Here is an 86,001-nt window from a genome sequence, read left to right as displayed (position 1 = left end):
GGGCCCATCACCTTCACCCACGGCCTCAGACGCTTCAACGCCATCCTAGACGGCTTCCTTCTGGCATCGCAAAATCAACCCGAAGCAAATGTGTGCGCACGCTAGCCCCGCCGGGGAGAGGTCAGCCGAGCGAAGCGGAGGCTGGGCGAGGGGCAGTACATTCGGCGGGTTTCCTCTGCCCCGACAGGCTGATAGGCTGGCCAATCCGGGAGGAGACGGCGATGGCGATCAAACTCGACGAGCTCATGAACGCCACCAATCTGCGCAAGACTCGCAACAGCTTCGTTGCTCCGCTGGGCGGCAAGGCGCATGTGTCGGGCGACCGCTCGGTGCCGCTGCTCGACAAGACCATTCCGGAATTGTTTTCCGATACGGTGAGCAGATACGCCACGCTCGACGCCGCCGTCTTCGTCGGCCAGGACAAGCGTTTCACCTGGAGCGAGCTGTCGGACGCGGTCGACGCTTTGGCCGCCGGTTTCCTGGCGCTCGGCCTCGAAAAAGGCGACCGCGTCGGCATCTGGTCGCCGAACCGCTGGGAATGGCTGGTGACGCAGTTCGCCACCGCGCGCATCGGCCTGATCCTAGTCAACATCAACCCGGCCTACCGGCTGACCGAGCTGGAATACGCGCTGAACAAAGTGGGCTGCAAGGCATTGGTCACCGCCGCGCAGTTCAAGACCTCCGACTATCTCGGCATGATCGAGACATTGGCGCCGGAGATCGCCAAGGCGGAGCCCGGCAAGCTCAAGGCCAAGAAACTGCCGGCGCTGGAAATAGTCATCCGGATGGGCGACGACAACTCGCCCGGCATGTTCAATTTCGGCGACGTGCTCGCGATGGCCGGTCGCGACGAGCATGACAGCCTCGACCGCATCTCCGAAGGACTGAAGCCCGGCGAGGCCATCAACATCCAGTTCACCTCAGGCACGACCGGCGCGCCAAAAGGCGCGACGCTGACGCATTCCAACATCGTCAACAACGGCAATTTCGTCACCTCGGCCATAAAACTCACCGCCGAAGACCGGCTCTGTATTCCGGTGCCGCTCTATCACTGCTTCGGCATGTCGATGGGCACGATGGGCTGCGTGTCGAAAGGCGCGACAATGGTCTTCCCAGGCGAAGGCTTCGATGCCGGCGCGACGCTGAAAGCGGTGGCGCAGGAGCGCTGCACGGGACTCTACGGCGTGCCGACCATGTTCGTCGCCATGCTCGACCATGCGGATTTTTCGAGCTTCGACCTCTCCAGCCTGCGCACCGGCATCATGGCCGGCTCGCCATGCCCGATCGAGGTGATGAAGAAGGTGGTGTCGCTGATGCATATGAACCAGGTGACCATCGCCTACGGCATGACGGAGACCAGTCCCGTCTCGTTCCAGAGCAGCGTCGACGATCCGCTGGAAAAGCGCGTCTCAACCGTCGGCCGCATCCACCCGCATGTCGAGGTCAAGGCGATCGGCGCCGACGGCGGCACCGTCGCGGTCGGCGAGCCCGGCGAACTCTGCACGCGCGGCTATTCGGTGATGAAGGGCTATTGGGACGACGCCGAAAAGACCCGCGAGGCGATCGACGTCGACGGCTGGATGCACACCGGCGACCTCGCCACGATCGACGCCGAAGGCTATTGCAACATCGTCGGCCGGGTGAAGGACATGGTCATCCGCGGCGGCGAGAACGTCTATCCGCGCGAGGTCGAGGAATTCCTTTATCGCCATCCCAAGATCAAGGAAGTGCAGGTCTTCGGCATCCCGGACGACAAATATGGCGAGGAGCTCTGCGCCTGGATCGTGCTGAAGCCCGACCAGATCGCCACCGCCGAGGAGATCAAGGCCTTCTGCGCCGGCCAGATCGCGCATTACAAGGTGCCGCGCTACATCCGCTTCCGCACCGAACTGCCGATGACGGTGACCGGCAAGCCGCAGAAGTTCCTGATGCGCGAGGCGATGGTGGAGGAACTCGGGCTGGTGGCGCAGAAGACGGCGTGAAACGGCATCTATGGACAACGAGTTTCCAAATTTCGCGGCGCTGAGAGCCGCCAAAATTGAAAACGTGGATTATCGCATCGTCGTCCGACGGGGCGCGCGAACCGGAAGTGCCATCGTCGTGGCCCCGCATGGCGGCAAAATCGAGCCTCGCACCTCCCTGATCGCCGAGACGATAGCAGGGGGCGATCTCGATATGTATTGCTTTGAAGGGCTCATGCCGGAAAGCAACCGGGAACTGCACATAACGTCCAGGAACTTTGATGAGGAGTCCGCGCTCGAACTGTTGCGGACGAAGTCTACCGTCGTCGCCGTCCACGGTCGTCAGGATCGGGACGATCCCTCGACAGTCTACCTGGGCGGCAAGGACGCCGCTCTGGTTTCAGAGATAGCCGGGCGTCTGCAGGAGGCCGGTTTCCAGACAAAAAGAGACAACCATCCCTTTCCCGGTATCCAGGATTCCAACATCGTCAACCGCGGGCTGACGGGGAAGGGAGCGCAGCTGGAAGTGCCCTTCTCGCTGCGCCGCCGACTGGGAACCGAGCCGGAGCTTCTGGAAAAATTCTGCACGGCGGTTCGCAACGCCATCGAGACATTCGACGCCAGAAATGGTGCTCAGCCCCCAATCTTGTTTTGACTGACTGACTTGGCGGGCAAGGATGCCCGTGACAGGTGCTCCCCACGCGCTTTTCCGCTAAGTTCGTGTAAACGCCTGGCGTTCGGGGGCTTCGATGACTGGTTACGCGCGATCGATGACGTCCTACGCGATGCCGTTGGCCGCGCTGGCAATGGCTGTCGCGGTCAGGGCCAGCGGCCTTTCGGTCGACGAAGGGTCGCTGAATACCAGGATCCTCGTCGGAGCGCTGTCGAGCGCCATCATGTTCACCACCATTTTCGTCGTGCTCGACCACGCCGAGGCAGTCGCCTTGCGCGTCGGCGAGCCTTACGGAACATTGGTGCTGACTTTCGCGGTGACGGCAATCGAAGTGTCGATCATCGTCTCCATGATGCTGCATGGAGAAAACAATCCGACGCTGGCGCGCGAGTCCGTTTTCTCGACGGTGATGATCACCTCCACCGGCGTCGTCGGCATCTGTCTTACGCTTGGCGGCTGGCGCTACCGCAAGCAGGCGATCCTCAGGCAAGGCACCAGCGCATACCTGTCGGTTCTGATCGCGCTGACCGTGATGACGCTTATTCTTCCGACCTACACCCAAACCACGGATCCCGGCACGTTTTCGGCGGCTCAGCTTGGTTTTGTCAGCGTCCTTTCGGTGCTGCTTTATGCGAGCTTCGTGTTCGCCCAGACCGTCCGGCACCGGGAGGACTTCGTCCAGGGACAGGCACACGACGCTCCGACGCGAACTGCCTCCCACGGAAGCATCTCCGTCAGCGCGCTCCTGCTGCTGAGCGGGCTCATCGGAATTGTCCTGCTCGCCGAGCAGGTCGCCGCGAGCGTGGAGGATGCGCTCGCCGCCTATCAGGTGACCCGGGCCGACAGCATCGTAGGGGCAATGATCGCCGCACTGGTTTTGATGCCGGAGGCCATCTCGGCGATCCGCGCCTCCTTCAGAAATGAGCTGCAGCGCAGCCTGAACGTCGCGATGGGCTCGGCCTGCGCCACGATCGGCTTGACGATACCGGCTGTCGCGGCGGCCAGCCTGCTGACGGGCAGGGGGCTGACCTTGGGGCTCCCGGCGTCCGATGCCGTGCTTCTGGTGCTGGCGCTTTTCATTTGCAGCGTCAGCTTCAGCACCGAAAGAACGACGTTCCTGACCGGCATGGTGCACGTCGTGGTGTTCTTCACCTATGTGTTTCTGATCTTCGTGCCGTGAAGTGCCGACCAGCGGGCGCAGGGATGGAGAGCATCGAAGCGCGCCTCACACCCCCAGCACCGCCCGGTCCAGCCCGCGTATGATCCGCGCCAGCTCCACGCATTCGTCCTGGCGCACCTTGTTCTTCCGCCAGGCCATGCAGATCATGCGCTGCGGCATCGGCTCCTGGAACGGCACGATCCTTAGATCCGGCATGACGCCGGCAGCACTTGCTGCCATTTCCGGCACCAGCGTGACGCCCAGCCCATGCGCCACCATCTGCAAGAGCGTCGTCAGGCTGGTCGCGCCGTAGCTTGCCATCGCCACCGGTCGCACATTGCCGCAGACGGCCAGCGCCTGCTCGCGCAGGCAGTGGCCTTCCTCCAGAAGCATCAGCCGCTCCAGCGCCGGGCTCTCGGGCGGCACCGGCGGCGAGAAGGCCGGATCGCCGGCGGGAACGGCGAGGAAGAAGCGGTCGGGGAAAAGCCCTTCGGTGACGATCGCCGGCTGATCGAGCGGCAAGGCCGCGATGAAGGCGTCCAGCCGGCCGGTGGCCGCGTCCTCGACCAGCGACGCGGTCACCGCCTCGCGCAGTTCGAGCTGCAGGGCAGGATAGTGCTTTTTCAGCTCCGGCAGCACGTGCGGCAGGAGATAGGGCGCGACCGTCGGGATGATGCCCAGCCGGAAGCGTCCTTCCATGGCCGGGCGGCCGCGCCGGGCAGTCGTCTCGACGTCACGTATGTCGGCCAGAATGCGCTCGATACGCGGCTGCAGGGCAAGCGCCTCGTCGGTCATGCGCACCGTCTTGCCGCCGCGCTCGAACAACAGGCAGTTCAGTCGCTCTTCCATCTCTGCGATCTGCGCGGAAAGGGCTGGCTGGCTAACGCCGACGAGTTTCGCGGCGCGGCCGAAATGCAGCGTCTGCGCCAGCGCGTCGAAATACTGCATTTGCCGGACAGTGAGGCCAATCATAAGAAAATCCTATCAAACGAAACAGGAAAGGCAATTTGTCTTTATCGGCAGGCCGGCCTAGTCTGGAATCATTCCAGGTTGGCGCGGCCAGTGGCTGCCCCCGAAAATTTCGGGAAAAATCAACCTCGGCAAAATTCAACCACGGCAAAACCTCGGCAGAATCGGGAGACTAAGATGGACGCGAAAACCGACGACAACAGCGCTGGCAAATGCCCGGTGGCACATGGATCCGCACGGACCAACCGCGACTGGTGGCCGAACCAGCTCGACCTTGCCGTTCTCCACCAGCAGTCGAACCTCTCGGACCCGATGGACGAAGATTTCGACTACGCCAAGGAGTTCGCGAGCCTCGACCTCGATGCGGTGATCGCAGACCTGCACAAGGTCATGACGGATTCGCAGGACTGGTGGCCGGCCGACTTCGGCCATTACGGGCCGCTCTTCATCCGCATGGCCTGGCACAGCGCCGGCACCTATCGCATCGGCGACGGCCGCGGCGGCGCGGGCGCGGGTCAGCAGCGTTTCGCGCCGCTGAACAGCTGGCCGGACAACGCCAATCTCGACAAGGCGCGCCGGCTGCTGTGGCCGGTCAAGCAGAAATACGGCCGCAAGATCTCCTGGGCCGACCTTCTGATCCTCACCGGCAACGTCGCGCTGGAATCGATGGGCTTCAAGACCTTCGGCTTCGCCGGCGGCCGCGCCGACGTGTGGGAGCCGGAGCAGGACGTTGACTGGGGCTCCGAAACCAAGTGGCTCGGCGACGAGCGCTATTCGGGCGACCGTGAGCTTCGCGGCCATCTCGGCGCCGTGCAGATGGGCCTCATCTACGTCAACCCGGAAGGCCCGAACGGCAAGCCGGATCCGGTCGCGGCCGCGCGCGACATCCGCGAGACCTTCGGCCGCATGGCGATGAACGACGAGGAAACCGTGGCGCTGATCGCCGGCGGCCACAGCTTCGGCAAGACGCATGGCGCCGGCGACGCCTCGCTGGTGGGCGCCGAGCCGGAAGGCGCCGGCATCGAGGCGCAGGGCCTCGGCTGGTCGAGCAAATACGCCTCCGGCATTGCCGGCGACGCCATCACCTCGGGCCTCGAGGTCACCTGGACGACGACGCCGACCAAATGGAGCAACAACTTCTTCGACAACCTCTTCAACTATGAATGGGAGCTGACGAAGAGCCCGGCCGGCGCGCATCAGTGGACGCCGAAAGGCGGCGCCGGCGCCGGCACCGTCCCGGACGCGCACAACGCTTCGAAGCGTCACGCGCCGGCCATGCTCACCACCGACCTCGCGCTGCGTTTCGATCCGGCCTATGAGAAGATCTCGCGCCGCTTCCACCAGCATCCGGACCAGTTTGCCGACGCCTTCGCCCGCGCCTGGTTCAAGCTTACCCACCGCGACATGGGCCCGGTGGTGCGCTATCTCGGCCCGCTCGTGCCGAAGGAAGAGCTGATCTGGCAGGATCCGATCCCGGCCATCGACCACGAGCTGGTGAGCGAGGTCGACATCGCTGCGCTCAAGGCCAAGATCCTGGCGTCCGGCGTGTCGGTGTCCGAGCTGGTCTCGACTGCCTGGGCTTCGGCCTCGACCTTCCGCGGCTCGGACAAGCGCGGCGGCGCCAATGGCGGCCGCATCCGGCTGGCGCCGCAGAAGGACTGGGAGGTCAACCAGCCGGCTCAGCTCGCCAAGGTGCTGGCCAAGCTGGAATCCATCCAGAAGGAATTCAACGCAGACCAGACCGGCGGCAAGAAGGTCTCGCTCGCCGACCTCATCGTGCTTGGCGGCGTCGCCGCGGTCGAGAAGGCGGCGAAGGAAGGCGGCACCGAGGTGAAAGTACCCTTCACGCCGGGCCGCATGGACGCTTCGCAGGAGCAGACGGACGTCGCCTCCTTCGCCGCGCTGGAGCCGAAGGTTGACGGCTTCCGCAACTATGCCCGCGGCAGGTTGCCGATGGCGGTCGAAGCGATGCTGGTCGACCGCGCCCAGTTGCTGACGCTGACCGCGCCGGAAATGACGGTGCTGGTCGGCGGCCTGCGCGTGCTCGGCGCCAATACCGGCGGTTCCAAGCATGGCGTCTTCACCGACAGGCCTGGCCAGCTCACCAACGACTTCTTCGTCAACCTGCTCTCGATGGCGACTGTCTGGGATCCGGCCGCCGGCTCCGAGCCCGGTTCGGACGAGGTCTACGAAGCGCGCGACCGCAAGACCGGAGAGGTCAAGTGGACCGGCACCCGCGCCGACCTGATCTTCGGCTCGCACGCGCAGCTGCGTGCACTCTCCGAAGTCTACGCCTCGGCCGACGCCAGGGCCAAGTTCGTCAAGGATTTCGTCAACGCATGGACGAAGGTGATGAACGCCGACCGCTTCGACATCGCGAGATAAGGTCGTACCTCCCAAGCAAAAAGGCGCGGGTCATGCCCGCGCCTTTTACTTTATCGAACTGTGGTCAGTCTTTTTCGAAGATGCCGGCCTTGGCGACGACACCGGCAATCGCTCCGCCGATCAGCGGCGCGACGATGAACAGCCAGAGCTGGCCGAGCGCGGCACCCCCCGAAAACAGCGCCGGGCCGATCGAGCGCGCCGGATTGACCGAGGTGCCGGTCACCGGGATCATGGCGAAGTGGATCCCCGCCAGCGTCAGGCCGATGACCAGGCCGGCAAAGGCGGTGGTGTGCTTGGCATTGGTGACGCCGAGGATCACCGTGACGAAGGTGAAGGTGCCGATCAGCTCCCACAGGAAGGCCGAGCTCATGCCCCATTTCGCTTCGTCCCAGCCATTGGCGCCGAAGCCGCCGGTGTGGCCGCCGACCTGGCCGGAAACGATGATCCACAGCGCCAGCGAGGCGATGATGGCGCCAATGATTTGCGCGATCCAGTAGGGGACGACATCCTTGGCCGGCATCCGCCCTGCCAGGAACACGCCGAGCGTCACCGCCGGATTGAGATGCGCGCCCGAGATCGGGCCGATCGCATAGGCCGCGGCGATCAGGCCGATGCCGAACGCCAGGCCGATGCCTTCCTGTCCGAGCGGCAGCGCGCCGCCGAAGCCGCCCGTAACCACGGAGGCGGTGCCGATGAACACCAACAAAAACGTGCCGAGAACTTCTGCCAGATAAGTCTTCATTGCCCTCTCCTCATAGGACCCGCCAAACCGCATTTCCCGCGTCGCGAATCACCGCCGGAAGAGTATTCCTGCGGACAACACTTGCAAAGCTGGGAGGTTAAGCCGGCGCGCTTTCTTGCAGGCGTCAATCAAAACATTAGAAGTCTTTCATATTCTGATCGATTGTTCTTGTCTGCCGGCCGCGCTGCTCAACATGGAAAAACCGCGCGGCTAAATCGCCGGTCTTGAAACGCCATTTCATCGGCAAGCCGAAATGGAACTGTTTCAATCCTGGCCTGAAAGGCTTTAAGAGCGGGCTGGAACCGAATTGTAACAGCTACGGAAAACAGGATGCGACTGGGCGGAAGGCTGGCGGCGGCCATAGAGGTTCTTGAAGACATCGGCCGGCGCCACCGGCCGGTGGCCGACGCGCTGCGCGACTGGGGCCTGTCGCATCGCTTCGCCGGCGGCGGCGACCGCGCGGCGATCGGCAACATCGTTTATGATGCGCTGCGCCGCAGACGCTCAGCCGGTTGGCTGTTCGGCGAGGACACGCCGCGCGCCATCGGCTTCGGCGCGCTTCTGCTGGAATGGGGCCAAACGGCGCAGTCGCTCAACGACGCGCTCGACGGCGACAAATTCGCGCCGCCGCTGCTCAGCGCGTCCGAGTTGAAAGCGGCTGCCGAGCGCAGGCTTGGCGAGGCCCCCGATGCTGTGCGGGCCGATGTCCCGGACTGGTGCGCGCCGTTGCTCGAGCAGGCCTATGGCGACGCCTGGGTCCAGGAAGGCGCCGCCCTGGCGCAGCGCCCGCCGCTGGATCTCAGGGTCAACACGCTCCAGGCCGATCGCGCCAAGGTGCTGGCCGAGCTCCACGGCACCGGTGCCGCGCCGGCGGCGATCGCGCCGCATGGCATCCGCATCCCGCCGATCGACGGCGACGGCCGGCATCCGAACGTGCAGGCCGAGCCTGCCTTCCAAAAAGGCTGGTTCGAGGTGCAGGACGAGGGCTCGCAGCTTGCCGCCGCGCTTGCCGGCGCCGCGCCCGGTATGCAGGTGCTCGATTATTGCGCCGGCGCCGGCGGCAAGACGCTGGCGCTGTCGGCCGACATGGACAATCGCGGCCAGCTCTTTGCCCATGACGCGGAGAAGGTGCGGCTGGCGCCGATCTTCGAGCGCATCCGCCGCTCGCACAACCGCAACGTCCAGGTCGTCAGCAAGCCCGCGGAGCTTGCGCCGCTCGCCAACCATATGGACATCGTGCTGATCGACGCGCCCTGCACCGGCAGCGGCACCTGGCGGCGGCGGCCCGACGCCAAATGGCGATTGACGGAAAGGCAGCTCGATGCCCGCAAGGCAGAGCAGCAGGCGATCCTCGACACCGCGCAAGCCTTCGTCAAGCCGGGCGGCCTGCTGGTCTACATCACCTGTTCGGTGTTCGATGCCGAGAACGGCGAGCAGGTCGCGGCATTCCGCGAGCGCCATGTCGGCTTCGCGCCGGTCGATCACCGCCAACTGTGGGACAGCCGCTTCCCGGGCCATGAAGGGGCCGCGCGTATTGCCGATGCCGGCGGTATCTCGCTGTCGCCGGCGCTCAGCGGCACCGACGGGTTCTATTTCCACGCCTTGCGTCGGACTGCCTCTTGAAGACAGCCCGGCTTTTGCTGCGCTGCAGCATAAAAGATTGCCTGTCTTGCCTGGCTCTGCAATAAACTTCGCCAGCAATGTGAGGCAAAGCGCCATGGCGGCAGCCAAGATCGTACCCGCTCCGGATTTCGAGGAACGCGTCAGGGCGTCCTTTGCCCGCCAGGAGGCGATGGCGACAATCGGCGCCGAGCTGACGCTGGTGACGCCTGGCATCATCGAGATCGAGATGCCGTATTCCGCCTCGCTGACGCAGCAGCACGGTTTCCTGCATGCCGGCGTCATCTCCACCGCGTTGGACTCCGCCTGCGGTTACGCGGCCTTTTCGCTGATGCCGGAGAATTCCGGCGTACTGACCATCGAGTTCAAGGTGAACCTGCTCGCGCCGGGCAGGGGCGAGCGGTTCCTGTTCCGCGGCTCCGTGACCAAACCCGGCCGCACCATCATCGTCGCCGACGGCCAGGCCTACGCCTTCGCCACCGACGGCGAGGCCAAGCTGATCGCCACCATGACCGGCACGATGATGACGGTGGTCGGCCGCGACGGGATAGAGGGGTGAGGAGCGGTCCGCGCAGCGGACGAAAAGCCCCCAAATGGGCTTTTCGAGCGACGAACGCCCGGAGCCATAGCGAAGGCCGGCAGGCGGCGAGGGCACGTTGTCCCTTTCTCGTCGTCGTAGCAAATAGGGGTAAAGCTTCATGACTGTCGAAGTGTCACGCCTGTCGCAAAAATCCGTTCTCTTCGTCATGGCGGCTGAGGCCGAATACGGTCCGCACCTGAAAAACCTGTTCACGCCGCTGATGACCGGGGTCGGTCCGGTCGAGGCCGGGGTCAGGCTGGGCGCCGAGCTCGCGGCGTTGAAGGCTGAAGGAGCGCTTCCGGACCTGGTTGTCTCGCTGGGCTCGGCCGGCAGCCGCAAGCTGGAACAGACCGAGATCTACCAGGCCGTGTCGGTGAGCTATCGCGACATGGATGCCTCTCCGCTTGGCTTCGAGAAGGGCGCGACGCCTTTCCTCGAATTGCCGGTGTCGGTGCCGCTGCCCTTCGTCATTCCGGGCATCAAGACCGCCACGCTCTCGACCGGCGGCGCGATTGTCTCCGGCGTTGCCTATGACGCCATCGATGCCGACATGGTCGACATGGAGACCTTTGCCTGCCTGCGTGCCTGCCAGCTGTTCGGTTTGCCGCTGATTGGGCTCCGCGGCATTTCGGACGGCGCGGCCGATCTCAGGCACGTCAACGACTGGACGGAATATCTGCACGTCATCGACGAGAAGCTCGCCGCCGCCGTCGCCTTGCTGGAACAGGCGATCGGCGGCGGCCTGCTTGGTGGCTGACTGCCGATTGGATCAGGTCACAAGGCGTTGCGGATCACCGAAATCGATGCGTGAAATGCGTCCACGAGAGGCGCCTGTCGCATCGATATAGTCGATTGCCCCCGGTGTATGATCGAGTTTCCACGCGCCGGCGGGGCCGTTTTTCCATTCGACCTTGTAGCCGTCGTCAAGCAGCGTCCAGGTCCCGTGAAAGCGAGTGCCATCCGGCAGGAGCATGTGCGCCCGATCGTCGGTTTCATAGTGGATGAAGGCATTCTTGCCGCCCATGTCGATGACATGCGTGGTTCCGACCATGATAATGGCCAGCGTGTCCCTGTTCAGTATCGTCATTGTTCCTGTCCCCGGGTTTGCGTTTCTCGAATGGCCTCGACGCCAAGAATATCGTCAAGTATCTTGACCCTACGGAGTTCGGATTAAATGGTCAAGGAACTTGACGAAAAAACCGACGGGCTGCCCGATCACGTCGGTTGGCGGCTGTGGCAGGCGAGCCGTGCCTGGCAGGCGGAATTTGCCGCTGCCATGCGAGCCGCCGGCCACGCCTGGTTCAGCGAAGCGCGCGCAGGGCTGCTTGGACACATCCCCCGCAACGGCACGCGCCAGTCGGCATTGATCGAGCGCGCGGCGACCTCCAAGCAAGCGGTTCAGCAATTGCTCGACGGGCTGGAGGCGGAAGGCGTGCTGGAGCGATTGCCCGATCCGCGGGACGGGCGCGGCAAGCTCGTGCGCTATACGCGCAAAGGCCTGGATGCCTTGCGCGACGGCGATCGCATCAAGCTTCAGATCGAACGCGGCTATATCGATCGCCTCGGCGAACAGCGGTTCGCGGCGCTGATGGACGCCTTGCGCTCACTTGACGCCGAGCAGGGAGAAGCACCAGGGTCGAAGTGAACGGTGCGACCGCGCGCAACCCATTGCGCCGACTCGTTTCTTTCTCTAAAGGCTCGCCATGACGACAGCCAATCATCCCGACACCGTTCTGATTGTCGATTTCGGCAGCCAGTTCACGCAGCTCATCGCCCGCCGCATCCGCGAGGCCGGCGTCTTTTCCGAGATCGTGCCGTTCCAGTCGGCCGAAGCGGCCTTCAAGCGCATCAAGCCCAAAGCGGTGATCCTGTCCGGAGGCCCGGCCTCGACAACCGACATCGGCAGCCCGCGCGCGCCGCAGGTCGTCTTCGACGCCGGCGTGCCGGTGCTCGGCATCTGCTACGGCCAGATGGCGCTCTGCGTGCAGATGGGCGGCGTCGCCGAAAGCTCCAATCATCGCGAGTTCGGCCGCGCCTTCGTCGAGATCGAGAAGGAGAGCCCGCTGTTCGAAGGCCTGTGGGCCCCCGGCCAGCGCCACCAGGTGTGGATGAGCCATGGCGACCGCGTCATCGAGTTGCCACCGGGCTTCAAGGTGCTCGGCAAGTCGGAAAGCTCGCCCTTCGCCATTTTCGGCGATATCGAGCGCAAGATGTACGGTATCATGTTCCACCCCGAAGTGGTGCACACGCCGGACGGCGCAAGACTACTCAGGAACTTCGTCCACAACATCGCCGGCATCGAGGGCGACTGGACGATGCGCGCCTATCGCGAGCACGCTGTGGAATTGATCCGCAAGCAGGTCGGCAAGGGCAAGGTCATCTGCGCGCTCTCGGGCGGCGTCGACTCCTCGGTCGCCGCGCTTTTGATCCACGAAGCGATCGGCGACCAGTTGACCTGCATCCTCGTCGACCACGGTCTGATGCGCAAGCACGAGGCCAAGGGCGTGGTGGAGATGTTCCGCCAGCACTACAACCTGCCGCTGATCCTGGTCGACGCCTCCGACCGCTTCATCTCGGCGCTGGAAGGCGAGGCCGATCCTGAAAAGAAGCGCAAGACCATCGGCCGGCTGTTCATCGAGGTGTTCGAGGAAGAGGCGAAGAAGCTCGGCGGCGCCGATTTCCTGGCCCAGGGCACGCTTTATCCCGACGTCATCGAAAGCGTCTCCTTCTCCGGCGGTCCGTCGGTGACGATCAAGTCGCACCACAATGTCGGCGGCCTGCCCGAGCGCATGAACATGAAGCTGGTCGAGCCGCTGCGCGAACTCTTCAAGGACGAGGTGAGGGCGCTCGGCAAGGAGCTCGGCCTCCCCGAAAGCTTCATCGGCCGCCATCCTTTCCCCGGCCCCGGCCTTGCCATCCGTTGCCCGGGCGGCATCACGCGCGAAAAACTGGAGATCCTGCGCGAGGCCGACGCCATCTATCTCGACGAGATCCGCAAAGCCGGCCTCTACGACGCCATCTGGCAGGCCTTCGCCGTGCTGCTGCCGGTGCAGACGGTGGGCGTCATGGGCGACGGCCGGACCTATGAATTCGTCTGCGCGCTGCGCGCCGTGACCTCCGTCGACGGCATGACGGCCGATTTCTACCACTACGACATGAACTTCCTCGCCGCCGCCGCCACCCGCATCATCAACGAGGTCAAGGGCATCAATCGGGTGGTGTATGACGTAACGTCAAAGCCGCCCGGGACGATCGAGTGGGAATGACCCGGCGTCCTTCGCGGTGTTTCGCGGTCTATCGAAAAGACGTCCTATCTCGTTGAAAATGAAATAAAAAATCTCTGCTATCTATCGCTCCCCATCGCCCCAAAGCGCGACCATTTGACGGTACGGCTGACGGTATTTGGATTTTTGTCAACGAGTCGCTTTTCAAATATCGTCAGCACCACAAGGCCAAGCAGTGCAACGATTCGATGCGTAAAATACTGATATAAAAGGAATACAGGAAAAGATTGACGGTATTTCGCGTGACGGTAAAAATAGGGCCTTGACGAGGTGATTGGACGTCGAAAAGGCCTTTCCGATGCTGACCGATCTTGCGCTTAAGAGGCTGAAACCAAAAGAGAAATTGTACAAGCTGTCGGATCGTGACGGTATGTACGTCGTCGTTGCGCCCTCGGGGCTGATTACCTTCGGCTACGACTACCGTCTCAACGATCGCCGCGAGACGCTGACCATCGGGCGCTACGGTCCGGACGGCATCGGTCTGTCCGAAGCCAGAGACCGATGTACGGCCGCAAGGAAACGTTCGGTCTATGTCGTATCGAGCCGTGATCGTCCCCGACAATTCCGCGATCTGCGCGCGCAGGAAATATTCGGTTCCGAAAATTCCCTTTCGGCCAAAAGCGGCGCAGGTCTTGCAGCCGCCCCTTCAAGCCGAAGTCGGTCACGCGCCACGCTGGAAAGCGAATCGAGCATGCCGACGGTGATCCTCTGATTGCCGGTGCGATCAAGCGTCGCCTGCATCCGTTCGGCATCGGTCTTCGCCTGATGGTGAATCGCCTTTAGGCCCGCCATACGCTCCTTCGTCACCGAATCGCCCTTGTCGACCATGCCGGATGGCGTCAAACATGCTCCTCTGCTCAGGTTTCGATCAACCTCAACGTGATAGCGCCTCCACACGATCGAGGGCGGTGCTGAAGCCTTGCAGCGAGATCGAGAACGGCGCCGCCGCGCCGCCATCAGCCGTCGCCTTGACCTTAAGTGCCGTGCCGGCGCGCAGCCCCACCAGCGTCGGCGCATCGAAGGTGACGGGGACGAGGCACCCGGCGGGCACGCAGGTATGGAAGCGCAGCGGCGGCATCGCCGGTTTGTCGTCGACCTGGAAGGTGACGCCGGAATCGAGCGCGAGCCCGAACGGCAGGATCAGCGTGCCAGAGACGGTGTTGCCGGTTGGCGCTGCCAATTCGATAGCAAGGACACGCTGGCCGTTCTGCTGCTTCTGCTGCTGTGACATGACGCAACGCTTGGCGCTGTTTGCGACCTGACAGGCCACGACCCAGTCCTTGTAGGTCTCGTTCAGCAACGACGCCCCGCCTGGAAGGCCTGATGCGGCAGCGCCGCCGGTCGACTGGCCGCCGGTCTGCGCCTGTGCGATCTGAAAGCGTTGTGGCGCGGGATCGTCGTGACTATCGGCGATCGCTGCGGCATGGCTCGGTGTCGAGATGGCGACCCCGGGCGCCATGTAGACTGCCAGGCTAGCGGCAACTGCCAGAACTGTGCCTGCGGAAATGCCGTAAACGCGAATCTTCCTGCTCATCATGCGAGCGCCTTTCGTTCGTTTGCGCGCTGCGCGTTGAGGTCGAAAAGTCCCTTGAAGCTCTGAAGCGAGGCGAGGTGCAGGGTCACGAGATCGAGCCAGCCCCTCGCATTCCAGTCCGTGACGGTCTCGGCCGGCAGCGCGCGAAACGCCTTCTCGTCCACGGCTAGGAACCCGTTCACCTGATGCCGCGAGCCGTCGGGCAGCCGGAAGTCCACATGGTATGGCGTCAGTGCCTTCGCGGCGACGAGCGCCTGCCCGAAGGCGACAGTGTTCGTGGAATCGTCATAGTATGCCTGGCAGAATGTCATCGCCGATTGCGCGGTCGCGGTCGGTCCACCCGCCTCGTCAAACAGCCGCTCGGCGTCGTGCTGGTCCGCGCTCGACCCGACGAAACGACCCGATGCGCGATCAATGCTGAGCAGTTGCCCCGCCTTGTCCGGCGTCTCGGTCCCGATGAAGGGATAGCGGCGGACATAAGCCGGAATGTAGCTGCCCGCGCGCCATGAGCCGTCGCGCTCGATGAACAGATTATGATCTCGCTTGATAGCGACGAGCGCGATTGGCGAGGCATTGTCGTCGATGGCGAAGACGATCGGATAGTGCCGCAACGCGATGGCGAATTCGCCGACGCAGAGCGGAATGGCCACGGCCTCACGCGCGAACCCGAAGCCCGCCAGTGGCGCCAGCCCGGCATCGCGATGGTCCTTGAAACGAAGAAGCACGGGGTTCTTGTAGAAAAGCGGGAGGTGCGGTGTTACCGCATTTGCTTGTGTGTTTTCGGTCATGGTCAACTCAGGTTCCAGACTGGCGCAATGCGCCGTGAGTGCTCAGCCCGTGGGATGAGGAAAGGCTTTAATCGTTCACACCGCTTCCCCTCAGAACCTGACGTTGAAGTTTGCGCGGGCCGATTGGTCAGACATTCGCGAACCGAACTGGCCGCCATAGGAGATGCCGAACGTGGCGTTCGGGGTGATGGCGTAGGAGATGCCGGCCTCGATCACGGCGGCATCTCGCGTGATCGGAATCCCGCCGATGCTGAACGCATCGCCGCCGCTGGCGAAGCGCATGGTGGAGAGCGGTGTCACGTCACCGAATGCATGACGCCAGCCGAGCATTCCGTTCGCTGTCAGCGTGGTTCCCCCGAGATCGAACGTGGTCGAGGCGCGCAGGCCGAGCGTCGTGAAGGTCGCGTCGGTGTTGGCTACCGCGCTGGTCAGTGCCGCCGCGCCGCCCCGCTCGGTGAAGCCATCCGTGTGCAGGTTCATATAGGCGAGATTGGCGAAAGGTTCGAACCGGGCGCCGCCCGCGTTGAAGCCATAGGCGAGTTCGCCGAAGACCTGCGCCGTGGCAGCATTGTACTTGCCCTTCAGGCTGTCTCCAAACCCAGGGAAGATGACGCTGCGATTGGTCGAGATGTCATGCCAAGTGTAAGCAGCGCCGGTGCGGAAGGCGAGGTCGCCCCAGGCCGTGCCGCCATAGAGGCCGAGATGGTAGTTGTCGCTCGTGCCCGAGGAATGACCATCCTTCACGTTGAAATCGGTGCGGCTGTAACCGGCGACCGCGCCGAAGCGCCAGGTGTCGAACACCGGCGCATCGGCGCCTACGAAGAAGCCGCCGGTCTTGCGGTTGAGCGTCGCGGCGTTGCCGTCGCCGTTGGTATGGCCCCAGGAGCCAAAACCCTGGTCCCAGACCGCCAAACGATCGGTGTTGGCCTTCACCGTCACCGGTTTGCCGTCGACATAGGTCGTGACAGTGCCCGAGGCACCGACTGCGTCGAAGGCGGCGCGGATGCGGTCGTTGACGGCGTTGCGGACGAAGCGGCTGTCCTCGATCAGCGCGGTCTTGGCCGACGCGTGGATCTCGCCCGAGAGCTGGTCGAAGGCATATTGCGCCTGCGGAGCCGAGAGGTTCAACACCGCATTGTAGAGCGGATTGCCGAAGCCGAGGCTTTCGATGCCGCCGCCGGTGGCGATCTGGTCCACCGTGATGCCGATGGCGGCGAAGTCGACATTGTTGCGGGTCATCGTCAGAGTGACGTCGCTGGCGCCGTAGCCGAGCGTCGACGTGAGGAAGGCCAGATTGGAGCTGACGCTGTCGAACGTCCCCGTCCTGCCGCCATTGGTCGTCGTGCTGAGGATGATGTAGGTGGTGCTGGGCGCGTAATTGCCCGAGCCCGCCAGCACATTAACCGAGCCGCCATTGATCGCGATCGATCCCGTGGCGTTGATGTGACTAGCCTGACCGGCGGTGTTGACGGTGACCTGATAGATCGAGCCTGCATCGAAGGTGACGTTGCCGGCCACGCTCATCGTGCCGATGCCGCCTGCCACGCCCGGGGCGACGGTCGCGCCGCTGGTGATCGTCAGGCCGCCAACCGAACCACTACCCGTGAACAGGCCGCCCGAGACCGCGACGGCGCCGGTGATGGTGCCGTTGTTGGCCGTGGTTCCCGCGGTCTGAGTCAGGCTGCCGTTGATCGTCCCGTCATTGTTGACGACGCCCGCCGTGTTGAAGTTCCCGTTCCATATTCCGCCGGCCGTATTGCTGATCGTGCCGGTATTGGAAGCGACATTGGCGTTGTAGATGCCGTTATTGGTGACGAGCCCGGTATTGTCGAGAGCGTCCGCCACGGTGCCGTTGTTCGTGATAACGCCGCCGGCCTTGTTGAGGATGCCGGCGGGCGCCGTCAGCGAGCCGCCGGCGGCGATCGTGACGCCGCCGCTGTTGGTCAGCAGCCCCGCCAGCGTGTAGTCGCCGGTTGCAGCCACCGCGAGGGTCGCGCCGTTGGCATTGGAGAACGTTCTGTCGCCGGTCAGCGTGCCGCCGATAGTGAAGATGCCGCCGGCGTTGTTGGCGATCGCTCCATTGAGCGCGCCGCCATTGGCGTTCACCGTGCCGGAGTTGATCACGCCATTCGAGACATGGCCCGCCGTCTGGGTGAAGGTCGCGCCGGCATTGTTGGTCACGCCGCCCGTTACCGTGCCGGCGTTCCGGAACGTGGCGTTGTTGGTGACGTCCGAGGTGATGCCGCCGGCCGCCGTGATCGCCAGCGTGCCGCCATTGATCGTCGTCGAGCCGGTATAGGCGTTCAGTGCCGAGAGCGTCAGCGTGCCGTCGCCGTTCTTGGTCAGGCTCGTGCCGTCCCAGCCGCTGGCGAAGGGACCGGCTTGGTTCGTCAGCGCCATATCGACATTGAAGGCGTCCGTCCCGTTCGCCAGCGTGAACGCGCCGTTGCCCCGCGCCGCGCCGGCGGTCCAGGTCAGGCCGAGGCCCACATTGTAGGCGAGATTGTCGGCGCTCTTGCGGCCCATCGCCGTCAGATAATCGACCGGGTTCGACGCGCCGCCGATGATGACGTTTGCGAAGTCGCCGGAAATGCCGTTCGTCGTCGCGATGACCGTGAACTGCGTGCCTGCCAGTGCGCTGGCCGTCGATGTGCTCGCCGCGAGGCCGGCGATGTTCAGGGTTCCGCCCAGCGACGCGGAGTCCGCCGTGATGATCGGCTGGTTCGCGCCAAGGGTGACGTTCAGGGTCGAGCCGGCATCCTGCGTGAAGGCTCCGGTCACGGCGAGTTGCGCGGCTCCGCCGATGGCGGTGACCGCGCCGCCCTGCGTCGTGTAGGTCGTGGCGCTGAACGTGCCGGTCTGACTGAGCGCCAGCGTGCCATTGCTGACCGTGACCGCGCCCACCGAGTTGTTCGCGCCGGAGAGGGTCAGCGTGCCCGTGCCGATCTTGACCAGCGCGCCGCCGGCGCCCGCGATGACGCCGCTCACCTCGGTCGAAAGCCCGTTCGAGCCGACCGTCAGCTCATTGCTGCCGAGAATATAGTCACCGGCCCCCGCGATCGACCCCGCGCTCAGCTTGTAGTCGCCGTTCGGGCCGGTGGTGCCTGAGAAATCGACCGTGCCGCCCGGATCGTTGGTGATGGCGGCGTTGCCCGCCGTGCCGCTGTCGTTGAAAGCCAGGTAGCCATTGTTGGTGATGACGGCGTTGCCCGCCGTGCTGGCGTCCCGGAAATACAGAGCGCTGTTGTTGGTGATGGTGGCGCTGCCCGCCGTGCTGGTGCCGTAGAAATACAGGCCGCCGTTGTTGGTGATCGCGGCACTGCCCGCCGTGCTGCTGCCGTTGAAAGCCAGAGATCCATTACTGGTGTTGGTGATGGCGGCGCTGCCTGCCGTGCTGGTGCCGTAGAAATACAGCCCGCCGTTGTTGGTGATGGCGGCGCTGCCCGCCGTGCCGGTGTCGTAGAATGCCAGGTAGCCATTGCTGGCGTTGGTGATGCCTGCATTGCCCGCCGTGCTGGTGTCGTAGAAAGTCAGGTAGCCGTAGTTGGTGATGTCGGCGCTGCCCGCTGTGCTGCTGTCATAGAGAGCCATGGCGCCGTTGTTGGTGATGGCGGCGCTGCCAGCCGTGCTGTTGCCCTGGAAATACAGAGCGCCGCTGTTGGCGATGGTGGCGTTGCCCGCCGTGCTGGTGTCGAAGAATGCCAGGTGGCCATTGCTGGCATTGGTGATGCCGGTATTGCCTCCCGTGCTGGTGTTGTAAAAATACAGGCTGCCGTAGTTGGTGACGGTGGCATTGCCCGCCGTGCTGTCGTCGTTGAAAGTCAGGAGGCCGCTGTTGACGATGGCGGTGCTGCCGGCGCTGGTGCCGTTGCGGAAATTCGTCGTGCCGGCATTCGTGATGCCGGTGATGCCGCCGGTGTCGGCGTTGACCACATCGAACGTGCCGCTTGAGCCCACGGTGACGGCGCCCAGAATTGAGCCGGCTGTGGTCGAATCGCCGAGTTGCAGCGTGCCGTCCGCGATCGTGGTGCCGCCGGTGTAGGTGTTGGCCGCGGTCAGGACCAGCGTGCCGAGACCGGCCTTGGTCAGCGCGGCGCCGTTCCAGCCGGTGGCGGGGTTGGCGGTCTGGTCGGCGAGCACCGCCCCGACCGTGAAGCTGTCGGACGGGTTGGTCAGCGTGAACGTGCCGTGAGCCAGATTGTTGTTCGCCGTCCAGCTCAGGCCGTAGCTGGCGAGATATTGCAGATTGTTGGCCGACTTGCGGGTGGAGACCGTGAGATAATCCACCGTGCCGCTGAAGCCGCCGACGGTGACGGTACCGAAGTCGCCGCTGATGCCGGACGTCGTGTCGATCAGCACCCTGTCGAGCTGGCTCGCGTCGTCGATGCCGCTGATGTTCAACGCGACGTCGTTGCCGATCGTGACACTGTTTGCCGACAGCGCCGGGCTGTTGGCGCCGGCAGTGATCGACAGCGCGGTGTTGTCGCCGAAGATCACAGCCTGCGCGACGCTTACGGTCGCCGGCGTCTGGATCGCCAGCGTGCCGCCGGCCACGATGAGGTTGCCGCCGAGCGTGTTGCCGCTGCCGCCGAACTGCAACCGGCCATCGGTGACCAGGGTGTCGCCGGAATAGCTGTTGGTGCCCGTCAGGACCGTGGTGCCCAAGCCGATCTGCCGCACCGCGCCGCTGCCCGAGATGTCGCCGGCAAGCGTCAGCGTCCCGGTACGGTTGAAGGTGAGCACGCCGTCGTTGACGACGTTGCCGAGGATCGAGCCGGTGCCGCCGCCGTTGCCGATCTGGAGCGTGCCGCCCGCGATCGTGGTCCCGCCGGTGTAGGTGTTGTCGCCGGTGAGGATCGTCGTGCCCCCACCGATCTGCCGGACAGCGCCACTGCCCGAGATGACGCCGGAGAAGATTGCCACATCGGAGCGGTTGAAGGCGAGCACGCCGTTGTTGACGACATCGCCGAGGATCGAGCCAGTGCCGCCGCCATTGCCGAGTTGCAGGATGCCGCCGTTGATCGTGGTGCCGCCATTATAGGTGTTGGCTCCCGACAGGGTCAGCGTGCCCGTTCCGGTCTTGACCAGCGAACCGCCGGTGCCCGAAATGACGCCGTTTACCTCGGTCGAGCGATCGTTCGAGCCGACCGTCAGCTCGTTGGCGCCGAGGATATAGCTGCCGGGCCCCGCGATCGACCCCGCGCTCAGCTTGCCGTCGCCGTTCGGGCCGGTGCTGGTCGAGAAATCGACCTCGCCGCTCGAATTGCCGTTGGTGATGGCGGCGTTTCCCGCCGTGCTGGCGTCCAAGAAATACAGGCCGTAGTTGTTGGCGATGGTGGCATTGCCGGCCGTGCTGCTGTTGTAGAAATACACGCCGGCGTTGTTGGTGATGGCGGCGTCGCCCGCCGTGCCGTTGTCGAAGAAAGACAGGACGGCGTTGGTGGTAATGACGGCGCCGCCCGCCGTGCTGCTGCCGCCGAAAGACAGGCCGTCGTTGTTGATGATGGTGGCGTTGCCGGCTGTGCTGCTGTCGACAAAAATCATGGAGCTGCTGTTGGTGATGGTCGCATTGCCCGCCGTGCTGCTTCCGTGGAAAGACAGGTTGCCGTTGTTGGTGATGGCGGCGCTGCCGGCCGTGCTGGTGTCCCAGAAATACAGGTCGTAGTCGTTGATGATGGTGGCGCTGCCCGCGCTGGTGCCGCCCCGAAAATTCGTCGTGCCGCTGTTGGTGATGCTGGTAATGCCGCTGGTGTCGGCGTTGACGACATCGAACGTGCCGCTGTAGCCCGCCACGTTCACGGCGCCCAGGATCGCGCCAGCCGCGTTCGAATCGCCGAGTTGCAACGTGCCGGCGTTGACCGTGGTGCCGCCGGTGTAGCTGTGTGCGCCCGTGAGAACCGTCGTGCCGGGACCGCCCTTGGCCAAGGACGCCGTGCCGGCCAGCGTCGTGCCGATCGTGCCGGGGCCCCAGAGATAGATGCCGCTCGAGGACTTGATCGTGCCCGCACCGGTGGCGGTGCCGCCATAGAAGTCGAAATACTGCACATCGAGCGTGCGGCCCGCGCCGACGGTCAGTGTCGCCCCGGCGGAATTGGTGAAATCGTTCACCCACGACATGTCACCGCCGATGAGCGAGACGCTGCCGCCGCTCTGATTGTTGAAATAGCTCAACCCCAGCCGGACGTCGCCGCCGATGACATTGATCTGGCCGCTGTTGTAGACGCTGCCTGCGGGCGACAGTTGCGCCGTGCCGCCGGGGCCGTTGAAGTTGATGACGCCGCCGGCGTTGTTGTTGATGTCGCCATTGCTCATGACGATGCCGTCGGTGCCGACATTGATGGTGGCGTCGTTGTTCAGCACACTGCCAGTGTCGTAGAGGGTGGCGCGCGCGCCCAGATTGATTTGGCCCGCGCCGGTGTTGGAAATCGACCCGGCGAGCATGTTGTCATCGCCGATATTGACGATGCCGCCCGCGTTGGTCAGGCTGGCGATGCCGCTGGTGTCGGCGTTGACGACATCGAACCTGCCGCCGGATCCCAGCGTGACTGCGCCGATGATCGCGCCGGTCGCGCCGCCGTTGCCGAGTTGCAGAATGCCGCCGGAAATCGTGGTGCCGCCGCTATAGCTGTTGGTTCCCGACAGGGTCAGCGTGCCCGTGCCGATCTTGACCAGCGATCCACCCGCGCCTGAAATGACGCCGCTCACCTCGGTCGAGAGCCCGTTCGAACCGACCGTCAGTTGGTTGGCGCCGAGGACATAGCTGCCGGGCCCCGCGATCGACCCCGCGCTTAGCTTGTGGTCGCCGTTCGGGCCGGTGCTGTACGAAAAATCGACCGTGCCGCCCGAATTGTTGGTGACGGCGGCGTTGCCCGCCGTACTGGTGTTGTAGAAATACAGATAGCCATTGCTGGCGTTGGTGATGGCGGCGTTGCCCGCCGTGCTGGCGTCCCAGAAAGTCAGGTCGTAGTTGTTGATGATGGCGGCATTGCCGGCCGTGCTGGTGTCGTAGAAATACAGACGGCTATAGCTGGCGTTGGTGATGGCGGCGTTGCCCGCCGTACTGGTGCCGTAGAAGAACAGGTTGCCGTTGTTGGCGATGGCGGCGCTGCCCGCCGCGCTGTTGTCGTAGAAATACAGGTTGCTGTTGTTGGTGATAACGGCGTTGCCCGCCGTGCTGGCGTTGTTGAAATCCAGAATGGAGGTGTTGGTGATGGTGGCGCCGCCGGCCGTGCTGTTGTCGTAGAAAGCTAGGTAGCCGCTGTTAGTGATGGCGGCGCTGCCGGCGCTGCTGTTGCCGTAGAAATACAGGCTGCCGTTGTTGGTGATGGCGACGCGGCCACCGTTGGCAACGATGCCGGCGCCGTCGAAGGCGAGGGCGCTGCCGTTGCTGAAATCATAATCCGGGCCGCCCGCATTGAACGTCCAGCCGCCCATGGTGGTATTTGCGGAAAACGACAGGCTGGTGACGGACGAAGCGCCGAACGTGGCCGTGCCGTCCGGCGCGGTGCCGGAACTCCAGTTGGCGTCGTTATTGTAATTGCCGTCGGCCGGGCTGGCGAGCCAGGTCGCGTCCTGCGCCTGCGCCGGAGCCAAATAGGCGGCGACCGTCAGCGCCGTCGAAGCCAGCAATGCGGCGCGTAACAGGTCGCGTAATAACGCTGTGCGGTGCCAAGTGACGTTGCGCGATGAAGCAACGGCGCGCGCGGAAGTCGAAACTGTTCTTGAATCCATGGTTCCCCGGCCCAGAAAGAGACGCGCGGCCGCCGGATTTCGATTCATCCCCGCCTACGTCATTCCCGTCCCTTTCTGGCACCGCACGTCGGAAACGTCCTGAATCGACCGCTGCTAGGTTCTGAATCTTTCCGTTATTTTCTGAATATGGCGCCTTCCGCCGCGCTTTATAGTACCTAGACATAGTTTTGCGGCGGTTTGCCGTTTCGGAGGGGGTAAAGTGCCGCGTGTTGCGATTTTTAGATTTTGAACTGGACCGGCAACTGGCCGAACTGCGAGCGCCAGACGGCGACGTCATCAAAATTCGGCCGAGAAGCCTCGAAATGTTGACGTTTTTCGCCTCCAATGCGGGGAGGGTCCTCAGCAAGCGGGAGTTGATGGAGGCGGTCTGGCCAGGCGTCCATATCGGCGAGGACAGCCTATTCCAGTCAATCCGCGAGATTCGCACCGCGCTGGGCGACGATCAGCGACAGAGGATCAAGCTGATATCCGGCCGCGGCTACCTGTTCGCTGCCGAGGTGACGGACACGACGGATACGGACGCGCCGGAACAAGCCAGCCCGGCGATCGAGCCCGAAATACAAAGCGAGCCGAGCCCGAATCGGCACGGTTTCAGCATGCGGCGCCGCGCCGCCCTTGTGGCTATGGCGGGGCTCGGCGCGTCGGCTCTGGCGGCAGCGACATGGCTCCCCCGATTCCTCGCGGGCTCGCCCGTGACCGTCGCCGTGATGCCTATGGCGGCGGGCGATGATCCACAGGCCGCCCGGATGGCGGCAGACGTCACCCGCGATCTGACCGACGGACTCGCGAAAATCGACGCGATCCGCGTGGTGGTTCCTTCCGACGCCGCGAAGGGCGTCGATTACGTCGTCAGCAGCGAGCTGGAGAAGGCAGCAACCGCGTGGAATTTGCGCGCGCGCATGACCGAACCGGCAACCGGCGCGGTCAAATGGACTACATCGCTCTCCGTTGATCTGGCCGACGCCGATGCGCAACGTCAGCAGACCCGCCTGACCGCCGGCATGGGCCACGCGCTGGCGGGACGCATCAATGCGCTTCAGAATACCGATGAACGCCGGACCGAAGGCGTGCCGTCCGGCGCCGCCAAGGTCGCCATCGAGCAGGCGACGGCCTCGATCAACCAGACGACGCCGGAACGCTTTCGAGCCGCGCAGGCCATGCTGGAAAAAGCCCTTGCCGACGACGCCGACAATATCGACTTGCAGGTCGCGCTGGCGGCGTTTCAGCTCCGTGGCATTCAGATGGCCTGGTTTCCCGCCGACTAGCGAGAGACGGTCGAGACCAGCATCGGGGCGATCATGGCGCGCGCGTTGCGCGCGCAGCCCGACTACATTCCGGTGCTGGAAGCGCATTGCCGGTATCTGTCGACGACAAACCGATTCGTCGAAAGTCTGGTGGCATGCGGCAAGGTGCTCGCGCGCGATCCATGGGATGGGATCGCGCTGTACCTCATCGGGCTGTCCCAGGTTTTCCTCGGCCGCTTCGACGACGCGCTCGCCACGTTCAAGCAGGCGGACAGCTTCGATACGCCCCCGGTCGCGCGCTGGACCTGGGCGATCGGGGCAGGTTTCACCTATCTGCTCATGGGTCGCGCCGAAGACGCCTTGCCCTGGCTGCAACGGTCGATCGCGATCACGTCGGCCAGCGGGCGCACGCATCTGCTGTTGGCCGCCGCCTATCAGCAATTGGGCCGCGTCGCCGAAGCCCGGGCGACGATGACCAAGGCCCTTGAGTTGAGGCCCGGCTCGACCGCGCTCAATGTGCCGGCGCCGACCAAAAACACCAGCCCGGTGTATCTCAAGGCTTCCGAACGGATCATGAGCCTGATGGTGGCGGCCGGGTTGCCGGAGAAATAGCGCTACGCAGAAGTCGTAAGGACAACAAGTGTGGGCGAGCTGAAGTCGTCGGACATCTCCTAGACTAGCGTTGTCGGCCCTCGCACCTCAAACTACGCAGCCTTCGTCACCTGGATAGTATGAAGCATCTCCGGCTTTAGATGCGTGTATCGTCGTAGCATTTTCCAATCTTTGTGGCCTGTGACCAGCGAGACCTGTTGAATTGTGAACCCAGCTTCAAACAGGCGGATCGTTCCTTCATGCCGCAAGTCATGAAAATGAAGGTCCTGGATGCCAAGGTCAGCGCATCCTCGGCGAAAGGCGGTGCCGACTGACCGATGATTGAACGGGAAAATTCGATCATCGTCATTTGGGTTCTTCGCGCAGCCAAAACGCTGTTTGTGTAGCACGAAGATTACTTTTCTCTGGCATAGGACCCTTCCTTTGCCGCTCCACTTATCACCCAATGCCTGCAAATCATGACCGGGCTCCGATGACACAAGTCCTCGAGTTCTCCGGCGCACAATCTAAGGAGTCAGTCCCAGCGTAGTTGATCCAGAACAGTCGCTGCTCAGCGACTGAGATCCAGTTCCGTTCCGGTTCGCAGACATTCCATATAGGCTCGATATGCGAAGCTGCGGTCGCGCTTCTTCCCTGTCGTTTCCACGAGGATATCAATCCCGGCTAGCACTTCGATTGCGCGGGTCGCGGTCGGTTTGCTTGTCTCGAGGAGTTTCATCGCCGATGCGACGGTCACGATCGGATGACGCGGAAGTCGCTCGAATAATCGGAGAGCGGAAACGGATGCTGATTCCACACCGAGCAGCCGCGTGCGATCCGTACTGACGAGGTTGAACAATTCGCGGGCCGAGACGACGGCTTCATCGGCGATCGTTGCCACGCCATCGAGAAAGAAGTCGATCCAGCCCTCCCAGTCGCCTTCCAGCCGCACGACATTGAGGCGCCGGTAGTACTCTTCGCGGTGACGCTTGAAGAAGAGGCTGATATAGAGGAGCGGCGCCTTCAATAATCCCCAGTGCTCCAGAAGGAGGGCGATCATCAGCCGTCCGATTCGTCCATTGCCATCGAGATAGGGGTGAATGGTTTCGAACTGCGCATGCAGGAGGCCCGCGCGCACGAGTTTTGGCAGCCGGTCGTCGGCATGGATGTACTTCTCGAAGGAACTGAGAAGTTGCGAGAGTTTCTCGGAGGGCGGGGGAATATAGACCGCGTTCCCGGGCCGGCTTCCGCCAATCCAGTTCTGGCTGCGGCGTATTTCTCCAGGTTGCTTGCTACCGCCGCGCACGCCACGCATCAATCGCTTATGGGCTTCATTCAAAAGCCGTAGCGAGAGCGGCTGACCACGTTTCGACGCGAGCTGACCACGCGCGTAGGCAAGCGCATCGAGGTAGTTTGTAACCTCCTCGACATCGGCGTTGGGTTGGGGCTGATCCTCGGCTTCAAAGGCGAGAAGGTCGACGAGCGATGCTTGCGTGCCCTCGATCTGCGACGAGATCACCGCCTCCTTGCGTACGAAGGCGTATATGAACCAGTCGAGCGAAGGCACCATCTCGCCCGCCAGATCGAGCCGGGCAAGCGCCTGCTCGGCCTGCCCAAGGCGATGTTCAAGCTTTGCGTCGATGGCGAGCGCCGGCCGCGCAGGCGGCAGATCGAAGGGAACGAAGGCATCGATCTTTTCGCCGCCTGCGGTCACGTTTGCGTATCGGCCTGTTGTGCGCTTCGGCACGTCTTGGGAGCTCGCCCCAGGGATGACGTCGTTTCAACGTCCGCATGCAAGGAACGCTCACGTTCCCTACCAGCCCACTAAGAACTCACTCTTTACTAGCGGAAGCCGTTAGTCAAGAGATCGTTCTTAGAGTTTGCGTGGACAGCACGAAATAGAGATTGGGCGATCCCAGAGGCCACTCGATAGAGTTCCATCGCTGCGCTCGGTCGCTCTCCAGCAACGGGAACTGGTGAATCCTAGCGACCGGCCCATTCCCGCCCGCACTCAGAATCGGAAGTCGCAGTCGAGGAACATTCTTCTTCCCGCGCTATTCGGGAGAAGTTTCCCGGGACAACGACATGTCGATACTGGGCTGGATTCTCGGCCGCCGCCTGGCAAATCAGGAACAGTCGCAACGCAAGATCGGCGTGTTCGAGGGCGTGCCGGCAATGGGCCTCGATGGGCTGGGTTCGTCGGCCTATGGGCCGGAAGCGGCGCTCACGATCCTGATCCCACTCGGCGCGGCGGGTCTCGGCCATATCGGTCCGATCATGGGCGCCATAGTCGGTTTGCTCGCGGTCCTTTATCTTTCCTACCGCCAGACCATCGCCGCTTACCCCAGCAATGGGGGCGCTTATATCGTCTCGCGCGAAAATCTTGGCCGCAACGCCAGCCTGCTCGCCGCCGCCGCGCTGATGGTCGACTACGTGCTCAATGTCGCCGTAGGCATCTCTGCCGGCGTCGGCGCGCTGGTGTCGGCGCTGCCTTCGCTGCATGCCTACACGCTTTGGATCTGCCTCGGGATCCTGCTCTTGGTAACCGTCGTAAACCTGCGCGGCACGCTCGATGCCGGCCGGTTGTTTGCCTTGCCAACCTATCTGTTCGTTGCGAGCTTCCTGGCGATCCTGGCGATCGGCGTCTCGAAGACACTTGCCTCCAGCGGTCAGCCGGTGCCGGCAATTCCACCGCCGCCCCTGCAACAGCCATCCGAAACGGCAAGCCTGCTCCTCTTGATGCACGCCTTTGCCAGCGGCTGCACGGCGATGACCGGCGTAGAGGCGGTCAGCAACGGCATGACCGCATTCAAGGATCCGCCCGTCAGGCACGGCCGGCGCACGCTGGCGGCGATCTGTCTGATCCTTGGACTGCTGCTCGGCGGCATCGCCTTCCTGTCGGCACGCTACCGTATCGGTGCGATGGATCAGGAGAAGGACGGCTATCAGAGCGTGCTGTCGCAACTTGCGCATGCCGTGGTTGGCGACGGGGTTTTCTACTATGTCGCCATCGGTAGCCTGCTTTGCGTGCTGGCGCTTTCGGCCAATACAAGCTTCGTCGATTTCCCCCGCCTTTGCCGCATGGTGGCGGAAGACGGGTATCTTCCCAAGCCCTTCGCCATGGTTGGCCGCCGGCTCGTTTTCTCGATCGGCATCCTTTACCTCGCCTCGTCGGCGGGACTGCTGCTGGTCGTGTTCGGCGGCATCACCGACCATCTGATCCCGCTTTTCGCCATCGGCGCCTTTCTGACGTTCACGCTGTCGCAGACCGGGATGGTGATGCACTGGGTAAGGGCGCTTCGCACAACCAAGGACACGAACCGGACCGGCAACCGGATGCATCTGGCGATCAACGCGTTCGGCGGCATAGTCACCGCGCTGGCGCTCATCGTGATTGTCGTCGCCAAATTCAGGGAAGGCGCCTGGATCACGGTGATCGTCATCCCGGTTGTGATCCTCCTGCTGCGGTTGGTGAGGCGCTATTACGACCAGCTCGAGGCAAGTCTGCGCGAGCCCGGGAAAGTCGATTTGAGCAGCACCGAGCCCCCTGTCGTTCTTGTCGTGACCCAGCAATGGAACAGGATGGCGGACAAGGCGCTCAGCTTTGCTTTTCACCTGTCCGGAGATGTCATCGCCGTCCATGTGGCGCGGCTGTCGGGTGAAGAGAGCGACGAAGAGCGCGCAATTCGCGGGAGGTGGTCGCAGGATGTGGAAGCGCCGGCGAGGGCGGCTGGCCTGCGCCCGCCACGCCTGCTTCTCCTCAATGCCGACTACCGGCTGATGTACGAGCCGTTATTGAAGGAGATCAAGGCGCTGCGCGGCGAGTTCGATGGCCGCGCCATTGCAGTGCTGCTCCCAGAGGTCGTGCCGCCCAATTGGTGGCAATATATGCTGCATACGCAGCGCGCTCGCCGACTGCACGCCAAACTGCTCGAGTTCGGCGGATCGGACATCGTGATCATTTCCATGCCTTGGTATATCGAGGAACCGAAGATCGAGGCGGCCCGTTGAATGTTGCCGCTCCGTTCGATCACGCCACCTCGCCAAAAGTTTGGCCGAGCGATGGAAAACAGGAACGTTCCTATTTCTCAAACATTCTCCCTAGTCTGCACCGCGTAATTTCTACTTGCTGGGGCCGGAACATTGTCATCCAGAGAGCATAATTTGCCGAACCCCAGCGCCGAGGAGATCTCCATCGTCGATCTCATTCCTGCGTTGCGGGCTTTTGCGCGAACCTTCTGTCGCGTGCCTGACGATGCCGACGATCTTGTGCAGGAAACATTGTCCAAGGGGCTCGCCAACCTGGACAAATTCGAGCCCGGCACGCGCCTGAAGTCCTGGCTCTTCACCATCATGCGAAACACGCACTACACGCGTGTCAAGGCGGCGGCCAGGGAGGCGCCCGGACTGCTCGACTGCGCCTCCAGCCGGCCGATTTCGGAACCGTCCCAGGATTGGTCCGTGCAAAGCAGGGAAGTGCATCAAGCCATCCAGAAGCTGCCGTCCCATCAGCGTGAGGTTTTGATGCTGATCGGCGTACTGGGCGTAAGCTACGAAGAAACCGCGCAAATATGCGGTTGCGCTGTCGGCACCGTCAAAAGCCGCCTCAACCGCGCCCGTGCCGGCGTTCTGGAATTCCTCGGAGAAAGCTCGCCGCAAGCGCTGATCGAGCCACGCCGTCAACTTTCGGACAATCATTGGGATACAGAGGGCGCAAGGCGCTAGGCCCGGCCAAATTCCTACCGGCGCTGGGCTGCTGTCATGACTTTGGCCTCTCTCATCAACGAGGCCCAATTCAGGCCGAGCAGAGAAACAAGTTCGAGCGCTTGCGCTTCGGTGATGCCCGTCTGTGCGACCAGCCGCCGAATGAGTTCGTCCACTTCCGGAGTTCTGCCAGCCATCGGGATGATCCCCAATCGGCTACAACGATTAACTTATGTTAAGGTTCCACCGATCACGCGACAGCGGGCGATATCGATGACTTCCCGTCTCCAAGGAATGCCGCATCCTTGCTGGTGACATCTTCAGCCGCGCTCACCGGTCATGTCGCCTTTGCGCTTTTCGATCAAAGCGTTCTGCAGTTCGAGTGCAAGCCTTGTCAGCCGGTCAGGGACCTCCTCCCGCTCGATAGCGTTCAGCAGCGATGCGATCTCCTGGTCCAAGCTCTGGATAACCTGGGCGCAAAGGTCGCGCTGACTCCTGTGAGACATGGCATTCTCTTAACAAACAGAGGCCCCTTCAAATCTCACAGAGGCATAGCCGACCGGCCTATGCAAGGCGCTTGCCGCAGGCTGTAGGGTTTCCGGTCCGTTGTCCCCGGATTTTGCGGCAAGAGGTGATCTGGAAACATCAGCTCAATCCTTGGGAAGGCGGTTCGCAGCGTGATCCTGATACTGATCGGATTTGATCCGGTTGCCGTCCTGACCGCGTTGCTCGGTGTGCTGCTTCTTGTCCCGGTTGGACAGCACGTCGTTCTCGCCGACCACGTCCTTTGCAAGCGTCGTCTTGGCTCCGGTCCCGGAACCCTTGCCCTGGCTGCCGCGGCCCATCTGCTTCTTACCGCCGGATGCCATCTGCTTCTCCCTGTTCTGCTGGCGTGGAACTGTTCGGTGACCGAACTGCCGCCGGTGCGTTATGTTCCGCCGTCACGACGGACAAGGAAGGCCATGCCGTCCCAACTGCCGAACGGCATTTCGCCGTCGACCACGAGGTCCATGCCGCATGCTTGAGAAAGACGGCTGATGTCGCCGGAATCGATGCCCGGCGATGTCCGATAGGAATAGTTGAGGATCGCTGCCATTCCTCCCTGCCGCAGCACGCGCGCGATCTCGCTGAAATGCCGCTCGGCAACCCCAGCGAGCACCAGGTAAGGAAAACTGTCCAGGGCCAGCACGCCGTCAAAGCTTGCGTCGGCGAAATCGCCGAGATCAAGGCCCGAGGTCAGGCGAAATTCGACATTGGCAAGGCCGGCGCATCGCCAGCGCGCGATTTCGATCATCCGCGACGAGATATCGATGCCGATGACATCTCCTGCGTGGGTGCCGAGCGCATGTCCGAGACGCCCGATGCCGCAGCCGATGTCCAGTATGTGCTTATGGGCACCAAGGAAATCCTGCTGTTCCAGCCATGCGACAATCTCGGCGGTCGTGGTCGACAGCCTGTGCTCGTCGCCAAGCGAGGACAACTGCACGCTGGCCGCGGGAGATATGGCGGCCGCCCGATCGAAGCTGCCGGCCAGCCGTTTGACGGTCATGGCGGTCGGTTCGCTATCCGGCCGGTCATGCGACACGCAGGCAGCCGCTCTGCGGACCTTGTCGAAGGCGTCCGCCTTGCCACGAAGCATCGTGGCGACCTCCTCTAGCCAGCATCGCCGGGGAGCATGGCTTGGACGCATGTCCAGCGCGATATCCGCCAATTGCGCCGCGCTGGTCGTCTTGTCGGTATAAACGGCCAATCTGGCCAGCGCGTTGTCGACGGAAAGGCCGTCTGTCATGCAATCCTCGAGCAGGCGCCTGGCAATCGCGCCGGGTTGGCTCGCGACGTTCACGGCGACGCGCTCCTGGTCCACACCTTCTGCGCCGTCCAGCGGTCCTTCGCGCCCCAGCCATATTTGTAGCCTTCCCTGCCGCGCAGGAAATCGAACTCCAGCGCGCCCTCGCTGGCGGCTCCGGTGATGGCATGCCCGATCAGAATCGCGCCGGGGCTTTCGTCGGCATAGGCCGGATCGAAACCGCCAAGATAGGCATAGGCCCGGTCGCGGTGATGAAAACCGTAATAGGCGCCGACGACGGCACCGTCGATCTGGATCGTCAAGCATCGCGCCATGCCGTTATCGGCAAGCCGCGGCAGGGCCCGGCGATGAAATTCCACAACCGTGTCGGACAGCACGCCACCGCCATGGCCGGTCCAGCGCGCGCCATGCAGTCGGATGAGCGTGTCGAGAAATGTCTGCGAATCGGATTCGCCGCGGCTGACAATGACGGCGCCTCTTCGCCGGGCAGCTCTCTCGGCGCGACGCAACTGACGCCTTCGTCTCGCCGGAACCGAGCGGGCCAGAGTCCGATCTCCATCGAGCAACAGCACGGGACAGGCCGCGTGCGCCATCGATCGGCGCTCTTCGGCATTCGGCAGCTCAAGGCTCAGCGATATGGCATCGGCCGAGAGATCGGGCAGGATCCACTGCGACCATTCCAGCGACAGCGCCGCTTCGGCTATGGCGGCCTCAGTCTCCGCCTCCAGTTCCGGCGCGCACAAAATGTCGAGATAGTCGCTCAGCGAAATCCCGATGGGGAGCAGGCGCTGACCGCCATCATGCCTTTCGATATAGAGCGGCGCCAGTCCGGCGAGTTCGTCTCCGCTCCACACGGCAATTGCCGTGAGATCGCCCGGTGCGAATGTACGCCACCAGGGGATCAGCCAGGCAGGAGACTGGAACGGCGTGGCCGAGATGCTCCGCCCCCAGAGCTGCCACCAGTACGGCTCGAGGTCCTCGAACGTCCCGGGATCGCGAATGATCTCGGTGCGCAGACCGCCCATCAGGCGGTTCCCAGCAAGGCGCGGCGGGTGCCAAGCTTCGCCAGCGCTTCGTAAGCATCCATGTAGGATGTGACCATGCGCTCAAGCGAGAAGCGGCGGCGCGCCTCGGCCCGGCAGGTCTCATGGTCCAGCGCCCCAGAATGGACGATGGCGTTAGCCATCTCCTCGACGTCATTGACCAGAAATCCGGTTCTGCCATGCTGGACGACGTCGGGAAGGGCGCCATTCGGGAAAGCGACGACCGGCGTGCCGCAGGCAAGCGCCTCCATCGCGACAAGCGAGCTTGTTTCGGCGGCAAGGCTGGGGACGACCAGGCAGCGGGCGGCGTTGAGCAGCCGCCGTTTGGCGCGAAAGCCCAGCGGCCCGAGAAAACGCCGCTGCCGATCGAGACGAGGACGGACCTCGTCGGCGAAATAGCGCAAATGGGTCTCATAGGGATAGACCTGGCCGGCGATCGCCAGGGGAGTTCCGGCGCGCCTGGCTGCCTCGATTGCGAGATGGACGCCCTTTTCGGGACAGATGCGGCTGAGCACCAAAGCGAAATTGCGCCGCAACCGGGGCTCGTTCAGCGCATCGATATCGACGCCGTTTGGAATAGCCTTCGCAAGCCTCGACCCTACCGCCGCCGTCCTGTGCTGCGCCTCTGAGACCGCGTGCAGCCACAGGTCCTCGCGCGACGGCGCAAGCACTTCGGAGGGATACCAGCCCAGCGGCAGGTGCAACGTCACCAGGGTTGGGCCGTCGGTGGGCAGATAGGCGTCGAAGTCGATGCCGTGGAGGTGAACGACGTCGATAGGCCAGCGCGCCCGGGCGGCCACGATCGCGTCGCGATGCGCCTGCTGGGCCCGGTCCTTCGCCGCCTTGTCGAGCACGCCTGCTTCGGCCGGTGTTTCCACCAGGACGCCGGCCGTCTTTGACCCGTGGCAGGCGACGACAACCGACCGATGGCCCTTCTCAACCAGCGCCCGGTCCAGCGCCGACAGCACCTGCTCGGCGCCGCCGACCGCATCCGGCCCGACAGGCGCTAAGGGGTAGGCGACGTTGAGGACAGTCAGTGTCATCGCCGATCGAGCCGGAACTCACCATGCCGCCGACACGCGCCGCGTTCGTGTCATGTCGTCGCTGATCGCAGGAGCGTAGCGGCGGATCATCGCCGCGCAGAATTCGGCGAATTCCTCGGGCACCTGCGGCGGACTTGTGTGGTGGGGCTGGAGACCGCGATGCTCGGGCGTGAAGCAGAAGGTCACCGTGACGTTGAAGTCGGCGAGCGCTTCCATCTGGCGATCGAACCAGTCCAGCGCATTCGGCCGGAAGCTGTCCGCCCAGGACAGGCCAGTGCGCAGGTGCGTCACGCCCAGTCGGTGCATCCAGGCAACGGCATCATCCAGCCGATGGTCCTCGAAATGGAACCACTGTACCAGGCCCATTTGCGGGGTGTGGCGCACGAACTCCTCGAGTGCCGGCTTGGGCGTGCCGTCCTCGCGCAGCAGGCCCATGTAGAAGTGCCTGTAATAGGACGAGCCTTCCGCCTCGCGATGGCGCGTCGTCGCCTCCCATGAACGCGGCAGGTCATAGAGGCTGTACCACTGCACCCGCGGCGCGATCCCAAGCAGCAGCTCGGCCGTGCGGCGCAGGCCCCAGAGCTGGATCTCCTCGGCGCCGAAGGTCGACACGCCGACTTCGCTGACCCAGATCGGCAGATCGGTGATGGCGGCGATCTCGCCGAGCTTCTGCGGCCATTCGTTGATTTGCCAGAGGTTCCAGTCGAGCGGGAAGCCATGCACCGCGACGGCGTCGACATGGTCGAGCACGCCGAAATCCTTCATGCGCGTCATGAAGCCGGCATCGATCGGCGAAATACCGCCCAGCACCTTTGTGACGGCCGGGTTCTCCCGGTCGATCGCATCGGCCGCCAGGATTGCCATCGAGGCAAAACGGCTCCAGTCCGGATCGAGCTCGGGATCCCAATGCGATTTGTTGTTGGGCTCGTTCCAGATCATCGCGGCTTCAATCATCGGCCTCTCCTTTCACGGGATAGACGGCGGCGCCGTCGGCCGGATTGCCCGCCGCACGGCAGAAATAAACCTCGTCCTCAGGGTGCAGCACGATTTCGAAGCCGGCGCTGCGCAGCATCGCTTCGGTGCAGGCACGGTTTGGAATCCACCAGTTGGTCGGGTCGTCCGCATAGCGATGCTCGATGAAGTGCAGTTTGGGAAATTCAGGTTGATCGAAGAGGTCGCGTGTCCAGAAATGGTAGTTCTGTTCGAGCGGCAGGACTTCCCCGCTGCCCCTCTGCATCGACTGGAAGATCATCAGGTCGCCTGCGACATGCGCGCGGATCAGGTCGAGCGCCAGCAGCGGATGGCGCAGGTGGTAGAGCACACCCATGAACAGCACGATGTCGAAGCGCTCGCCAAGCGCCCCGACGTCGTAGACGGACATTTCCCGGAATTCGATATCGCAGTCGGCGATCTCGGCGGCGAAGCGCGCCTGGGCGAGGTAGGCCTGGTCGAAATCGATGCCGAGCACGCGATCGGCGCCACGCTTCTTCATCTCGATCGAATAGAAGCCGGCGTTGCAGCCGATGTCGAGCACGGACATGCCCGAAAGGTCGGTCGGAATGGCATCCGCGAATTTGCGCCATTTGATCAGCGGATAATTGCCGAGGAAATGATCCGGCGCGGTTTCCACGCCCGCAAGCTCCATATTGTGGAACCACGGTCCCAGTGCGTCGATGCGGCGGCGTATTTCCGTGCTGGAATGCAGCATGGCTAAGCTCCTTCGCCTGGAAGAGTTGGCACCGTTGAGAGATCTTGCGATGCGAACATCGGCGGGGTCTCCTCTTCAGCGACATCATTGCTTTCGAGCAGCCTGAGCGCCGTGCGATATCCATCGAAAGTGCCGACGTCGACATAGGCCGTTCCGGCCTTGACGCCGTAGGCCTCGCCTCCGGCTGCGAGATAGGCGTTGACCAGCGTGCCGAAATACTCGTCGAAGCCGTCGCGCTGGCGCCACAGTGCCGCGAGCTGGTGGAAGATACGGCCAGGCATCTTGAAGGCGCCCCAGACCCAGTTTGTTGCGGCATCAGCTTGCTTGACCTGGATTTGCTCGACACGTCCGCTCTGATCCAGGACGACGGCGTCGAAGAGTTCCGGGCGATCGACCGGAAACATCAGAAAGGACAGCCGGTCGTCGGCCAGGCGGCAGAAGCCGTCCTCGGGGAACCAGATCGTGTCCGGCAGGCCGATCAGGACCGTTTCTTCCGGCGTGACCAGCGGCTCGGCACGGAAGATCGCATCGCACAGTCCGATCGGGGAGGGCTGCGCGACGAAAATTGCTGCGGCGGTGTCATAGCCCGCGGCATAATATTCGAGAATGTCCGACTTGCCGGAACCGATAATGAAGCAGATGCGGTCGACGCCGTTGCGGACCATCCGCCGCACCAGATATTCGCTCACCGCGCAAGGGCGTTCGGTCTGCCCGTCCAGCCGGCTGCCGACCGGCAACAGCTCCTTGGAAAAACCCAACGGCTGAATGCGGCTGCCGCGGCCTGCGGCAGGCACGATCCCCAACATCAGACGGCTTCCTCCATTGCTCCACCTGCCATGGACGCGGCGGCGTTCAAGATGCGATCGAGTTCGGCGGCGCGGTGCGCGGACGTGTGCTCGTCGAGGACGCGTTCACGGGCGCGGCGGCCAAGCGCCTCGATTTCGTTGTCCGACAGGCCAAGCGCGGCGACGACGTCGCCGGTGGTGTGTGCCAACAGAATCTCGCTGCCGGGCGTGAAGAAGCTGTCGAGGCCGGCCCAATCGTCGGAGATGATCGCGGCGCCGCAGGCGGCTGCCTCGAACAGCCGGCCTGACGGGCACCAGCCCTTGCGCGCCATCGCCTCGCGGGTGACGTTCAGCGTCAGGCGCGAGGAGGAAAAGAAGGCGGGGTGATCCGCGGGCGGCAGGTGCCTGACGAAGAAGATATTGCCGCTCCATGGAAAGTCCGCTGGATATTGTGCGCCGCCGATGATGAAGCGGCGGTTCGGCAGTTGGGCCGCTGGAGCTACGAGCAGTCTTTCCACGGCCGCCTGCCGGTCCTCGGCATAGGTTCCGAGATAGGAGAGATCGCCGGCGAACTCGGACCGTGGCCGGGCCGGCTGGTGCCGGTTGGGGTCGACATGTCCGTATAGCGGCAGGACATGGCGCACGCCGAGAATACGCTTCAGCGCATCGATCGCCGGTCCTCCGGTATAGCTCAGGATCAGGTCGAAATCGCGCAGGCCATCCGGCTCGAAATAGGCCGGATAGTCACCTTGCTCGATTCTCGCCAGCGTTACCGGTGTATCGAGATCGTAGAACACCTTCAGCCCGCGGCAGCTCTCGTTGGCGAGCCGCGAGGCCCTTACGGCGTCCGGACAATAAGAGGTGACTATGACCACGTCGGCCTGCCGTATTGCGGCCTCGGCCTCATGGCGGATACTCTCCCAGTCCGGGTAGAGAATGATGTTGCAAGCATCGAGCCGGTCGAGGTCCCTGGCACCGGCGTAATAGGGCGTGTCGCGCTCGAAGAAGCTGATCGACCAGCCAAATGGGGCCAGAGCGCCTATCAGCCCACGCCAGAGCGTGGCATGGCCGTTGCCCCATGAAGACGTGACGGTGAGACCGAATATGACCATGCGCATAGCCAGCCGCTCCGTCAGGGGAGTTCGTTGAGGCGGATGAGCTTGGAACCCCAGTCGCCATGAACGACTGTGGTGACCGAGGCCGGCGCGATATCGAAGCGGAAGCAGTCGCCGAGCTGCAGGCCGAGAATCGCGCAGACGGCCGCCTTGATGACATCGGCATGGCTGACCAGGCCGATACATTGGCCCTGGCCGTTTTCGCGCAACGCATCCATCAGACCGACGATTCGGTGCTGCACATCCAGCATGGTCTCGCCGCTCGGCGTGCGGGCGCTCTGGCGCTGGTCATTCCAAAGGCGCCAGCTTGCGTCGCCGTTCAATTCCTCGAAGGTCTTGCCGGACCATTCGCCGAAGTCGATCTCGTCGAGTTCCTTGCAGATCGCGATCTTCTCGACCTCGCAGGCGATCGCAATCGGCTTTGCGGTCTCCAGCGCGCGCTCGCGCGGGCTGCTGAAAATTGCCGCGAGCGGCTCACGTGCCATGCGGCGCGCGAGCTGCAGCGCCTGGGCCTGGCCGGCTTCGTCGAGGCGAACGCCTTCGAGCCGCCCGGCCAAATAGCAGCCGACATGATCATGTGCCGCGTGGCGGATGAGAAAGAAAGTCGTGGTCATTCGGCGGCATCGAGCAACGGCTCGTCCCCGCCGGCGATAAAGGCCAATGTGCGCAGGCGCGCCTCGGCGTCGGTGAACTGCTGGGGCGGCGACTTCATGAAGTAGCTGCTGGGGCCTGTGAGCGCGCCGGCAATGCCACGGTCGAGGGCCAGCTTTGCGCAGCGGACGGCGTCTATGACCACGCCCGCGGAATTGGGCGAATCCCAGACCTCCAGCTTGAGCTCGGCATTGAGCGGCACGCCGCCGAAGGTGGTGCCTTCGACCCGTATATAGGCCCATTTGCGGTCAGTCAGCCACGGGACATGGTCACTGGGGCCGACATGGATGTTGCCGGCCTCGAGCGGGACGTCGATTTGGCTGGTGACGGATTGCGTCTTGGAAATTTTTTTCGATACCAACCGCTCGCGCTCAAGCATGTTGAGGAAGTCGGTGTTGCCGCCGAAGTTGAGCTGATAGGTGCGATCGATGCGCACGCCGCGCTCCCGGAAGAGATTGGCGAGCAGCCGGTGCACGATGGTTGCGCCGACCTGGCTCTTGATATCGTCGCCGACGAGGGGAAGACCGCGCTCCTCGAAGCGCTGGCGCCATTCCGGCCGCGAGGCGATGAAGACAGGGATGCAATTGACGAAGGCGCAGCCGGCCTCAAGCGCGCATTCGGCATAAAAGTGCGTCGCCTGTTCGGAGCCGACCGGAAGATAGGATATCAGCACCTCGACCCCGCTTCGCCGGAGCCGGGCGGTTACGTCTGCGACTGGTTCATCCGACTCTTCGATCTCGTCTCGCAGATATTTGCCGATGCCGTCGAGTGTTGGGCCGCGCTCCACACGAACGCCGGTCGGCGCGACATCAGCAAAACGGAAGGTGTTGTTGGGCGCGGTGTAGATCGCTTCCGCCACATCGCGCCCAACCTTGTTTTTCGCGACATCGAAGGCGCAGACGACCTCAATGTCGTCGACATGATAGCCGCCGAGGTCGGCATGCATCAGCCCGGGGATCGGCTCGTTGCCGTTGGCGTGGCGGTAGTAGGAGAGACCTTGCACAAGAGATGACGCGCAATTGCCCACGCCAACGATGCCGATACGAACTTTCTTCGATGTCACGAAACCGCTGCCTCTTTGCTGGAGGTAAGTTCCTCGCGCCGAACCGGGAGCGACCTCGAATGTTCCTTCGCGCCGCGAAAAATTGCTGAGCCGGATCTCGGATCAAAGAGGCGCCGCTTCGCGTTGGCGGCCAGACAGGGGGATAGGAGCCGCATGATCGTCTTCGGCGACCACAAGCGAACGCGCAGCGCACAACAGCTCAGGGAAGCTGCCTTGGTCGCAGCGGCAGCAATCGGCGATCTGCCCGCCGGTATCGAACGTCACGCCGCCGTGGTCGATCTTTTCGTCGGCGCCTCCGAACTTATGCAAGGCCTTGCCGATGCGGAATTCGAGACCAGGGGTGCCGATTGCAATTCGTCGACCCAGAAACTGGGGTCGGAAATTCTCGTCGAGTTGTCGGAGGAAGTGCTGCGATCCTGGCAACAGGGATTTGTCCGGAGCGGAGTGCTCGACCCGTTGCTGCTTGCGAAGCTTGCCACGATCGGCTGTAGCGGCGAAATAATCACCGGCCCGGCCGAAGGCTACGCGCTTTATGCGCTATATCCGGAAACCTATCTGCTTGCGGCGCTGCAGTCCGGCCTCGACGCAAACACCTGCGTCATCGGGATCCGCGGCATCGGTCTCGGCCTCGCGGCGATGGTCGCCGCCGCGCTGCATGCGCCGCCGCCTGTCAGTGTGAGGCCGATCGGGCACCCGTTTAGCCGCCACATATGCGCCGCGCCCGAACTCCTCGGCGGCTGGCGCGACAGACCTCATGCCAAATTTGCCATCGTTGATGAAGGTCCGGGCCTCTCCGGCAGTTCCTTTCATGCTGTCGTTGCCTGGCTGAGCCGGCAGGGCATCGACCAGGAGCGCATTCATCTGTTCCCGAGCCACCGCGGCGGGCCGGGCGTGCAAGCTTCGGCAGACATGCAGGCTATTTGGAGCCACTGCTCGCGCCATGTCGCGGATTTCGAAGCAGCCTTCGATGGATGCGTCGCGCCGAACCTTCGCCACTGGGTGGCGAACCTGCTCGGCAAGGCCGATGTAGAACTCAGCGAGATTTCCGGCGGCGAATGGCGCAAGCATATTTCCACGCCGCCGGAGCATTGGCCTCCGGTGTTTGCCGGCTTTGGGCGGCGAAAATTCATGGCACTGGCGGGCACGGAGCGTTGGTTGGTCAAGTTCGCCGGTCTCGGCGGGACCGGGCAGCACAAGCTGCACACGGCGAGGTCGGCGCACAGGGCCGGTTTTGGAACGCAGCCTGCCGGACTCTGCCACGGCTTCCTGATCGAGCGTTGGACAGAGGCGGACAGGCTGGATCGGACAGAGATGGCCAGGGACCTGCTGGTCGAATGGCTTGGACGCTATCTCGGCTGGCGCGCTGCCGAGTTGCCGACCGAAGAGGCCGGCGCGTCGCTGGATGGGCTTGCGGACATGGCCGTGCAAAACTGCAGGGAAGCCCTGGGGGAAGGGCCGGCCGAAACATTAAAGGGTTGGTTCGCCCGCCACTCTTCACACCCGTTCCTGCGGAGGATCGAGATCGACGGACGCCTGCACCCGTGGGAAGTTCTGGTTCAGCCGGACGGAACCCTGCTCAAGACGGACGCCGTCGACCATTGCCGCTCGCATGAGATTGTCGGCTGTCAGGACATAGCGTGGGACATTGCAGGCGCGACAGTGGAATATCGGCTTTCCGACGCCGAGCTTTCGCGGCTCATCCAAGGCATCGAGGCAGAAATGTCGCGTGCCGTCGATCATTCCTTGGTGGACTACATGGAGCCCTGCTATCTCGCCTTCCAGCTTGGGCTATGGACGATGGCCGGACAGTCAACACATGGCGATGAGCGGGTAAGGGCAACGCGCGCCGCCGACCGCTACGAAACCGGGCTTTCGCGTTTTATCGAGCGCGCGAGGACCTGATCAGTCCAGCCTGCGCAGCATGTCCGCTTCCTGCTCCAGAATTGTGGCCACTTCCTCGCGCTGCAGATGTGTCATCATGAGGCTGACGCAACATTCGAGATAGGTGATGGAGGCTCGCCGCAGGAACGCGGCGGTTTCGGCGGCCGCCATCTGGTCGATGTCCTTGATTGGTCGCTTCGGCTGCACAGTTCTTCTCCATGACGGTTGTCATGTCCAACCGCAATCCCGGTCGGTTGTTCCGCTACGGCGAAGGAAGCCACCGCCTCAGAGCTGAAGGTTCCGAACTTTTCCGGCCTCAGTCCTGTTGACCGGAGCGATCGGCTCCATCGTGAGGTCGTCGAGGCTGGAGAAAAAGGCGATGGTTTGCAGCAGGCCTTGCCTGAGAGGCACCTTGGGCGACCAGCCGAGAAGCGCCCTTGCGCGGCCTATGTCGGGCCGCCGGCGGCGCGGGTCGTCCTGCGGCAAGGGCAGGAATTTCACGGGCGATTTGGTGCCGGTCAGTTCCCGAACCAGCCTTGCCAGTTCGAGGATCGAAAACTCGCCGGGATTGCCCAGATTGACCGGCTGTCGCGGATTGGGATCCACATCCATAAGGCGCCGCAATCCTTCGATCATGTCGCTGACATAGCAGAATGACCGGGTTTGCCGGCCGTCGCCGAATATCGTCAGCGGCCGTTTCTCGATCGCTTGCATGACCAGGTTGGACACGATGCGGCCGTCGGCCGGGTCCATTCTGGGACCATAGGTGTTGAAGATGCGAGCGATGCGAATATCGGCCATCTCGGCCCGCAGATAATCGAAGCAGAGCGTCTCCGCGGTGCGCTTGCCCTCATCATAACAGGCGCGCGGTCCTGTGCAGTTGACATGGCCGACATAGTCCTCGCGCTGTGGGTGCTGTTCCGGATCGCCATAGACTTCGCTGGTCGACGCCTGCAGGAAGCGGGCGCCGTTGCTTGCGGCGAGCTCGAGCAGATTGAGCGTTCCGATCACACAGGTGCGCGTTGTGTGGACCGGATCGGCCTGGTAGCGGGGCGGCGATGCCGCGCAGGCCAGATTGAAAACGCGGTCGACAGTCTCGCCGAGTTCCAGCGGGACGCAAACGTCCTGCTCGATCAGCCGGAACCGGGCTTGGCCGATCAGCGTGCTGACATTCTCCATTCGGCCGGTAAGAAAGTTGTCGACGCATATGACGCGATACCCGTCATGAAGCAGGGCCTCGCACAAATGCGAACCGAGGAAACCGGCACCGCCGGCGACAAGCGCCGTCTGCGTCTGCTGAACCCTTCTTGATCGCCGCATCTGCAAAGTCTCCTGTCTGCTATTCATGCTGCACTTTCCACGTTCAGATCGATCGCCGCGCGGGCATGGACAGACTGGGTCAAAGCCAGAACGAATTCACGCGCCCGAGCGCCGCCGGTGTGGCTTGCAAGCACCGCCTCGCGTGCCGAACGGGCCATATCGAGTCTGGCCCGCTCCGATTTGGCTGTGAGGATTTCCTGCACGTCGGCGGCACTGGCCGCGGTCTCGATCGTCGATTCCGGGAAGAAGCCATCGAGACCGGGCCAGCGGTCGCTGATGATCGGTGTGCCGCAGGCAGCGGCCTCGAAGAGCCGCACGCTGGGCGACCATCCTGCCGCGATCATTGACGCGCGCGTGAGGTTCAGCGTGTAACGCTGGCGGCTGTAGAAGGCGGCATGTTCGGTGGGCGGCAGGTGCTCGATCCGCTCGACATTGTCCGGCCAGGCGATATCGGACGGATATTGCGAGCCGGCGACGACGAAGCGGCGCTCCGGCAGGCGCCGCGCCGGCTCCAGCAGCAGCGTTTCGAGGGCGAGCTGCCGGTCGGCGCTGTATGTTCCAAGATAGCCGAGATCCCATTCGATCGCGTCTCTGGTGCGATGGTGTCGCTTTGGATCGACCGAGCAGTAGAGCGGCTCTGTTCGGCGGGCGTCGAACTCCGATTTGAGGCGCTGCAACGTCGGCCCGCCGGTGAAGGAGAAGTAGACGTCGAAATAGGGTATCTGCCTGCGGGCAAGGTAATCGCAATCGTCCTGGGCAACCCGCGCCAGCGTCACTGGCGTGTCGATGTCGTAAAAGCAGAACTGTCCAGTGCACAGCGAAGCGAGGTCGTCGATGATGGCCCTGCCTTCCGGCACGAAGGAGCCTATCACCACCGCGTCGGCCCGCTGCAACTCCTGCCGGTGATTGCGGGGCAGCTCGGAGACTGTCTGGTAGTAGCGCAAGTCGCAAAAATCGGGGTCGCGCAGGTCCCGGTGATGCGCGTACCAGGGCACGTCGCGTTCGAGGAAGGTGACGCGATGGCCGAGCTCGTTGAGCGCGCGCAGCAGCCCCCGGAAAGTCGTCGCGTGGCCGTTGCCCCAGGATGAGGATAACGAAAGTCCGAGGAAAACGATGTCGAGCGGTTTCGTCATTCCGCGGCCTCCACTGCCCGGCGCTCGAAATGCGCCTTGAAGATGTCGTCCACCAGCCGGGCTCTCAGCGTGTAGGTATGCTCGGCCAGAACGCGCCGCAGCGCTGCGGCGCCGATCGCCTTCGCCCGTTTCGGGGTCAGCGTGCGCACGATCTCGGCGACGTCGGCACCGTCCCGCGCGACCAGGATCTCTTCGCCTGGGGTCAGGAACAACTCGACGCCGAGCCAGGCATCGGTGATCAGGCATGCGCCCGCGCCCGCCGCTTCGAAGACGCGTGTCGCGGGCGAGAACCCGTTGGCCGCCATGCTGTCGCGGCTGATGTTGAGCACCGCCTTCGGCGTCACGTTGAAGGCGTTGTGATCGCGCGTACCGACATGGCCGAGCCACGAAATGTTCGCCGGCAAGGGCTTGTCGCCCCAGCCGGATCCACCGAGCAGGAAGCGTTGGCTGCCAAGCACACGGGCCGGATCGAAGAAGAAGGCGTCGACGCGCGCCTCGCGGTCGGGCAGCCGATTGCCGAGGAAAGCTAGGTCGCAGGCAAAGCGCGGATTTGCGGCGACCGGATGATGTGTCTCAGGATCGAGCGCGTTGTAGATCGGCACGCATTCCGCGGCGCCGAGCGCGCGATAGTCCCAAACCACGGGATCGCCGCCGCCATAGGTCAGCACAAGGCCGATCCTCTTCAACGCCTCATGCAGCGGATGTTCGGCATGATTGCGCAGCTCGCTTAGGGTCGCCGGCGCGTCGACGTCCCAGAACACGGTCAGCGCATCTGGGCGAGCGTTGTCGAGAACCGCATGCAGCAGCGCCTCGTCCTCGAAACCGACGCCGCTTGCCTTGACCACGACGTCTGCCTGCGCGGCGCGCGAGGCGACCTGCATCAGCGCATGCGCTGTCGGCTCGTAGACGACGACGCTGCACCAGTCCGGCGCCTCGATATCGCGATGCTTCTGGCGATCGTACACGTCGGGCTCATAGAAGACGATGTCATAGCCGCGCTTCGACAACGCCTTGAGCAAGCCCCGATAATAGGTAGCCGCGCCGTTCCAGTAGGACGACAGAAGGCTCGATCCGTAAAAGGCGATCTTCATGCGACGGCCTCCCTTGCAGGTTTGATTTCAGCGACCTCGCGATTGCCGCATGCGGCGAGGATGTCGAACAACTCGTCGACGCGGTGCCGGCATGTGTGGCGCGCAAGGATGGTTTCCCGGCCGGACGCGGCCAGCGCCTCCGCACGCTGGCTGTCGTTCAGCACGTCGCGAAGGTGACCCCGCATCTCGGCGCCGTTCCGGGCGAACAGGAAATCCGTGCCGGCACGGAACAGTCCTTCGACATCCGACCATGGCGCCGAGACCAGCGGAATGCCGCAGGCCATCGCCTCGAACATGCGTATGGTCGGAATGCCGGGCAGGCTCTCCCGATAAGGCCTGCGGGGGATGTGCATGGTGACGCGATGCCGGGCGAAGCTCTTCGGCACGTCGGCATTGGCAATCCAGCCATCATAGCGCAGCCCTGCCTCGGCAAGCGCGGCTCGGGCATCGGTCGGATAGCGCACGCCGTGCACGGTTCCCGACAGCGCGAGAGCGCTCGCCGGCTCGATCAGGAACTCGGCGATCTCGGCGCTGCGTTCGTCGTCGCCCCAATTGCCGATCCAGACGAGGTCGGAGACGGGCTCGACATCCGGGCACGGCTTGAACAGCCGGTCGTCCGCCGCCTCATGCCAGGTGAAGACCCGTTTGCCCCAGCCGGCGCGAAGATAGCTCTCGCGCAGCACCTCGCCGAAGACCAGCACCCCGTCATAGTGCTCGAGCTGAAGTGCCGCTATCGCCTGCGTCGCCGATACGGCGCGATGATGGGTGTCATGGAACAGGAGCGTGAAATTGCCGTAGGCTCGGGCCTGTCCGATGCGCGCGACAAGATCCTTGTCCGTCCATTCGTGGACGATCACGACATCCGCGCCGGCGAGCCAGGCTTCGTGCGCGAAGCCGGGGCCATAGGTCAGCGCCATCAGCTCCGGGAAATCCTTGCGGAAGCGCTCGACAGCGAAAGGGCCTTGCTCGGCAAGCAGATTCGATCGGCTCCAGCCGTCGGCGGGTTCCAGCGCGACCGCCTCATGTCCGCGCGCGACGAGCTCGCGCATGATGCCGCGCTGGAAATGCGCGTTGCCGTGATTCCAGTCGGAAACGGCGGAGTGGGTGTAAAACAGGAAGCGCATGGTCAAAGCCCTGCCATGGCCGTCGCCGCCCGATCGTAGACCTCGCGCATCCGCGCCGCCTGGGCGCCGAGCGAGAATTTGCGCGCCCTTCGGGCGGCGCGCTGACCGAAATGGCGCCGCAAGCTTTCGTCACGCGAGAGCCTGGCGATGCAGCCGGCAAGCGCGTGGGGATCGCGCGCGTCGAAGAACGTCGCTGCGCCGTCCCAGATCTCGCGGTAGGTCGCGATATCCGCCAACACCAGGGGGGTGCCCGCAGAGGCTGCCTCCAGAGCGGCCAGCCCGAAAGGCTCGTAGATGGACGGCGAGACAAACATGCTGGCTCGCGCCATCAATTGCCGAACCTCGCAATGGCTGATCGAGCCGAGCGAGATGCAATTGTCGAAGAACAGGCGCTGTCCGTCCGGGCCTTCCGTTTCGCCTGCGGCGAAAACGGGAGGACCACACAAGGCAGCCGCGGCATCGAGCGCCAACCCGTTTTTACCCTCGTCCCACCAGCGGGCGGCAGCGAGAACGAAGGACTCACGGTGCGCGCCTGTCGGGCCGGGGAGCGCGCCATTGTGGACGACGCTCAAGCCCGCGATCGGGCCGTAGCAGGCTCCGAGCATGGCGGCATGGCTTCGGCTCGGCGCGACAATGGCTTCGGCGCGGTCGAATCCGGCCCGGTTGCGCTCTCGTTGCCAAGCCCAATCGCCCTCGGGCGCTTGCGCCCGCACTGCATGCAGCCATGTGACCACGCAGGAATGCGATACCGCGACGATTGGACAAGTCAGCTCGAGACCGGCTGCCTGCGCCGGCGCATTGAGGTGTATGAGATTGATTGCATAGTCCGACGCAAGCTCCTGCAATTCGCCGGGCAACCGGTCGAGATCTTTCGTGTCGCGCGTCATCCAGTCCGGCGGGCATCTCAGCCAAACCAGCGTGGCGAAGGACCGCGCCTCCCGGGCCTGTTCGGGGGAAGGTTCGGGTCCCAGCCCGGCAAGCACGATGCTGTCGCCGCTGGCCGCCAGCTCTCGCGCCAGATCGAGCGAATAGCGCCAGACTCCGCCGACGGCGTCGGTCGTCATCAGAATGCGCCGCGGACAATGGGTCAGTGATTGCAGCATGAGGACTCCAACTCAGCCAGCGCATGCGGACGCTGGTCCTGGATGTCGCTGAAGGATCGGAAGGAGGCGAGGTAGTGCTCATGCGCTCGCTCCCAGGCAGTATCGTCGGGTTCGCCCCAGAGTTCGCGATAGCTGGGCGAACTCGGGTAGGGATAGAGCGGCACGGGCTCGTTCGCCCAAACGCCGTGATCGATGAGGTGCTTGCGCCAATGGTCCACCAGCGCCGGGTCGTCCTCGACCACGCCGATCAGATTGGCCTGAACGAAAGGCACATGGCGACGGGCATCGACCAAAAGCGCAGCCAGGTCCTCCGTGCCGAGCCGGCAGCGCTTGGCGAGCATCGCACGGCCCTCGACGGTCAGGCTTTCAAGGCCGGCTTCGATCGAGACGCAGCCAGCCTCGCCGAGCAGCTTGAGCAGGTCCGGTTTCCACAGGTCGATGCGGGTCTGGACACCGAACTGGATATCGCGGTCGACCAGCGCTTCCAGCAACGCCTTTTGCGGCAGGAAGATTTCATCGATGAAATAGATGTAGCCGACCCCTTGAGCGATCAAACCGTCGATCTCGGCCATGACGGCATCGTGCTTTCTGCGCCGATAGGCATCGCGGAAATCGATCTTGGCGCAGAAGCTGCAATTATAGGGGCAGCCGCGCGACGCTTCCACCTCGGCGCCGGCGCCCTTCTGGTGGGCATCGAACCTGTGGTGGTGGTGGCCATGCGCGGCGATCCAGTCGGACGGCCAGGCGAGCGCAGGATGATCGACGAACGGGCTGGCATGCACCCCGCCATTGCACGCTGGAAAGTCGTCCTGGAGCCGGGCCGTATGCGCAATCTTGCTCCAGTCGCTCTGCCGTGCAAGCTCCGTCACGACCTCCTCGCATTCACCGCGCACGACGACATCGACGCCGAGCTTGCGCAGGGTCGGCGCCGGCGTCGCCGAGCCATGCGGTCCGACCGCCACCGTGCGTCCGCCGCGCCCGGCGAGATGATTGAGGAATTCCGCCGGCACGCGCAGCTCGGGCGGCGCGCAGCGCCAGAACAGATAGGTCGGCGCGGTTGTCACGACGGTCATGTCCGGTGCGAAAGCCGCAACGCTTTCCGCAAGGGCGGCGTTGTCCAGCCCTTGCAGCAAGCCGTCCAGCATCAGCACGTCGTGCCCTTCGGCTTCCAGCATCGCCTTCGAGTAGCCGAGCTCCAGCGGCAGATGCGGCTGGCGGCAGCCGAAATAGATGCTGTGCTCGTATGTCCAATGAGGATTGACCAGGGCTACCTTCATGCGACGTACCTCGTGGCTTCGGGGTGCGGTTGGAGCCGATGCCGCAGCAGCCAGCTGGCGAGATCGCAGACGCCTTCGCGCCATGGGACACGCGCCTGCCAGCCGATCGCTGCTTGCAGCTTGCGCGTGTCGGCGACGAAGAAGGGTTGGTCGCCAACGCGCTCGCGGTCGTGGCGAAGCGCGACGTCGCTGCCCGTCATGTCGGCGATCTCCGCCAGCAGCACGCGCAGGCTGACAGCATTGCTCGGGCCGCCGCCCAGGTTGAACGCCTGGCCCTTGAGGTCGTCAATCTTGGCCAACACGCCGCGATAGGCGGCTACGGCGTCGGACACATGCAGGATGTCGCGCACCTGCCTGCCGTCGCCGTAAATGGTAATCGGCCGGCCGGACAAGACGCTGAGAAGAAAATGCGCGACCCAGCCCTGGTCTTCGGTACCGAACTGGCGCGGCCCGTAGATGCAGCTCATGCGCAGCACCGCTGTCGGCAGTCCGTAGGATTTGGAGTAGTCGAGCACATACTGATCGGCCGCGCCCTTCGAGCAGCCATAGGGCGTGCAGAAATCAAGGCCTACCTTCTCATCGACCCCGCTCGCGCGCACCTTCTCGTCGAGCGGCTCGTAGCGATCGTCGACTTGCCGCACCGCGATCTGGGGCAGGCTGCCATAGACCTTGTTGGTGCTGGCGAAGACTACCGGGGCGCCGGTGCTGCGAGCGGTCTCCAGCACGTTGAACGTGCCTTTGAGGTTGATGTCGAAATCCTGCGCGGGATCGGTCAGGCTGGTCGTCACGGCGGTCTGGGCGGCGAGGTGAAAGATCGCCTTTGCCGGCGCCAGCGCCGCTGCCAGTGCGCAGGCATCGCGTATGTCGACGATTTTGGCGCTCAGCCGGTCGCCATGCTTTTGCGCCAGCCAGTCGAGATTCTGCTCGACGCCTGGGCGACCGAGATTGTCGACGACCAGCACGGCCTCGCCATCGGATAGCAGGCTGTCGGCCAGGTTGGAGCCGATGAAGCCGCTGCCGCCAATGACGGCTATCGGTGCCTTGCGCGAATGGCGGTGGCCCTGGGTCATGAGACCAATCCCCGCTCTTCCAGCTCGCGCCGCATGTCGGCGCCGCGGTCGATAACGACGCTGTTGCGAACCCATGCCGCGAATTCGCCGAGCGAATCTTCCAGTCGATGCTTCGGCTCAAAGCCGAGCAATTCGCGCGCCTTGGCAATGTCGGCGAAGCAGTTGCGTATATCGCCGGAGCGCGCCTTGCCGAGAATTTCGGCGGGGCGCTTCGGAACGCCCATGGCCTTGGCAAGCAGCCGGGCCACCTCGCTGATCGAATAGGCTCGGCCGCTGCCGATGTTGATGGCGTGGCCGGCTGCCTGGCGTTGCTCCAGCGCCAGGCGGAACGCGGTGGCGACATCGCGCACATGGACGAAATCGCGCTTCTGCTCGCCGTCCTCGAAGATCGTCGGCTGTTTGCCATTGGCGAGGCGCGAAGCGAAATTGGCGAGGACCCCGGTATAGGGATTGGAAAGCGCCTGTCCGACGCCGAACACGTTGAACAGGCGCAGTGCAACGGCATCGACGCCGTAGGCCTGGCCGAAGATCAGCACCGCGCGTTCCTGCGCGTATTTGGTCAGCGCGTAGATCGAGGCGAGATCGGGCCGCTTCTCTTCGTCCGTCGGAAGAGGCGACAGTGCTTGGCCGGTCGCCGATACCAAATCCCAGCGGCCCTCTCTTATATCGGCAGGCGTTCGGCGCGCATTGTCGATCCGCTCGCCGTCCGGAGTCTGATAGGGGCCTTCGCCATAGATGCTCATGGAGGACGCCACGACGATCCGCTCGACCGGACGCTTGATCAATGCCTCTAGCAGCACCGCGGTGCCGAGATCGTTCGCGCCGACATAGCGGGCGATCTCGTACATGGACTGGCCGACGCCAACCTCGGCCGCCAGATGGATGACGGCACTGACGTCGGAAACCGCCTCAGTGACAGTGTCGCGGTCGCGCACGTCGCCCTTGATCAGCTCGGCCCCCGCAGGGAGGTTGATGGCTTCGGCGCCGTGCACCTGATCGACAAGCGCATCGAGCAGGCGCACCTGATAACCATGGTCGGTGAGTTCCTGGGCGACGTGGCGGCCGATGAAGCCGCAACCTCCCGTAACCAATACACGTTTCACGATGACTCCCTTGCGGACTTGGCTTCGGCGCCCCGAACTGCGCGGCAAAAGGTTTGTTCCCTGCTTCAACAAAGTTCCCGTCGCAGGAGGTGCGGCAGCTTCGACAGGGAGCCGTTCCACCATCTGGAACATTGCCTGTTGGCTGCCGTTAGGACCGCTCATCGGTCCCCGCTGCAGAAAGGAAAGTCCATGTCCGAGGCCAAGACGACCACCAACCACGACGAAATCCGCAAGTGGGTAGAAGAACGGAATGGCCAGCCGGCTGTCGTTCGCACGAAAGGCAAGGGCGGCATTCTGCGCATCGATTTCGGCGAGCCCGAAGACACGCTCGAGCCGATCGGATGGGACGAATTCTTCCGCATCTTCGACGAGAACGATCTCGCCTTCCTGCATCAAGATGAAGCCGGCAGCGGTGGAACGAGCCGCTTCAACAAATTCGTCGAGCGCAGCCAGAAAGGTTGAGAGGCCGAAAACCTGGCGTCACGGCGCCGTGGTGGAGGCGGCCCTGCAAGGGCGCGCGGCAGAGGTCAGGCTGTAGCCATCCCCGGCGCAGGGTTTTCGCGAATGGCGTCGGCAGAGGGAACCGCGTAGGCGCTCCGGCTGTTGGATCAGCAAGGAGCAATGGCTATGGGACTCTTTTCCGACCTGAACAAGAAGCTGACCGAAAACCTGTACGCCCATGGCAGTTATCTGAGCGATCCGAGCGCCGACCTGCCGCGGCGGGTGGAGGAGACGGTCGACCTTCTGATGCCCTTCGTGCGGCCGGAGGCCCGCGAAACGGTGAAGCTGCAGATCCTCGGCATCATCCACGAGCATATCTATGACGAGGACTGACTGCGGCGACCGCTCGATCCGCCGGAGACGCTAGCCGAGGGATGCTTTCAGCCGTTATCCCGAACGCCGGGACCTGCCTTGCTTTTCGGCGTCGCGGAGCAGCCGCACGATGGCGTCCACCGGAGACGGGTCCGTGGTCGGCTGTGCTTTCCAGCGCCATAGATGACGAAACAAACTTCTCAAGCGCGGCATCGCAATTACCTCCTTGCGCTATCAAACCCGGGACGGGAAACGATGTTCCTTTCATACCTGGCGGAAGATCGCGGCGAGCAGAAACACAACCGCGGCCAGGACGACCAGCGCCACGATCACCAGCACCGGGCCGTTCCTGCGCGGCTGCAGGCCGGGCGCGTTCTCTGGCGGCCGCATCGCGTTGGCAAAGCTTGCCTGATTGGTGAAGCTCGGTTCGCGCGGCCCTGCCGGCTTGGCGGAAGTCGGGACATCGCCGGCCTCGGCATCCGTCTCCTGCGGCGCCGCCGCAGGGTCGAACCCAGGGGTCTTGTCCTGCGTCCTGCCGGCCTGGATTTCGCCGCGGGCTTCGGCGGGCGTGCGTTGGTTGGGTGACATTCGGCGCCTCCTTTGTTTCCAAACCTGCTTCCGGCCCCGCTGTTCCAACCGCACCATTAAGACGGATATCGATCGGGGCGCTGCCTTCGAGTTCATCGCGAGCATTGCGGGATGTCAGGCGCGGCTATCCAAGTCGATTGTTGAACACGGGCGGAACTTTCGGGAGCAGGGGAGCTTTGTATCCTCGATACCGGGACGAAGCTCGCGGGAGGGCTGGGCGGTTCGGGTTCGCGGCGGCGACGGCGATGTAATCTTGTCGGTCGCTTTCGATGAGGCAAGGCGGGAAAAGTCCGTCGCCGCATTGTGATGGAGGCAAGTCTGTGAAGGATCGGACGATAGAGACCTTTATGCCCCTGCACGCGATTGCCGTCGCACGACGCGATGGGCTGAGGCCGGAATTTCTTCGCCTGTTCGAGGCCCGCGCGGCCTTGTCAGACCTCGACGTGATCCAACTCAGCCGCGGCGAGGACGCAGGCTTGGACCAAGCCGGCCCGAATCCCATCGGCAGCCGCGCAGCCGTTTGCGGGCGAAATGTCGTGCGCTTCCCTGGCCGGCGGAGTACAACAAGCCGTTTGCCAGGAGGACGTAAGCGTGCCAGAGGAGATCGTCATGCAAGCGCCCCTGGCACTGATCATTGAAGACGAATATCTGATCGCTTGCGATGTGGCGGATGGCTTAAAAGCGCTCGGCTTCGAGGTGGCCTGCGTGGCCTCGGAACGGGCAGCCGCGACCTGGCTGGACAACAACCAGCCCGATCTGGCCATCATCGACATCCAATTGCTCGACGGCCAACGGGGGGCCGCCGCCGCTCGCCTCAAGGAGGCGGGTGTGCCTTTCGTCGTCCATTCGGGCTACGATCCGGCCTTCCAGTCGCCTGTCTTCCACGGCGCGCCTTTTCTGCCGAAGCCTGCGCCGATCCGGCATCTGGTCGAACTTGCGAGCCGGTTGGTAGGCGATCGCACCATCTCGTAGATGAGGCTTTCTCAGCCCGGCGCATCGCTCTTGCGGAACCGCGACACCGCTTCGATCAACAGGTTGTAATCGACCGGCTTCGACAGCTTGGGCTTGTCGCGAAACCGGTCGGGAAAGACGGTGACGCTGTCGTAGCCGGTGAGGAAAATGAAAGGGACACCGCCGAGCGTGAGATGCTCGGCCAGGGGAAAGCTTTGCTCGCCTCGAAGGTTCACATCCAGCACGGCTCCGTCCAGAGCAACGCCCTCGATTTGTGCAAGCGCCTGTCTGACCGTGGGTGCCGGGCCGATCACTGTGCATCCTGCTTGGGTCAACTGGTCGGTGAGGTCCTCCGCAAGCATAAATACGTCCTCGACCACAAGGACATTCAGGCCGGACAAGAGCATGTTGTGTCCACTCCTCATCGCTCAGCGGCAAATGTCAGCGACCTGTGCCTGACGCCAGCGGAATTTCTATGTCGCATTCAAGTCCGGAGCGTTCGAACCTCAGGTCGACCTTCCCTCCCAGCTCGTACTCCAAACTTTGCTGGATGAAGCTCGTTCCGAAATTCCGCCTTGGCGGTTCTTCGACCACAGGTCCGTCGATTTCCCTCCAGCGGATTGACAGATTGCCCGGTTTGTCGGTGTTCCAGGCTACTTCGACGCGACCGTCCTCTGTCGATAGGGCCCCGTATTTCGCGGCATTGCTGGCAAGCTCGAAGAACACCATGCCGAGTGTCGCGGCCGCGCTCGCGCCTAGCTGCAAAGGGCTTCCGAGGATGATGATATTCTGGCGCTCCTTGCTGCTGTAAGGCGACAGCACTGCCCGCAGCAACTGCTCGAGATCGGCATCTGTCCAGTTGTAGGAAGACAGCACGTCGTGCGTTCGACCCATTGCCTGCAGCCGCTGCTGGAAGGACGTGGAAAAATCGCTCATCGAACTGGATGTGCGAACCATGCGGGACGTCAGCGCGGTGACCGTGGCCAGGATATTCTTCACGCGGTGCTGCAATTCGTGCAGCAGCCTTTCCTGGCTGCGCTCGGCCTCCTTGTGGCTGGATATGTCGACCAGCGCCGCGATGGCGCCGCGGACCTTGCCCTTTTCGTCGAACAGCGGGTTGGCCGACATCATGACGTCGATAGCGGTACCGTCTTCATGCTGGATACTCGCTTCATAGCCGGGAATTGCCCTGCCGGTGCGCATTGTCTTGAGCAGTGGCTGGTCATCGGTGCCCACCTTGGTTCCATTGAGCGTCAGCGGCAGGATTGCGGGCACGGATATCGGCTTGGTGCCGGTAGCGGGCCGACCCAACAGCTCCGCTGCGCGCCGGTTGGCGCGGATTTCCACGCCGGCGCCATCCTCTGCGATGAAGATGCCGATCGGCACGAGGTCGAGCAGGGCTCCCAGGCTTTCGACGCGGTTGCGCAGGTCATGCGAGAGCGCGCCGATCCTTTTCTCGGCCTGCGTGATCTGGGTGACGTCGACGAAGGTGACGACGATGCCCGCTATGATATTGTCGACTGTCCGGTAGGGCAGCACCCTCATGATATAGCTCTGGCCGTTGTCCATGCCCTCGACCTGCCGCTCGATCGTGCCAAGCCTTTGCAGCACCTGTTCCATGTCGGCCTGCAAGCCGTCGGCCGTGAAGCGCGGACGGACATGCGCCAGCGGCCGTCCGACATCGCTTTCCACCAGCCGGAACAGGTCGCGCGCAGTCGGTGTGAAGTTCTTGATGCAGAGGTCGCGGTCGAGGAAAATGGTGGCGATCTGCGTGCTTTCGAGCAGGTTCGCCATGTCGTTGTTGGCGCGGGTGAGCTCGTCGACGCGCAGACTGAGCTCGGCATTGACGGTGTGCAACTCCTCGTTGATCGACTGGAGTTCCTCTTTCGAGGTTTCCAGTTCCTCGTTGGACGACTGCAGCTCCTCGTTGATCGAGGAAAGCTCCTCGTTCGAGGATTTCAGCTCTTCATTGGAGGATTCGAGCTCCTCCGTCGTAATCTGCAGGCGCTCCTTGGTTTCCCTCAGCTCCCTTTCGAGCTGACTGACATTGGCGCTTTCGACATCGTCGGTTGTGTGGACGGCCTCGTCCTCGGCTTCCGGCTTGATCCCGCCGACATCCCGGAAGACCAGCATAAAGAGCGGGTCGGAAGAACCATCGCCCGGCAGCGGCTGCACAGCCAGGCTGATCGTCTGACGCCCGCCATTGGTACCGATGCTGATCTTATTCTGGACCGCCACCTGTCCGGTGCTTACGGCCTTGTGGAGCGCGGCCCTCAGATCCATGCGCAACCCGCGACGCGCCATGGAAAAGACGTTGTGGGTGGGGGCGCCGGCAGCGAGCTCCAGATATTTTCCCGTGCCGCCTGAGCTGTGCATCATCTCGCCGGCGGCATTGACGATCACATAGGCCGGCGAATAGCGCTCGACGAGCAAACGCTCCGCGATTTCCTGCAGGGTTCCGGCCGTTGCCCGCCGGCGCGCACTTGGATCCGTCGATCTCGCCGCGGTAACGAGCGGGAATTCCGGCAACCGATGTGCGGTGGCCCCATTGCGCCTCTGGAAGATGCGGCTTGTCTTATCCACCGTCGAGAACAGCTGTGGATGGCGCGTGACGTTCTCCGAGGAACCGAGAAGGAGATAGCCGTTGTTGCGCAATGCGTAGTGAAAGATCGGGACGATCTTTTCCTGCAGTTCCGGGCCCATGTAGATCAAAAGGTTGCGGCAAGCGATCAGGTCGAGCTTCGAAAAGGGCGGATCGCGCAAGAGATTGTGCACCGAAAACAGGCAGATCTCCCGCAGGTCGGCGGAAATTCGGTACGTACCGTCCTCGCGCGAGAAGAACTCCTTCAGCCGCTTCGGCGTTATGTCCGGCGCGATCGTCGCCGAGTAGCGGCCGGCGCGCGCTACTTCCAGCGCGCGCTCGTCGATGTCGGTGGCGAAGATCTGTAAGTTGGGCGAGGCGGCGCCGCGCGGCGCGTTTTCTTTCAAGAGCATGGCGATCGAATAGGCCTCCTCGCCGGTGGCGCAGCCCGGCACCCATACCCTGATCGTCTCGCTGGGTTTGCGGTTCTCGAACAGCCGGGGAATGACCACACGCTCGAGAGCGTCGAAAGCCTGCGGGTCGCGGAAGAAGCTGGTGACGCCGATCAGCAGGTCCTGGAACAAAAGATCGACCTGCTGCGGGTCCTCGCGTAGTCGCTCGTAGAAGACGGTGGGATCGTCGATCTGCAGCACCAGCATGCGGCGCTGGATGCGCCGCAAAATGGTGTTGTCCTTATAGCCGCTGAAATCATGGCCTGTGCGCGAGCGAAGCAGGGCGGCGATGCGGGAAAGCTGTTCGGTCACTTCGCGCTTGCGCCGGTCCCGCTCGGTCTCGGTGCGGCTCGCGTGGGTGAAATAGCTGACCAGCTTGCCGGCCATCTCATCCGCGGGCAGCACCATGTCGACCAGGCCGCTCTGGACGGCGCTGCGCATCATGCCGTCATATTCGGCGCTCTCTTGCGCAAGCGTCAGTCCGCCGCGCTCCTTGATGGCCCTCAAGCCGACAGTGCCGTCGCTGCCGGTTCCGGAAAGAATGATCCCGGCGGCGTTCTCGGCCTGCTCCTGCGCAAGCGAGATGAAGAAATCGTCGATCGGCGCCCGTCTGTCGCGCGCGGCCGCGATTTTGACCAAGTGAAAGTGCCGCTTTTCAATCCTCACCGAAACACCTGGCGGGATCACATAGATGTTGTCGGGTTTGACCTCGACGCTCTCGGCGACTGTTTGCGTTTCGATCGCGGTTGAGCGCTGGATGATGCTGGCAAGCGCGCTTTCATGCTCGGCGTCGAGATGCTGGATGACGACATAGGCGAAGCCGCTGTCGGCGGGCACCTCGGGAAAAAAGCTCCGCAATGCCGCGATGCCACCCGCCGATGCGCCGATGCCGACAATGGGGAAGGACGCCGGCTGTTTTTCGTCGTCGCGCGAACTAACCCTTGCCTTGTGAGTACTTGCCTTCCGCGCTGACTTCGCCATTATCCCTTGCCTGAACCCGCCTGCTTTCGAGGATGCGTTCGATCACAGCGGCATCCGCCTCATATTCCTTCGCCCGCCTGCCCATTTCGGCGGCGAGTCCGGAGCGGAGCTTCACCCGCTCCCGCTCTGCCATCCGCTTGGCAAACGCTGCCCGCTGCTGATGCGAGCGAAGCAGGCTCCACAGGATCTCGTCGGCCTCCTGCGCCTGCACCTCCATCACCGCGTCGGCGGTGAAGGCATGCCCGGTATGGCACCGATAGCGCAGCATGTCACCGTCTTCGATCTCCCACAACGGCCCGTGACATTCCGGGCATGTAAACACCGACAATTCGCCAAGTCGATCCGCTTCCTGCATCGTCGAATGCTCCTGCGCGGCAATAGCCGCTTCCAATCTAACTGCCGGCGGGGGAGGAAAGGATTCTCCGGCCGGCTCGACCGCAAGTTTTGCCAGCAAAGGGCCGAGCTCGGCAGCGGGCAGGCAGTGGTCGACCTCGACATAGCGCAGCGCGCTTTCAATCATCGCCGGCACCAGCGCGTCCTTGGGGTGCTGGACGACTGCCAGCCCGCCGACGGACTTGACGGCCCTCAACCCGGCGGTGCCGTCGGAAAGCGCGCCCGACAGCAGAACCCCGATGACACTCGCGCCGTAGCTCAGCGCCGCCGAGCGGAACAAGGGGTCGATGGCCGGCCGGGCAAGATTCTCGCGCGGGCCGCGTCGCAGCATCATGTGATCATCGTGAAGGAGAAGATGGAAGCCGGGCGGCGCGACATAGATGCAGCCGGTCCTGAACTCTTCGCCGTTCGTTGCCGACTGCGTTTCGAGCGTGCCCGCGCGGTCCAGGATCTCCGGCAGGCAGCTGACCTGGCCGATATGCAACACGACGAAGATGGTCGCCGGCAGATCGGCCGGAAGGTTGGCGACGATCTGCTTCAACGGCTCGATTCCGCCGGCCGACGCGCCGATGACGATGATGTTATGGCGGTTGGATAGACCTTTGGAACGGGCCATTCCGCTACGAGCCTCCAAACTGGGCTGTAATGGGCTGTAAGAAGTGTTCCGTTGGGTGACGGCATCATCGCGGTTCAGCGACAGGTCAGATGTTTAACCCTGCAACCTGCACGAAGTTCCGTTTGCTGCCGGCCAGGCTCGTCGCGAAGGATGGCGGGAACATAGGGGATGACTGGCAGTTCGGGTTCGCTTCAGACGCCACGCCAGGCGTTTGTCGAAGATCGGTGGGCAACAGCTGATCGGTCTGCGCCTGTCCCTCGCAAGCGCGGGCTTCAGGCCCGGCAGGTCTGCCGCGCCGCTGTACAGATGTCGCCGCCAAAACCACAGGAGACAGCAATGAAGCATCAGACCTCATATGAACTTCAATCGGTGGCAGTCGTCGACCGGCTTGGATTGATCCCCCTTGCCACGAGAACGCAGCGGATCGAGCGGTGGGCGGAACTGCTGGACCGCAATCCGCTTCGGTGTCTCTCCGCGCTGACGGGCACTGAATATGTCGATCCCGAGGTTCGCGAACAGGTGCGGGCGGACGGATCGCCGCTCGCGGTTGCTTTCGATGATCCGTTGCTGCGCGCGGCCGGTTTGCAGTCCGACACCTACGGCGAGGCGAAGCGCTTTTTCGAATTGTCCGATTGGCAATTGCATGATGTCGTGTGCAGCTGCCATGCCGGCGCGACGATGCAGGCCAGCTGGGCTGCCGCGCGGGTCCGTCGGATCGTAAAAGGCAACCGGATCATTGCCTGGCTCAGAAGCCGCCTGACGCATTGAGAATGCTGGTCGCCAGGCGAGCGCAGGTCGCCGGCGGCTCGGCTGCCTGCGATCAGTGCAGCAGGCAAGCTCCGCGCAGCCGCGCTATCTTGCGCATGATGGCGTTCAGCCATTCGGCGATCGATGACCCCTCGGGCCTTTTGTCGATATCTTCAAGCGCCTGCTCCAAAGTGTGCTCGACAAGGCGGTCGGAAGCGCCGGCATCGTCCAGCAGCAGACGCGCGGTGAGCCGGAGCTTGGGGAGCAGCGCAACGACGTCCTCCACCGCGGGCGCCGGCTGCGCGACGGTCACTGGCTCCGCAAAGGGTTCCGGCGGGAACAGCGCATCGACCACGACCGCGCCGTTCGAGGACTTGCTCAGGCTGCTCGCGAAACGCAAACGCTCGGGGATGGCGATCTCGTCATAACCGCTGAAAAAGACGAAGGGCACGTTGCGCCGCATCAATTCGTCCGCGACCGGGAAGACGAGGCGGCCATGCAGGTTCACATCCAGAATCGCTGCGTCCGCCGCCTTTGCATGTCGCCCGGCCTGCTCCACTGTCGCCGCCGGCCCGAGGATGATAGCGCCCATCCCAGCGAAGAAGGTCGCCAGATCGCTGGCCAGCAGCCACTCGTCCTCCGCGATCAAGAGGTGAAGTCCCCTGAGGTTTCGCACACGAAGCTCCTTAATTCATATTCTGACGTTGGTGAGACCTCAGTCACGGGGCATGCCGCGTCGATACCGGCGCGTGTATTCATGAGGTCGCAGGGAAGCCAACTGGTAGAACGCGGCGACGGGTGAACCGTTCCGGCGGTTCGCTGCGCCGGATCCGACAGGTATGGAACCATTCCGCCGGCCGGCGGTTCGACACCAGCGGGAGTCGGCCGGGTACCACGACCCATGACGCCGCACGGCGAAGCTTCCAGGGAAGACAGTGAGCGCCAGAATGCCGACTGTGTCCGCGACCTTGCGGAAAGAACGAGAATTCCAAGCGGGTCGGCGCTGGCGCTGATCCTGAAATACGCCAACGAGCCGAGCGTGCTCGATCGCGAGGCTGCAAAGTTCAGGCGCGACGCGAACGGCGGCAGATAGGGAGTTGCGGCGTGCTGGCCGATCCCATGGTCCTCATCCTGATGTACTTCATCCTGCCGGTCTGGCTGGTTGCGGGCTTTGCCGACTGGCTCTGCCATCGCGCCACCCATATCGAATCGACGACCGGTGCGAAGGAATCGCTCATTCACTTGCTGATGTTCGCCGAGGTTGGAATCCCGCTGCTTGCGGCAATGTTCCTGGAGGTGAACGCCCTGGTCATCGCCGTGATGATCGTCACCTTCTTCGTTCACGAAGCGACGGCGATATGGGACGTGCGCTATGCGACCACGGCTCGCACGGTGAGCCCCGTCGAGCAGCACGTGCACAGCTTTCTGGAAATGATTCCGCTGATGGGGCTGGTCATCGTGGTGGCGCTGCATTGGGGCCAATTCCTGGCGCTGTTCGGCGCCGGAACGGAAAGGGCTCGCTTCGATTTGACCTGGAAAGAACAGCAACTGCCGGTGATATACATTGCCGCCGTGATGATCGTGATCGTGCTGTTCGAGCTGCTGCCCTATGTGGAGGAGTTCTTCAGAGGCCTGCGCGCCAACTCGGGCCGGCTGGTGCCTGACAAGGCGAGGCGGCATGAGCCTGGCAACACGGCGACGCGCTGAGGCTGGCTGTCCTCTCAGCCATTCTGATCGATAGCGTGCGGCGAGGGCTGCTGGGCGCCACCGCTCGGGCGCCGGCCGTTTTGGTCAGCCCAGACCCAAACGGCGACCAGGACGATCGCCAGAATGCCGAGCGCAATTAGGATACGACGCATCCGCGGGCCGACGTGCTTCAGCCGCCTGGCCTGTTGGCGGCGGGGTCAGAGCCGGCGCCAACCGCGGGATCGGGCGCCACCGGACCGCGCTCGACTTCCGAACCTTCCGACTCGATCTCCTGGACGGCTTGATCCCAGTGTTCCTGCTGACGGCCCTCCGGTCGGCCTTCACGCTCCCAGATCTCATGGGCGCGTTGCCTGATGCGTTCTTCCCTGTCCATGCCTGGCTCCTCTCGCACGGCTGAACTGCACTGTCTGCGCCTAATCGGATGCCTGGAGGTTTGTTCCACCGGAGTTGAAACGGACTGCCCGGCAGTTGGGAACGCCGCTCTCGCGCCGGTGTTATCTTTCATCCAACCGGAGACAGAGTCATGAAGAACAGCCAGAACCGTCGCGAGACCGGCGCCACGAAATATCCCGCCAATACCGATCCGGATCCGAGCGACGAATTTTCCCAGGACGCCGCCGGCAATGAAAGACCCCATGTCGATCCGGGCCTCAGCCGAAAGCAGGGCGAGGTCGAGGACAAGACCCGTCAATCTGAGGGCCGCAATCCGCCGCGACAGCCGACGCCAAGCACGGCGACGGAAAAGAGCTCAGGGGCCGGTCCCACTGTCGCAGAGCATTCCAAGGACGCCAAGGCGCCCAGGAGCGGCCGTCAGCCCGGCGCCTATGTAAAGGAATGAACGCGGGCCGTCCCATAGGCCAATTCCTCGTAACCTGGGTCCACGAAGATGTCGCGCGGAACCTCTGATATCGCCGCCAGGATTTTCCCGATCCCGGATGCCGCCGCCGAGATGAACATCGACCATCCGACGGCGCCACGGTTGGTTCCCTCGTCGGATCGGGCCGAGCCGGCGGCCACAAGGAACAAACCCGGTTGCACAGGGTTGGGCGGCCACTGCAATGTGCTGCTCTGAGGAGGATCTGTGGAAGAGCCTGTCTTCTGCGACACGCCGCTGCTGCGGGTCGCCTATGTGAGCGGCGGATCCGAGGACGGAGCGCCAGTGCTGCTCCTTCATGGTTGGCCCGACGATGCGACCACTTTTGCGGACGTGTCGCCACTTCTTCACGCCGCGGGCTTTCGCACCTTCGCGCCATGGCTGCGCGGGTTTGGAGGGACTGTGTTCCACTCCGCCGAAACGATGCGCTCCGGCGAGATCGCCGCCATGGCGCAGGACGCGCTCGACTTTGCCGATGCCATCGGCCTCGAACGGTTCGCGGTTGTTGGCCACGACTGGGGAGCACGGATCGCCTACCTGCTCGCCTCCGTCTTTCCGCAGAGAATAAGATGCTGCGCGGCGCTTTCGCTGGGATGGCAACCCGGCTCGCTTCCGACGCCGTCTTTGGAGCAGACGAGGGCCTTCTGGTACCAGTGGTTCATGGCGACCGAGCGCGGCGAGGAGTTCGTGCGACAGCATGGCCATTCCTTCGCGCGATTCCAGTGGGGCAGCTGGAGCCCGCCAGGCTGGTTTGACGACGCGCTGTTTGAACGTGTGGCGAGGTCCTTCAAAAATCCGGACTGGCCGGACGTGACGCTGCATTCCTATCGCGTGCGCTGGGGGGAGGCGGATCCCGATCCGCGCTACGCTGAACTCGCGCGCAAGCAGGTTGAGGCGCAGGTCATCTCGGTGCCGACACTGGTCCTTCATGGCGATGACGACCGCGTCGTTCTGCCGGGTTCGTCCGAAGGCAAGGAGGAGTATTTCTCGGCAAGCTACGAACGTGAGCTTCTGCCGGGCGTCGGCCACTTTCCGACCCGCGAGGCGCCTGAGCAGATCCGAGAGGCGCTGGAGAGCTTCCTGATAAGCTTCGGCAGGCAATAGGCTGCGCCGACTTCGATATTCGGGACAGCTGCGCCCGGGAGGAAGTGCGTCGATCCAGCAGACTGGCGGGACAGGAACCTTTTTCCCGTCAGTGGGTTAATGGGGCAGCCATTAACCCATGTTAGGGGAACGGCCGTGACACGCAAGGTTCGTCAAGTGCTCAGATCGGAGGAGGAACCCTCCAAGATCACGACGCCGGAGCGTGAGACGTGCGTCGCGTTGGAGGCGCTGAGATACGAGAATGCACCGTCTCGAATGTTGGCACTGGCGCGTAAGCTCGACGCCGCGATAGCGTTGCGGACGCGCAAAGCCCGCCCGAATTGATTGTCGACTGGGACGTTCCGATCGCGACCATGCGGAACAATCATGGCCGGCAGTTATTCGTCTCCAAACCTTCCATGAGGCGATCGGATGAAGGGCATAATTCAAAGCCTGATTGCCGAGTTCCTGCCGCGATGGTGGCGCCGAAAATCTCGCGTCCCGGCACCGAGGCAAGCGCCGGTTCGTGCGTTCTCGCGGGTAGAATCGGACAGTTCCCAAGGGACCGGAGCAGGGGAAGGATCGGACAAAGGTCCAAGATGGCCAAGCTAGGGCATGCCCGCTCCGCCGGCTGAAATCTCGTCCCGACTGCTCGTTCGGCAACATCATTTCGGCTAGGCGAGGACTGGTTTAGCTTGCGTCAGGCAGTTCAGCGCGCACTTTCATGGAAGCTGGCCGCAAGCTCCGGCCGTGGGCGAGAAGATTGCCGTCAAATTCTGAATGTTCACCCGACGCACTGGAACGTGAAACTTTCTCCGGAACATTTCTGCCGCCTGCCGGTTCGAAAGCCGATCGCCCTCCCTCTAGCGATCCAGGGTCCCATCAGGCCCATGGCCCGTTGCCGCATGCAGGCAGCGGGCCTTCTTCGTCTGGATTGCAATGTGGATCTTCGATTGCCGCGGGGCTCGCGAACCGGGTGCAAGGGGGAACAAGGGGGATATCTCCGGGTTCCTCTGAGATAGCGGGAACTGTCAACCAGGAGGCCGCAATGAGCGAGGCTATGACGACCTCAAATCACGAAGTGATCCGAGCTTGGATCGAGGCGCGCGAGGGCAGGCCTGCCGTCGTCGCCGGGCCGGGGAAGGGCGCGATCCTGCGGGTCGATTTCGGCGCAGGCGACGAAGATCTGAGGCCGATCGAATGGGAAGACTTCTTCAAAGTGCTGGACGACGACAATTTGGCGTTCGTCCACCAGGACATGACCGCGGAGGGTACCATCAGCCGCTTCAACAAATTCATCGCGCGTGAGTAGGTCTCCAGGAAAGAGCGGATATCGCGCTCGAACTGTCACTGAACCCCCGGCATCTTGCTGGCATCCTGTGGATTCTTCGTGATGCCGGCGGCCGGCGAGGTGTCCTGCGGCGCGTTGCCGCCCTGGTTTTGTTCGGGTGCCCGTTTGACGGGCGCTGCTTGCCAGCCTGTGCCGACATAGACGAAGGCCCAATAACAGAGCACCAGGACCACCGCAGCCAATATCAGTGGCAGAAGCACCCGTCTCATGTCGAACTCCTGGCTGGCTTTGCGTCTGTTGTGGCCGCCGACGGCGAGGTTAGGCCGTCCTTCGGCGCGCCGCTTCCCGCTCGACATCCTCAGCCGAATAACCGCCGGCAGCCGGATCGAAGGCTGCCCACCCGCCGGCTTCATATTCGCTGCGGCGGTCGGCGATGTTGACTGACGCGGAGCTGTGAAGGACTTCCCGGGCTTCCGAAGCGAGGTCGTCCTCGACGCGAGCCGTCACCAGCGTGCCGCCGCGGCGAACGCCTTCGGCATAGACATGCGCGTCTTCCTCCGGCACGCCGGCATCGGTCAGGCTGCCGATAATGCCGCCGGCCGCGCCGCCCACAATCGCTCCGGCGACGGCGCCCGCGGCTGTCGACGCCAGCCAGCCGGCCGCGACGACCGGGCCGACGCCCGGTATCGCCATGGCGCCCAGGCCTGTTGCCAAGCCTCCGGCGCCGCCCACGACCGCGCCGATACCGGCGCCGCTGGCGGCATCCTCGGCGGCCGGCGATTGCGTGTTTCGATACCAGCCGCGGGCATTGTTGGCCATGATGCTGATGTCGGATGACGGGACGCCGGTGGACTCCAGCTCGCCTACCGCGTCAGCGGCGGCGTCATAGTCGTCGAACAGCGCGGTGATCGTTTGCATGTCGGTTCTCCTGTCTATTGTTGGCCGGCGAAGACGTTGCCCTGATAGTCGAGTGCAACGGAGGTGCCCTTGCCGTCCTTCGTCGCCCGGCCACGCCAGATGCCCTGCTCGTCCTTGGCGAGCGCTGACACGTCCGCATAGCCGGCATCCTGGATGCGCTTCTTCGCCTGCGCTTCGGTGAAGCTGTTTGCGCCGGGAACCGGAGCGGGTGGTTTGGGTGTCGATGCCGATTTGACCGCCGGCATGCTCGCGCTGGCGCGGGCGATCTTTTCGATCATGTCCTGATGCATTTTCAGTGTCGGCAGGGTTTCCGCCGCGAAAGATTTGAGCGCGGGGTTGTCTCCGTCCTTGGCGTAGGCCTCGAACAGGCCGACTGCGTCCGCGTGTGCCTTGCGCTGCATCTCCACGTAAGGCTGATCCAGCGAGGCCGTCGTGCTCTGCAACCGTTCCAGATCGCTCTTATGCTGCGCATCGGATCGCGTCGGTACCTGCAATTTCTGCTCGGCGGCGATCTTCTGCAGTTTGGCGTTCGCCGCGCCGTGGTCGGTGATCATCCGCTTGGCGAAATCCTTGATCTGCTGATCCTTGGCATTGTCTTGCGCGATCTTGCTGGAATCCACTTCAAACATCCCGCCGATGGCAGCCTTGTCGACGAAGGTCTGCGCGTCGTCGGCCGCGAAGGCCGGAAGGGCAAGCATCAACGCGACGGCCGTCGATGGAACGAGCAACATACGCATGCTCATGGCTGAAGGCTCCTTGCTGTTTGATGGGACCGAACCGCTATTCCCGGCCTTTGTTCCGCGACAGACTGCGGCGTTTCAAAAGACCGAAATGGAACCCCGCCTGCTCCGGCCGGGCGAGTTTCTGATCAATCAACCATGGCGAAGCCCGGTCAGCAGGCAAGAGAGGAGCCGGTGAATTCGTCGATGAGGATCGGCCCTTTTTCACAACTGGGCCTTTGCTGCGAACCGGCCTTTGTCTCAGAGCTCTGCTCGCGGGTGGAACGAAAGTCGAATCCGTCTGGAAGAGGGCGGCAACAGCGTCGCCGATAGCCGTGGTCGTGCTACTGGCCGCCTATGGCGCCAAGCGGGATCGCAGCCGTGAAATTGAGCCCGCTCGGAGCGAGCCGCAAGTCCACTGTCGCTCCGAGCTCGTACGGCAAGGTGCCCTCCAGAACCTCCAAGCCGAAGCCGCGCCGCTCGACGGGTTTGAAATGGTGGGATCCGCTCTCCATCCATTTGAAATGGAGCAGGTCCTTTTCCAGCTGCCATTGGATGTCGATGCGGCCCGCGCGGCCAGACAGTGCTCCGTATTTCAGGGCGTTGGTCGCTAACTCGTGAATGGCCAGCCCCATTGTCTCGGCGGCCTTGGGCGCAAGCGTCAAGGGCGGACCTTCGATCGTCAGATTCTTGCCTTCCCGGCCGCCCGCAGCACGCAATTCTTCCGCCACGATCAATGCCAGACTGATACCGATCGACGGGCGGCGTGTGATGGCCGCCTGGACCCGGGCGAAGGCGTTGATGCGGCCTTCCAGATGGGCCGCGGCTTCGTCCAGGGATTCGCTCTTCTCCATCGTGCGCCGCACGATCGAGCGGATGACGGCCAGCGTGTTGCGCACGTGATGCTGCAATTCGGCGAAGCGGGCCTGCTGTTGCTCCTCGCATTCCTTCTGACGCGTGATGTCCTGACCGATGCCCCCGATCTGGGCGACCTTTCCCGCTTCATCGCGCATCGGAAAATCGGCGTTGCGCAGCCAGCGTATCTCATTGTCGGCCGGCCGGCATATCCGGTATTCGAAGGTGACGCTTTCGCCGTCGCGAATGCGCTCGATCTGGGCCAGCACATGCTCGCGGTCTTCAGGCAGGACAAGGGCGATCCAGCTGGCGAAGTTGTCGCCGGCCAGGGCCTTTTCACGGCTCGTGCCGTAAATGGCGTCGAAGGCCGGGGTCAGATATTCCCACTGTAGCGTCTCGGCGTTGCGGATCCAAAGCACGTCCGAGGCGGCCTCTCCGAAATCCTGCAGGTTCTCCTCCCTTGCGCGCAGCCCGGCTTCGGCACTCGCATGCTCGTGCAGGGCCGCCTTGACCTCGGCCAGGCTGCGTTCAAGCGGCTTTTTGGGCGGACCCTTTGACATCACTCTTCATTGGCATCGAGATGCCTGCCTTCACGATCGAGATGCAGATAATTGGGATTGAACAGCGCGACGTCCTGTAATGCCTGAAGATTGGGAATGGTCAGCGTCCTGTCCCTTAGCACGATGAGGTTCGAGGCGCGCAGCTCCTGCAGGGTGCGATTCACATGAACCGTCGACATGCCCAGCGTCTCGCCCAGTTCCGTCTGCGTCAATGGGAACTCGCAACTGCTATTGCTCGTGCAGCCGGCGGCCTCCAGCCGGATGAACAGCTCGCATAATAAATGCGCCATGCGCTCCAGTGCATCGCGCTGCCCGAGATTGACGGTCCACTCGCGCTGTATCGCCGCTGCGACGAGCGATTCCCACCACAGCGCCTGGGTGATGCGCGGATGCCCGATCATCATCTCGTCAAAAGCCGTGCGCGAAATTTCCGACACCACGACCGGCGTGATGGCGCCGATAGAGTGGTCCATTTCCTTCAGGACGAAGACATTCAGATCGCACAGGTCCCCAGGCAGGAAAAATGCGATGATCTGCCTGCGGCCGTCTTCGAGGGTCTTGTAGCGGCAGGCCCAGCCCTCGCTGATCAGATTGATGAATTCGGGCTTCTCGCCCTCGTGGATGATATCCTCGCGCGCGGCGAAACGCCGGACCCGTTGCGCCGCTATTCTGAGCAGCATGTCCTTGTCGGCGTGCGAGAGCCGCGTGAACTTCTCGAGCTTCCGGATCAGAGGCCGCCTCATCCTTGTCCTTCTTGTCCGTAATACACAGAACGACCGGGCAACGACCTTACCTATGTTAATGTCCATTTGCCGCGCACGACTGCGCGCAGGAAGCGCATATGGACGAGAAAGTCGCCGATGCTCGCGCACCGTCCTGGAGACGCGTATTTTTCCTGAGCAGGATATCACAGCCGCGATTTTCGCGCTCGGTTTCACGGCTATCGATCCCGTTGCGACCAGCCAAGAGGCTTGGAAGCGCCTGGTCAAGATCGCGTCGAGACGGCCGTGACCGATCTCGACCGGCCGGAGCCGCCGATTGATCATGCGTCGTGAGCCAAGCGCTGAGAAGCGGCTGCCGCGGGTGTCCGCCAACCGCTACGATGCAGCCGCGTCCCTCTCGTGTTGCCGAGATCGCGGGCTTGACAAGCCCACTGCAGACCGATCCGGCGCGCCACCCGCTGGACATGACGCGCCGGACTTGCGACCCTTGAGAGATCCTCGCCGGATTAAACTGTCATCAAGTCGAAGCTGACGGCGTGTCCGTGCTTGACGGCCGACCGCGCGATCATGTTGCTCAATTGAGGAGACTCTATCGAGCAATCCGGCATGACAGTCAGGATGGCCCGCGTGGCCGCGGCCACCGACACCGGCGAGCGGTGCGAGGAACGCGTTTCCATATAGTGCTCGATGAGTTCGTTCAGACGGACAGGATGATATTTGATCACGCTGCACCTCCCTAAGCCGCGCTTTATTTCTCTTGCAGCCAACGAATGCTCCCGGTCTCGCGGTCGCGCATTAACCCATGAGAGGGAGGTGGAAATTCTTTCAAGCTTCGGCGCTGCAACGACACGTCTGGAGCAGCCGGCATCTGAAGATGCGCCGCCATTGAGATTTCGGGCCGCGGACCCTTTCCGTTCCGAGATGCATCGGCCGCGAGATGTCGTCGCGGCGGTCGCTGGTGCGCAGGGGTGGATGCGAAAGGATCAAAAAAGCGGTCATTCAACTCGACTCCGGAGAATAACTGCCGCACCATTCGGTGGCAGACCGCCCGGCACCGGCAAGAGGCGCGTCGAGCAGCGCTATGGTGTGTCGAGGAGCCCTGGCCATGATAGAGAAATCTGAGCTCGGCGGCCGCACCGTCCTGATCGTGGAGGACGAGTATTATATCGCCATCGAGGTGGCGCGCGCGCTCAGCTGCGCCGGCGCCGAAGTCATCGGGCCTTGTCCATCCGATCGGGCTGCGCGGGCCGAACTCGAAGAGCGGCGCCCTCATGCGGTTCTGCTGGACATCAATCTTGGACCCGGGCCGTCATTCACCTTGGCCGACTCCCTCAAGGACATCGGTGTCCCGTTCGTTTTCATCACCGGCTACGACCAGGATGTGATTCCCGGCCGGTTCGACGACATCGAGCGGCTGCAGAAACCGGTGCAACTCAGGCAAGTCGTCGGAGCCATCTCCAAGGCGCTGGACGGACTCCAGCGGCAGTGACGAGGGCGAGGTCCTGCGAGGCCGCAAGCAAGTGGTCGAGGCGTTGGCGCTTCGGTTAATCACACTGGCTTTGCGCGCATTCCCTTCGCCGGCGGCTTCAGCCAAACGCATCCGCGCCAGGTCATTCCGGGCTAGAGCAATTCCAGGAAAAGTGTGAGCGGTTTTCCGTCTGGAATTGCGTCAAAACAAAGAGATAGAGCGGTTCGCCGTTTCCGTGAAACGGTGAAACGCTCTAGCGAGAACCGAGCGCCTTGGCTTCGCGCTCCAGCGTTGCGCGGTCATTGCCGTGTTTGCGAATAAGCTCCCGGGCTTCGGGCATCGTCAGCTGGAATTTCCGCGCGAAATACGCGACCTCATATTCTTCGTCGCCCGATACGCGGTCGCGGTCGCGGAAATCGCGCTTGTTCTTGTCGTCGACCATCACCGTTCCTCCTGGTGAAGAACAACGTCCGCCGGTAAACGTTCCGCCGGCCGCTGCACCGAACATGCGGCTCGGTGCGGTTCGGAAGTCCTCCGTCGCACCCGCCGGCGTACCGAGCGCCTGATCGAAGAAACGGGGTGGCCGTCGCGAGGGGCCGCCTTTTTGCCGGAACGATCCCGCTGGCAGCTGGATCAGATCGGGGCGGACAAAATCTCGGCTCGCCGATGGATGCCGGCCAGCACACGGGGGCGGCAGACCCGCTGGCATGCTGATCTCAGCTCTGGTCGCCAAGCAATATTCTGGCGTCCTCGGCAGCAGCGACGAAAGCCTGGCGTGCGACCCTTGGCGGCTCCTGATTGCGCAACACCGCAAGGCAGGCCTGGATCGCGCGGTGGCGTGTCCTCAAATCAGGCTTGGGCCAATCGTGCAAAAGCACATCAGCCGCGTCCAGCACCGACACAACGACGCGGTCGCGGTCGATGCGACCTGGCTGCACCACGACCGGTTTGCGAAAACGTTTGATGCGATAGCGCATGGCCGCTTTGCCGCTGAAACGGTGATCGGACACGGCATCATCCTTCAATCGGCGTTTGCGACAACAACCTATGTTAAGGCGGCGCGACCGATCGTGGCGCAAAGTGCGGCCGCCTTAGTTCCCTCACCGAGGCAGGCCCGGTCCGCGCTCCTGTGTCACCAACGAGGATAAGCAGACCGGGCTTTCAATTGCCTGCCGCAAAGTCTGCGGGTAAGGGCCTTCAGCGATCCCATCCTTCCTCGACAGCGCGCTTGTTCAATAGACATGGACGCGACCGCTGCGATTTCCGTCTAGTCGAGCATGGGCGCCGCCGTGAAGCGAGATCGGCTTAACTGTCGCCTCGCATGGACGGCCGGCGGAACCTTTGGCCGCCAACTCGGTTAGCCGGACGACCGACCGCCTCCAACCGGGAAGGAAAAGCCATGCTCGGTATCGATCTGTGGGCCTTCGTCGTGATCGGCGGGCCGATTATTCTCCTGCTCGTGCTCGTTTATGCTCTTTTGACTCGCCGGCACCGAGGACCGGCCGAACGCCGCGAGAGCGATCGTGCAACCGAGCGCCTGTACCGCAAGCAAGGGGACTGAGGTGAGGCTCACCCACAGTCGCCGGCAACGGAACCAGCCGGTCAGGTTGCTGTTTACATCCCGGATGAAGATTTGAGCTCGGAGCAACGGTCGATGGCCGATGACGAGTTGCCGGGCGTGCTGGCGACGCTGCCTGTGATCGACGCCAAGGCGGAGCCGACGCTGAAGAGCGCGGAGGCGGAAGCTTTCTATACGCACGCGATCCGCGAGCTCGCCGCCACCGACATTCCTTTTCTGGTTGCCGGGACCTATGCGGTGAGCGCCTATACCGGCGTCGTGCGCCAGACAAAGGACCTCGATATCTTCTGCAAGGCAGGCGATTGTCCGCGCATCCTCGCCCATTTCAAGGATATCGGCTACGCCGTCGTGATCGAGGACGATCGCTGGCTGGGGAAGGTCTTCGAAGGTCCGCATTTCTTCGACGTGATCTTTGCTTCCGCCAACGGCACCATGCAGGTCGAGGACCAGTGGCTGGAGCATGCCCGGCAGGTCGAGCTGCTGGGCAGCCGGGTCAGGATCATCGGACCTACGGAACTTATCTGGTCGAAATGCTTCATCCAGGACAGGGGACGGCACGACGGCGCCGATATCGCCCATACCATCCTCAAGGCACATGAGCAGATCGACTGGCAAAGGCTGCTGTCTTATCTCGACATCCACTGGGAGGTGCTGCTGATGCAGTTGCTGAATTTCCGCTGGATCTATCCCAGCGAACGCGACCGCATTCCCGACTGGTTGCTTGACGATCTGCTCGACCGGCTCGCCAGGCAGCGGCAATTGCCTTCACCGAGGATGAAGATCTGCCGCGGTCGACTGCTGTCGCAGGTCGACTACGAGATCGATGTCAAGGAATGGGGCTTTGCCGGTGTCGGCGGCGTTGGAGAATTTCACGATGGCTGAACAAAGCAGGGCAAGCGGCAAAACGAGCGGAAACGGCAAAGTCAAAGTCGCCGCGGTGGGCGATCTGCATGTGCAGGAAGATGCGCAGACCTCCCATCGCGACCTGTTCGGGGAGGTTTCGCGCGAAGCCGACATCCTGGTGCTTGCGGGGGACCTCACCAATCTCGGCAAGCCGAAGGAGGCCGAGCTTTTGGCGGAGGATCTCCGGGCCTGCTCGATTCCCGTGGTCGCGGTGCTCGGCAACCACGACTACGAATCCGGTTGCGCCGAGCAGATAGCGGCGACACTTCGCCAGGCCGGCGTTTACCTCCTCGACGGACAGGCGACGGAGCTGATGGAAGTCGGCTTTGTCGGCGTCAAAGGTTTTGTTGGTGGGTTCGGCTCGAGGATGCTCGGGTCCTTCGGTGAGCCGGCAATCAAGGCCATGGTGGCCGAGAGCGTCAGCGAGGCGATGCGGCTGGAAAACGCCATGCGGCAAGTCCGCGCCAAGCGGACGCTCGTGGTGCTTCACTACGCCCCGATCGCGGAAACGGTCGCTGGCGAGCCGCCCGAAATCTTCCCGTTCCTCGGCTCTTCCCGGCTGGCCGAAACGATCGACCGGTTCAAGGTGAGCGCCGTCGTGCATGGTCACGCGCATCGAGGCACCTTCGAAGGTCAAACTCCCGGCGGCGCGAAAGTCTACAATGTCGCCATGCACGTCGCGAAGCCGACGGGCCGGCCCTATGCGCTGCTCGAGATCTGAGCCGGCCAGGGGCATCCTTCTCGAGATCGATGAATTCATTGGCGCCGAATGCGAGCCCTTCTGAGTCCTCCTGAATGGGCGCCAGGTCAGCTATCGGAGGCCGCGCCCCGCAAGAAGGAACAACGGCAGCGACGCAAGCTGCGCGATCACGACGAAGGCTATAACCGCAGGCAGGGAGCGTTCGTATAGCAGACCAGCCGCGATGCTTCCAACGAGCCAGCCGACGCCATAGGCGGCGTAGAAGAGCCCAAACGCCAGACCGCGCCGCCCTTCCGGCAGGATTCCCGCGATGACTGCCTTCAGCAGGGTGTCCTGCGTTGCGTAGCCGACGCCCCACAACGGCATGGCAAGGACGATCGGCAGCAGGGTGTTCTGGAACGCCAAGGGTGCGAACAGCGCCGAGAGGACCACGCCCGCCAGAATCACCGGGAGGCCGATGCGGTCATAGAGCCTGCCCAGCACGAGGTTGGCGATCACGCCGCAGCCGGTCGAGAGCGCCAGCAGCACAGGTATCCATGGTCCTGCAACCAACTGCATCCGTGCCAGGTGGAAAGCGACGAGCTCGTAGCTCATCAGCCCTGCGGCGAAGACCGCGGCCGCAACCATATAGAGCCAATAGGGTGCGCCGAATCCCTTTGCCTCCGCTGTGGGCCGGTCCTCGAGGCGTGCGGGGACCGGAAAGCCGACGCGCGCGGCCACCAGGGCGGCGCCCGCAAGGATCGCCGAGACGAACAACCACGCGAAACCAGTCCGGTAGTCGCCACCCAGCAACAACACCAGTGCGATGATCAGCGGGCCGACCGTTGCGCCCGTCTCGTCGAGGGCAGTGTTCAGGCCGTAGGCCCAGCCGCGTCCCAGCTTGCCGGTGGTATAAGAGATCATCGCCTCCACGGTCGGCTTGCGGATAGCCCGTCCGATGCGTTCGGCGATGATCAGGACGCCCGCGATCTGCCAGCTGCCCGCCAGCGCCATGGCGGGGACGGCAAAGAGATTGATGGCGTAGCCCACGAAAGTCACCAACCAGTAGCGGCCGGTCCGATCGGCGACGTAGCCGGAGACCGAACGCAAGGCATAGCCGAGAAACTCGCCAGACCCGGCGATGATGCTGACAGCGGCCGCGCTGGCGCCCAACGCACCCAGGAACTGGCCGTTGATCGCGGCGCCTCCCTCATAGGTGACGTCACCAAACAGATTGACGACGCCCATCATGAGGACGAAGCGAAGTGCAGGCGAATCTGTGAAATCGGACGAGCGCTTCATCATGACCACCACGAGCGACCGAGCCAAAGGATGATGCGCGAGCGGGCCAGAAAACCTCCTAGTCTAAATGATTTCGCTCATTGGTGGTTCCAGGCTGCAACGCTCACCCGCATTCAACTGCGCAGGCTTGACCAACGAAAACGGCGCCTCCTTAGAACCCGCCGTCGGAACTGTATCGTCGTTATTTCATTGGGAGGCCCAGAGCGCCTGAGAAGACGTGGTTTTAGAAGCTGGAAAGGATTTGCATCAGATGTCCGCCGTCAAGTCTAAATCCCGTCTTCGAGGATTCAGCGCGCTGGCGCGGAAGGAGCGCGCGCAACGACATGAAAGCTGTAGCTGTTGATCGATTTGGTCCGCCGTCAGCTCTGACGCTGCAGCGGCTTTCGGTGCCGAAGCCCGTCCGCATGATCAGGCAACGAAGCGGACTACGCCGCCGTCGACGCGCAGAGCCGCGCCGGTCGTCGCGGAAGCCTGCTCCGAGCAAGCGTAGACGATCATGTTGGCCACCTCATCGGTGGTCGCAAAACGCTGAATGAGGGTGGTCGGGCGCATCGCCTTCAGGAAGCCTTGCTCGGCTTCCTCCTGCGTGATCCCGTTCGCCTCCGCCTGCTTTGCCATGAAGTCACCCAGGATCTCAGACCGAGTAGGGCCCGGCAGGACGGCATTGACGGTGACGCCTGTGCCCGCGGCTGCCTCGGCAAGCCCGCGCGAGACCGCGAGTTGCGCGGTCTTTGTCATGCCGTAGTCGAGCATCTCTTTCGGGATATTGACCGCGGACTCGCTGCTGACGAACACGACCCGGCCCCAGCCCTTTTTCACCATGCGAGGCAGGTAGTGGCGCGTCATGCGCACGCCGCTCATGACATTCAGCTGGAACAGGCCAAGCCAGTCCTCGTCGGGGATATTCGCAATGTCCTCGATGCCGTTGTAGTCCCGGATATATGCCGTACCCACGTTGTTCACGAGGATATCGGCGTCCGGCACCTGCGTGATGAAAGTCTCGACACCTTCGACGGTGGCCAAGTCTGCTGCAACGCCAGTGATATTGCTCCCAGGAATGGTCTGCCGAATTTGTTGCACCGCCTCGTCGACCCGGGCATTCCCACGGCCGCTGATAACGACTGACGCCCCTGTACGGGCTAAACCTTCCGCAGTGGCACGGCCGATGCCCGCCGTTGACCCGGTGACAATCGCCTTCTTACCTTTGAGGTCTATATTCATTTCAACTGTCTCCAATCTTGGCCGGCGCGGCCTTTACCCGCTCAATGTGCTGAGGCGCTGGGCAGCCCAAGTCCAAGGACCCGCAGGTTAACCTGCCTTGACTTCTACTTTCGCCTCCGCCGCGCCGGCGAGGCGTTCGATCCATTCCTGGTGATAGCGATAGAGCCCACCGGGACGCTTGCGCCCGAGTTCGTCGAGGAACCACGAGCCCTGTTGCGTTTCCTCGGTCAGCACGTGGCAGCCATCATCTGTGGGAGTGATGACCCAGCCATGGTACGCGCTCGAGCCGGTGTCGTCACCATCGACAGTCGTCGCCCACGCAAGTCGGCGGAAGGGCTCGCACTCCGTAACAACCAGGCTCATCGGGAATCCGACGGTCACTCGGCTGTATTTGGTCCCGCGCGCCAATTGCCTTTCGCCGCCCAGGATTTTGACCTGGTCTTCAGCAGGAAAGTAGCTCGACCAGTTCTCAGCATCGACCAGCAGCTTCCATACCACTTCTGGGGGTGCTTTCACGTCGATGTCGTTGAGCGCATAGATCGCCGACGTTTTGGGGTCGTACTTCTCGGGCCAAATCACACGGTCGTACACCGACTACTGCTCCTTCTTGAACAGATCCTGGAAGATGAGCCGGCCCCAGATGCGGCCGCGTGCGTGCACCAGCGCGCCGCCCTCGTTGAGCTTTCCCAGCTTGACGGGTGCGAACCCGAGCTGTTTGGCCAAGGCCGCCACGGGAGCGGTCGCGTCCTCGTCGTCGCTCGACAGGAAGACCACCCGGTGGCCGCCCTCGACGACCGGATCGGCAGCCAGGGTGGCTGCAATGAGGTGATTGAAGCCTTTCACGAACTTGGCGCCGGTGAACGACTTCGCAACGAAGGCGGAGGACGGGAGGCCGTCCAGCTCTTCGGGTTCAGGAAACGCGTTCATCGCGTCGATGACCGTCTTGCCGTTCCAGCTCGGCAGGGCTTTCGCAACCTCGCGATGCTCCCCGAAAGGGACCGCCAAGATGATTGTGTCCGCCTCGAGTGTTTCCCGCAGCGACTTGGCGACCACCGTGGGTCCAATCGCTCGAGCCTGCGGCGCCAATGCCTCGGGGGGCCGGCGGCTCGCGACGGCCACGTCGATGTTCTTGCGGGCGAAGGCGCGGGCGAGGGCCTGGCCGATCTTGCCGAAGCCGATAATTGCGTAGCTCATTATATTCTCCTTTGCTTCTTTCGTTGCGGTCAGAGCTTGTAGCCGCCGCTTGCCTCAATCGTCTGGCCGGTCACCCAGTGGCCTTCATCGGAAGCCAAGAACGCCACGATGGCGGCGATTTCCGATGGCTCGCCAAAGCGTCCCAGCGCGATCTGTGCCTCGACCGCCTTTACGAGTTCGGAATTCTCTCGGAAGGCGGCGTTCGCGTCGGTTCGCGTGTAGCCCGGCGCTACGGCGTTCGCGGTAATTCCGCGTGGCCCCAGCTCTGACGCGAGTGCTTGGGTAAGATTGTTGATGGCCGCTTTGGCCATCGAGTAAATGGGCGCGGCTGTCACGGGCTTCGTCGCGGCAGCGGAAGAGATGTTGATGATGCGCGCGCCATCGGCGAGACGACCCATGGCGGCCTGAACGATGAAGAAGGGCGCGCGGGCATAGACGGCGATCAGGGTGTCCCAACTGTCCGGCGTCGCGTCTTTGAAGCCAATCCAGCCGATATTGCCAGCGTTGTTGACCAGAATATCGAGGGCTTTGCTTCCCTTCCGCTTGGTGAACTCGGCGTCGAGTTTCTCGAACAAGGTCGGGACGGTCGCCGGGTCAACGAGGTCCGCGTGGATTGCGAACGCAGTACCTCCAGCTTTCTCGATGGCCGCGACCGCCTCGTCTGCACCAGATTTGCTGGCGTTGTAGGTCAGCGCGACCGTCGCACCATCTCTTGCAAGACGTTCGGCGATAGCGCGGCCAATGCCCCGCGATGCCCCGGTAACGAGAGCAGTTTTGCCTTTAAGTGCTTGTTCCATTTTATTTTCTTCCGTGGGTGGGCGAATAATGGGATCAGTGGAGCGAGCGGCCGGACGAGGCGGGTCAGAGTTGCGCCAGACCGCCGTCGACGGCGACCTCGCTGGCGGTCATGAAGCTGCTGTCCGACGACGCGAGAAAGGCAGCCACCGCCCCAATTTCCGCCGGATCGGCCATGCGCTGGAGCGGAGTCATCGCGCCGTAGGCCTTCTGGCCTTCCTCGCCTAGCGCCTCCTTCGCGAGTTCGGTCGCAGTCGCCCCGGGCGACAACACATTTACGCGGATGCCTGTGCCCTTCAGGTCCTCCGCCCAGGTCCGCGCGAGGTTGCGCACGGCCGCCTTGCTCGCGCTGTAGGCAGTGAATCCCGGGGCGCCCGTGGTGCCGGCGCTCGATCCGGTCAGGATGATCGAGCCGCCCTGGCCCATCAGCGGCAGCGCCTTCTGAACCGTGAAGATCGTACCCTTCACATTGGTGTCGAAGGTTTCGTCGATATGCTCGGCGGTGATCTTGCCGAGCGGAAGCGGGCCGCCGGCCCCGGCATTGGCGAAGACGATGTCGAGGGTTCCGCGCTCGGTCTTCACTGACGCGTAGAGGCGGTCGAGATCGGCTGGATCGGAGACCGAGCCCTTCACTGCGCGGGCATTGGGCCCGAGATCAGCTACAGCGGCGTCGAGCGCTTCCTGCCGGCGGCCAAAGATGAAGACGAAGGCGCCCTCCTCGATGAAGCGCTTTGCCGCGGCGCGGCCAATGCCGGTGGCGCCGCCGGTGATGACGGCGGTCTTTCCATTCAGTCTGTTCATGTCATGCATCCTTCGTTTCGCCGTCTCGTGTCCTTGGCTGTACGGGGGAAGTCCCGCGAGAGCTTTGAGATGGGTTCGCCGAAGTCGGGCGGTGAGTGCGCAATCGCGCACATCGGTGGTGCGAAAACGATCCAGTCAGATGATCGAACGCCGCGACGACCGCGCGAACCACGGCTGAGCGTGTTAGAACGGGCTTTGCAAACCGCACTCCGCGGCAGGAATGCACCATGATCGACTGGGATGACGTCCGCTACTTTCTTGCCGCCGCGCGCGGAGGCTCCGTGCGGGCTGCCGCTGAGCGCCTCGGTGTGAACCACTCGACCGTGCTGCGACGCATCGCCCAGCTAGAGGAGCGCCTCGGGGTGCACATGTTCGAAAAGCTGCCTTCGGGCTACCGCCTGACGGCTGCGGGCGAGGAGGTCCTCGAGTTCGCGGACCAGATGGAAGCGTCGTCGCACCTGCTGGAGACGCGCATCCTTGGGCGCGACCAGAGCGTGCGCGGGCTTCTGCGGGTGACGCTGGCGCCGCCCCTCGCGATACACCTGCTCATGCCGGACTTCGCCGATTTCGCGCGTCTGCATCCGGACATCGAGATGGACATCTTGTCATCCGGCGAGCTGGCAAATCTGACCAACCGGGAGGCCGACGTCGCGATCCGCGTTGTCTACGACCGCAAAACCCTGCCGCTCAATCTTCACGGCCTGAAGGGGCCGGAGGTGTTCGGCGGCGTCTACATGTCTCGCGATCGACTGGCCGCGTGGCGTGCGGGCGCGCCTGATCCCATCCGGTGGATCGTCATAAGCATTCATGGAATTCCGGATTGGGCGAGCGACGGCGAGGTTCGCACCACCGGGGTTCCATTCAGGACCACGGACGGCGAGGCGCAGATCGTTGCCGTACGGCAAGGGCTCGGGATGACCACGCTGCCGTGCTTCGTCGGCGATGCCGACCCTCTACTGGTGAGGGTGCCGGGAACCGACCTGCACATGTACGGGACGCTCTGGCTTCTCACGCAGGGAGAGTCCCGCAAGACGAAGCGCGTGCGGCTCTTCACCGAGTTTATATCCCGCAGGCTTGCCGCGCACGCGTCGCTTCTCGCGGGGCTGTCCATATCGCGCGACTGACGCGCGGCAGGTCGCCGGGGACGCTTGCGCATCTGACGGTTCGGGCGACGGGAGGCTTCAAGGCGGAGAACTTTTTGAGCGGCTACCGCCTCTTACGGTTTGACGCTTTTGTCGCCATAGCCGCCCCATGCAGCCGGCGCGCTTGCGGCCTGCGACGCTTGAGCGGGATTGAGCGCAGCATTCCACTTCGCGGCGATGAAGCGTCGGCCGGTTACGTTATTCGAGTCATCCGACGCCAGCCACACAACGGGCGCCGCCATAATTTCGGGCTGAAGTAGGGCCTTTGGGTCCGCAACACCTGCCGCCATTCTCGTTGCAACTGCGCCGCCGGGCGAAAGTACGTTGGCCGTGACGCCCGTCGACTGAAGCGACGTTGCGAGAGCCGCGATGAAGGCTTCTCCAGCCGCCTTGGTCATTCCATATGCGACATGACCCGGTTCGAGCATGGTATCGAGGCTGGTGGAGATGAAGATGATCCGACCCCATCTGCGCGCGACCATGTCGGGGGTGACCAGCCGGATCAAATTGATCGAGGCAAGCGTGTTGATCTCGAACAACTGCCGGAACTGATCCAGTGTGACGTCAAGAGGCCGTTGTACCGGCGGGTTTGGGACGCCCGCATTGCTGACAAGGACATCGATGCGCCCGAATGCGCGCATGGCGGCATCGACCAGGTCAGCCAGCTCTTGTTCATTGCCGAGATCGGCAGTCTTCACGGCAGCGCGCTCGCCCGCTCCGCTGGCGCGTCGTGTCTCGTCGAGCGACTCGATGTCTGTCGACGTCAAAAATACGCGATGGCCTGCGCCTAGCAGAGCCATCGTCATGGCGCGCCCAAGGCCGCGTCCTGCACCAGTCACGATCGCTACGCGCTCGCTCATAATTCATGCACCTAATTCATGCGTCGGGTCATGGATTAAGAACGCCTCATCCAACCGAGGGTTTCCGCGGCTCTGTCGCGCCTGGGACTCGCGCTCGTAATCGTGCGGGCGCCCGTGTTGACGAAGTCGGGGTGGACTATTTTAAGCTTCCTCTCGGACCGGAAACCCCGATGCCATGTTCTCGGCATGGAAGGCCGGCGCGCCGAGAGCACAGCAGGGGCAGATCGTTGGAATGGGATGACCTGAAATTCGTGCTGGCTGTTGCCCGCGGCGGCTCGCTCTCAGCCGCGGCACGGCAATTGAAGACGACACAGCCGACCGTCGGGCGGCGCATCGCCTCGTTTCAGAAACGGATCGGGGCGAGACTGTTTCGCCGGGACGGCGGGTCGCTCGTCCTGACCGAGGCCGGATTGTCCATCCTCGAGCGGCTGGAGCGGGTCGAGACGGAGGCGCTGGCGATCGAGCGAACGGTGGCCGGCCGTGACGCAGGTCTGCAAGGTGTCGTTCGCGTGACCGCCGCCGAATGGTTCTGTGCGCGCGTCCTCGCGGCAGCGGCGGCGGAAGTATCAAGCCAACATCCGGCCATCACGCTCGAGCTGATCGGCGAGCCGCGCCAGGCGAACCTCGCCCGTCGCGAGGCCGACATTGCTTTCCGGCTGGTCGAATTCGAGCAGCAGGATGTCGTGCGACGAAAGCTCGGCCGTGTCGCCTTCGGACTGTACGCCGCGCCCGCCTATCTCGAAGGCCGCGGTGTTCCTGACCCGAGGGATGGCTTCGCAGGGCATTCGGTCATCGCGATGCGGACCGAGATGGGGTGGGTGGCGGACCTGGCCTGGCTCGGCGAGACGGCCCACGCGGCCGATATCGTGCTGCGCACGGACAGCCGAGAGGTGCAGGCCCAAGCGGCCGCGGCCGGCGCAGGACTTGCTTGCCTGCCGCGCCTGGTCGGTGACGAGACCGTCGGCCTCGAACGGGTCCATTTGCCGGTCCCGCGCCGGCACGTCTGGATGGGAAGCCACGGCGATGCGCGTCACAGTCCGCGTGTGCAGGCCGTATCGACGATACTCGCCGCCGAGGTGCGCAAGCGGGCGCGGGATCTCGATCCCGCAGACCTGCCAAACGCAAACGCATGAGCTTCATGCGCGGATCGCCAATTCTCTTTGGCAACTCAATGCGCTTGTCTCGTCCTCATCCGCACCGTCCAACCCCAGGGAGCTGCCCATGATGATCGACTGGACCACCTACCACAGGGAACTGCTTGCCCGCATCGGCGAGCTCGGCAGGCTCAGCCCCGATACGCTGAAGGGCTATAAGACGCTCAGCGCCGCCGGCGAGGCGACGCACAGGCTCTCGCCGAAGATCAGGGAACTGATTGCGCTCGCGGTCGCGGTCACCGCGCGCTGCGATGGCTGCATCGTCGTCCACACGGATGCCGCGCTGAAGCACGGCGCGACGCCCGAGGAAATCTCGGAAGCGCTCGGCGTCGCCGTCGCGCTCAACGCCGGAGCCGCGCTGGTCTATTCGGCGCGGGCGCTCGACGCCTTCGCAGCCAGGCAGTCCAGCAATACCGCGGTGGCCTGACGATGAGCGACCAGCAGCTTCTCGCCGTTACGTATGGGCGTCCGGGCGCCGAGCACCCGTTTCAGCACGTCGTGCGATCCCGCCTGTCGTTCGAGCAAACCATCGAAGCGGTGCGTGGCGAGCTTCTCGGCAACGACCTGTGGATCATCCACGAGATCGATCCGCAGATGCTCCTGAAGCGCGGCGGCTATGCGATCGGGCGCACGCGGCAGATACTGTTCTTCCATCCCCGCTACATGGTGCGCCTCCTCGGCGCCGACCCGTTGGCGCTGCCCGAGGCGCCGCTGAAGGCGGTGGTCGTCGAGGAGGGGCCGGACGTGACGGTGCGTTGGTTCAGGCCGGACGTGCTGTTCGAGAAATACAGAAACGACGGACTGGCGGAGCTGGGGCGGGAGTTCGCGGCGCTGTACGAGCTGATCGCCCGGCGGCTGACGCAATAGCGCGCGGCAGTCGAATCTGCCCGACAGGACACACCGCAAGGACAGCGCGCGCCAACCTCTCTCGGCCGGTGTTTGGCTGCCCGACCGCAGCAGGTGGCGCAGGATGAGCATGCTTCAGTCCCGCTCGCCGCGCTTGGGCGGGCGGTTCCAGTTCAGTGTGCAGGCGGATTTGTCGTCGGTTGATTGGAACAGGTTCGCGCGGATCGGCTGTGCTCGTATCCTGTAATGACGTTGTGGTTGGGCCGGCAATGCTCGAAGAAGATCTTCCGATCGATGCGGTTGTCGGGCGAGCTCGTGAAATGGAAATCAGGAGCGATCGGCCGTTCGATCGCGTCGCGGTCGCCATCGACAAGCGCTTTGTGCGAGCCTAGGCGATCGCAGCCGCAGGGCCCCCGGTTGTGGCGTTGTCGCCCACCGTGCCGCGTCCGCGCCCGAAGAACACGAACACCTCGCGGATGCGGTTGCTGTCGCCGATGAGGAGCTCCGCGTTCTGGAAGCTGTCGCCGCTGATCGGTGTCAGCTCGTAGTGGACGAACACCTCGCCATCCCGTTCCCACAGGCGCTTGATGTCGAACGAGCGGGTGCGCTCGCTGTTCGGCCAGCACTTCGCGAGATAGGTCGCCCGGTCGATGCGATCATCGAGCGGGCTCGAGAACCGGAAGTCCGGGGTAAGAAGCGCCTCGATTTCCTCGCGGTCCTTGGTCTCGTAGGCGCGGTAATAGCGGCGGACGGCCTCTGCTAGACTCGACGGTTGGGTCATTGAACATCTCCTCTTGCGAGATCTTGATCCATGGGGTCACGCCCGGCGTAGCGTGCGGAAGCAGCTCCGCATTTCCTCGACGAATAGCGCCGGTTGTTCGAGCGCGGCGAAGTGGCCGCCGCGCGCGACCTCGTTCCAGTAGAAGAGATTGGGGTACATGCGCTCAGCCCAGCTGCGCGGTGCGCGATAGACTTCATGGGGGAAGATGCTGCATCCGACCGGCAGATCGACCGGACCGGCGTTGTTTCTCGGTGCCAGTGCGCGCTGCTCAAAATACAGCCGGGCCGATGATGCCGCGGTGTTGGTCAGCCAGTAGAGGCTGATCTGGTCCAGCATCTCATCGCGCGTCAACGCTTCTTCCGGGTCACCCTTGTTGTCGGTGACGGCACGGAAGATGTCGAAGAGCCAGGCCGCCCATCCGACCGGCGAGTCCGCGAGCGCATAGCCGATGGTCTGAGGTCGCGTCGATTGCATCGCGAAGTAGCCGAAGCCCTCGCTTTGAAAGCGCGACATGGCGTCGATGGCGCGGCGCTCCTCCGCGGAGAGCACGGCTGGGATCTGGTCGGGGATTACTTGCGGAAAATTGAGATGGATGCCGACGAGGCCCGGTGCGCGCTGCTGGGCCATGGCCGTCGTGACGAACGCGCCCCAGTCGCCGCCCTGAGCGACGTATCGGCGGTAGCCCAGCCTCGACATGAGCGTTGCCCAGCTGCGTGCGATGCGCTGGGCGTTCCAGCCGGGCGTGGCCGGCTTGTCCGAGAAGGCGAATCCAGGAAGCGACGGGATGACGAGATCGAACGCGTCGCCGGCCTCGCCGCCGTTGACGACGGGGTCGGTCAGCGGTCCGATCACTTTCAGGAAATCCAGCACCGAGCTTGGCCAGCCGTGCGTGATGATCAGCGGCAGCGCGCCCGGATGCGGCGATCGAACATGCAGGAAATGGATGGCCAGGCCGTCTATCTCCACGCGGTATTGATCGAAGCGGTCGAGCCGTGCTTCGCAACGCCGCCAGTCATAGCCGCTGTGCCAGTAATCGATCCAGGATCGCAGCCGCGCTTCGGGCACACCCTGCGTCCAGCCTGAGACTGTCTCCTGATCCGGCCAGCGCGCTGCTGCGAGCCGGCTTCGAAGATCATCAAGTGCCGCCTGCGGCGCGCGGAAGCGGAAGGGCTCAAGGACCGGCGGCTCCGCTAGAGCCCGCAAGGGGTTGGCCGCTGCCGCCGTCGCCATGGCTGCCATGAAGAAGCGCCTGGACATGGCGCGTGATTGGAGGTGCTGTTGAGGCTTGGCGAACGGCTCCATCTCGTCCTCCATAGGCGCGCTGATTGCATTTCGCAATCGGTTGAGGAGTAACAGGTCCGATAGCAAAATGCAACTGCTCTTGAAATGGAAGCGATGCGAATGGGAGGATTTTAAATCGGGCTGTCCGATCATCGAGGTGGTTGGCGACCGAGGGAGCCTGCTGCTGACGCGCCTGTAGGACGTCCGTCTCGTCTCCGTGTTCGCGTCGCATCTCGACCGTTCTGGTTAAGGGTCGGCTTAGGACGGGAACATTCGGGCCAGGGCCCAAGCGGAGCCATAGAGTCCGATGCCAAACACGGCGTGAGTGGCAAGGCTGCGCAGGCGCGCCGCACCTGGCCTCAATCATCGATCGGCTCACAGGATCAACTGATCAATTAATGCCTTGAATGGAAACTGGATTCAAGCCATCCCGAACCAGCTTCGCGGTCGCCATAGGTCAGGCCCTGATCCAGGCGCTCTCCGGCCGGCAAAAGTTGACCGGATGTACGGACGTGACGGTCGTTCGAAGCGGAGCGTGTGGTGATTCGGGACCTGTGGGCGGGGAAAATCGACTGATCGTATCGATAGTTGCTCAAACCGAGCAAACCGCAGATCGTCCAAATTCGTGTTTGAAATCAAGAGCGTAATTTTCTGACGGATCGGCGCGCCGGTTCCTTCGGGCGCGGAAAAATTTGCACGGTGAGATCAACGCGCTACCGTATCAGGCAACGGCCTCGCTGGCGCCACGCACGAAACCGGAGCTGTCGGTGACCCAACCGCAACTTGTCGAATGGGATGCAAAATGATGAGATCCAAGCGCGGAAACACGAAGTCGGCGATCAAGCCGAACAGGGAACCCAAGCTCTCGCGCAGCCATGCGCCCGCCGATCTGTCGCCTGTGGACTGGCAGCGCGGCTTGCGCCGCCAGTTCGGCCGCGAGCAAGCCTTCGGGCTCGAGAATCTGACCAGCGAACCGTTTTTCTCTGAGTTTCGGGTCAGCAATCCCGCCTCGAAATCGAGCTACCGCGTGGCGATCCGGGGCATGGGACCTGGCGGCAATTTCTGCTCATGCCCCGACTATGCGACGAGCGAGCTCGGCACCTGCAAGCACATCGAATTTACCCTCGCCAAGCTGGAGAAGAAGCGCGGCGCCAAGGCCGCGTTTGCTCGCGGCTACCAGCCGGCGTTTTCCGAGCTGTATCTTCGCAACGACGGCAGGCGCCGTCTCCATTTCCGCGCCGGAACAGACAGCCCAGCAGCGTTGCGCGAGGCGGCCGCGGCATTGTTCGACGCCGATCACGACGGGATGCTGCCGGACGACCGCCTGGGCAAGCTCGAATCTTTCATGGCCATGGCATCCAAGTCGGGCCACGAGTTCCGCGCCTATGACGATGCGCTCGATTTCATCGCGGGAAGGCGCGATGCGGAGCGCCGCGCCGCTAGGCTCAACGAACTGTTTCCGCTTGGGGCCGCCGACCCCGAGGTCGGAAAGCATCTGACGGTGCCGCTCTATCCCTACCAGGCCGAAGGCGCCCTGTTCGCCGTGCGGGCGGGCCGGTCGCTGATCGGCGACGACATGGGACTGGGCAAGACCATCCAGGCGATTGCAGCGGCGGAAATATTGGCCCGGCATTTCGGCGTCACAAAAGTACTCGTGATCTGTCCGACCTCGCTCAAATACCAGTGGCAGAGCGAGATTCTGCGTTTCTCCGGCAGGAAAGGCGAGAACGCGGCGCGGGTCATCAATGGCGGGCGGGCGCAGCGCCAGAACGACTATCGTTTGGACGATTTCTGCAAGATCACGAATTACGAGAAGCTCAAGCCCGACCTTGATCTGATCGCCGATTGGGCGCCCGATCTCGTGATCGTCGACGAGGCGCAACGGGTGAAGAACTGGAACACCATTGCTGCACGGGCCTTGAAGCGCATCGACAGTCCCTATGCGATCGTGCTGAGCGGGACGCCCTTGGAGAACAAGCTCGAGGAGCTGATCTCGATCGTTCAGTTCGTCGACCAGCATCGGTTGGGGCCGACGTGGAAGCTGCTGCACGAGCATCAGGTCAAGGACGAAGGCGGTCGCGTGACCGGCTACACCGGGCTCGAGAAGATTGGCCAGACACTGGCGCCGATCATGATCCGCCGCCGTAAATCCGAGGTGCTGAAGCAGTTGCCGCATCGTCTCGACCAGAACCTTCTGGTGCCGATGACGGAGATGCAGATGCTCCATCACCAGGAAAACGCCGACGTGGTGGCGAAAATCGTGCAGCGCTGGCGGAGGACGCGATTCTTGTCGGACAAGGATCAGCGGCGGCTGACCTGCGCGCTGCAGAATATGCGCATGTCGTGCAACAGCACCTATCTCCTGGACCAGGAGACAGACCATGGCGTCAAGGCCGATGAGCTGGCGGCCCTGTTCGACGATCTGTTCGCCGAGCCGAAAGCCAAGGCGGTGGTGTTCTCGCAATGGACACGAACCCACGACATCGTCATCCGGCGTCTCGAAGCGCGCGGCTTGGGCTATGTCAGCTTCCACGGCGGCGTGCCGTCGGACAAGCGGCCAGCGCTGGTCGAGCGCTTTCGTCACGACCCCGCCTGTCGCGTGTTCCTGTCCACCGATGCCGGCAGCACGGGCCTCAATCTGCAGCATGCCTCGACTCTCGTGAACATGGACCTGCCGTGGAACCCGGCCGTGCTCGAGCAGCGCATCGCACGCATCCATCGCATGGGTCAGACACGGCCCGTGCGGGTCATCAATTTCGTCGCCGCTGCCACCGTCGAGAATTCCAGCCGATAGCGAGCGCTTGAACGCCAGCACCGACAGCATCCCCTCCTCGATGGTGC

At 63.4% G+C, this 86,001-nt stretch carries 88 protein-coding genes and 1 pseudogene; 35 read left to right on the top strand and 54 right to left on the bottom strand.

Annotated elements, in window-relative coordinates:
• Window positions 1–221 precede the first annotated feature (221 nt).
• From FJ980_RS07660 to FJ980_RS07650, 3 genes are all read left to right on the top strand, one after another.
• Window positions 222–1,982 (top strand): AMP-binding protein, encoded by a 1,761-nt coding sequence (locus tag FJ980_RS07660; RefSeq protein ID WP_140542312.1) that lies wholly within the window; start codon window positions 222–224, stop codon window positions 1,980–1,982.
• Window positions 1,983–1,992: 10 nt separating this feature from the next.
• Entirely contained in the window at window positions 1,993–2,616 is a 624-nt protein-coding gene (locus FJ980_RS07655; RefSeq protein ID WP_140542311.1) for a poly-gamma-glutamate hydrolase family protein, read from the top strand.
• A 94-nt stretch (window positions 2,617–2,710) separates the two neighbouring features.
• A complete protein-coding gene (locus FJ980_RS07650) occupies window positions 2,711–3,814 on the top strand; it encodes a calcium:proton antiporter (protein ID WP_140542310.1) in 1,104 nt (367 codons plus the stop codon).
• 45 nt (window positions 3,815–3,859) lie between these two features.
• Here FJ980_RS07650 and FJ980_RS07645 read toward each other — a convergent pair whose 3' ends face one another.
• Window positions 3,860–4,765: a hydrogen peroxide-inducible genes activator gene (locus FJ980_RS07645; protein WP_140542309.1), complete on the bottom strand. Its 906-nt coding sequence runs from the start codon at window positions 4,763–4,765 to the stop codon at window positions 3,860–3,862.
• Window positions 4,766–4,939: 174 nt separating this feature from the next.
• On the opposite strand from FJ980_RS07645, the gene katG reads away from it, so the two are divergent.
• Window positions 4,940–7,147, top strand: a complete 2,208-nt coding sequence (katG, locus tag FJ980_RS07640) for a catalase/peroxidase HPI (protein ID WP_140542308.1) — start codon at window positions 4,940–4,942, stop codon at window positions 7,145–7,147.
• A gap of 64 nt (window positions 7,148–7,211) precedes the next feature.
• Here katG and FJ980_RS07635 read toward each other — a convergent pair whose 3' ends face one another.
• A complete protein-coding gene (locus tag FJ980_RS07635; RefSeq protein ID WP_140542307.1) occupies window positions 7,212–7,889 on the bottom strand; it encodes an MIP family channel protein in 678 nt (225 codons plus the stop codon).
• Window positions 7,890–8,219: 330 nt separating this feature from the next.
• Between FJ980_RS07635 and FJ980_RS07630 the strand changes: the two genes are divergently transcribed.
• From FJ980_RS07630 to FJ980_RS07620, 3 genes are all read left to right on the top strand, one after another.
• The gene (locus FJ980_RS07630; RefSeq protein ID WP_140542306.1) at window positions 8,220–9,512 is read left to right on the top strand and encodes an RsmB/NOP family class I SAM-dependent RNA methyltransferase; all 1,293 of its coding nucleotides are present in this window, start codon (window positions 8,220–8,222) and stop codon (window positions 9,510–9,512) included.
• A gap of 94 nt (window positions 9,513–9,606) precedes the next feature.
• Window positions 9,607–10,068 (top strand): PaaI family thioesterase, encoded by a 462-nt coding sequence (locus tag FJ980_RS07625; RefSeq protein ID WP_140542305.1) that lies wholly within the window; start codon window positions 9,607–9,609, stop codon window positions 10,066–10,068.
• Window positions 10,069–10,207: 139 nt separating this feature from the next.
• On the top strand, window positions 10,208–10,846 hold the full coding sequence (locus tag FJ980_RS07620) for a 5'-methylthioadenosine/S-adenosylhomocysteine nucleosidase (RefSeq protein WP_140542304.1): 639 nt from the start codon (window positions 10,208–10,210) through the stop codon (window positions 10,844–10,846).
• A 12-nt stretch (window positions 10,847–10,858) separates the two neighbouring features.
• Here the strand turns inward: FJ980_RS07620 and FJ980_RS07615 are convergent, their stop codons facing one another.
• A complete protein-coding gene (locus FJ980_RS07615) occupies window positions 10,859–11,176 on the bottom strand; it encodes a hypothetical protein (protein WP_140542303.1) in 318 nt (105 codons plus the stop codon).
• An 87-nt stretch (window positions 11,177–11,263) separates the two neighbouring features.
• Between FJ980_RS07615 and FJ980_RS07610 the strand changes: the two genes are divergently transcribed.
• The 3 genes from FJ980_RS07610 to FJ980_RS35315 all read left to right on the top strand — a co-directional run bounded on the left by FJ980_RS07610 (window position 11,264) and on the right by FJ980_RS35315 (window position 14,085).
• A complete protein-coding gene (locus FJ980_RS07610; RefSeq protein ID WP_140542302.1) occupies window positions 11,264–11,734 on the top strand; it encodes a MarR family winged helix-turn-helix transcriptional regulator in 471 nt (156 codons plus the stop codon).
• A 58-nt stretch (window positions 11,735–11,792) separates the two neighbouring features.
• Window positions 11,793–13,355, top strand: coding sequence for a glutamine-hydrolyzing GMP synthase (gene guaA / locus FJ980_RS07605; RefSeq protein WP_140542301.1), 1,563 nt, complete (start codon window positions 11,793–11,795; stop codon window positions 13,353–13,355).
• Between the two features lie 292 nt (window positions 13,356–13,647).
• The gene (locus tag FJ980_RS35315) at window positions 13,648–14,085 is read left to right on the top strand and encodes an Arm DNA-binding domain-containing protein (protein WP_246676344.1); all 438 of its coding nucleotides are present in this window, start codon (window positions 13,648–13,650) and stop codon (window positions 14,083–14,085) included.
• Window positions 14,086–14,247: 162 nt separating this feature from the next.
• Here FJ980_RS35315 and FJ980_RS07595 read toward each other — a convergent pair whose 3' ends face one another.
• The 3 genes from FJ980_RS07595 to FJ980_RS07585 all read right to left on the bottom strand — a co-directional run bounded on the left by FJ980_RS07595 (window position 14,248) and on the right by FJ980_RS07585 (window position 23,324).
• Entirely contained in the window at window positions 14,248–14,832 is a 585-nt protein-coding gene (locus tag FJ980_RS07595) for an invasion associated locus B family protein (protein ID WP_140542300.1), read from the bottom strand.
• Window positions 14,833–14,906: 74 nt separating this feature from the next.
• On the bottom strand, window positions 14,907–15,695 hold the full coding sequence (locus FJ980_RS07590; protein WP_246676347.1) for a SapC family protein: 789 nt from the start codon (window positions 15,693–15,695) through the stop codon (window positions 14,907–14,909).
• A 90-nt stretch (window positions 15,696–15,785) separates the two neighbouring features.
• The gene (locus FJ980_RS07585; protein WP_181181133.1) at window positions 15,786–23,324 is read right to left on the bottom strand and encodes an autotransporter-associated beta strand repeat-containing protein; all 7,539 of its coding nucleotides are present in this window, start codon (window positions 23,322–23,324) and stop codon (window positions 15,786–15,788) included.
• Window positions 23,325–23,653: 329 nt separating this feature from the next.
• On the opposite strand from FJ980_RS07585, the gene FJ980_RS35310 reads away from it, so the two are divergent.
• On the top strand, window positions 23,654–24,712 hold the full coding sequence (locus tag FJ980_RS35310) for a winged helix-turn-helix domain-containing protein (RefSeq protein WP_246676343.1): 1,059 nt from the start codon (window positions 23,654–23,656) through the stop codon (window positions 24,710–24,712).
• A gap of 33 nt (window positions 24,713–24,745) precedes the next feature.
• Entirely contained in the window at window positions 24,746–25,303 is a 558-nt protein-coding gene (locus FJ980_RS35305; protein ID WP_246676342.1) for a tetratricopeptide repeat protein, read from the top strand.
• A 92-nt stretch (window positions 25,304–25,395) separates the two neighbouring features.
• Here the strand turns inward: FJ980_RS35305 and FJ980_RS07575 are convergent, their stop codons facing one another.
• The gene (locus FJ980_RS07575; protein WP_246676346.1) at window positions 25,396–25,692 is read right to left on the bottom strand and encodes a tyrosine-type recombinase/integrase; all 297 of its coding nucleotides are present in this window, start codon (window positions 25,690–25,692) and stop codon (window positions 25,396–25,398) included.
• Window positions 25,693–25,853: 161 nt separating this feature from the next.
• Window positions 25,854–26,996, bottom strand: a complete 1,143-nt coding sequence (locus tag FJ980_RS07570; RefSeq protein ID WP_348640649.1) for a Fic family protein — start codon at window positions 26,994–26,996, stop codon at window positions 25,854–25,856.
• Between the two features lie 371 nt (window positions 26,997–27,367).
• Here FJ980_RS07570 and FJ980_RS07565 point away from each other — a divergent pair, with 371 nt between their 5' ends.
• Window positions 27,368–29,293, top strand: coding sequence for an APC family permease (locus tag FJ980_RS07565; protein ID WP_140542296.1), 1,926 nt, complete (start codon window positions 27,368–27,370; stop codon window positions 29,291–29,293).
• Between the two features lie 153 nt (window positions 29,294–29,446).
• Window positions 29,447–30,007: a sigma-70 family RNA polymerase sigma factor gene (locus FJ980_RS07560; RefSeq protein ID WP_140542295.1), complete on the top strand. Its 561-nt coding sequence runs from the start codon at window positions 29,447–29,449 to the stop codon at window positions 30,005–30,007.
• A gap of 14 nt (window positions 30,008–30,021) precedes the next feature.
• Here the strand turns inward: FJ980_RS07560 and FJ980_RS34615 are convergent, their stop codons facing one another.
• From FJ980_RS34615 to FJ980_RS35300, 13 genes are all read right to left on the bottom strand, one after another.
• Complete coding sequence (locus tag FJ980_RS34615; protein ID WP_181165011.1) at window positions 30,022–30,183, bottom strand: hypothetical protein; 162 nt, start codon at window positions 30,181–30,183, stop codon at window positions 30,022–30,024.
• A gap of 123 nt (window positions 30,184–30,306) precedes the next feature.
• Window positions 30,307–30,444, bottom strand: coding sequence for a hypothetical protein (locus FJ980_RS07555; RefSeq protein WP_224544246.1), 138 nt, complete (start codon window positions 30,442–30,444; stop codon window positions 30,307–30,309).
• Between the two features lie 192 nt (window positions 30,445–30,636).
• Complete coding sequence (locus FJ980_RS07550) at window positions 30,637–30,855, bottom strand: hypothetical protein (RefSeq protein WP_140542293.1); 219 nt, start codon at window positions 30,853–30,855, stop codon at window positions 30,637–30,639.
• A gap of 59 nt (window positions 30,856–30,914) precedes the next feature.
• Entirely contained in the window at window positions 30,915–31,829 is a 915-nt protein-coding gene (locus FJ980_RS07545) for a class I SAM-dependent methyltransferase (protein WP_246676341.1), read from the bottom strand.
• Window positions 31,826–32,818: a GNAT family N-acetyltransferase gene (locus FJ980_RS07540; protein WP_140542292.1), complete on the bottom strand. Its 993-nt coding sequence runs from the start codon at window positions 32,816–32,818 to the stop codon at window positions 31,826–31,828. The genes FJ980_RS07545 and FJ980_RS07540 overlap by 4 nt, the downstream gene beginning before the upstream one ends.
• Complete coding sequence (locus FJ980_RS07535) at window positions 32,818–33,879, bottom strand: glycosyltransferase family 4 protein (protein ID WP_140542291.1); 1,062 nt, start codon at window positions 33,877–33,879, stop codon at window positions 32,818–32,820. The genes FJ980_RS07540 and FJ980_RS07535 overlap by 1 nt, the downstream gene beginning before the upstream one ends.
• Window positions 33,880–33,897: 18 nt before the next feature.
• On the bottom strand, window positions 33,898–34,833 hold the full coding sequence (locus FJ980_RS07530; protein ID WP_140542290.1) for a beta-xylosidase: 936 nt from the start codon (window positions 34,831–34,833) through the stop codon (window positions 33,898–33,900).
• Complete coding sequence (locus tag FJ980_RS07525; protein ID WP_140542289.1) at window positions 34,826–35,587, bottom strand: TIGR04290 family methyltransferase; 762 nt, start codon at window positions 35,585–35,587, stop codon at window positions 34,826–34,828. The genes FJ980_RS07530 and FJ980_RS07525 overlap by 8 nt, the downstream gene beginning before the upstream one ends.
• 2 nt (window positions 35,588–35,589) lie before the next feature.
• The gene (locus FJ980_RS07520) at window positions 35,590–36,393 is read right to left on the bottom strand and encodes a nucleotidyltransferase family protein (RefSeq protein ID WP_140542288.1); all 804 of its coding nucleotides are present in this window, start codon (window positions 36,391–36,393) and stop codon (window positions 35,590–35,592) included.
• Window positions 36,393–37,490 carry a glycosyltransferase gene (locus tag FJ980_RS07515; protein ID WP_140542287.1) on the bottom strand — a complete coding sequence of 366 codons (1,098 nt, stop codon included), beginning with the start codon at window positions 37,488–37,490 and terminating at the stop codon, window positions 36,393–36,395. Before FJ980_RS07515 ends, FJ980_RS07520 begins: the two co-directional genes overlap by 1 nt.
• Window positions 37,491–37,504: 14 nt before the next feature.
• Entirely contained in the window at window positions 37,505–38,101 is a 597-nt protein-coding gene (locus tag FJ980_RS07510) for a histidine phosphatase family protein (RefSeq protein ID WP_140542286.1), read from the bottom strand.
• Window positions 38,098–39,201, bottom strand: coding sequence for an inositol-3-phosphate synthase (locus FJ980_RS07505; RefSeq protein ID WP_140542285.1), 1,104 nt, complete (start codon window positions 39,199–39,201; stop codon window positions 38,098–38,100). The genes FJ980_RS07510 and FJ980_RS07505 overlap by 4 nt, the downstream gene beginning before the upstream one ends.
• A gap of 102 nt (window positions 39,202–39,303) precedes the next feature.
• A complete protein-coding gene (locus FJ980_RS35300) occupies window positions 39,304–39,624 on the bottom strand; it encodes a hypothetical protein (RefSeq protein WP_246676340.1) in 321 nt (106 codons plus the stop codon).
• Between the two features lie 213 nt (window positions 39,625–39,837).
• Between FJ980_RS35300 and FJ980_RS07500 the strand changes: the two genes are divergently transcribed.
• Complete coding sequence (locus FJ980_RS07500) at window positions 39,838–41,103, top strand: hypothetical protein (RefSeq protein ID WP_246676339.1); 1,266 nt, start codon at window positions 39,838–39,840, stop codon at window positions 41,101–41,103.
• On the opposite strand, the gene FJ980_RS07495 is transcribed toward FJ980_RS07500, so the two are convergent.
• From FJ980_RS07495 to FJ980_RS07455, 9 genes are all read right to left on the bottom strand, one after another.
• The gene (locus FJ980_RS07495) at window positions 41,104–41,289 is read right to left on the bottom strand and encodes a hypothetical protein (RefSeq protein ID WP_095768871.1); all 186 of its coding nucleotides are present in this window, start codon (window positions 41,287–41,289) and stop codon (window positions 41,104–41,106) included. It abuts the gene before it with no gap.
• Between the two features lie 78 nt (window positions 41,290–41,367).
• Entirely contained in the window at window positions 41,368–42,402 is a 1,035-nt protein-coding gene (locus tag FJ980_RS07490; protein WP_140542320.1) for a UDP-glucuronic acid decarboxylase family protein, read from the bottom strand.
• Between the two features lie 23 nt (window positions 42,403–42,425).
• Window positions 42,426–43,535: a glycosyltransferase gene (locus tag FJ980_RS07485; protein ID WP_140542283.1), complete on the bottom strand. Its 1,110-nt coding sequence runs from the start codon at window positions 43,533–43,535 to the stop codon at window positions 42,426–42,428.
• Complete coding sequence (locus FJ980_RS07480; RefSeq protein ID WP_140542282.1) at window positions 43,532–44,626, bottom strand: glycosyltransferase; 1,095 nt, start codon at window positions 44,624–44,626, stop codon at window positions 43,532–43,534. The genes FJ980_RS07485 and FJ980_RS07480 overlap by 4 nt, the downstream gene beginning before the upstream one ends.
• Complete coding sequence (locus FJ980_RS07475; RefSeq protein ID WP_140542281.1) at window positions 44,623–45,750, bottom strand: glycosyltransferase; 1,128 nt, start codon at window positions 45,748–45,750, stop codon at window positions 44,623–44,625. Before FJ980_RS07475 ends, FJ980_RS07480 begins: the two co-directional genes overlap by 4 nt.
• A 2-nt stretch (window positions 45,751–45,752) precedes the next feature.
• Window positions 45,753–46,814 carry a glycosyltransferase family 4 protein gene (locus FJ980_RS07470; protein ID WP_246676338.1) on the bottom strand — a complete coding sequence of 354 codons (1,062 nt, stop codon included), beginning with the start codon at window positions 46,812–46,814 and terminating at the stop codon, window positions 45,753–45,755.
• 23 nt (window positions 46,815–46,837) lie between these two features.
• Window positions 46,838–48,130, bottom strand: a complete 1,293-nt coding sequence (locus FJ980_RS07465; protein WP_140542279.1) for a TIGR04295 family B12-binding domain-containing radical SAM protein — start codon at window positions 48,128–48,130, stop codon at window positions 46,838–46,840.
• The gene (locus FJ980_RS07460; protein ID WP_140542278.1) at window positions 48,127–49,200 is read right to left on the bottom strand and encodes an NAD-dependent epimerase/dehydratase family protein; all 1,074 of its coding nucleotides are present in this window, start codon (window positions 49,198–49,200) and stop codon (window positions 48,127–48,129) included. Before FJ980_RS07460 ends, FJ980_RS07465 begins: the two co-directional genes overlap by 4 nt.
• Window positions 49,197–50,303 carry an SDR family NAD(P)-dependent oxidoreductase gene (locus FJ980_RS07455; protein WP_140542277.1) on the bottom strand — a complete coding sequence of 369 codons (1,107 nt, stop codon included), beginning with the start codon at window positions 50,301–50,303 and terminating at the stop codon, window positions 49,197–49,199. Before FJ980_RS07455 ends, FJ980_RS07460 begins: the two co-directional genes overlap by 4 nt.
• Window positions 50,304–50,492: 189 nt before the next feature.
• Between FJ980_RS07455 and FJ980_RS07450 the strand changes: the two genes are divergently transcribed.
• Window positions 50,493–50,765 (top strand): hypothetical protein, encoded by a 273-nt coding sequence (locus FJ980_RS07450; protein WP_140542276.1) that lies wholly within the window; start codon window positions 50,493–50,495, stop codon window positions 50,763–50,765.
• Window positions 50,766–50,924: 159 nt separating this feature from the next.
• A complete protein-coding gene (locus tag FJ980_RS07445) occupies window positions 50,925–51,137 on the top strand; it encodes a hypothetical protein (protein WP_246673546.1) in 213 nt (70 codons plus the stop codon).
• A 243-nt stretch (window positions 51,138–51,380) separates the two neighbouring features.
• Here the strand turns inward: FJ980_RS07445 and FJ980_RS07440 are convergent, their stop codons facing one another.
• On the bottom strand, window positions 51,381–51,704 hold the full coding sequence (locus FJ980_RS07440) for a hypothetical protein (protein ID WP_140542275.1): 324 nt from the start codon (window positions 51,702–51,704) through the stop codon (window positions 51,381–51,383).
• Window positions 51,705–52,313: 609 nt separating this feature from the next.
• Here FJ980_RS07440 and FJ980_RS07435 point away from each other — a divergent pair.
• Entirely contained in the window at window positions 52,314–52,676 is a 363-nt protein-coding gene (locus tag FJ980_RS07435; protein WP_181181132.1) for a response regulator, read from the top strand.
• An 11-nt stretch (window positions 52,677–52,687) separates the two neighbouring features.
• Here FJ980_RS07435 and FJ980_RS07430 read toward each other — a convergent pair whose 3' ends face one another.
• The 3 genes from FJ980_RS07430 to FJ980_RS07420 are packed head-to-tail and all read right to left on the bottom strand — an operon-like array spanning window position 52,688 to window position 57,678.
• Window positions 52,688–53,062 (bottom strand): response regulator, encoded by a 375-nt coding sequence (locus FJ980_RS07430; RefSeq protein ID WP_140542273.1) that lies wholly within the window; start codon window positions 53,060–53,062, stop codon window positions 52,688–52,690.
• A 34-nt stretch (window positions 53,063–53,096) separates the two neighbouring features.
• Window positions 53,097–56,669: a CheR family methyltransferase gene (locus tag FJ980_RS07425; protein ID WP_140542272.1), complete on the bottom strand. Its 3,573-nt coding sequence runs from the start codon at window positions 56,667–56,669 to the stop codon at window positions 53,097–53,099.
• Entirely contained in the window at window positions 56,623–57,678 is a 1,056-nt protein-coding gene (locus FJ980_RS07420) for a chemotaxis protein CheB (RefSeq protein ID WP_140542271.1), read from the bottom strand. Before FJ980_RS07420 ends, FJ980_RS07425 begins: the two co-directional genes overlap by 47 nt.
• Window positions 57,679–58,014: 336 nt before the next feature.
• Between FJ980_RS07420 and FJ980_RS07415 the strand changes: the two genes are divergently transcribed.
• Complete coding sequence (locus FJ980_RS07415; RefSeq protein ID WP_140542270.1) at window positions 58,015–58,446, top strand: hypothetical protein; 432 nt, start codon at window positions 58,015–58,017, stop codon at window positions 58,444–58,446.
• A gap of 52 nt (window positions 58,447–58,498) precedes the next feature.
• On the opposite strand, the gene FJ980_RS07410 is transcribed toward FJ980_RS07415, so the two are convergent.
• Entirely contained in the window at window positions 58,499–59,074 is a 576-nt protein-coding gene (locus FJ980_RS07410) for a response regulator (RefSeq protein WP_246673548.1), read from the bottom strand.
• Window positions 59,075–59,326: 252 nt separating this feature from the next.
• Here FJ980_RS07410 and FJ980_RS07405 point away from each other — a divergent pair, with 252 nt between their 5' ends.
• On the top strand, window positions 59,327–59,518 hold the full coding sequence (locus FJ980_RS07405) for a hypothetical protein (protein WP_140542268.1): 192 nt from the start codon (window positions 59,327–59,329) through the stop codon (window positions 59,516–59,518).
• Between the two features lie 11 nt (window positions 59,519–59,529).
• Window positions 59,530–60,132, top strand: a complete 603-nt coding sequence (locus FJ980_RS07400) for a diguanylate cyclase (RefSeq protein ID WP_140542267.1) — start codon at window positions 59,530–59,532, stop codon at window positions 60,130–60,132.
• A 169-nt stretch (window positions 60,133–60,301) separates the two neighbouring features.
• On the opposite strand, the gene FJ980_RS07395 is transcribed toward FJ980_RS07400, so the two are convergent.
• Window positions 60,302–60,505: a DUF2934 domain-containing protein gene (locus FJ980_RS07395; RefSeq protein ID WP_095768854.1), complete on the bottom strand. Its 204-nt coding sequence runs from the start codon at window positions 60,503–60,505 to the stop codon at window positions 60,302–60,304.
• 150 nt (window positions 60,506–60,655) lie between these two features.
• Between FJ980_RS07395 and FJ980_RS07390 the strand changes: the two genes are divergently transcribed.
• The 3 genes from FJ980_RS07390 (at window position 60,656) to FJ980_RS07380 (ending at window position 63,401) form a co-directional block, all read left to right on the top strand.
• Entirely contained in the window at window positions 60,656–60,970 is a 315-nt protein-coding gene (locus tag FJ980_RS07390) for a hypothetical protein (RefSeq protein ID WP_140542266.1), read from the top strand.
• Between the two features lie 243 nt (window positions 60,971–61,213).
• Window positions 61,214–62,110, top strand: a complete 897-nt coding sequence (locus tag FJ980_RS07385; RefSeq protein WP_140542265.1) for an alpha/beta hydrolase — start codon at window positions 61,214–61,216, stop codon at window positions 62,108–62,110.
• A gap of 1,027 nt (window positions 62,111–63,137) precedes the next feature.
• Entirely contained in the window at window positions 63,138–63,401 is a 264-nt protein-coding gene (locus tag FJ980_RS07380; protein WP_140542264.1) for a hypothetical protein, read from the top strand.
• Between the two features lie 35 nt (window positions 63,402–63,436).
• Here the strand turns inward: FJ980_RS07380 and FJ980_RS07375 are convergent, their stop codons facing one another.
• The 3 genes from FJ980_RS07375 to FJ980_RS07365 are packed head-to-tail and all read right to left on the bottom strand — an operon-like array spanning window position 63,437 to window position 64,927.
• Window positions 63,437–63,649: a hypothetical protein gene (locus FJ980_RS07375; RefSeq protein ID WP_140542263.1), complete on the bottom strand. Its 213-nt coding sequence runs from the start codon at window positions 63,647–63,649 to the stop codon at window positions 63,437–63,439.
• Between the two features lie 49 nt (window positions 63,650–63,698).
• Window positions 63,699–64,298: a hypothetical protein gene (locus tag FJ980_RS07370; protein WP_140542262.1), complete on the bottom strand. Its 600-nt coding sequence runs from the start codon at window positions 64,296–64,298 to the stop codon at window positions 63,699–63,701.
• Window positions 64,299–64,312: 14 nt separating this feature from the next.
• Window positions 64,313–64,927, bottom strand: a complete 615-nt coding sequence (locus FJ980_RS07365; protein ID WP_246676345.1) for a DUF4142 domain-containing protein — start codon at window positions 64,925–64,927, stop codon at window positions 64,313–64,315.
• On the opposite strand from FJ980_RS07365, the gene FJ980_RS35295 reads away from it, so the two are divergent.
• A complete protein-coding gene (locus FJ980_RS35295; RefSeq protein ID WP_246676348.1) occupies window positions 64,838–65,047 on the top strand; it encodes a hypothetical protein in 210 nt (69 codons plus the stop codon). The genes FJ980_RS07365 and FJ980_RS35295 overlap by 90 nt on opposite strands.
• 314 nt (window positions 65,048–65,361) lie before the next feature.
• On the opposite strand, the gene FJ980_RS07360 is transcribed toward FJ980_RS35295, so the two are convergent.
• From FJ980_RS07360 to FJ980_RS07350, 3 genes are all read right to left on the bottom strand, one after another.
• A complete protein-coding gene (locus FJ980_RS07360) occupies window positions 65,362–66,432 on the bottom strand; it encodes an HWE histidine kinase domain-containing protein (RefSeq protein WP_140542260.1) in 1,071 nt (356 codons plus the stop codon).
• A complete protein-coding gene (locus FJ980_RS07355; RefSeq protein ID WP_140542318.1) occupies window positions 66,432–67,175 on the bottom strand; it encodes a Crp/Fnr family transcriptional regulator in 744 nt (247 codons plus the stop codon). The genes FJ980_RS07360 and FJ980_RS07355 overlap by 1 nt, the downstream gene beginning before the upstream one ends.
• Before the next feature lie 485 nt (window positions 67,176–67,660).
• Window positions 67,661–67,879: a hypothetical protein gene (locus FJ980_RS07350; RefSeq protein WP_140542259.1), complete on the bottom strand. Its 219-nt coding sequence runs from the start codon at window positions 67,877–67,879 to the stop codon at window positions 67,661–67,663.
• Window positions 67,880–68,259: 380 nt separating this feature from the next.
• Here FJ980_RS07350 and FJ980_RS07345 point away from each other — a divergent pair, with 380 nt between their 5' ends.
• Window positions 68,260–68,643 carry a response regulator gene (locus FJ980_RS07345; protein ID WP_210243732.1) on the top strand — a complete coding sequence of 128 codons (384 nt, stop codon included), beginning with the start codon at window positions 68,260–68,262 and terminating at the stop codon, window positions 68,641–68,643.
• Between the two features lie 232 nt (window positions 68,644–68,875).
• Here the strand turns inward: FJ980_RS07345 and FJ980_RS07340 are convergent, their stop codons facing one another.
• Window positions 68,876–69,064, bottom strand: coding sequence for a DUF3606 domain-containing protein (locus tag FJ980_RS07340; RefSeq protein WP_140542258.1), 189 nt, complete (start codon window positions 69,062–69,064; stop codon window positions 68,876–68,878).
• A gap of 274 nt (window positions 69,065–69,338) precedes the next feature.
• Window positions 69,339–69,632: a DUF982 domain-containing protein gene (locus tag FJ980_RS07335; protein WP_246676337.1), complete on the bottom strand. Its 294-nt coding sequence runs from the start codon at window positions 69,630–69,632 to the stop codon at window positions 69,339–69,341.
• 389 nt (window positions 69,633–70,021) lie between these two features.
• Between FJ980_RS07335 and FJ980_RS34610 the strand changes: the two genes are divergently transcribed.
• From FJ980_RS34610 to FJ980_RS07325, 3 genes are all read left to right on the top strand, one after another.
• The gene (locus FJ980_RS34610; protein ID WP_181174855.1) at window positions 70,022–70,183 is read left to right on the top strand and encodes a hypothetical protein; all 162 of its coding nucleotides are present in this window, start codon (window positions 70,022–70,024) and stop codon (window positions 70,181–70,183) included.
• Window positions 70,184–70,276: 93 nt separating this feature from the next.
• Window positions 70,277–71,083 carry a hypothetical protein gene (locus FJ980_RS07330; protein WP_095768838.1) on the top strand — a complete coding sequence of 269 codons (807 nt, stop codon included), beginning with the start codon at window positions 70,277–70,279 and terminating at the stop codon, window positions 71,081–71,083.
• A complete protein-coding gene (locus tag FJ980_RS07325; RefSeq protein ID WP_140542257.1) occupies window positions 71,076–71,825 on the top strand; it encodes a metallophosphoesterase in 750 nt (249 codons plus the stop codon). The genes FJ980_RS07330 and FJ980_RS07325 overlap by 8 nt, the downstream gene beginning before the upstream one ends.
• Before the next feature lie 90 nt (window positions 71,826–71,915).
• Here the strand turns inward: FJ980_RS07325 and FJ980_RS07320 are convergent, their stop codons facing one another.
• The 6 genes from FJ980_RS07320 to FJ980_RS07295 all read right to left on the bottom strand — a co-directional run bounded on the left by FJ980_RS07320 (window position 71,916) and on the right by FJ980_RS07295 (window position 77,096).
• Window positions 71,916–73,088 (bottom strand): MFS transporter, encoded by a 1,173-nt coding sequence (locus tag FJ980_RS07320; protein WP_181175992.1) that lies wholly within the window; start codon window positions 73,086–73,088, stop codon window positions 71,916–71,918.
• A gap of 405 nt (window positions 73,089–73,493) precedes the next feature.
• A complete protein-coding gene (locus tag FJ980_RS07315) occupies window positions 73,494–74,306 on the bottom strand; it encodes an SDR family oxidoreductase (RefSeq protein WP_140542256.1) in 813 nt (270 codons plus the stop codon).
• A gap of 87 nt (window positions 74,307–74,393) precedes the next feature.
• Window positions 74,394–74,897: an SRPBCC domain-containing protein gene (locus FJ980_RS07310; protein WP_140542255.1), complete on the bottom strand. Its 504-nt coding sequence runs from the start codon at window positions 74,895–74,897 to the stop codon at window positions 74,394–74,396.
• A gap of 3 nt (window positions 74,898–74,900) precedes the next feature.
• Window positions 74,901–75,500, bottom strand: coding sequence for an NAD(P)-binding domain-containing protein (locus FJ980_RS07305; protein ID WP_140542254.1), 600 nt, complete (start codon window positions 75,498–75,500; stop codon window positions 74,901–74,903).
• 29 nt (window positions 75,501–75,529) lie between these two features.
• Window positions 75,530–76,297: an SDR family oxidoreductase gene (locus tag FJ980_RS07300; protein WP_140542253.1), complete on the bottom strand. Its 768-nt coding sequence runs from the start codon at window positions 76,295–76,297 to the stop codon at window positions 75,530–75,532.
• Between the two features lie 64 nt (window positions 76,298–76,361).
• Window positions 76,362–77,096: an SDR family oxidoreductase gene (locus FJ980_RS07295; RefSeq protein ID WP_140542252.1), complete on the bottom strand. Its 735-nt coding sequence runs from the start codon at window positions 77,094–77,096 to the stop codon at window positions 76,362–76,364.
• Window positions 77,097–77,323: 227 nt separating this feature from the next.
• On the opposite strand from FJ980_RS07295, the gene FJ980_RS07290 reads away from it, so the two are divergent.
• Window positions 77,324–78,220, top strand: a complete 897-nt coding sequence (locus FJ980_RS07290; RefSeq protein WP_140542251.1) for a LysR family transcriptional regulator — start codon at window positions 77,324–77,326, stop codon at window positions 78,218–78,220.
• Window positions 78,221–78,312: 92 nt separating this feature from the next.
• Here the strand turns inward: FJ980_RS07290 and FJ980_RS07285 are convergent, their stop codons facing one another.
• Window positions 78,313–79,098 (bottom strand): SDR family oxidoreductase, encoded by a 786-nt coding sequence (locus tag FJ980_RS07285; RefSeq protein WP_140542250.1) that lies wholly within the window; start codon window positions 79,096–79,098, stop codon window positions 78,313–78,315.
• Between the two features lie 5 nt (window positions 79,099–79,103).
• Here FJ980_RS07285 and FJ980_RS07280 point away from each other — a divergent pair, with 5 nt between their 5' ends.
• The 3 genes from FJ980_RS07280 (at window position 79,104) to FJ980_RS07270 (ending at window position 81,119) form a co-directional block, all read left to right on the top strand.
• Window positions 79,104–80,231: a LysR family transcriptional regulator gene (locus FJ980_RS07280; protein WP_140542249.1), complete on the top strand. Its 1,128-nt coding sequence runs from the start codon at window positions 79,104–79,106 to the stop codon at window positions 80,229–80,231.
• A gap of 91 nt (window positions 80,232–80,322) precedes the next feature.
• On the top strand, window positions 80,323–80,679 hold the full coding sequence (locus FJ980_RS07275; protein ID WP_140542314.1) for a carboxymuconolactone decarboxylase family protein: 357 nt from the start codon (window positions 80,323–80,325) through the stop codon (window positions 80,677–80,679).
• A 2-nt stretch (window positions 80,680–80,681) separates the two neighbouring features.
• Window positions 80,682–81,119 (top strand): DUF302 domain-containing protein, encoded by a 438-nt coding sequence (locus FJ980_RS07270; RefSeq protein ID WP_140542248.1) that lies wholly within the window; start codon window positions 80,682–80,684, stop codon window positions 81,117–81,119.
• 114 nt (window positions 81,120–81,233) lie between these two features.
• On the opposite strand, the pseudogene FJ980_RS35290 reads toward FJ980_RS07270, so the two are convergent.
• Window positions 81,234–81,329, bottom strand: a pseudogene (locus FJ980_RS35290) (DUF736 domain-containing protein); the annotation flags it as partial.
• A gap of 38 nt (window positions 81,330–81,367) precedes the next feature.
• Here FJ980_RS35290 and FJ980_RS35810 point away from each other — a divergent pair.
• Entirely contained in the window at window positions 81,368–81,490 is a 123-nt protein-coding gene (locus FJ980_RS35810; RefSeq protein WP_281406321.1) for a hypothetical protein, read from the top strand.
• Here FJ980_RS35810 and FJ980_RS07255 read toward each other — a convergent pair.
• Together FJ980_RS07255 and FJ980_RS07250 are read right to left on the bottom strand one after the other, a co-directional pair.
• Entirely contained in the window at window positions 81,487–81,879 is a 393-nt protein-coding gene (locus tag FJ980_RS07255) for a nuclear transport factor 2 family protein (protein WP_140542247.1), read from the bottom strand. The genes FJ980_RS35810 and FJ980_RS07255 overlap by 4 nt on opposite strands.
• 36 nt (window positions 81,880–81,915) lie before the next feature.
• Window positions 81,916–83,313 (bottom strand): epoxide hydrolase family protein, encoded by a 1,398-nt coding sequence (locus FJ980_RS07250; protein ID WP_246676336.1) that lies wholly within the window; start codon window positions 83,311–83,313, stop codon window positions 81,916–81,918.
• Between the two features lie 649 nt (window positions 83,314–83,962).
• On the opposite strand from FJ980_RS07250, the gene FJ980_RS07245 reads away from it, so the two are divergent.
• Window positions 83,963–85,954 (top strand): DEAD/DEAH box helicase, encoded by a 1,992-nt coding sequence (locus tag FJ980_RS07245; protein WP_246676335.1) that lies wholly within the window; start codon window positions 83,963–83,965, stop codon window positions 85,952–85,954.
• Window positions 85,955–86,001 lie beyond the last annotated feature (47 nt).

The organism is Mesorhizobium sp. B1-1-5 (assembly GCF_006443065.1).
Classification (GTDB): domain Bacteria; phylum Pseudomonadota; class Alphaproteobacteria; order Rhizobiales; family Rhizobiaceae; genus Mesorhizobium.
The sequence above is the reverse complement of the archived record's forward strand: the minus strand, read 5'-3'. Positions and strand labels throughout refer to the sequence as shown.

What these genes read in the sequence shown, in the direction of transcription:
- FJ980_RS07490 (WP_140542320.1), bottom strand. Translation starts at nt 42,402, where the DNA reads ATGCGGCGATCAAGAAGGGTTCAGCAGACGCAGACGGCGCTTGTCGCC.
- FJ980_RS07420 (WP_140542271.1), bottom strand. Translation starts at nt 57,678, where the DNA reads ATGGCCCGTTCCAAAGGTCTATCCAACCGCCATAACATCATCGTCATC.
- FJ980_RS07465 (WP_140542279.1), bottom strand. Translation starts at nt 48,130, where the DNA reads ATGAAGGTAGCCCTGGTCAATCCTCATTGGACATACGAGCACAGCATC.
- katG (WP_140542308.1), top strand. Translation starts at nt 4,940, where the DNA reads ATGGACGCGAAAACCGACGACAACAGCGCTGGCAAATGCCCGGTGGCA.
- FJ980_RS07550 (WP_140542293.1), bottom strand. Translation starts at nt 30,855, where the DNA reads ATGGCATCCGGCGGTAAGAAGCAGATGGGCCGCGGCAGCCAGGGCAAG.
- FJ980_RS34615 (WP_181165011.1), bottom strand. Translation starts at nt 30,183, where the DNA reads ATGGCTGGCAGAACTCCGGAAGTGGACGAACTCATTCGGCGGCTGGTC.
- FJ980_RS07630 (WP_140542306.1), top strand. Translation starts at nt 8,220, where the DNA reads ATGCGACTGGGCGGAAGGCTGGCGGCGGCCATAGAGGTTCTTGAAGAC.
- FJ980_RS07395 (WP_095768854.1), bottom strand. Translation starts at nt 60,505, where the DNA reads ATGGACAGGGAAGAACGCATCAGGCAACGCGCCCATGAGATCTGGGAG.
- FJ980_RS35305 (WP_246676342.1), top strand. Translation starts at nt 24,746, where the DNA reads ATGGCGCGCGCGTTGCGCGCGCAGCCCGACTACATTCCGGTGCTGGAA.
- FJ980_RS07360 (WP_140542260.1), bottom strand. Translation starts at nt 66,432, where the DNA reads ATGTCAAAGGGTCCGCCCAAAAAGCCGCTTGAACGCAGCCTGGCCGAG.
- FJ980_RS07525 (WP_140542289.1), bottom strand. Translation starts at nt 35,587, where the DNA reads ATGCTGCATTCCAGCACGGAAATACGCCGCCGCATCGACGCACTGGGA.
- FJ980_RS07485 (WP_140542283.1), bottom strand. Translation starts at nt 43,535, where the DNA reads ATGACGAAACCGCTCGACATCGTTTTCCTCGGACTTTCGTTATCCTCA.
- FJ980_RS07445 (WP_246673546.1), top strand. Translation starts at nt 50,925, where the DNA reads ATGGCTATGGGACTCTTTTCCGACCTGAACAAGAAGCTGACCGAAAAC.
- FJ980_RS07540 (WP_140542292.1), bottom strand. Translation starts at nt 32,818, where the DNA reads ATGGGCGGTCTGCGCACCGAGATCATTCGCGATCCCGGGACGTTCGAG.
- FJ980_RS07565 (WP_140542296.1), top strand. Translation starts at nt 27,368, where the DNA reads ATGTCGATACTGGGCTGGATTCTCGGCCGCCGCCTGGCAAATCAGGAA.
- FJ980_RS07620 (WP_140542304.1), top strand. Translation starts at nt 10,208, where the DNA reads ATGACTGTCGAAGTGTCACGCCTGTCGCAAAAATCCGTTCTCTTCGTC.
- FJ980_RS07625 (WP_140542305.1), top strand. Translation starts at nt 9,607, where the DNA reads ATGGCGGCAGCCAAGATCGTACCCGCTCCGGATTTCGAGGAACGCGTC.
- FJ980_RS07380 (WP_140542264.1), top strand. Translation starts at nt 63,138, where the DNA reads ATGAGCGAGGCTATGACGACCTCAAATCACGAAGTGATCCGAGCTTGG.
- FJ980_RS07340 (WP_140542258.1), bottom strand. Translation starts at nt 69,064, where the DNA reads ATGGTCGACGACAAGAACAAGCGCGATTTCCGCGACCGCGACCGCGTA.
- FJ980_RS07635 (WP_140542307.1), bottom strand. Translation starts at nt 7,889, where the DNA reads ATGAAGACTTATCTGGCAGAAGTTCTCGGCACGTTTTTGTTGGTGTTC.
- FJ980_RS07295 (WP_140542252.1), bottom strand. Translation starts at nt 77,096, where the DNA reads ATGAACAGACTGAATGGAAAGACCGCCGTCATCACCGGCGGCGCCACC.
- FJ980_RS07500 (WP_246676339.1), top strand. Translation starts at nt 39,838, where the DNA reads ATGGTCGCCGCCGCGCTGCATGCGCCGCCGCCTGTCAGTGTGAGGCCG.
- FJ980_RS07290 (WP_140542251.1), top strand. Translation starts at nt 77,324, where the DNA reads ATGATCGACTGGGATGACGTCCGCTACTTTCTTGCCGCCGCGCGCGGA.
- FJ980_RS07480 (WP_140542282.1), bottom strand. Translation starts at nt 44,626, where the DNA reads ATGAAGATCGCCTTTTACGGATCGAGCCTTCTGTCGTCCTACTGGAAC.
- FJ980_RS35810 (WP_281406321.1), top strand. Translation starts at nt 81,368, where the DNA reads ATGCTCGAAGAAGATCTTCCGATCGATGCGGTTGTCGGGCGAGCTCGT.
- FJ980_RS07415 (WP_140542270.1), top strand. Translation starts at nt 58,015, where the DNA reads ATGAAGCATCAGACCTCATATGAACTTCAATCGGTGGCAGTCGTCGAC.
- FJ980_RS34610 (WP_181174855.1), top strand. Translation starts at nt 70,022, where the DNA reads ATGCTCGGTATCGATCTGTGGGCCTTCGTCGTGATCGGCGGGCCGATT.
- FJ980_RS07280 (WP_140542249.1), top strand. Translation starts at nt 79,104, where the DNA reads ATGCACCTAATTCATGCGTCGGGTCATGGATTAAGAACGCCTCATCCA.
- FJ980_RS07390 (WP_140542266.1), top strand. Translation starts at nt 60,656, where the DNA reads ATGAAGAACAGCCAGAACCGTCGCGAGACCGGCGCCACGAAATATCCC.
- FJ980_RS07325 (WP_140542257.1), top strand. Translation starts at nt 71,076, where the DNA reads ATGGCTGAACAAAGCAGGGCAAGCGGCAAAACGAGCGGAAACGGCAAA.
- FJ980_RS07355 (WP_140542318.1), bottom strand. Translation starts at nt 67,175, where the DNA reads ATGAGGCGGCCTCTGATCCGGAAGCTCGAGAAGTTCACGCGGCTCTCG.
- FJ980_RS07450 (WP_140542276.1), top strand. Translation starts at nt 50,493, where the DNA reads ATGTCCGAGGCCAAGACGACCACCAACCACGACGAAATCCGCAAGTGG.
- FJ980_RS07650 (WP_140542310.1), top strand. Translation starts at nt 2,711, where the DNA reads ATGACTGGTTACGCGCGATCGATGACGTCCTACGCGATGCCGTTGGCC.
- FJ980_RS07370 (WP_140542262.1), bottom strand. Translation starts at nt 64,298, where the DNA reads ATGCAAACGATCACCGCGCTGTTCGACGACTATGACGCCGCCGCTGAC.
- FJ980_RS07475 (WP_140542281.1), bottom strand. Translation starts at nt 45,750, where the DNA reads ATGCGCTTCCTGTTTTACACCCACTCCGCCGTTTCCGACTGGAATCAC.
- FJ980_RS07510 (WP_140542286.1), bottom strand. Translation starts at nt 38,101, where the DNA reads ATGACCACGACTTTCTTTCTCATCCGCCACGCGGCACATGATCATGTC.
- FJ980_RS07440 (WP_140542275.1), bottom strand. Translation starts at nt 51,704, where the DNA reads ATGTCACCCAACCAACGCACGCCCGCCGAAGCCCGCGGCGAAATCCAG.
- FJ980_RS07520 (WP_140542288.1), bottom strand. Translation starts at nt 36,393, where the DNA reads ATGTTGGGGATCGTGCCTGCCGCAGGCCGCGGCAGCCGCATTCAGCCG.
- FJ980_RS07645 (WP_140542309.1), bottom strand. Translation starts at nt 4,765, where the DNA reads ATGATTGGCCTCACTGTCCGGCAAATGCAGTATTTCGACGCGCTGGCG.
- FJ980_RS07275 (WP_140542314.1), top strand. Translation starts at nt 80,323, where the DNA reads ATGATCGACTGGACCACCTACCACAGGGAACTGCTTGCCCGCATCGGC.
- FJ980_RS07245 (WP_246676335.1), top strand. Translation starts at nt 83,963, where the DNA reads ATGATGAGATCCAAGCGCGGAAACACGAAGTCGGCGATCAAGCCGAAC.
- FJ980_RS07610 (WP_140542302.1), top strand. Translation starts at nt 11,264, where the DNA reads ATGGTCAAGGAACTTGACGAAAAAACCGACGGGCTGCCCGATCACGTC.
- FJ980_RS07330 (WP_095768838.1), top strand. Translation starts at nt 70,277, where the DNA reads ATGGCCGATGACGAGTTGCCGGGCGTGCTGGCGACGCTGCCTGTGATC.
- FJ980_RS07315 (WP_140542256.1), bottom strand. Translation starts at nt 74,306, where the DNA reads ATGAATATAGACCTCAAAGGTAAGAAGGCGATTGTCACCGGGTCAACG.
- FJ980_RS07595 (WP_140542300.1), bottom strand. Translation starts at nt 14,832, where the DNA reads ATGGCGCCCGGGGTCGCCATCTCGACACCGAGCCATGCCGCAGCGATC.
- FJ980_RS07305 (WP_140542254.1), bottom strand. Translation starts at nt 75,500, where the DNA reads ATGAGCTACGCAATTATCGGCTTCGGCAAGATCGGCCAGGCCCTCGCC.
- FJ980_RS07535 (WP_140542291.1), bottom strand. Translation starts at nt 33,879, where the DNA reads ATGACACTGACTGTCCTCAACGTCGCCTACCCCTTAGCGCCTGTCGGG.
- FJ980_RS07365 (WP_246676345.1), bottom strand. Translation starts at nt 64,927, where the DNA reads ATGTTTGAAGTGGATTCCAGCAAGATCGCGCAAGACAATGCCAAGGAT.
- FJ980_RS07425 (WP_140542272.1), bottom strand. Translation starts at nt 56,669, where the DNA reads ATGGCGAAGTCAGCGCGGAAGGCAAGTACTCACAAGGCAAGGGTTAGT.
- FJ980_RS07530 (WP_140542290.1), bottom strand. Translation starts at nt 34,833, where the DNA reads ATGATTGAAGCCGCGATGATCTGGAACGAGCCCAACAACAAATCGCAT.
- FJ980_RS07300 (WP_140542253.1), bottom strand. Translation starts at nt 76,297, where the DNA reads ATGGAACAAGCACTTAAAGGCAAAACTGCTCTCGTTACCGGGGCATCG.
- FJ980_RS07285 (WP_140542250.1), bottom strand. Translation starts at nt 79,098, where the DNA reads ATGAGCGAGCGCGTAGCGATCGTGACTGGTGCAGGACGCGGCCTTGGG.
- FJ980_RS07430 (WP_140542273.1), bottom strand. Translation starts at nt 53,062, where the DNA reads ATGCTCTTGTCCGGCCTGAATGTCCTTGTGGTCGAGGACGTATTTATG.
- FJ980_RS07655 (WP_140542311.1), top strand. Translation starts at nt 1,993, where the DNA reads ATGGACAACGAGTTTCCAAATTTCGCGGCGCTGAGAGCCGCCAAAATT.
- FJ980_RS07345 (WP_210243732.1), top strand. Translation starts at nt 68,260, where the DNA reads ATGATAGAGAAATCTGAGCTCGGCGGCCGCACCGTCCTGATCGTGGAG.
- guaA (WP_140542301.1), top strand. Translation starts at nt 11,793, where the DNA reads ATGACGACAGCCAATCATCCCGACACCGTTCTGATTGTCGATTTCGGC.
- FJ980_RS07255 (WP_140542247.1), bottom strand. Translation starts at nt 81,879, where the DNA reads ATGACCCAACCGTCGAGTCTAGCAGAGGCCGTCCGCCGCTATTACCGC.
- FJ980_RS07515 (WP_140542287.1), bottom strand. Translation starts at nt 37,490, where the DNA reads ATGCGCATGGTCATATTCGGTCTCACCGTCACGTCTTCATGGGGCAAC.
- FJ980_RS07320 (WP_181175992.1), bottom strand. Translation starts at nt 73,088, where the DNA reads ATGATGAAGCGCTCGTCCGATTTCACAGATTCGCCTGCACTTCGCTTC.
- FJ980_RS07270 (WP_140542248.1), top strand. Translation starts at nt 80,682, where the DNA reads ATGAGCGACCAGCAGCTTCTCGCCGTTACGTATGGGCGTCCGGGCGCC.
- FJ980_RS07435 (WP_181181132.1), top strand. Translation starts at nt 52,314, where the DNA reads ATGCAAGCGCCCCTGGCACTGATCATTGAAGACGAATATCTGATCGCT.
- FJ980_RS07615 (WP_140542303.1), bottom strand. Translation starts at nt 11,176, where the DNA reads ATGACGATACTGAACAGGGACACGCTGGCCATTATCATGGTCGGAACC.
- FJ980_RS07470 (WP_246676338.1), bottom strand. Translation starts at nt 46,814, where the DNA reads ATGACGACCGACGCCGTCGGCGGAGTCTGGCGCTATTCGCTCGATCTG.
- FJ980_RS07405 (WP_140542268.1), top strand. Translation starts at nt 59,327, where the DNA reads ATGACGCCGCACGGCGAAGCTTCCAGGGAAGACAGTGAGCGCCAGAAT.
- FJ980_RS07590 (WP_246676347.1), bottom strand. Translation starts at nt 15,695, where the DNA reads ATGACCGAAAACACACAAGCAAATGCGGTAACACCGCACCTCCCGCTT.
- FJ980_RS07660 (WP_140542312.1), top strand. Translation starts at nt 222, where the DNA reads ATGGCGATCAAACTCGACGAGCTCATGAACGCCACCAATCTGCGCAAG.
- FJ980_RS07460 (WP_140542278.1), bottom strand. Translation starts at nt 49,200, where the DNA reads ATGACCCAGGGCCACCGCCATTCGCGCAAGGCACCGATAGCCGTCATT.
- FJ980_RS07250 (WP_246676336.1), bottom strand. Translation starts at nt 83,313, where the DNA reads ATGATCGGACAGCCCGATTTAAAATCCTCCCATTCGCATCGCTTCCAT.
- FJ980_RS07375 (WP_140542263.1), bottom strand. Translation starts at nt 63,649, where the DNA reads ATGAGACGGGTGCTTCTGCCACTGATATTGGCTGCGGTGGTCCTGGTG.